The organism is Streptomyces sp. TRM68367, assembly GCF_014495685.1.
GTDB lineage: Bacteria > Actinomycetota > Actinomycetes > Streptomycetales > Streptomycetaceae > Streptomyces.
Genome location: NZ_JACTVI010000003.1, coordinates 173,015 through 268,921, shown reverse-complemented (window position 1 = coordinate 268,921; position 95,907 = coordinate 173,015). Strand labels below are relative to the sequence as shown.

The 95,907-nt window shown below is 70.8% G+C and carries 77 protein-coding genes and 11 pseudogenes (1 of these 88 running past the window's edge); 32 read left to right on the top strand and 56 right to left on the bottom strand.

Annotated elements, in window-relative coordinates:
* The first annotated feature begins 438 nt into the window (after positions 1 to 438).
* Positions 439 to 1,236, top strand: a complete 798-nt coding sequence (locus H8R17_RS04040; RefSeq protein WP_223124594.1) for a hypothetical protein — start codon at positions 439 to 441, stop codon at positions 1,234 to 1,236.
* A gap of 367 nt (positions 1,237 to 1,603) precedes the next feature.
* Here the strand turns inward: H8R17_RS04040 and H8R17_RS04035 are convergent, their stop codons facing one another.
* Positions 1,604 to 2,017: a MerR family transcriptional regulator gene (locus tag H8R17_RS04035; protein ID WP_187821715.1), complete on the bottom strand. Its 414-nt coding sequence runs from the start codon at positions 2,015 to 2,017 to the stop codon at positions 1,604 to 1,606.
* A gap of 409 nt (positions 2,018 to 2,426) precedes the next feature.
* On the opposite strand from H8R17_RS04035, the gene H8R17_RS04030 reads away from it, so the two are divergent.
* On the top strand, positions 2,427 to 3,947 hold the full coding sequence (locus H8R17_RS04030; RefSeq protein ID WP_187821714.1) for a SulP family inorganic anion transporter: 1,521 nt from the start codon (positions 2,427 to 2,429) through the stop codon (positions 3,945 to 3,947).
* Positions 3,948 to 4,083: 136 nt separating this feature from the next.
* Here H8R17_RS04030 and H8R17_RS04025 read toward each other — a convergent pair whose 3' ends face one another.
* From H8R17_RS04025 to H8R17_RS03995, 7 genes are all read right to left on the bottom strand, one after another.
* Entirely contained in the window at positions 4,084 to 4,818 is a 735-nt protein-coding gene (locus H8R17_RS04025) for a spermidine synthase (RefSeq protein ID WP_187821713.1), read from the bottom strand.
* Between the two features lie 162 nt (positions 4,819 to 4,980).
* A complete protein-coding gene (locus H8R17_RS04020) occupies positions 4,981 to 6,666 on the bottom strand; it encodes a ribonuclease J (RefSeq protein ID WP_187821712.1) in 1,686 nt (561 codons plus the stop codon).
* Positions 6,667 to 6,860: 194 nt separating this feature from the next.
* Positions 6,861 to 7,559 carry a haloacid dehalogenase type II gene (locus H8R17_RS04015; RefSeq protein WP_187821711.1) on the bottom strand — a complete coding sequence of 233 codons (699 nt, stop codon included), beginning with the start codon at positions 7,557 to 7,559 and terminating at the stop codon, positions 6,861 to 6,863.
* 121 nt (positions 7,560 to 7,680) lie between these two features.
* Positions 7,681 to 8,382 (bottom strand): Crp/Fnr family transcriptional regulator, encoded by a 702-nt coding sequence (locus tag H8R17_RS04010; protein ID WP_262504986.1) that lies wholly within the window; start codon positions 8,380 to 8,382, stop codon positions 7,681 to 7,683.
* Between the two features lie 176 nt (positions 8,383 to 8,558).
* Positions 8,559 to 9,047, bottom strand: coding sequence for a hypothetical protein (locus H8R17_RS04005; protein ID WP_187821709.1), 489 nt, complete (start codon positions 9,045 to 9,047; stop codon positions 8,559 to 8,561).
* Positions 9,048 to 9,361: 314 nt separating this feature from the next.
* A complete protein-coding gene (locus H8R17_RS04000; RefSeq protein WP_399476220.1) occupies positions 9,362 to 9,520 on the bottom strand; it encodes a hypothetical protein in 159 nt (52 codons plus the stop codon).
* On the bottom strand, positions 9,517 to 9,939 hold the full coding sequence (locus H8R17_RS03995; protein WP_187821708.1) for an arsenate reductase ArsC: 423 nt from the start codon (positions 9,937 to 9,939) through the stop codon (positions 9,517 to 9,519). Before H8R17_RS03995 ends, H8R17_RS04000 begins: the two co-directional genes overlap by 4 nt.
* 91 nt (positions 9,940 to 10,030) lie before the next feature.
* On the opposite strand from H8R17_RS03995, the gene H8R17_RS03990 reads away from it, so the two are divergent.
* The 3 genes and pseudogenes from H8R17_RS03990 to H8R17_RS46325 form a co-directional block, all read left to right on the top strand.
* A complete protein-coding gene (locus H8R17_RS03990; RefSeq protein ID WP_187821707.1) occupies positions 10,031 to 10,339 on the top strand; it encodes a helix-turn-helix transcriptional regulator in 309 nt (102 codons plus the stop codon).
* Entirely contained in the window at positions 10,336 to 11,445 is a 1,110-nt protein-coding gene (gene arsB, locus H8R17_RS03985) for an ACR3 family arsenite efflux transporter (protein WP_187821706.1), read from the top strand. Before H8R17_RS03990 ends, arsB begins: the two co-directional genes overlap by 4 nt.
* 31 nt (positions 11,446 to 11,476) lie before the next feature.
* Positions 11,477 to 11,918: pseudogene (locus H8R17_RS46325) on the top strand (NAD(P)-binding domain-containing protein); the annotation flags it as partial.
* A 463-nt stretch (positions 11,919 to 12,381) separates the two neighbouring features.
* Here H8R17_RS46325 and H8R17_RS03975 read toward each other — a convergent pair.
* The 7 genes and pseudogenes from H8R17_RS03975 to H8R17_RS03945 form a co-directional block, all read right to left on the bottom strand.
* Positions 12,382 to 13,065 carry an ANTAR domain-containing response regulator gene (locus H8R17_RS03975; RefSeq protein ID WP_187821705.1) on the bottom strand — a complete coding sequence of 228 codons (684 nt, stop codon included), beginning with the start codon at positions 13,063 to 13,065 and terminating at the stop codon, positions 12,382 to 12,384.
* 226 nt (positions 13,066 to 13,291) lie between these two features.
* Positions 13,292 to 13,387 (bottom strand): annotated as a pseudogene (locus H8R17_RS49070) (histidine kinase); the annotation flags it as partial.
* 225 nt (positions 13,388 to 13,612) lie between these two features.
* The gene (locus H8R17_RS03965) at positions 13,613 to 14,650 is read right to left on the bottom strand and encodes a rod shape-determining protein (protein ID WP_187821704.1); all 1,038 of its coding nucleotides are present in this window, start codon (positions 14,648 to 14,650) and stop codon (positions 13,613 to 13,615) included.
* Between the two features lie 151 nt (positions 14,651 to 14,801).
* Positions 14,802 to 15,191 carry a hypothetical protein gene (locus tag H8R17_RS03960; RefSeq protein ID WP_187821703.1) on the bottom strand — a complete coding sequence of 130 codons (390 nt, stop codon included), beginning with the start codon at positions 15,189 to 15,191 and terminating at the stop codon, positions 14,802 to 14,804.
* A gap of 349 nt (positions 15,192 to 15,540) precedes the next feature.
* Positions 15,541 to 15,981 (bottom strand): annotated as a pseudogene (locus tag H8R17_RS03955) (carboxyl transferase domain-containing protein); the annotation flags it as partial.
* A gap of 56 nt (positions 15,982 to 16,037) precedes the next feature.
* Positions 16,038 to 17,501, bottom strand: a complete 1,464-nt coding sequence (locus tag H8R17_RS03950; protein WP_187821702.1) for an acyl-CoA synthetase — start codon at positions 17,499 to 17,501, stop codon at positions 16,038 to 16,040.
* A gap of 65 nt (positions 17,502 to 17,566) precedes the next feature.
* Positions 17,567 to 18,416 (bottom strand): annotated as a pseudogene (locus tag H8R17_RS03945) (SLC13 family permease).
* A gap of 131 nt (positions 18,417 to 18,547) precedes the next feature.
* Between H8R17_RS03945 and H8R17_RS03940 the strand changes: the two are divergent.
* The 3 genes and pseudogenes from H8R17_RS03940 to H8R17_RS03930 all read left to right on the top strand — a co-directional run.
* Positions 18,548 to 18,859: pseudogene (locus H8R17_RS03940) on the top strand (FadR/GntR family transcriptional regulator); the annotation flags it as partial.
* Positions 18,860 to 19,085: 226 nt separating this feature from the next.
* On the top strand, positions 19,086 to 21,407 hold the full coding sequence (locus H8R17_RS03935) for a glycosyltransferase (protein WP_187821701.1): 2,322 nt from the start codon (positions 19,086 to 19,088) through the stop codon (positions 21,405 to 21,407).
* Positions 21,404 to 22,660, top strand: a complete 1,257-nt coding sequence (locus tag H8R17_RS03930) for an acyltransferase (protein WP_187821700.1) — start codon at positions 21,404 to 21,406, stop codon at positions 22,658 to 22,660. Before H8R17_RS03935 ends, H8R17_RS03930 begins: the two co-directional genes overlap by 4 nt.
* A 306-nt stretch (positions 22,661 to 22,966) precedes the next feature.
* Here the strand turns inward: H8R17_RS03930 and H8R17_RS03925 are convergent, their stop codons facing one another.
* The 11 genes and pseudogenes from H8R17_RS03925 to H8R17_RS03875 all read right to left on the bottom strand — a co-directional run bounded on the left by H8R17_RS03925 (position 22,967) and on the right by H8R17_RS03875 (position 36,512).
* A complete protein-coding gene (locus tag H8R17_RS03925; RefSeq protein WP_187821699.1) occupies positions 22,967 to 24,034 on the bottom strand; it encodes a MerR family transcriptional regulator in 1,068 nt (355 codons plus the stop codon).
* A 137-nt stretch (positions 24,035 to 24,171) separates the two neighbouring features.
* Positions 24,172 to 24,786 (bottom strand): hypothetical protein, encoded by a 615-nt coding sequence (locus H8R17_RS03920; RefSeq protein WP_187821698.1) that lies wholly within the window; start codon positions 24,784 to 24,786, stop codon positions 24,172 to 24,174.
* On the bottom strand, positions 24,749 to 25,570 hold the full coding sequence (locus H8R17_RS03915; RefSeq protein ID WP_187821697.1) for an FkbM family methyltransferase: 822 nt from the start codon (positions 25,568 to 25,570) through the stop codon (positions 24,749 to 24,751). Before H8R17_RS03915 ends, H8R17_RS03920 begins: the two co-directional genes overlap by 38 nt.
* On the bottom strand, positions 25,567 to 25,788 hold the full coding sequence (locus H8R17_RS03910) for a Trm112 family protein (protein ID WP_187821696.1): 222 nt from the start codon (positions 25,786 to 25,788) through the stop codon (positions 25,567 to 25,569). Before H8R17_RS03910 ends, H8R17_RS03915 begins: the two co-directional genes overlap by 4 nt.
* Positions 25,785 to 26,698, bottom strand: a pseudogene (locus H8R17_RS03905) (hypothetical protein). The gene H8R17_RS03910 and the pseudogene H8R17_RS03905 overlap by 4 nt, the downstream one beginning before the upstream one ends.
* A gap of 24 nt (positions 26,699 to 26,722) precedes the next feature.
* Positions 26,723 to 27,475: a bifunctional 2-polyprenyl-6-hydroxyphenol methylase/3-demethylubiquinol 3-O-methyltransferase UbiG gene (locus H8R17_RS03900; RefSeq protein ID WP_187821694.1), complete on the bottom strand. Its 753-nt coding sequence runs from the start codon at positions 27,473 to 27,475 to the stop codon at positions 26,723 to 26,725.
* On the bottom strand, positions 27,472 to 29,037 hold the full coding sequence (locus H8R17_RS03895; RefSeq protein ID WP_187821693.1) for a condensation protein: 1,566 nt from the start codon (positions 29,035 to 29,037) through the stop codon (positions 27,472 to 27,474). Before H8R17_RS03895 ends, H8R17_RS03900 begins: the two co-directional genes overlap by 4 nt.
* Before the next feature lie 86 nt (positions 29,038 to 29,123).
* Positions 29,124 to 33,260 (bottom strand): annotated as a pseudogene (locus H8R17_RS03890) (alpha-(1->3)-arabinofuranosyltransferase family protein); the annotation flags it as partial.
* On the bottom strand, positions 33,257 to 34,033 hold the full coding sequence (locus H8R17_RS03885; protein ID WP_316959303.1) for a class I SAM-dependent methyltransferase: 777 nt from the start codon (positions 34,031 to 34,033) through the stop codon (positions 33,257 to 33,259). The pseudogene H8R17_RS03890 and the gene H8R17_RS03885, both read right to left, overlap by 4 nt.
* Positions 34,034 to 34,113: 80 nt before the next feature.
* Positions 34,114 to 35,301, bottom strand: coding sequence for a glycosyltransferase family 4 protein (locus tag H8R17_RS03880; RefSeq protein ID WP_187821690.1), 1,188 nt, complete (start codon positions 35,299 to 35,301; stop codon positions 34,114 to 34,116).
* Positions 35,302 to 35,525: 224 nt separating this feature from the next.
* Positions 35,526 to 36,512, bottom strand: a complete 987-nt coding sequence (locus H8R17_RS03875; protein WP_187821689.1) for a DUF3068 domain-containing protein — start codon at positions 36,510 to 36,512, stop codon at positions 35,526 to 35,528.
* Positions 36,513 to 36,714: 202 nt separating this feature from the next.
* Between H8R17_RS03875 and H8R17_RS03870 the strand changes: the two genes are divergently transcribed.
* From H8R17_RS03870 to H8R17_RS03855, 4 genes are all read left to right on the top strand, one after another.
* Positions 36,715 to 36,867: a hypothetical protein gene (locus H8R17_RS03870; RefSeq protein ID WP_187821688.1), complete on the top strand. Its 153-nt coding sequence runs from the start codon at positions 36,715 to 36,717 to the stop codon at positions 36,865 to 36,867.
* A 42-nt stretch (positions 36,868 to 36,909) separates the two neighbouring features.
* Positions 36,910 to 38,169 (top strand): helix-turn-helix domain-containing protein, encoded by a 1,260-nt coding sequence (locus tag H8R17_RS03865; RefSeq protein WP_187821687.1) that lies wholly within the window; start codon positions 36,910 to 36,912, stop codon positions 38,167 to 38,169.
* Between the two features lie 287 nt (positions 38,170 to 38,456).
* Positions 38,457 to 39,230, top strand: a complete 774-nt coding sequence (locus H8R17_RS03860; protein WP_187821686.1) for an IclR family transcriptional regulator — start codon at positions 38,457 to 38,459, stop codon at positions 39,228 to 39,230.
* A 5-nt stretch (positions 39,231 to 39,235) separates the two neighbouring features.
* A complete protein-coding gene (locus H8R17_RS03855; protein WP_187821727.1) occupies positions 39,236 to 40,084 on the top strand; it encodes an SMP-30/gluconolactonase/LRE family protein in 849 nt (282 codons plus the stop codon).
* A 431-nt stretch (positions 40,085 to 40,515) separates the two neighbouring features.
* Here the strand turns inward: H8R17_RS03855 and H8R17_RS46310 are convergent.
* The 3 genes and pseudogenes from H8R17_RS46310 to H8R17_RS46305 all read right to left on the bottom strand — a co-directional run.
* A pseudogene (locus H8R17_RS46310) lies at positions 40,516 to 40,605 on the bottom strand (toxin); the annotation flags it as partial.
* Positions 40,606 to 40,630: 25 nt separating this feature from the next.
* Positions 40,631 to 40,972 (bottom strand): annotated as a pseudogene (locus tag H8R17_RS03850) (hypothetical protein); the annotation flags it as partial.
* Entirely contained in the window at positions 40,973 to 41,209 is a 237-nt protein-coding gene (locus tag H8R17_RS46305; RefSeq protein WP_262504985.1) for a hypothetical protein, read from the bottom strand. It lies immediately after the preceding pseudogene.
* A gap of 50 nt (positions 41,210 to 41,259) precedes the next feature.
* Here H8R17_RS46305 and H8R17_RS03845 point away from each other — a divergent pair, with 50 nt between their 5' ends.
* From H8R17_RS03845 to H8R17_RS03825, 5 genes are all read left to right on the top strand, one after another.
* Positions 41,260 to 42,618 (top strand): extracellular solute-binding protein, encoded by a 1,359-nt coding sequence (locus tag H8R17_RS03845; protein ID WP_187821685.1) that lies wholly within the window; start codon positions 41,260 to 41,262, stop codon positions 42,616 to 42,618.
* A complete protein-coding gene (locus H8R17_RS03840; protein ID WP_187821684.1) occupies positions 42,615 to 43,553 on the top strand; it encodes a carbohydrate ABC transporter permease in 939 nt (312 codons plus the stop codon). The genes H8R17_RS03845 and H8R17_RS03840 overlap by 4 nt, the downstream gene beginning before the upstream one ends.
* Positions 43,550 to 44,416 carry a carbohydrate ABC transporter permease gene (locus H8R17_RS03835; protein ID WP_187821683.1) on the top strand — a complete coding sequence of 289 codons (867 nt, stop codon included), beginning with the start codon at positions 43,550 to 43,552 and terminating at the stop codon, positions 44,414 to 44,416. Before H8R17_RS03840 ends, H8R17_RS03835 begins: the two co-directional genes overlap by 4 nt.
* A gap of 22 nt (positions 44,417 to 44,438) precedes the next feature.
* Positions 44,439 to 45,407 (top strand): arabinan endo-1,5-alpha-L-arabinosidase, encoded by a 969-nt coding sequence (locus H8R17_RS03830; RefSeq protein ID WP_187821682.1) that lies wholly within the window; start codon positions 44,439 to 44,441, stop codon positions 45,405 to 45,407.
* Between the two features lie 106 nt (positions 45,408 to 45,513).
* Positions 45,514 to 47,028, top strand: a complete 1,515-nt coding sequence (locus tag H8R17_RS03825; protein WP_187821681.1) for an alpha-N-arabinofuranosidase — start codon at positions 45,514 to 45,516, stop codon at positions 47,026 to 47,028.
* Between the two features lie 16 nt (positions 47,029 to 47,044).
* Here H8R17_RS03825 and H8R17_RS03820 read toward each other — a convergent pair whose 3' ends face one another.
* Both H8R17_RS03820 and H8R17_RS03815 read right to left on the bottom strand, forming a co-directional pair.
* Entirely contained in the window at positions 47,045 to 48,151 is a 1,107-nt protein-coding gene (locus tag H8R17_RS03820; RefSeq protein ID WP_316959300.1) for a hypothetical protein, read from the bottom strand.
* Between the two features lie 115 nt (positions 48,152 to 48,266).
* Complete coding sequence (locus H8R17_RS03815; RefSeq protein ID WP_187821680.1) at positions 48,267 to 51,227, bottom strand: beta-galactosidase; 2,961 nt, start codon at positions 51,225 to 51,227, stop codon at positions 48,267 to 48,269.
* A gap of 559 nt (positions 51,228 to 51,786) precedes the next feature.
* On the opposite strand from H8R17_RS03815, the gene H8R17_RS03810 reads away from it, so the two are divergent.
* The 3 genes from H8R17_RS03810 (at position 51,787) to H8R17_RS03800 (ending at position 55,061) form a co-directional block, all read left to right on the top strand.
* Positions 51,787 to 52,437, top strand: coding sequence for a DUF4360 domain-containing protein (locus H8R17_RS03810; RefSeq protein ID WP_187821679.1), 651 nt, complete (start codon positions 51,787 to 51,789; stop codon positions 52,435 to 52,437).
* Between the two features lie 219 nt (positions 52,438 to 52,656).
* The gene (locus H8R17_RS03805; RefSeq protein WP_316959299.1) at positions 52,657 to 53,643 is read left to right on the top strand and encodes an arabinan endo-1,5-alpha-L-arabinosidase; all 987 of its coding nucleotides are present in this window, start codon (positions 52,657 to 52,659) and stop codon (positions 53,641 to 53,643) included.
* Positions 53,625 to 55,061 (top strand): family 43 glycosylhydrolase, encoded by a 1,437-nt coding sequence (locus H8R17_RS03800; RefSeq protein WP_187821677.1) that lies wholly within the window; start codon positions 53,625 to 53,627, stop codon positions 55,059 to 55,061. Before H8R17_RS03805 ends, H8R17_RS03800 begins: the two co-directional genes overlap by 19 nt.
* Before the next feature lie 288 nt (positions 55,062 to 55,349).
* On the opposite strand, the gene H8R17_RS03795 is transcribed toward H8R17_RS03800, so the two are convergent.
* The 9 genes from H8R17_RS03795 to H8R17_RS03755 form a co-directional block, all read right to left on the bottom strand.
* Complete coding sequence (locus H8R17_RS03795) at positions 55,350 to 57,158, bottom strand: histidinol-phosphate transaminase (protein WP_187821676.1); 1,809 nt, start codon at positions 57,156 to 57,158, stop codon at positions 55,350 to 55,352.
* Positions 57,159 to 57,280: 122 nt separating this feature from the next.
* On the bottom strand, positions 57,281 to 58,429 hold the full coding sequence (locus H8R17_RS03790) for an aldose epimerase family protein (RefSeq protein ID WP_187821675.1): 1,149 nt from the start codon (positions 58,427 to 58,429) through the stop codon (positions 57,281 to 57,283).
* 53 nt (positions 58,430 to 58,482) lie between these two features.
* A complete protein-coding gene (gene mmsB / locus H8R17_RS03785) occupies positions 58,483 to 59,727 on the bottom strand; it encodes a multiple monosaccharide ABC transporter permease (protein ID WP_187821674.1) in 1,245 nt (414 codons plus the stop codon).
* The gene (mmsA, locus tag H8R17_RS03780; protein ID WP_187821673.1) at positions 59,724 to 61,274 is read right to left on the bottom strand and encodes a multiple monosaccharide ABC transporter ATP-binding protein; all 1,551 of its coding nucleotides are present in this window, start codon (positions 61,272 to 61,274) and stop codon (positions 59,724 to 59,726) included. The genes mmsB and mmsA overlap by 4 nt, the downstream gene beginning before the upstream one ends.
* A gap of 32 nt (positions 61,275 to 61,306) precedes the next feature.
* Positions 61,307 to 62,419 carry a multiple monosaccharide ABC transporter substrate-binding protein gene (chvE, locus tag H8R17_RS03775; RefSeq protein WP_187821672.1) on the bottom strand — a complete coding sequence of 371 codons (1,113 nt, stop codon included), beginning with the start codon at positions 62,417 to 62,419 and terminating at the stop codon, positions 61,307 to 61,309.
* A 152-nt stretch (positions 62,420 to 62,571) separates the two neighbouring features.
* Positions 62,572 to 63,540: a hypothetical protein gene (locus H8R17_RS03770; RefSeq protein WP_187821671.1), complete on the bottom strand. Its 969-nt coding sequence runs from the start codon at positions 63,538 to 63,540 to the stop codon at positions 62,572 to 62,574.
* Positions 63,541 to 63,653: 113 nt separating this feature from the next.
* Complete coding sequence (locus H8R17_RS03765) at positions 63,654 to 64,658, bottom strand: alcohol dehydrogenase catalytic domain-containing protein (protein ID WP_187821670.1); 1,005 nt, start codon at positions 64,656 to 64,658, stop codon at positions 63,654 to 63,656.
* 28 nt (positions 64,659 to 64,686) lie between these two features.
* Entirely contained in the window at positions 64,687 to 65,850 is a 1,164-nt protein-coding gene (locus H8R17_RS03760; RefSeq protein ID WP_187821669.1) for a mandelate racemase/muconate lactonizing enzyme family protein, read from the bottom strand.
* Between the two features lie 115 nt (positions 65,851 to 65,965).
* Positions 65,966 to 66,616 carry a hypothetical protein gene (locus H8R17_RS03755; RefSeq protein ID WP_187821729.1) on the bottom strand — a complete coding sequence of 217 codons (651 nt, stop codon included), beginning with the start codon at positions 66,614 to 66,616 and terminating at the stop codon, positions 65,966 to 65,968.
* 628 nt (positions 66,617 to 67,244) lie between these two features.
* On the opposite strand from H8R17_RS03755, the gene H8R17_RS03750 reads away from it, so the two are divergent.
* Positions 67,245 to 67,394 (top strand): hypothetical protein, encoded by a 150-nt coding sequence (locus tag H8R17_RS03750; protein ID WP_262504984.1) that lies wholly within the window; start codon positions 67,245 to 67,247, stop codon positions 67,392 to 67,394.
* A gap of 91 nt (positions 67,395 to 67,485) precedes the next feature.
* Here H8R17_RS03750 and H8R17_RS03745 read toward each other — a convergent pair whose 3' ends face one another.
* Positions 67,486 to 67,923, bottom strand: coding sequence for a MarR family winged helix-turn-helix transcriptional regulator (locus tag H8R17_RS03745; RefSeq protein ID WP_187821668.1), 438 nt, complete (start codon positions 67,921 to 67,923; stop codon positions 67,486 to 67,488).
* 88 nt (positions 67,924 to 68,011) lie between these two features.
* On the opposite strand from H8R17_RS03745, the gene H8R17_RS03740 reads away from it, so the two are divergent.
* Positions 68,012 to 69,010: an NADP-dependent oxidoreductase gene (locus H8R17_RS03740; RefSeq protein WP_187821667.1), complete on the top strand. Its 999-nt coding sequence runs from the start codon at positions 68,012 to 68,014 to the stop codon at positions 69,008 to 69,010.
* A 115-nt stretch (positions 69,011 to 69,125) separates the two neighbouring features.
* Here the strand turns inward: H8R17_RS03740 and H8R17_RS03735 are convergent, their stop codons facing one another.
* Positions 69,126 to 70,265 carry a serine hydrolase domain-containing protein gene (locus H8R17_RS03735; RefSeq protein ID WP_187821666.1) on the bottom strand — a complete coding sequence of 380 codons (1,140 nt, stop codon included), beginning with the start codon at positions 70,263 to 70,265 and terminating at the stop codon, positions 69,126 to 69,128.
* A gap of 309 nt (positions 70,266 to 70,574) precedes the next feature.
* Here H8R17_RS03735 and H8R17_RS03730 point away from each other — a divergent pair, with 309 nt between their 5' ends.
* Positions 70,575 to 71,396: an EI24 domain-containing protein gene (locus H8R17_RS03730; protein ID WP_187821665.1), complete on the top strand. Its 822-nt coding sequence runs from the start codon at positions 70,575 to 70,577 to the stop codon at positions 71,394 to 71,396.
* Here the strand turns inward: H8R17_RS03730 and H8R17_RS03725 are convergent.
* Positions 71,347 to 72,630 (bottom strand): pyroglutamyl peptidase, encoded by a 1,284-nt coding sequence (locus tag H8R17_RS03725; RefSeq protein ID WP_187821664.1) that lies wholly within the window; start codon positions 72,628 to 72,630, stop codon positions 71,347 to 71,349. The two genes, H8R17_RS03730 and H8R17_RS03725, sit on opposite strands and share 50 nt — an antisense overlap.
* Before the next feature lie 233 nt (positions 72,631 to 72,863).
* On the opposite strand from H8R17_RS03725, the gene H8R17_RS03720 reads away from it, so the two are divergent.
* On the top strand, positions 72,864 to 75,302 hold the full coding sequence (locus H8R17_RS03720) for a glycoside hydrolase family 3 protein (RefSeq protein ID WP_187821663.1): 2,439 nt from the start codon (positions 72,864 to 72,866) through the stop codon (positions 75,300 to 75,302).
* 23 nt (positions 75,303 to 75,325) lie between these two features.
* Here H8R17_RS03720 and H8R17_RS46290 read toward each other — a convergent pair.
* Positions 75,326 to 75,457 (bottom strand): annotated as a pseudogene (locus tag H8R17_RS46290) (galactose-1-epimerase); the annotation flags it as partial.
* Between the two features lie 13 nt (positions 75,458 to 75,470).
* Positions 75,471 to 76,361 carry an SGNH/GDSL hydrolase family protein gene (locus tag H8R17_RS03715; RefSeq protein WP_187821662.1) on the bottom strand — a complete coding sequence of 297 codons (891 nt, stop codon included), beginning with the start codon at positions 76,359 to 76,361 and terminating at the stop codon, positions 75,471 to 75,473.
* A gap of 258 nt (positions 76,362 to 76,619) precedes the next feature.
* Here H8R17_RS03715 and H8R17_RS03710 point away from each other — a divergent pair, with 258 nt between their 5' ends.
* Positions 76,620 to 77,114, top strand: coding sequence for a DUF3145 domain-containing protein (locus H8R17_RS03710; RefSeq protein WP_187821661.1), 495 nt, complete (start codon positions 76,620 to 76,622; stop codon positions 77,112 to 77,114).
* 201 nt (positions 77,115 to 77,315) lie between these two features.
* On the opposite strand, the gene fabF is transcribed toward H8R17_RS03710, so the two are convergent.
* From fabF to fasR, 5 genes are all read right to left on the bottom strand, one after another.
* Positions 77,316 to 78,581 carry a beta-ketoacyl-ACP synthase II gene (fabF, locus tag H8R17_RS03705; RefSeq protein ID WP_187821660.1) on the bottom strand — a complete coding sequence of 422 codons (1,266 nt, stop codon included), beginning with the start codon at positions 78,579 to 78,581 and terminating at the stop codon, positions 77,316 to 77,318.
* 149 nt (positions 78,582 to 78,730) lie between these two features.
* Positions 78,731 to 78,979, bottom strand: coding sequence for an acyl carrier protein (locus tag H8R17_RS03700; RefSeq protein ID WP_187821659.1), 249 nt, complete (start codon positions 78,977 to 78,979; stop codon positions 78,731 to 78,733).
* Between the two features lie 103 nt (positions 78,980 to 79,082).
* The gene (locus H8R17_RS03695; RefSeq protein WP_187821658.1) at positions 79,083 to 80,084 is read right to left on the bottom strand and encodes a ketoacyl-ACP synthase III; all 1,002 of its coding nucleotides are present in this window, start codon (positions 80,082 to 80,084) and stop codon (positions 79,083 to 79,085) included.
* 21 nt (positions 80,085 to 80,105) lie between these two features.
* Entirely contained in the window at positions 80,106 to 81,062 is a 957-nt protein-coding gene (locus H8R17_RS03690; RefSeq protein ID WP_187821657.1) for an ACP S-malonyltransferase, read from the bottom strand.
* 99 nt (positions 81,063 to 81,161) lie between these two features.
* Positions 81,162 to 82,367, bottom strand: coding sequence for a fatty acid biosynthesis transcriptional regulator FasR (fasR, locus tag H8R17_RS03685; RefSeq protein ID WP_187821656.1), 1,206 nt, complete (start codon positions 82,365 to 82,367; stop codon positions 81,162 to 81,164).
* A 258-nt stretch (positions 82,368 to 82,625) separates the two neighbouring features.
* On the opposite strand from fasR, the gene H8R17_RS03680 reads away from it, so the two are divergent.
* Positions 82,626 to 83,276, top strand: coding sequence for a pirin family protein (locus H8R17_RS03680; RefSeq protein ID WP_187821725.1), 651 nt, complete (start codon positions 82,626 to 82,628; stop codon positions 83,274 to 83,276).
* A 70-nt stretch (positions 83,277 to 83,346) separates the two neighbouring features.
* Here the strand turns inward: H8R17_RS03680 and H8R17_RS03675 are convergent, their stop codons facing one another.
* Both H8R17_RS03675 and H8R17_RS03670 read right to left on the bottom strand, forming a co-directional pair.
* Positions 83,347 to 84,168: a serine hydrolase gene (locus H8R17_RS03675; protein WP_187821655.1), complete on the bottom strand. Its 822-nt coding sequence runs from the start codon at positions 84,166 to 84,168 to the stop codon at positions 83,347 to 83,349.
* Between the two features lie 19 nt (positions 84,169 to 84,187).
* Complete coding sequence (locus H8R17_RS03670) at positions 84,188 to 84,658, bottom strand: GNAT family N-acetyltransferase (RefSeq protein WP_187821654.1); 471 nt, start codon at positions 84,656 to 84,658, stop codon at positions 84,188 to 84,190.
* Positions 84,659 to 84,756: 98 nt separating this feature from the next.
* Here H8R17_RS03670 and H8R17_RS03665 point away from each other — a divergent pair, with 98 nt between their 5' ends.
* Both H8R17_RS03665 and H8R17_RS03660 read left to right on the top strand, forming a co-directional pair.
* Entirely contained in the window at positions 84,757 to 85,221 is a 465-nt protein-coding gene (locus H8R17_RS03665; RefSeq protein WP_187821653.1) for a MerR family transcriptional regulator, read from the top strand.
* Positions 85,218 to 86,234 carry an aldo/keto reductase gene (locus H8R17_RS03660; protein ID WP_187821652.1) on the top strand — a complete coding sequence of 339 codons (1,017 nt, stop codon included), beginning with the start codon at positions 85,218 to 85,220 and terminating at the stop codon, positions 86,232 to 86,234. Before H8R17_RS03665 ends, H8R17_RS03660 begins: the two co-directional genes overlap by 4 nt.
* Before the next feature lie 313 nt (positions 86,235 to 86,547).
* Here H8R17_RS03660 and H8R17_RS03655 read toward each other — a convergent pair whose 3' ends face one another.
* The 3 genes from H8R17_RS03655 to H8R17_RS03645 form a co-directional block, all read right to left on the bottom strand.
* Positions 86,548 to 87,402 carry a DUF4429 domain-containing protein gene (locus H8R17_RS03655; RefSeq protein ID WP_187821651.1) on the bottom strand — a complete coding sequence of 285 codons (855 nt, stop codon included), beginning with the start codon at positions 87,400 to 87,402 and terminating at the stop codon, positions 86,548 to 86,550.
* A gap of 66 nt (positions 87,403 to 87,468) precedes the next feature.
* A complete protein-coding gene (locus H8R17_RS03650) occupies positions 87,469 to 88,686 on the bottom strand; it encodes an alpha/beta hydrolase (protein ID WP_187821650.1) in 1,218 nt (405 codons plus the stop codon).
* A 110-nt stretch (positions 88,687 to 88,796) separates the two neighbouring features.
* Positions 88,797 to 89,456: a TetR family transcriptional regulator gene (locus tag H8R17_RS03645; protein ID WP_187821649.1), complete on the bottom strand. Its 660-nt coding sequence runs from the start codon at positions 89,454 to 89,456 to the stop codon at positions 88,797 to 88,799.
* Between the two features lie 196 nt (positions 89,457 to 89,652).
* Between H8R17_RS03645 and H8R17_RS03640 the strand changes: the two genes are divergently transcribed.
* The 3 genes and pseudogenes from H8R17_RS03640 to H8R17_RS03630 form a co-directional block, all read left to right on the top strand.
* A complete protein-coding gene (locus tag H8R17_RS03640; protein ID WP_399476228.1) occupies positions 89,653 to 91,188 on the top strand; it encodes an MFS transporter in 1,536 nt (511 codons plus the stop codon).
* Positions 91,189 to 91,445: 257 nt separating this feature from the next.
* Positions 91,446 to 91,748, top strand: coding sequence for a small hydrophobic protein (locus tag H8R17_RS03635; RefSeq protein ID WP_187821647.1), 303 nt, complete (start codon positions 91,446 to 91,448; stop codon positions 91,746 to 91,748).
* Between the two features lie 391 nt (positions 91,749 to 92,139).
* A pseudogene (locus H8R17_RS03630) lies at positions 92,140 to 92,421 on the top strand (transposase domain-containing protein); the annotation flags it as partial.
* A gap of 79 nt (positions 92,422 to 92,500) precedes the next feature.
* Here the strand turns inward: H8R17_RS03630 and aceE are convergent.
* Entirely contained in the window at positions 92,501 to 95,245 is a 2,745-nt protein-coding gene (aceE, locus tag H8R17_RS03625; RefSeq protein WP_187821646.1) for a pyruvate dehydrogenase (acetyl-transferring), homodimeric type, read from the bottom strand.
* A 410-nt stretch (positions 95,246 to 95,655) separates the two neighbouring features.
* Between aceE and H8R17_RS03620 the strand changes: the two genes are divergently transcribed.
* Positions 95,656 to 95,907, top strand: partial view of a DUF3052 domain-containing protein gene (locus H8R17_RS03620; RefSeq protein ID WP_187821645.1) — the 5' portion only. It continues 186 nt past the right edge of the window; the window shows 252 of its 438 coding nt (coding positions 1–252); it begins with the start codon at positions 95,656 to 95,658; the stop codon falls past the right edge of the window.

The following is a 95,907-nucleotide window of genomic DNA, read 5'->3' as shown; positions in this document are numbered from 1 at the left end:
CCTCGCGATCCCGCGCAGTCAACCTGACCGGCCACTTCTTCTGCGAACCCATGACAACAGCCCTGTCTGGCAAAGGGGAAGGAATCTGTCAGACACCAACCTCCCAACCAGACACACCGTAATTAAGCAGCGACACACCACTAGTGCCCCGACAGGCAACGTTTGCCCGTCAAGGAGCGGCGTCCGGTGCGTGCTCTCGGCGTGCCGGCCGGAAGTCCTCGTACTGGATGCACTTGGGCTTTCGGCCGGTGCGGCGAGAGGGCGTGCCGGGCGTCGCGACGGGGCGAACGTTGCCTGCCGGGGCACTAGGTTCGCCCGATGCTGCACTACGCCGTCTGCGCACCCGTGGAGATCCGCACCCTTCCCTCACGTGAGAGTAGAATCTGGCGAGGCCGGCCGCCGTGGGGGCGGCCGTGAAGGAGACGGACGATGGCGGGCGTGAGGAGCTGTCCCTCGTGCGGTGAGAGCGAGGAACTGCGCGGAGAACCGGTCGACGGCGACATCAAGGTGACCTGCCTGGCATGCGACACGCAGTGGATGCGCGGCGGCCTGCGCTGTGCGCACTGCGGTGGCCAGGACATCGTGCACCGGCCGCAGGCCATGACACGCCACTCACGCGGCACTCAGCTGTCCATCATCGGCTGGCGCGAACTGCCGCTGTGCCGGACCTGCGACGCCGACGCGCTGGAGACCTCGATCTCCCAGAACATCCCCGTGCCCAGCGACTACGTCGCCGCCTGCCTCGGTGTCGCCCAGACCCCGGTGGCCCCCGCCGCGCCGCGCCATCAGGCGCCGCCGTCGGACACGTCCGTGCTCAAGCCCGCCCCACCGGCGGCGCCGAAGCCGGCCACCGCCGCGGCGCCGGCGCCCAGGGCCCGCCCCCAGCGGACCCGGCCGAAGGCGGCGCGGGCACCGTCCACGGCGCCCACCGTGCGGCAGGCGATCGCCGCCTTCATGGGCGAAGCCTCCGGCCAGGCCGATGCCACGGCGATGCTCCTGCTCGGCACCCACCTCGGCTCGCACAACCGGCTGAGCGTGCTGGAGGAAGAGGGCGTCGCCGAGCGGCTGGCCGACTGGTGCGACGGGTACTGGGGCGACAACAGCGACCGCGCACGGCGGGCCGTGGGCACCATCTGCCGGGCCGTGGACTTCTGGGGCGCCCGCGGCTGGCTCTCCTCCGACCCGGCCGCCCGCCTGCGCCCGGAGCCGCCCCACCGAGGGGGACCTGTCCAGTGATCCATCGGCGCCCGAACTCTAACCGGACGTAATAGTGGCGGGGCGGGGCCGGACGCAGTCGCCCCGAGGCGGCCTCGGCGACCAGATCCGGGTTGCTCCTGGTGGAGTTGAGGGTGCGCTCGTAGAACTCACACCACTGGTCCCGGTCGCCGACCCAGTAGTGCAGCTCGCGTAGTGCCACGGCAGGCAACGTTTGCCCGTCAAGGAGCGGCGTCCGGTTGCGGCGAGAGGGCGTGCCGGGCGTCGCGACGGGGCGAACGTTGCCTGCCGGGGCACTAGCTAGTTCGCCAACGGAGCGGTCGGCAGGCGGAGCGCGAGGTGGTGCAAGAGATGCCCGGAGCCCGTGCCCCACGATTTCCGGTGCGGTTCACGCGCCGGGGCGGACCCCCGGCGGCAAGCGGCGGCGCAGCGTGGCGGCGAAGTCCTCGGCCATCTCCAGACGGACCCGAAGGGTCTCGCAGCGGGCGTCGGCCACCATGCGGTAGGAGTCGAGCCGTTCGCGCAGCCGCTCCCGCTCCTCGCCCGCGGGCGGGTTGCCGGTGTCGGCGAGCCGGTCGGTGATCTCCAGCAGGTCGCGCATCTCCTCCAGCGAGAAGTCCAGCGGCTTCATGCGGCGGATCACCATCAGCCGCTCGACATCGGACTCCGTGTACAGCCGGAAGCCGCCCTTGCTGCGGGCCGAGGGAATGACGAGGCCGACTTCTTCGTAGTGACGGATGGTGCGCAGCGACAAACCGGTCCGCTCGGCCACCTCGCCGATCTGCATCTGCCGCTCACTCATCGCCGCGCCGTCTCCTTCGGATGTCCGCCGGTTTTCAAAACGTGAAGTGAACCAGTCTACGTGAGAACAATCACAGGATCTTGAGGCCTGTTTACCTGCGTTTCACAAGCCGCAAGTCCCACTCTGCCCTCACGTCAGGGTAGAGTCTCGGTGTGCTCGCCTCCGCCGTCCAGTACTCGGTAGCGGCGGCCTCGCCGTAGCGTCGGGCCCCGACCGGGCCCGTGGCGGCACCCGAAGACTTCCGGGCAATGATGCCCGACCGGCAACCGTCGGGTTGCCGCCCTGTCCGGCACGGCCCCCGCCGAGGCGGCCGGGCCGCCGGAGGGATTCCCCGCCTTCTGTGGAATCACGTACGACGCGCGTGGACGTCCAGCGGTCTGGACGTGTGCGCCCGAACAGAAACGGTTGCATGTCCTCACCGCTGTCCACAGCCCCCAAGCTGCGCGCCCGCTTTTCAAAGAACACAGTCAAGCCCGACTGGCTCGCCTCCCCGAAGGCGCTGCGCACCGAGGTCCTGGCCGGACTGGTCGTCGCCCTGGCCCTGATCCCCGAGGCCATCTCCTTCTCGATCATCGCCGGGGTCGACCCGGCGGTCGGCCTGTTCGCTTCCTTCACGATGGCGGTCGTCATCTCCGTCGTGGGCGGCCGCAAGGCGATGATCTCCGCTGCGACCGGCGCGATCGCGCTGGTCATCGCGCCGCTCAACCGGGAGCACGGGCTCGGCTACCTGATCGCGGCCGTCATCCTCGGCGGCGTCTTCCAGGTGGTCCTTGGCGCGCTCGGCGTGGCCAAGCTCATGCGGTTCATTCCGCGCTCGGTGATGGTCGGCTTCGTCAACGCCCTCGCCATTCTCATCTTCATGGCGCAGGTGCCCGAGTTGCACGACGTGCCCTGGCCGGTCTATCCGCTTGTCGTTGGCGGCCTGGCGCTGATGGTGTTCTTCCCGAAGGTCACCAGGGTGGTCCCGGCGCCCCTGGTCTCCATCATCGTGCTGACGGTGATCACGGTGGCGGCCGGGATCGCCGTCCCCGCCGTCGGTGACAAGGGCGGGCTGCCGTCCTCGCTCCCTGTCCCGGGTCTGCCCGACGTGCCCTTCACCCTGGACACGCTGACCACCATCGCCCCCTACGCGCTCGCCATGGCCCTGGTCGGCCTGATGGAGTCGCTGATGACGGCCAAGCTGGTCGACGACATCACCGACACCCACTCCAACAAGACCCGCGAGTCCATCGGGCAGGGCGTCGCCAACATCATCACCGGCTTCTTCGGCGGCATGGGCGGCTGCGCCATGATCGGCCAGACGATGATCAACGTGAAGGTGTCCGGGGCCCGCACCCGCCTGTCCACCTTCCTGGCGGGCTCGTTCCTGATGGTGCTGTGCATCGTCTTCGGCCCGGTCGTCTCCGACATCCCCATGGCCGCGCTCGTCGCCGTCATGATCATGGTGTCGGTGGCCACCTTCGACTGGCACTCCATCGCCCCGAAGACGCTCAGGCGGATGCCGCTGGGCGAGACCATGGTCATGGCCGTCACCGTCGCCTGCGTGGTCGCCACCCACAACCTCGCCATCGGCGTCGTCGTCGGCTCGATCACCGCGATGGTCATCTTCGCCAAGCGGGTCGCCCACCTCGCCCAGGTCTCCGGCGTCGTCGACCCCGACGGCAACCAGGTCGTCTACGCGGTCACCGGCGAGCTGTTCTTCGCCTCCTCCAACGACCTCGTCTACCAGTTCAACTACAAGGACGACCCGGAGGACGTCGTCATCGACCTGTCCGACGCCCATATCTGGGACGCCTCCTCGGTCGCCGCCCTGGACGCCATCGAGACCAAGTACGCCCAGCGCGGCAAGAAGGTCACCATCATCGGCCTGAACAAGCCCAGCGCGAACATGCACGAGCGCCTCGCCGGCCAGCTGACCGGCAGCCACTGACCGGACCGGCCGCCCTTTCCCGGCCACGGACGTGGCGGGGGAGGACGGCCTCTCCGCGGGCCGGGCCGGGGGACAGTGCCCTGACGCCCGGAGTCCGGTCTGCGTCGAGCAGCACGCCCGTACGGCGCTGGTGTTGTCACGAAACGTGCGTGGCCGCCCTCTTCCTCGCGACGTAGACGGTGTTGGCCGCTGTTCCTCCTTGCAGGGGGTTGTCGAATTCGACGACGTGCGCCTCTGGTTCCGCGAAGACCTGCGCGAGTACGGAGGTGAACTGATCGTCCGGTGGGTCGTTCGACCACAGGGCGAAGACACCATCGGGGTGGAGACGGTCAGCGAGGACACGCAGCCCCGCAGGCCGGTAGAGCGCCGCATGATGTGGATGGAGCACATGCTGTGGCGAGTGGTCGATGTCCAGCAGGATGGCGTGGAAGCGGCGGCCCGGCTCCTCGGGATCCAGACCGCGGGGGTCGCCGGCCATCCTGAAGAAGTCACCCTGCACCAGACGGCAGCGGGGGTCCGAGGACAAGCCCTCGCCCAGGGGCACCAGCCCTCGCTCATGCCACCCGATCACCTCGCCGAGCGCCTCGACCACGATCAGCGAACGGACGCGTACGTCGTCCAATGCCGCCTGAGCGGTGTACCCGAGGCCGAGCCCGCCCACGACCACGTCCAGCTCGCTCTGCGCCGACCGCGCCAGGCCCAGTCGCGCGAGCGCGATCTCGCCCGCTGTGAAGAGGCTGGACATGAGGAACTCGTCGCCGAGCTTGACCTCGTACACATCGTCACCCGATGACGGGTACCGGCGGCGCCGCAGGCTGATGTCTCCCAGAGGTGTCGGGCGCCAGTCGATTTCCTCGAAACGCAGGCTCACAGGATCCCCTTCGTCGCCGGCGTATCGATGCCGGCGAGTTGTGCGCGTCGGACGCAGGCGAGGTGGCCGAGCGGGTGGCTGCCCGGTTTCCCGGGCTCGCGCCCGGCTCCGGTCCGTCTCCCACGTCTCAGAGTTTCAGGCGTCTCAGGCGTCTCAGGCGTCTCAGGCGTCGATGATGACCGGGATGATGAGGGGTTTGCGGCGGTGGGTGCGGAACGCCCAGGAGGCCACGGCGCGGGCGATGAGCTGTTCGAGCTGGTGCGCGTCCCCGACGCCTTCCTCCGCCGCCTTGGCCAGCGTCTTCTCGATCACTGGGACGACCGGCTCGAAGGTGGTGTCGTCGTGGACGAAGCCGCGGGCCAGGAAGTCGGGGACCTCCGCCAGGGCGCCGGTGTCGGCGTCGACGATCGCGACCACCGTGACGACCCCTTCTTCCGCGAGGGTGCGGCGGTCCTTGAGGGAGGCTTCGGTGGCGCCGCCGACCGTCATGCCGTCGACGTACACGTTGCCCGCGGGCACCTTGCCGGTGATGGACGCCCGTCCGTCGACGAGGTCGACGACGACGCCGTCCTCGGCGATGACGACCCGCTCGGGGTCGACCCCGGTACGGATGGCCAGATCGGCGTTGGCCCGCAGGTGCTTGAACTCGCCGTGCACGGGCATGACGTTGCGGGGTCGGACGATGTTGTAGCAGTACACGAGCTCGCCTGCGCTTGCGTGCCCGGAGACGTGCACCTTGGCGTTGCCCTTGTGGACGACGTTCGCGCCCCACCGGGTCAGTCCGTTGATGACGCGGTAGATAGCGCTCTCGTTGCCCGGGATGAGGGAGCTGGCGAGCAGGACGGTGTCGCCCTTGCCGATGCGGATCATGTGGTCGCGGTTGGCCATCCGGGACAGCGCCGCCATCGGTTCGCCCTGGGAGCCGGTGCACACCAGAGTGATCTGGTGGTCGGGCCGCTTCTCCAGTTCCTTGGTGCTGACCACCAGTCCGGGGGGAACCTTCAGGTAGCCGAGATCGCGGGCGATGCCCATGTTGCGGACCATCGAGCGGCCCACGAAGGCGACCTTGCGGCCGTACTGGTGCGCGGCGTCCAGGACCTGCTGGATGCGGTGTACGTGGCTGGCGAAGCTGGAGACGATGACGCGCCGGGGCGCGGTGCGCATCACCTGCTCGATCGCGGGGTTCAGCTCGCGCTCGGAGGTGGTGAAGCCGGGAACCTCGGCGTTGGTGGAGTCGGTGAGGAACAGGTCCACGCCCTCCTCGCCGAGGCGGGCGAAGGCGCGCAGGTCGGTGATGCGGTCGTCCAGCGGGAACTGGTCCATCTTGAAGTCCCCGGTGTGCAGCACCATTCCGGCGCCGGTGCGGATGGCGACCGCGAGACCGTCCGGGATGGAGTGGTTGACCGCCACGAACTCACAGTCGAAGGGGCCGAAACCGCGCCGGTCGCCCTCACGCACGCGCACCGTGCGCGGCCGGATGCCGTGTTCCTTGAGCTTGGCCTCCAGGAACGCCAGTGTCAGCTTCGATCCGACGACGGGAATGTCACGCCGCTCGCGCAACAGATAGGGCACGCCGCCGATGTGGTCCTCGTGGCCGTGGGTCAGCACGATCGCCACGATGTCGTCGAGGCGGTCGCGGATCGAGGTGAAGTCCGGAAGGATCACATCCACCCCGGGCTGGTGCTCCTCCGGGAACAGCACGCCGCAGTCGACGATGAGCAGCTTGCCCGCGTGCTCGAAGACGGTCATGTTGCGGCCGATCTCACCCAGACCACCGAGGGCGACGACCCTCAGCCCTCCCTCGGGCAGAGGCGGAGCGGCTTTCAACTCTGGATGCGGATGACTCATACCTTGACGCTACCGGAGGCTCGCACGCGGTGATCCATTACGGCCCAGTGTTCTTCTCAATGATCCGGCGCTCGCTGCGATCGAGGCTGGGACGCGGCTCACACTACGACGAGCGGACAGCGAGCCCTGTGCTCCGGTCCGCGGTGCGGCGGTCGTACACGGACGATGCCGGATACCCCCTCGGGACTCGGGTGTCAGGTCTGGGCAGCGATCAGGACGTCGGCGAGCTCCCGCACGTCCTGCGCGGTGCAGGTCGGCTGGGACATGGCCTGTGGGTAGGCGCCCGTGCCGCGCCGCAGCCAGGCGCCGCCCAGCCCCGCGCGCAGCGCGCCATCGACATCCCAGGGGTGTACGGCGACCAGCAGCGCCTGCTCCGGACGTACCCCGACCTCCTTGACAGCGTACCGGTATGCGGCCGAGGCGGGCTTCCAGCACCGCGGACCGGTCACGTCCAGCAGCGCCTCGAAATCGTCCAGCAGGTCGGCCTTCGCGAGCAGCCGCTCGGTCAGCGCGGCGCTGCCGTTGGTCATCGTCACCAGCCGGAACCCGGCACTGCTCAACCGCCGTACGCCGTCCGGGACATCGGGGTGCACGTCGAGGTGGGCGAAGCCGTCCACGATGTGCCGGACCGCGGTTTCCACGTCGCCGCCCCACTCCTCCACGCCGGGCAGCAGGGCCCGCAGCCCGTCCGCGGCGACGGATGCGAAGTCCGCGTACGCCCCGGCGGCCGTCAGCGCGAACCCGTCCCGCAGCACCCCGGCGAACCACCTGGGCATGAGATCCCCCGGTGCGCCGACTTCCTCGAAGCGGGTCCGCAGCGGAGTGAGGTCACTGAGCGTCTCGTTCACGTCGAAGACCAGGACCCGCTGATCCGGGTGGCCGTTGTCGGACATGTCTTCCTCCCGCCGTACGTGGGCCGGCCGCCTCATGCGGTCGGCGTCCTACCAGCAGACAGGCAGGTACGTCATCCCGCGAGCGGGTGCGCTGCCGAGCCTGGACCCTGGGGTGGTGGCGTCAGCCGGTGTGGTCGGCTAGGCGGTCCGGGGCGAGGACGGTGATGCGGCCCCGGGCGAGGCGGATCAGGTTCTGGCCGGCGAAGTCCCGCAGCACCTTGGTGGTGGTCTCGCGGGAGGTGCCGGCGAGGGCGGCGATCTGCTGGTGGGTGAGCGCGATCTGCGGGCTGCGGGCCCCGAGGACGCGGGGCCGGGTCTCGGCGGCGAGGGTGAGCAGCGTGGTCGCGATGCGCTGGGGCACGGACTTGAACACACTGTCGGACAGGCGCTGTTCGAGGTCGGTCAGGCGGCGGCCGAGGATCTCGGTGATGCGTGCGGAGATCCGGGCGTCCGAGAGCAGGAAGCGGTGGACGTCGGTGCGGCTCATGACGCAGACGGTGACGTCGTCGAGGGCTTCGGCGAAGTTGTCGTACATGCGCTGCCCGAGCAGTACCATCTCGCCGAAGATGGTGCCGGGGCTGATGATCGCGCAGGTCAGGGCGCGGCCGTCGGCGGAGACCCGGAAGATGCGGATCCGGCCCCGTTTGAGGATGAACAGCACCTCGGAGGGCTGGGACGGCGAGTACAGCAGTTCGCCGGCGCTGTAGGTCTTCATGGGCGCGGCGGCGGCGATGGCGTCCATCTCCGCCGGGGTGAGGTCGCGGAAGATGTCGACCTCGGAGATGCACCAGGTCTTCTCGGCGTCGTCCCCTGCGTGGTTCATGTGGTGTGGTTCCTCGCGTCGTCCCGGTGCCCAGGGCGGGGGCGCGGCGCCCCACACCGGGGCGGCCAGCGCGCCCGCGCCGCTGGTCAGACAGTAGTCGTCCGGGGCACCGAGGAGAGGTTTGGCGCCCCGGAGTGGTGAGCCGGGACCAGGTGTGGACGGCTTTGGCGGCGGTGTCATGCCGTCGTCCGGTCATCGCTGCGCCCGCCTGCCAGTTGGGCGATGCAGAAGAAGGCGAGTCCGGCCAGGAGGCCGAAGACGAGGTGGCCGCCGAGGCTGGAGCTGGTGACGTCGTTCCATTCGAAGACCGGCATGCCCATGTTGGCCGGCATGATCCACAGGGCGCCGAGGAACCACCACAGCGCGCCGTAGGCCAGGCCGAGGACGATGGCCGGGGCGACGCGCTGCGCGAACTGCCCGAGCAGCACGCCGAATCCGGTGCCCGCGAAGAGGGCGATGGACAGGTGAAGCAGCCAGCCGACGACGGCGTTGGTGGAGCCGAGGAGCCCGGCGACCATGGTGATCATCGCGGTGTCCATGATCGGCCGGGACACCGACATCCAGATGCCGAACCCGATGCCGCCGACCAGTCCGGCGGCGGCGCCCCAGACGGCGTGGACCGGGATCGCGGCCGTCCTGGGGGAGAGGTGTGCCGTGGTGACCATGGTGATCATCCCATCCGGTGGGGTCGCTCTGCCCGCTTTCAGCACTGACGCTAGGTCGCGTGGTGCGGCAGGTATGTGAGCGCCCTTACCTACGCACCGGTAGCTCTGCTGCCGGTGGCCTCGGGTGTGCGTGCGGCGAGGAGCAGGGCGTAGCCGACCGGGCGTCGGAGATGCAGGCGATGCGGGGCCCGAGGCCGGTGAACTCGGGCGGGAGCCGGGCGGGGTCGACGGTGACGTCGGCGATGCCGAGCCGGCCGCCGGGCCGCAGGACGTGGGCGGAGGCGTGCTGCAGGGTGTCGTCGCGCTCCGCCCCCTCACCCGCCGTCGGCGGAGCCGGCAGCCGACTGCGAGCCGCCGGCGAAGACGGCGCCGCCGAAGACGAGCGGCTTGAGCTGGGCGCGGGAGGTGCAGAGGGCGGCGGTGTGTCCGGCGGGGCCGGAGCCGATGAGGTTGGCGTTGCGGATCTCACTCACGCGGTGGTCTCCGGCCTCTGTGGGGCGATCTCCTCGATCAGGCCCTCGACCATCGTCTTGATCTCGTCACGGATGGGGCGTACGGCATCGACGCCCTGCCCGGCCGGGTCGTCCAGCTGCCAGTCCAGGTACCGCTTGCCCGGGAAGACCGGGCAGGTGTCGCCGCAGCCCATGGTGATGCAGACGTCGGACTCCTTGACCGCGTCCACGGTCAGCATCTTCGGCACCTCGGCGGAGATGTCGATGCCGACCTCACGCATGGCCTCGACGGCGGCCGGGTTGACGTGCTCGCCCGGGTTGGAGCCGGCGGAACGGACCTCGACGCGGTCCCCGGCCAGGTGGGTCAGCCACGCCGCGGCCATCTGGGAACGGCCGGCGTTGTGGACACAGACGAAGAGCACGGAGGGCTTGTCGGGCATCAGAGGTCTCTCTTGTCTCACGACGGCATCAGGTGCGAATGACTTCAGCATCTGGTGGTGTCAGCCACCACTGATGTGAGAGTATCAGTCCATGATGACGTCAGTCGACACTGACCTGATCCGGGTGCTGGCCGACCCGCTCAGGCTCCAGATCGTGACCCTGCTGGCCAAAGAGACGCTGTGCACCACCCACCTGGTGGAGGAGACCGGCGCTCGGCAGACCAACCTCTCCAACCACCTGAGAGTGCTGCGCCAGGCCGGGGTCGTCGAGACGGAGCCGTGCGGCCGCTACACGTACTACAAGGTGCGCCCGGACGTCATCGCCCAGCTCGCCGGTCAGTTCGCCGACCTGGCCGAGTCCGCCCGGACCGCCGCCGACAACAAGAGGGCCTGCCCGTGACCCGCACCGAAGCATCCGCGACCGCCGAGGAGTCCTCGGTCGTCGCGAAGCTGTCGACGCTCGACCGTTTCCTCGCCGTCTGGATCCTTGCCGCCATGGCCGTCGGCCTCGGCCTCGGCAGGGTCGTCCCCGGCCTGAACGACGCCCTCGCGAAGGTCGAGACCGGCGGCATCTCCCTGCCGATCGCCGCCGGCCTGCTGATCATGATGTACCCGGTCCTGGCCAAGGTTCGCTACGACAAGCTCGACGCCGTCACCGGCGACAAGAGGCTGATGGTCTCGTCGCTGGTCATCAACTGGGTCTTGGGCCCGGCGGTGATGTTCGCGCTGGCGTGGATCTTCCTGCCGGACCTGCCCGAGTACCGCACCGGCCTGATCATCGTCGGCCTGGCCCGCTGTATCGCCATGGTCATCATCTGGAACGACCTCGCCTGCGGCGACCGCGAGGCCGCCGCCGTCCTGGTGGCGCTGAACTCGGTCTTCCAGGTCCTGGCCTTCGGCCTGCTCGGCTGGTTCTACCTCGACCTGCTGCCCGGCTGGCTGAACCTGGGCGACGGCGAGCACCTCGACATCTCCATGTGGAAGATCGCCCTGAACGTCGTCATCTTCCTCGGCATCCCGCTGCTGGCCGGGTTCCTCACCCGCCGCATCGGCGAGCAGAAACTCGGCAGGGAGAGGTACGAGTCCAACTTCCTTCCGAAGATCGGCCCTTGGGCGCTGTACGGCCTGCTCTTCACGATCGTCATCCTCTTCGCCCTGCAGGGGAAGACGATCACCTCCCAGCCGCTGGACGTGGCCCGCATCGCGCTGCCGCTGCTGGTCTACTTCGCGCTGATGTGGTTCGGCACCTTCGCCCTCGGCAAGGCGATCGGCCTCGCGTACGACCGCACCGCCACGCTCGCCTTCACTGCCGCCGGCAACAACTTCGAGCTGGCCATCGCGGTCGCCATCGCCACCTTCGGCGTCACCTCCGGCCAGGCCCTCTCCGGTGTGGTCGGCCCGCTCATCGAGGTCCCGGTGCTGGTCGCCCTCGTCTACGTCTCGCTCGCCTGGCGGCGGAAGTTCACCGCCGCCCAGCAGCTGACGGCAGCACCGCAGGAGAGCTGATGCACTGTATGGACCGCGACGGCATCGTGGCATGCTGCCCGCTGACGCCGAGCGCCATCCGGACCTCGTGAGTGCCCAGCGCACGCAGGTAATGGTCGTCGGTGGCGGCCAGGCAGGGCTACCACCTGCGCCGCCTCGGTGTGGACTTCGTCATCCTCGACGCACAGTCCACTCCGGGCGGCGCCTGGCAGCACGCCTGGGACTCCCTTGTTCTCCGGCCGCGTACTCGTCCCTGTCCGGGCGGATCTGCCGCCGCAGAACGGGCAGGTGTACCGGACGCGGCGGTCGTGGCACCTGGCGTGCCGGGGCGGTGATCAGCGCCACCGGCGCCTGGTGGCGGCCCTTCATCCCGGCCGTCCCCGGGCGGCCCTCAGCTCCACACCGTGGAGTACCGCAGCCCGCGGGACTTCACCGGTCGGCGCGTCATCGTGGTCGGCGGCGGCAACTCCGGCGCGCAGGTCGCCGCCGACCTTGGCGATCATCTGGTGCACCGGCTTCCGTCCGGCTGTGTCTCATCTGGCCCCGCTCCAACTGCGTGGCCGACGCGGCCACATCGGTGGAGGTCGGTCCCCACGGCTTGGCCCGGTGCGGCTTCGGCGGCCTGGGACTCCGGAACATTGACCCATCTTTCTGCCATGGGAATGCACCATGGCTTGGGTCGTTTCCGCTCCTACGGTCGAGGCATGTTGCGTCCTGAAGGCTGGACCGAGCCTGCGGGTGGAAGTCCCGCCCGGGTAGGCACCGGAGCGCCCGGTAGCAGGCCCCAGCTCGTCGGAGAGATCCGGCGGGCCGAGCGGGGTGTCAAGAGCTTCCCTCGGACGGGTCCTCGCTGGACGCGTCCGGCCCTTCCCCCGGACGGCACGGTCCGGGGGTAGGGGCAGACAGGTCGGCAGTTCCGCGTCCGTCCCGGCGGCGAGGCCAGTCCTGGCGGCCGCGTCAGTCCTGCCGACGGCGGAAGACGGCCGTGCGCAGAGCCGTGCGGACCTCGGCCGGTGGAGGCGGGCCGTCGGTCTCGGCGCTGGCGGTGACCGCCGCGGCGACCGTGCGCAGCTTGGTGTTGGAGAGCTGGGAAGTCTCCCGCAGGATGTGCCAGGCCTCCTCGGAGGTGCAGGCGTGGGTGGCCATCAGGATGCCGCGCGCCTGGTCGATCACCGGGCGGGAGGCGATCGCCTGGCGGAGCTGGTCGACCTCCTCCTTCAGGACGTGCAGCTTTTCCGCGCGTTCCAGGGCCACGGCGGAGGGAGCCGGCGGGTCGGGCTCCGGGCACTCGGCCGCCGAGCGTAGGGGATCGGTGGTGTCCAGGCCGGCGAGCTCCAGGATGCGGCGCGGCTGGCCGTTCCAGTTCGTGGCCGTGACCGGCATCGACCGCCGGTCACGGTATGCGCCGAGGACGTCCAGGAACTCCAGCGCAGCCGTGTCCATGAAGGTCACTCGGGCCATGTCCAGGTCGACCCGGCGCGTGCCGTCCGGCAGCTCGGCCAGGGCCTCGGCGAGGGTGTCCGCACAGCCGTGGACGAGTTCTCCCCGTGGGGTGAGCAGGGACCGGTGTGCGTCCGTGTGGCCCTCGATGACCAGGGTGTTGAGCATTTCTGCCAGAGGTGGTGCTGCCCGTGAGGTCATGTCACCGCCTTGTCCGTCCGTGTGTCCTTGCCTGTCCTTGTCGGTGCCGTGATCCCCGTCCCTCCCCATGCGCCTGCCCGTCACACTGGGGGCTACACACGTCGAGCCGATGCTCCCGGGGCCGGTTCCGGTTCACACCGGCGACTGCCACATCACCGTCGTACCGCCACGGCCGCCGCCACCGCAACCGCCGCCTGCGCCCCGTACCGCCGTCCCCGTCGGTCTCCCCGTCGTCGAACAGCCGCTGGACGACCAGGTCGTGCAGGTCGCGGGCGATGCGGTCGCGGTCCTCGGGCACCGCGAGACGCTCCTGGCGTTGCCGATCGCGATGCCGGCCCGGTTGGCGAGTACGCGCAGCAGACGCTCGTCCTCGGCGGTGAACGGGCGGCGGCGGCCGGCCGGACACGGCTCGCCGAACTCCTCGTCGCCCACGCGGATCGGCACGCGCAGGCCACCCGCTGACGGGGGCACGAGGCCCGGGGTACGGATCCTGGTGAGCCCGTCCTGACCGGGGGCGGCGGTGCCGGACACACGCGTGACGGGGCGCTCAGGTCGCCAGCGGATCCAGCACCATCGGCTCGATCTTGCCCTCCAGCATGTAGCCGAGTCCCTGCACGGCGCACACGCCGGGCTGTTCGGCGATGTGCACCGGCATACCGGTGGCCTGCCGCAGCATCTGGTCGAAGCCGGGCAGCAGCGCGCTGCCGCCGACCATCATGATCCCGCGGTCGGCGAGGTCGGCGACCAGGTCGGGCGGGCAGTCGCGGAGCACCTTGCCGATGCCGTCGAGGACGGCGGTGAGCGGCGTCTGGATGGCGTCCCGTACGGCGGCGGTGTCGACCCGCACCGAGCGGGCGAGGCCGGTGGCGACGTCCCGCCCGTGGATCTCCGTCGACGACGGCCCGTGCGGGGTGAGCCCGTTGCCGGACAGGGCGAGCTGCAACGGCCGTACGGACTGGCTGGGCAGCATCAGCTCGTGCTGGTGCCGCAGGTGCTGCACGATCGCGTGGTCCACGGCCTCCCCACCGACCGGAATGCGCTCGGCGGTGACGATGGAGCCCAGTGACAGCACGGCGACCTGGGTGGCCGCCGCCCCGCACACCAGGACCATGGTGGCTTCGGGCTGCTCCACGGGCAGTCCGCAGCCGACGGCGGCGGCGATGAGGGTGTCGACCAGTTCCACGCGCCGCGCGCCGAGGCCGACGAGGGTCTCGATGGCGGCGCGCTGGGCCAGCGGGTCGGCGTCGTGCGGGGTGCAGGCGGCGGCGCGCAGGAACGGCTTACGGCGCAGCGTGCGGCGGATCTTGTCGCCGAGCAGGTGCCGCAGCATGCGCTGGGCCATCTCGATGTCGACGACCGTGCCGCCGGAGACCGGCCGCACGACCCGGATGTAGTGCGGCGTACGGCCCGTCATCTTCTCCGCGAACTCGCCGACTGCGATCAGCGCGCCGGTGCGGGTGTTCACGGCGGCGGTGGAGGGCTGGTCGACGGCGAGCCCGGAGCCCTTCACATAGACGCGGGTACGGGCCGCGCCCAGGTCGACGGCGAAGTGGCAGCGGCGCAACTGCTCCAGACTGGCGGTCACGGCAGATCCTCCCGAGTGCGCGGACCGTGCGGGCCGCGCCGGGTGGCGGGCCTTATTGGCATCGTGCGCGGGGGCGGGGGCGGGCGCCTTTTGTGAGGGGCCGGGTGGGGTGCCGCTGAATGGGGGGATTTGTGTGCTGCGCGGGATGTGTTCACTCGTGTTCGACGGCGGAGAGGAGTGGGGCCAGGGACTCCACCGTCACCGCGCATCCCGTCGTCCGACGGAACATCGCCGCGTGCTGCGGGCTCCGGGCGTACCCGATGGCGGGCAGGCCGATGGCGCGGGCCGCGGTCAGCTCGGCGACGGAGGAGGCGATCAGCACGGCGTGCTCGGGAGGGGTAGTGGCCCGGTATTCGGCGAGCGTCCCCTCGTCGTAGCGCTTCGGGAAGCCGTAGGCGAGGAGCCGGCGCGGTGGGTCGCCGTACGCCTCGGACGGGGTCGCGAACTCGGCGGGCGCCCGCTCCACGCAGTGGTCCAGCTCCAGTACGACGATGTCGCCTGGGTCGGTCGCGCGGCCTGCCCAGCCGCCGTGCCGCACCACGCGGGCCGGAATCTCCGCACCACGCGGGCCGGAATCTCCGCCCCGCCCCCGGCGAAATCGGGCGCGAAGGTCACACCGACCGGATGCGTGTCACTGCGCGCCACCACATGGGCGCAGGTCAGCACATGGCGTGCGCTGACCAGGAACCCGGCCCCCAGCTCGTGGCCGCAGCTGATCCGGGCCTGCCAGGACGCGCTGCTCATGATTCCGGGGCGGTCGCCTCCGCGGTGAGCCGCACCCCGAACTCGACGAACACCATTGTGATGCACGAGGTTTGGTGATGTCCCAGGGTTCGTCCGGGCGAGTGCGGCGGGCCGCGGCCCGCAGATCCGCTCCGCCGGGCCGTCCGTCAGACAACGCCCCGTACGACCCCCAGCTCCACCAAGTCCTGGGGGCGCAGCCGCAGTTGGTCAGCCGTCACCCCCACCTCCTCCGGCGGGCGCTTGAGGATCGCCGCCGCCGGTTCGGGCGCGATGACGGAAAAGTAACTATCCGGTGTGGCCCAGGTGTTGCCGGGCGCGGCCAGTGCCAGCGCGCCGCCGGAGCCGCCCTCGCCGATGAGCAGCGTGGTGACCGGCGTGCGGGCGGCGGCCACGGCGGCGAACAGGTCCGCGATCGCGGCGCCCACGCCCTGCCGTTCCGCCTCCTCGTCGTTCGCCGCGCCGGGCGTGTCCACCAGCGTCAGCACCGGGATCCCGAGCCGGCCGGCGAGCCGGATCAGGCGGGCGGCGGTGCGGTAGCCGGCCGGACGGGTCGCCGTCCCGGTCTGCGCGGCGTACGCGACCCTGCGGCAGTTCGGTGAAGCCGTCGGTGACGAGGGCGAGGGTCTCGCGAGCCGACCGGCGGTCAGCCATGGGCCAGGGCCCGTTTCATGATCTTCCCCATCTCGTTGCGGGGCAGGGCGTCGAGGTGGTGGACGACGCGGGGCCGCTTGTGCGGGGCGAGGCGACGGGCGACGTGGCCTGCAAGGTCCTCCAGGCCGGGCGGGGCCTGCGGGTCCGCGGGGACGATCCATGCCACGATCCGCTCGCCCAGGTCGGCGTCCGGCTCCCCGGTGACGGCCGCCTCCCGCACCCCTGGGTGTTCGAGCAGCGCGTTCTCGATCTCCCCGGCCCCGATCTTGTAACCCCCGCTCTTGATCAGGTCGGTGGCCTTGCGGCCGACGATGCGGACGTAGCCGTCCGCGTCGCGCACCGCCATGTCGCCGGTGCGGAACCAGCCGTCCTCGGTGAACGCGGCGGCCGTGGCGTCGGGGCGGCCCAGGTACTCGGTGAACAGGTTCGGGCCGCGCACCTGGATCTCGCCCACGGTTTCCCCGTCGTACGACGTGACCTCCGACCCGTCCTCCTCCACCAGCCGCAGTTCCACGCCCGGCAGCGGAACGCCCACCGTCCCCGCCCGCGCCTCCCCGTCCGCGCGGACGCTGGTGTTCATCAGCGTCTCCGTCATGCCGTACCGCTCGACGACCCGGCGGCCGGTCGCGGCGGCGATCCGCTCGTGGTCGTGCACGGGCAGCGCGGCGGAGCCGGACACCAGCAGCCGGGCCCCGGCCAGCGCCTTGACCAGCTCCGGCTCGGCGGGCAGGGCTTCGGCGATGCGGTGGTACATCGTCGGTACGCCGAACAGCATCGTCGCGCCGGCGTTCAGTTCGCGGGCGACTGACTCCGTGGCGAAGCGGCCCAGGTGCCGTACGCAGCCGCCGCGCCGCAGCGGGCCCAGGGTGCCCAGGACGAGGCCGTGCACATGGAACAGCGGCAGCCCGTGCACGAGCACGTCGTCGCCGGTCCACTGCCAGGCCTCGGCGAGCGCGTCCAGGGTCGTGGCGAGCGCCCGGCGCGGGATGACGGCGCCCTTGGGCGGGCCGGTGGTGCCGGAGGTGTAGACGATCAGGGCCGGGTCCTCGTCGGTCGTACGGTCCTCGGGGACCGTGCCGGTGCCGTGCACATCGACCTCGACGCGCGCAAAGCCGCCCACGGGGGAGGGGAGTTCGAGGCCCGGTTCGGCCAGCAGCAGGTCGGGAGCGCTGTCGGCCAGGATGTGCCCCAGCTCCTTCTCGCCGGACTTCGGGTTCAGCGGTACGGCGGGCACCCCGGCCAGCAGCGCGGCCACCACGGCGACGGCGGTCTCCATCGTCGGGGTCGCCCATACGGCCACGCGGCGGGCGCCCGCGACACGGACCGCCAGCGCGCCCGCCGCGGCGCCGAGCTCCGGGTACGTCAGGGAGCGGTCGCCGAAGCGGAGGGCGGGCCGGTCGGCCGGGGTGCCGCGCTCGGCCGGGGTGCCGGTCAGGGCCGGGAAGAGAGGGGACACGCGTCGTAACTCCTTAGTTGTTGCTGACTGTCGTGGTTCGCAGAATCGGTCCAGGGGGCCGGGGCCTATCCCCAGCCGGGCACGACCAGCGCCAGCCACACCACCGCCGGTACGGCCGCCACCACGATTCCTCCGTACACCATCAGCTGCCGGAAGAAACGCTCCCGGTCCACGTCCGGCGCCGCCGCCAGGACCAGCGCGCCGTTCGTCGAGAACGGGCTGACGTCCACCACCGTCGCCGACACCGCGAGCGCCGCCACCATGCCCACCGCCCCGATCTCGCCCTGCGCGAGGAACGGCACCGCCAGCGGGATCAGCGCGCCCATGATCCCCACCGAGGAGGCGAACGCCGACACGATCGCGCCGATGTAGCACAGCAGCACGGCGGCCAGCAGCGGGACGCCGATGCCGCCGACGCCCTCACCGGCCCACTTGATCGTGCCCATCTCGTCCAGCACGCCGACTACAAGCCGCCGGCCTGGGCGCCGTGCACCACCAGCGCGCCCATCAGCAGCGGGCTGATGCCGTAGCGGGCGGCGAAGCTCAGGGCGATCGGCGCGACGATCGCCACCGCGGCCGGGCTGACCGCGCCGATGGCCGTGAGCGCGCCGGTGAGCGCGAACATCACCCACGGGATCAGCGCCACCCGCCCCCGCACGAGCCGGACGGCTGCGTGCACCAGCCGGTCGGTGGTGCCGTTGGCCCGCGCGATCGCGAACAGGTAGGTCACGCCGACCAGGACGACGAACAGGTCGCCGGGGAAGCCGGCGAAGATGCCGTCCGCGTCGAGACCGGCGACGAGGGTGCCGACCCCGAAGGCGGCGGCGAAGGCGAGCGCGCCCATGTTGACGGAACGGGTCGTGGCGATGACGAACACCACGGCGAGGACGAGATCGAGATGAGTTCGGGGGACATACGGGCTCCCGTCTTTGGGCCCCGGAGCGGTTGCGGGTGCGGTTGGGCGGGGCTTTCCGAGTGGCTGAGTGGCTGAGCCACTTGGGGTGCAGGCCAGCGTGGGCCCGCCCGCGCCCCCCGTCATGGACGACATGGCGGCGGAGGTCGAGCAGGGCGGTCACGGCGTCGAGGGCGACCGCCTGTTCCACGCTGCGGTCACGGCGGCCGCCCACAGCAGCCTCCTCGCGGAGTTCATGCGCTCCATCGCCCAGCAGATCGCCGAGAGCCGCACCGAGTCCCTCCGCCAGCCCGGCCGCCCCACCCGCTCCCTGGCCCAGCATCACGCCATCCTCGACGCCATCGCCGACCGGCAGCCCCGCCAGGCGGCCGCCGCCATGCGCCGGCACGTCCGTACGGTCGCCAAGGTCCGCCTGCTGGACTGGGATCCCGAGGAGGAGCGGTAGCGGAGATGTGGGAGATTCGCGCCCGCGTCCGCACGCGGTCTCTTTGAGGTGTACACGTAAGGGCAATGAGGGTGTTACACCGCTGAAGATGTGGTGTCACCGCAACATGTGAGGCTACTGTGCCCAACGCCCCGTACCTCCTGGGGTGTTGCACCAGAACGCACCACAATCACAACTGACAACCAGGTCCACCCCCCCACATCCGAACAGGATTGGACCCACATACATGACCACCGAACTGAGGCGCCCACCCGCGCCCCGGAACGCTCTGGCCTGCCCGGCGCCCACTACGGCGCAGAGTCACATCCTTGCGGTCGGTGCACCCGGGCCCCGGCGCGAACGGCTCACGCGCACGCTCGAATCCACCGGCTACGCGGTCACCCACGCCACGCCCGGCGAGGTGGGCCGCAGGGTCGAGCAGGCCCCGCCCGACGCGATCGTCGCCCTCGACGGCCGCGGCGTCGAGCAGGCCGTCGAGGTCGTACGGGAGATACGCACCGCACCCCAGGCACACGTGCTGCCGCTTGTCATGGTCACAGCGAACGGGGAATCCGCCGGAGTCGCCCGCCTGCTGAACAGCGGCGCCGACGACTGCCTGCCCGAGTCGTCGGACCCCGTCGAACTGTCCGCGCGGATCGCCGCCAAGCTGCACCGTGTCCCGGTCCCCGTCGACCGGCTGCCGCTCGACCCGCGCACCGGCCTGTACTCCGCTCCCCACTTCCGCGAGGAACTCGACCGCGAACTGCGCCGCCCCGGACGCCCCGACGGTGTGCTCGCGGTCGTCGCGGTGGCCGAGGCCGACGCGCTGGAGGAGCGGTTCGGGGCACGGGTGCGGCGTGAGGTCGCCGAGCGGCTCGCCGGGGTCGCGCAGCGGCTGGGCAGCGGCTGCGACCGGCTCGGCTGGGACGAGGAGGGACGGCTGCTGGTCCTCATGCCGGGCGTGGAGGAGGAGACCGCGCGCCGTGCGCTGAGCGCGTTCGCGGTCGCCGTGGCCGGCACCCGGTTCGTCGTCGCCGACGAGAACGTGCGGCTGACCCCGGCGGTGGGCTGGCTGCCGCTCGCGGAGGCCGACGGCCACGGCGTGGAGCGGGCGGCCGACGCCGTCGCCGAGGCGCTGTGCCACCGCGATCTGCGCCCCGTGAGATACGAGCCCTGGATGCGGGCGACCGCTCCGCGCCGCCACGCCCGGGCCGTCGTACGGCCGCTGCTGCTCGCCCTCAACCCGCTGCTCGCGCTGCTGGTCGGCGTGGGCGTGCCGTTCGCGCTGTACGAGCAGGCGTACGCGTCGCTCGGCTGGGACGTCGCCTCGGCCGTGTACTGGGTCGTGGTCGCCGGTCTCGTCGTGTCGGCCGCGCTGATCCTGCTCGAATGCCTCTTCTCGCTCGACGCACCCTCCCGGCCGAAGGCACCCGGGCAGCCGTATCCGCCGGCGAGCGCGGTCATCGCCGCGTACCTGCCGAACGAGGCGGCGACGATCGTCGAGACTGTCGAATCGTTTCTGCGCCTGGACTATCCGAACGACCTGGAGATCGTCCTCGCGTACAACACACCCCACTCGCTGCCCGTCGAGGACACCCTGCGCGAGATCGCGCGCCGCGACCGGCGGCTCGTGCTGCTCCCGGTGCCCGGCAGCACCTCCAAGGCGCAGAACATCAACGCCGCCGTCACCCGCGTGCGCGGCGAGTTCGTCGGCATCTTCGACGCCGACCACCACCCGGCGCCGGACGCCTTCCGGCACGCCTGGGACTGGCTGTCGGGCGGCTACGACGTCGTGCAGGGCCACTGCGTGATCCGCAACGGCGACAGCTCCTGGGTGGCGCGGCAGGTGGCCGCCGAGTTCGAGGCGATCTACGCGGTCAGCCACCCCGGCCGGACCCGGCTGTACGGCTTCGGCATCTTCGGCGGCTCCAACGGCTTCTGGCGCACGGATCTGCTGGCCCGCACCCGCATGCACGGTTCGATGCTGACGGAGGACATCGATTCGACGCTACGCGCGTTGGCGGAGGGCGCGCGCATCGCCACCGACCGGACGCTGATCTCCCGTGAACTGGCGCCGACCCGGCTCAAGCCGCTGTGGAACCAGCGTTCGCGCTGGGCGCAGGGCTGGCTGCAGGTGTCGCTGCGGCACATGGTCGCGGCCCTGCGCGCACCGCACTTCACACGCCGTCAGAAGGCCGGATTCCTGGTTCTGTTGGGCTGGCGCGAGGTGCAGCCCTGGCTGTCGCTCCAGATCCTGCCGATCCTGCTGCACTCGGCCATCCGCGCGGGCGGCGCCGACCGCATCGACTGGGCGACGCCGGCCTGCCTGCTCGCGTTCGCGTTCACGCTGTCGGCCGGCCTGGTGCAGACGGCGTTCGCGTGCCGACTGGCACTGCCCGAACTGCGGTGCAGGTGCGGCTGGTTCTGGTGGTACGCGCTGGTGTCCAGTGTCTTCTACAACCATTTCAAGAACTTCGTGGCCCGGCAGGCCCACCTCAAGGAGCTGCTGGGGGACCGCCGTTGGCGCGTGACGCCCCGGGCGGCGGCGAAGGTGGTGGCGCAGCGATGACGAGCACGTCCACGTCCGCGGCCACCCCGACGAGCACCAGGGCGAGCGCCCCCGCGGCCACCCCGAAGCCGACCCCCGCGGGCTCCCGCAACCCCGAACTCCAGGGCTTCCGGGGCCTGGCCGCCCTCTCCACGGTGGTCTTCCACGTCTGGCAGCAGTACCACGTGTACGACGCGCAGGGCGCCCACCCGCCGGTCGGCGACCCGCACCTGGCCGCGCTGATCTCCCTCGAGGTCATCGACCTCTTCTTCGTGATGTCGGCCTACCTGCTCACCCTCTCCTACGCCCGCGCCGCCATCGACGGCGACGACCGGACCCGGCCGGGCAGGGACTTCCTGTTCCGCCGGGCGACGCGGATCCTGCCCCTGTACTTCCTGGCGGTCCTGCTCGTCTGGTCGCTGCGCAACCCGGAACTCCCCGGTGACTGGCGCGACCTGGTGGGACACCTGACGTTCATGCACGTTTTCGACCAGAAGCGGATCTTCTACACCCTGGGCCCGAGCTGGTCGCTGTCGCTGGAGATCGCGTTCTACCTCACCCTGGTCGCTGTCGGCCCGCTCGCGATCCGCGCCTGCCGCCGGCTGCGCACCCGCCGCGCCCGCGTGGCACTGTGCGCGTCGGGCTGCGCTGCGCTCTACCTGGCACCGGTGGCCTGGATCGCCGTCGCCCACCACCACCTCGGCATCCCGCACACCGAGTGGCCCGTCTACTTCGGCCCGCAGGCCCGCTTCGGCGGCTTCGCGGCCGGCATGGGCCTCGCCGTGCTGCTGGTGGCCCTGGGCGACCGGGGCCGCATCGGCGCGCGCCGGGCGACGGCGGCGGCCCTGGCCGCGGCAGCGGGCCTCTACGCCCTGTCGTACTTCTCCGAAGCGGAAAACATCTGGCACACCTACTACCATCCCCTGGCCGCGCTCCTCTGGTTCGTCCTCCTGTACTGCACACTGCACATCCGCACGTCCGGCCGCCCACGCTGGCACGGCCTGCTCCGCGCCAACTGGCTCACCGGCGTCGGCCTGGTCAGCTACAGCCTCTACATCTGGCACGAGCCCCTGATGCTGGCCCTGTACGACTCCGGCGCCCTGCCCCACTCCCGGGCCGCCTTCCCGCTGGCGGCCCTGATCGTCCTCGCCGCCGCGACCCTGGTCGCGACGATCAGCTACTGGACGGTGGAGTACCCGGGCAGCCTCCTGGCCCGCCTGCGTGACAAGAAGGGGCGACCGCGCGAGTTCTATCCGGAGCCGGCGGCACGGTGACGACGGCCCCGGCGATCGGTGGTTTCGCCGGTCGCCGGGGCGCTTCGACTACCGGAGGGGACAGTTCAGTTACCGGCGCACTCCGGACGGCTGGCGGCTGGAGGTTCACCGAGCGTGTGTATGAAGTGAGGTACCACGACCAGACCCGCTGACCGGCTCCGCGCCGCCCCGCACGGCCGGGGAGACCCGCTGACCCGGGCAGGCTCAGCGGCGCCGGGTCCCCACCAGCGTGGCCAGGTCCCCGGCGAGCGGGATCTCGATCGTGCGCAGTGCGGGGGTGATCCTGCCCCCGGGGACCGGTGTCCGTCAGGCCGCCGATGGGAGGACGGCCGCGATCACGCAGCTGATGTTGTCCGGGCCGCCCGCCTCGTTGGCCGCGTCGATCAGGGTGCGGACCGCCTCCTCCGGGGCCGGGGAGGAGGTGAGGAGCTCGCGGATGCGGGGCTCGCGGAGGACGCCGGAGAGGCCGTCGGAGCACAGGAGGTAGCGGTCGCCGGGGTGGGGCTCGTGGAGGCGGAGGTCCGGGGGCGTGGACGTGTCGCCCGTGAGGGCCTTGAGGAGGAGGGCGCGTTGGGGGTGGGCCTCCGCCTCCTCCGGGGTCAGGCGGCCTTCGTCGATCATCGACTGGACCATGGTGTGGTCGTGCGTGATCCGGAACAGGGCGCCGTCGCGCAGGACATAGGCGCGGGAGTCCCCGATGTGGACCAGGGCGAGCTGAGAGCCCGTCCACAGCAGGGCCGTCAGGGTCGTGCCGGCCTCGCCCGTGCCGTCCGCCGCGTCCCGGACCGCATCCGTCGCGCCCTGGATCGCGTCCTCCAGGAGGTTCAGGACGTTGCCCGCGGGCAGCTCCTCGGTGTCCAGAAAGCGCAGCGCCTCCACCGCCGCGCTGCTCGCGGGCGCGCCCGCCGGTCCGAAGCCGTCGGCCACGGCGAACAGCCTGCGGCCCGCGTAGGCCGTGTCCTGGTTGGCGGGGCGCACACGGCCCTGGTCGGTGTGGGCGAAGTAGCGCAGCTCCAGCATGGCGGTGTCCTTCCTTGGGCCGGGCTCGGCCGACAGGTGATCGATGAGGAGCGCGGCGAGATCACGCCGTACGGCCGTCTCCGCCTCGGCCCGCGCCCAGTAGGCACGGATCTCGCGGGCGGCCCCCGCCGGGTCCAGGGTGCACACCGTGCGGATACCGGCCAGCGGCATGCCCAGGCGGCGCAGCCATGCCACCAGGCGGGCCTGCTCCAGCTGGGCGGGGGCGTAGTAGCGGTAGCCGGTGTCCGGGTCCACCCGGGCCGGGCGCAGCAGGTCCAGCTCGTCGTACAGCCGCAGCGCCTTCGGTGACAGGCGGCACGCCTTCGCGAAGGCGCCGATCGTCAGCATGTCCATGGGCTTGTCCTGCCTCCCGTTCGTTCCGCTCTCGATGCTGGGGCTTCACCAGAGGTGAAGGTCAATTCGGGTGCGGCGGTTGCCCGCGACGCCGTTGACCTGCCGGGCGTTCATCTTGAGCGTGGTGGACGGGATCCTCACGGCTGCTGCCCGGCGCTGACCGCCGTCCGCTGCAACAGTCCCCACGTGAACTCGGCGACGACCCGGTGGGGCACGCCCTGTGCGTCGGGGGCCGTGAATGTCAGGCCGAAGCGGGTCGGTGCCGTGCCCTCCGACGGACGTGCCGGGGCGAAGGCGCGGGCCGCTTCGTCGACCGTGCAGGACCAGGGGGTGAGGTCGTCGAGGGTGCGCAGGGGCGGGGGTTCGGTGCCGGGCGCGCGGACCAGCCACTCGTTCCAGACCTGGCCGTTCGGGGCGAGCAGGACCTCGAAGCGCAGGTCGGGCCAGAGGGGGAGGGGCCAGTAGCGGGCCTCGCAGTCCAGGTCGCCGATGCGGCGGGACCATACCGACTCGGGCTCGCCCAGGATCGAGCGGTACCGCGAGAGAGCCGAGCGGGATCGCGGGGAGCGGACCATCGCCTGCCAGCGCCTGTTGGCCTCGCGCATGTCCGCGATCGAGGCACCCAGGGTGTGCCGGGCCCGCTCCACCAGGTCCTGATTGTGGTCGGCCATGCGGCGCAGCAGCACCAGCTGGAAGTCGAGCGGGGTGAAGGGGTTAGCGGGGCGTTTCGCGGGGGACGGCATGGGTCCCATCGTCGCGCACCAGGCTCCGGCCCGGTCGGCGGCCGTCGGGCAGGAAGAGGACCGAGTTGATGTACCGGGGGCGGCGGCGCAGCGGCAGGACGCGGCGCAGCAGGCCCTGCGTGACGACGTGGGCGGCCTCGGCCTGGTGGTCGCTGAGCGGGAAGGAGGCCAGCGGCACCCAGGTGTCGCCGGGCAGCACCCAGCCGTCGTAGCCCAGCACCGCCAGATACGTCACCACCGGCGCGATCGGCTGGATGCGGGACTCCAGCTCGACGAACAGGGCCGGCCGGTCGCGGGCCAGCAGGACCGTCGCCCCGCGCAGCACCGCCGGCTCGTTGCCGTCCACGTCGATCTTGATGAAGCCGACGTCCTTCAGGCCCAGCTCGTCCAGCGTCACGCACGGCACGTCGAGTGCGCGGCCGTGGATGTCCCGGCGTACGAGGGACGACACGCCCCGCGCGCCGGTGTCGTCCGCGGGCAGCCACAGCCGGGCGGTGCCGGGCCGGTCCGACGCCGCTGCGCGGACTACCCGCACGTTCGGCGGAGCCGCGTCCGACAGCAGCCGCGCCAGATGCGGCACCGGCTCGACCGTCACCACCTCGCGGGCGCGCCCGGCCAGGCGGTGCGTCCAGGGGCCGTACCAGCCGCCGACGTCCACCGCCGTGCCGGAGCCGAACGGACACAGGTCGGCGAGCCGGGCCAGCTCGGGCTCGAAGCGCGGGTAGACCGCTCTGGCCGCGGCGGCCACCAGGCGGGCGGGCAGGAAGGGGGCCAGGCGGGCGGCCAGCGTCATGGGGTCAACCTCTTGAGCAGTTCCTCGTGTTCGGCGTCCGAGACCTGCTCCCCGGAGGACGGCAGCAGCTGGGGAATGCCGTCGACGATCGGGTAGCGGCGGTGCAGGCGCGGGTTGTAGAGGGCCACGTCCCGCTGCCCCTGAGGGGCGAGCAGGTGCAGCGGGCCCTTGTCGAGCGGGCACGCCAGGATCTTCAGCAGCGGGTCGTCGGGGTTCATGGTGGTGTCAACTCCTTGGCGCCGATGGAGGGTTGAGCGCGGTGTCGTGCTTCGGCATCGACAGCAGTACGGCGACCGCGAGCGCCGTGCCCGCCACGCGCAGCGCAAGCCGCAGCGGCTCCTCGGGCAGCGCCTCGCCGAACGACAGCGTGCCGAGCACCGCGGTGTACAGGCTGGTCACGGTCGTGCACACGGGCACGATCAGCGAGGCCCGGCAGCGTTGCAGCGCCGCCTGCGACATCACCAGGCCGAACGCGCCGGTGAAGAGCAGCAGATACGGGTACGGGGAGCGAAACAGGTCCAGCAGGGCGCCGCCGATCCCGCTGGTCGTCAGGTAGCTCGACACACCCTTGATGGCGAGGGAGCTGACGCCGTAGAGCAGGCCCACGGCCACGCCGTACTCGACTCCGGTCGTCGGCATCCGGTGCCTGCGGCGGGCGCGGTGCTCGGCGGAGTTGTACAGCCAGACCCCGGCCGCCAGCGAGGGCACGCACACCAGCAGGATCAGCGGGTACGGGGCCGCCTGGCTGACGGTCTCCCCGCCGTCAGGGCCTTCCCGCAGGGACAGCACGACCATCAGCAGCGCGGCGAGGATCGCGGCCAGCGCGTACCGCTCGCGGCCGGAGGTCTCCTCGCCCAGCAGCCGGCTCGACAGCAGCACCAGCAGTACCAGGCCGGAGACGAAGATGCCCTGTGCGGCGGCGATCGGCAGCGTGCGGTAGACGACGAGCTGGGCGGCGAAACCCGCGGCGAGCGCGAGCGAGCCCCCGATCCACAGGGGGCTGCCGAGCACCAGCCGCAGCAGCCGGGCGGGCCGGCGGATCGACACCTCGGGCAGGGAGGTGAGCGCCCGTTTCTCCAGGACGAAACCGAGGCTGTACAGGGTGTTCGCCAACAGGGCCGCGGCCACTCCCCACCACATGAGCGACGCCCCCTACGTCTTTCGTGCGTGCAGCAGCAGGATCGACGCGAGCGCCGGCCGGGCACAGGCCAGCCGGTCCAGCGGGCGCAGCGGGCGCGGTACGCCGTGGAAGGGGGCACCGGCGACGCGTACAACGTCGAAGCCGGACGCGGTGACGAACTCCCGCAGCGCGCGGGCGGTGTAGAGCCGCAGGTGACCGACGACCTCCGTGCCCGGACGGCCGTGGATCGCGCGCAGGCTCACCTCGGAGAACACGGGCTGTACTCCGGCCAGCAGGAGCGCCCGGTTGTACCAGGCGGCCAGGTTCGGGGTGGACAGCATCAGATGGCCCCCGGGGCGCAGGACCCGGCGGATCTCGTCGAGAGCGGAGTCCGGGTCGACGAGGTGCTCGACGACCTCACTGAACAGTACGGCGTCGGCGGAGCCGGCGCGGAAGGGGAGGCCGCCGCCGGTGAGTTCACCGCGGACCGCGTGGGGGACGTGGGCGCGGGCGCGTTTGAGGGCGTCCTGGGACCAGTCGACGCCGATGAGGCGGTGGCCGCGCAGGAGGGGGGCCGCGGTGGCTGCTGCGGTGCCGTCGCCGCACCCGATGTCGAGGATCGTGCGGGGGGTTCCGGCAGCTTGTCCTTCGCCTGCCGGTTCCAGGGCTTCGGCGAGCATACGGGCCTGGCGGAGGCTGCGGGGGGTGCCGGAGGCGACGGGGACGGAGGGGTTCTCGTAGAAGTCGCGGAGGTCCTTGGGGGGTGAGGGTGCGGTGGTCGTCATGGGTTCACCTCCGTCGGCTCTGTCCGTTGTGCCGGTTCGGTGGTCTGCGTCGTCTCCGTCGTGTGCAGGTAGTGCTCGAAGAGATCCCTGAGGTGGGCGCCGTCGCCGTGGCTGAGCAGGGCGCGGGACCAGCGCAGGGCCAGGTGGAGGCGGCCGGCGGTGGAGGCGGTGGTGACGGTGAGGCCGCGGGGCATGCGGGCGGGTGCGGAGAACCAGACCGCGTGGGCGCGGCCCGCGTCCTCGCCGAAGTCCAGCGGGTACGGGATGCGGCCGATGTTGCTGAGGAGTGTGGTGGAGGTCCAGGGGGCGGCCGCCCTGCGCAGGACGCGGGTGAGCGCGGCTCGGCAGCCGACCGGGGCCCAGGGGGCGGTGAGGAGGGCGGCGCCGTGGCCGAGTTGGGGGCGGGGGAGGGACTTCAGTGCGCGGGTGCGCTCCGCGGTGCGGCGAAGGAGGGAGGGCATGTGGGTGTTGGTCAACTCGTCCGGGGCGAAGGGGACTTCGACCAGTCGGGTGCCGTTGCCGATGGGCATGGTGGTGTCGCGGGGGCGGTCGTCCACGGGCATGGTTATGCGCAGGGGGCGGGGGTGGGCGCCGTGTTCTCTGTTCCAGTGGGCGATCGTCAGGGCGGTGGTGACCATGAGCTGGTCGTTGACCGTGTACGGGGAGCCCTTGGGGCGGTGGGGGAGGGGGAGCTCGGTGACGAGCATGCTGTTGCCGGGGGAGGGTTCGGGGGTGCCGGGGGCTACCCGCGCGGGGCGGGACCAGTTGGAGGGGACGTCCGCTGGCTCTTGCGGAGTTCGCGGAAAACGTACGGGGGGTGCTGCGGGGGAGTTGTCCCGGCCTCCGTACAGCTCTGCTGCTGTAGCGAGGACGCGGAGGCAGGCCGGGCCGTCCAGGGCGGTGTGGTTGATGGTGACGCAGAGGACGGTGCCTTTGCTGTGGGCGGGGTTGCCGTGGGCCGGGGGTGGGTGCGCTTGCCCGCGCTGGCAGGGTGCCTCCCCCACGCTCGAACGAGCTCGCGCGGGGGCACCCCCATCGCCCACCCGTGCCGCCCCAGCGGCACGACTGCCCGCAGCTATGTGTGCCCCAGCGGCGTGGCTGCTCGTAGCTGTGTCGGGTTCGGGCCCTGTTGCCTCTGCGGTCGCTTCGCCGACCGCATCCATTGCCTCGCTGCCCTCCGCCGGGCCCGCGTCCTCCACCACCTCCAGCCTGATCGGGGGTGACATGGACAGAGGGGGTGCCTTCGTCAGTGCGCGGGTGCGGGCGTCTTGCAGGGCGTGGGAGCCCGCCGGGAGGAAGGTCACCACCTCCACGTCCGGGGTCTCGGTCAGTTCCCACTCGTAGCGGCGGCGATACCACGGGCCCGCCGCCTCTCGCATCAGGATGCGGGGATGGCGTTGCAGGGCCTGTGTGAAGGCCTTGCGCAGCCGGGTCGGGTCGAGGCGGCCCGGCAGGTGGACCTCGATGTGGACCGTCTCCGGTTCCTCCTCCTGGAGGCAGTGCCGGGCCACCTCGTCCACGACCGGGAACGGCACGCGTTCGGGTGTGGTCGGCGCGGTCATACGGGTTCACCCCCCGTTCGGTTTCTCCTGGGCAGTTGCTGCGTCGGCGCCTCCGGGGCTGCGGCCGGCGGAACCCCCGGCTCCCGCCCCCTCGTCTCCCGCACGCTCACCAGCCCCGCGAACAGGCCGGTCAGCGCAAGGAGTTGGGCCGTCGGGCCGAACGCCCCCTGCTCCGCCCCGACCGGCTCGCCGGCCCCGATTGCGGCAGCGACCCCCGCTCCGGTCAGCGCCAGGAACGCGATCGGCACCAGCAGCGTGTGCCGCCGCCACGTCAGCAACGCCAGCGCCGGCACCAGCAGCGCGAACCAGCCCGCGATCACCGCGCCGACCAGCGTCAGCGCCACCGTCCCGAGCCAGAACCCGGGAGGCGACGGCACCGGCTGCGGCTCGTCGGGGTTGTCAGCGCGCCGCCGCCACAGCGCCAGGCCCAGCACCACGGCGATCCCCGCCCCGCTGCCGATCAGCGCACCGTCGTAGGTCGTCGCCGGTTCGTACGACAGCTTGACCGCGCCGCCCGCCCCTGCGGGGATCCGCCAGCCCTGCTGCCAGCCGTCCAGCCGTACCGGCGTGAGCTCGCGGCCGTTCAGCGTGGCCTTCCAGCCGTCGTTGAAGTTCTCGTACGTCGTCAGGTACGAGGCCGCGCCCGAGCCGACGCTCACCTCGCGGCGGTCGCCCAGCCAGTCCCGTATGCGCAGGTCGCGTCCTGCCGCGGGGGCCTCGGGGACCGTTCCGCGGGTCAGCGACACGTCGGTCAGCGCCAGCGGGCCGGCGTCCCCGGCCTCCAGGCGGTGCGTGCCCGAGGACAGCTCCACCTCGGCGTTGTCGCGGCCCTGTTGGCACAGCGTGACGTCGACCGCGCGGCGCTCGACCAGGTCCCGTACCGTCCCGCGCGCGCTCGTCCGGTACAGCTCGCCGTCCAGCGACACCACCGGCCCCTGCCCGCACGGCAGGGAGAAGGGCCGCGAGTCGCCGGGCTGCACGGTGCGGTAGTCGTCGCCGAGCGCCGGGATGTACGCCTCGGTCAGGCCGACCGGCAGGTTCAGGTCCTCGTCGGCGACCGGGTTGTGCAGGGTCATCGGGGCCGTCTTGGTGACGGTGATGTCCAGCCGGTCCGTGGTGATCGGCTCGAAGCGGGTCCAGCCGTTCTCGTCGACGGCGGTGATCGCCGCACCGCCCGGGGAGCTGATGTGCACCTCGGTGGCGCGGGTGGACAGGCCGCCCGCCGGGGCCAGCACCAGCTCGTCGATCTCCCGCGCGCCGTTCCAGCGCAGATGGACCGTCGGCCGGTCGCCCGCGATCCACGCCGTGGTCAGGTCACCGTCGGTGAGGTTGCGCGCCGACAGTCCCGCGCCGAGGGTCGCCGTGGAGTCGGCGGTGGCGGTGATCCGGTTCTGCTGCTCGGGGGCCACCTGGTACAGCAGCCGGTCGAGTTCCGCGCCGCCCACCGGCACCGCGCTCGCGCGCATGTCGTACGTCCCCGCCGTCGGCGTGCTGAACCGCCGGTGCAGGCCCGCCTCGGTGCCGGTCGAGGACAGCCCGGTCGGGTCGGGGGTGCGGTGCAGGGAGATCAGCGAGGCGGCGGCGTCCGAGTCGTCCGCGTCGGTGGGCAGCCGCAGCAGGCGGGTCACCTGGACGTTCGGCAGGCCGATCTCGGAGAAGCCCGCTCCGGCCAGGCCCGCGCGGCGGGACACCGAGTCGGTGATCGTCAGCCGCATCCAGGCCGTCGCGCCCTCCGGCGCCCGGATCGTCTGCGTCTGGCCGTTGGGCCGCAGGAAGCTCGTCACCGAGCCACGCTCCGTCTCCACCCGCACCCGCGTCGCCGCCGCCCGCACGCTCTCCTGCGGCAACGGCGTGACCTTGAAGGAGGACGGCATGTCGTAGGAACCGGTGAACCCGATCCGCAGCCACTGCCCGTCCGCCGAGCCCGGCACGCCCTCCGACCCCTCCGCCCATGCGGTGTCCGGGTTGCCGTCGAAGGCGTTGACCGGGTCGAACTGCGGGAGATGGAACAGCCAGTTGCCGTACGAGGAGGCCGTCACCGAGCGGGCGCCGCGCAGTTCGGAGACCGTCTGGTGGCTCAGGCCCTCGGTCGGCAGGATCTGGCGCGGCTTTTCGCCGGGATCCTGCTGGGAGTCCGGCGCGTTGCGCCCGTCGCGCGTGTACGTGTACGAAGTGTTGGCGTTGACCAGCCCGAACCGGGTGTCCGCCCGTCGCATGCCATCCCCGACCACCTGGAGCGGCGGTGAGCCGACGCCGGGGTGGTTGTCGCCGGTGAGGACCGTCGGCCGCCCGCGCAGCTCGGACGCCAGCGGCAGCAGCGCCTCGGGCCCGCCGGAGACCACGGCTGTGTCGGCGAGCGGGGCGAGCCCGGCCTGGCCCGGCCTCGGGATGTCGTCGCTCTGCGGCTTGTAGATCTCCACGGCCCGCTGCCGCGGATACAGGCCCTCGACCTGGAGCGGCGTGTCCGGCGCGATCCGCCCGCCGGTCAGCACCGGGCCGAGGCCCGTGACCCGCTCGTACCCGGACTGTTCCAGGGTCCGCTTGACGGTCGTGGTCGGCACCTGGCCGATCTGGTCGGGGTCGAGGTCGCCCCGGACCACGACGTAGTACAGGCCCGCCCGGCTCAAGTAGTCGGCCAGTCCCGGCACTTCGGCACCCGATGTCAGTGCCTGCTCCACGGCGTCCATGGCGCGCCGGTTGCCCGCGGTGCCGAACGGGACGTAGTCGCGCTGCGCCCAGCGGGACTCGGCGACCACGTCGAGGGGCTGGTCGATGGGCGAGCCCCAGGTGTAGATGCCGTGCGCGGTCGCCGGGACGACCAGGGCACGCGAGTCCGGCGAGTACTTCTCCAGCCAGTCGGCGGTGGCCGACCAGTACTTCGGGATCTGCTGGAACGAACCGGAGCTGAGGATCGAGCCGTTGAGGTACGGCCACAGCAGACCCGGCAGGATCAGGATCGCGGCGAACAGCGGGGCCAGGCTGCGGCCCCGCACCGCGCGGGCGCCGCGCGGCTCGGCGGCCACGCCCACCAGGTGGGCGATGCCCAACACGAGCGCCAGGGCCAGGCCCGTCTGGAACTTGTAGATGTTGCGGAACGGCGACAGCCAGCCGTCCAGCCAGCCCTGCACAGTCTCGTGGAAGGGCGCGCCGAACGCCCCGCCGTACCCGGCGAGCAGCACAAGCGCCGCCACCAGCAGCGTCAGCACCAGCCAGCGCCGCTCCGGCATGTCCCGCCGGGCCAGCCCCGCAAGACCGAGCCCCGCCGCGAGCGCCGAGCAGACGATGACGACCACGGACGAGGCCACGGTCCATCCGGCGGGCAGCCACGCCTGCCCGAAGTGCAGATAGCCCACCCAGTTCCCGGCACCGCGCAGCGCCTCCGTCGCCGACATGGTGTCCGTCGTCGTCCGCGCGGTCTCGATGTAGGGGAGGAAGTTCTCGCCGTGGATGCCGAGCAGCAGCAGCGGGATCCACCACCACGCCGTCACCACGATCACCGCCGGCGCCCACCAGGCGATCAGCTTGCGCTGCCGGGGACCGGGCGGCCGGGACAGCAGATACAGGCCCACCGGTAGCAGGGACGCCAGCGTCGAGGCCGCGTTGACACCGCCCATGAACGTCACGAGCAGCGCGGACCGCAACGCCGCGACCCGGGCGGCGTACCGCTCGTTCGTCAGCGGCAGCAGTACCCACGGCACAAAGGCACCCGGCAGCGCGGCCGCCGACGTCGACCCGACGACGGTCGTGAACACCGGCCACAGCGCATACGCCACCGCCGCGAGCAGCCGGGACCCGCTGCTGCCGATCCGCAGCCGCTCGGCCAGCCGCAGCGCCCCCCAGAACGCGACCGACACGACCAGCGACAGCCACAGCCGCTCCGTCAGCCACACCGGCAGCTGGACGAGGTCGCCCAGCCAGTAGAAAGGCAGCATCGGCCACAGGTAGCCGACGTACTGGTCCTGGATCCCGCCGAAGGACCCCCGGTCGTGCCACAGCTGCCCGAGATCCGCCAGGAACTGCCCCGGATCGACGGTGACGCCGAGCTTGGTGTCGAAGGTCTGCCGCCCCGGCTGCACCGCCAGGAACAGCACGAACGCCACGGCCCAGAACCCCAGCAGCCAGCGCAGCGACCGGGGGCCCTCCGCAGGGCCCGACGCGGGCGCGGGGCTGGGCACGGCTGCCGGGGGAGGAGCCTGGACCGATGCCGTGGGAGGGGCCGTCATCGTTGACACCGCCGGAGGACGAGGAGGAGGTTCCAGGTGGCGACCTCGCGGATCCCGGGCGCCTTGACGACGGTCTCCGCGAGGAACGGCCAGTAGCGGGAGCGCGCCGAGACGATCCGCACGTCGTCCCGGGCGCGCACCTGCCGCAGGGTGGGTCCGATGTGGTGCGCGAACAGGTTCTCGCCGAGGGCGTGCTTGGTGGGCCTGCCGGTACGGCGCCGATACCGGGCACGCGCCCGCTCGGCACCGAAGTAATGCCACGGGGCCCACTCGTGCCCGCCCCACGGCGACAGCCAGTTGGTGAACGACACGTAGATCAGCCCACCGGGCCGAGTCACCCGCGCCAGCTCACTGAGAAAGGTCTCCGGATCGGCCACATGCTCCAGCACGTTGGACGAGAAGGTGACGTCGGCAACCCCGTCGCCCAACGGCAACAGATACCCGTCGGCGATCACGGCCCCGTCGGGCGGCTTCTCACCCAACTCACCCACATCAGGCTCGAAGAGATAGGCATCGGCGCCCCGTCGACGAAACTCCTCGGTGAAGTACCCACTACCCCCACCGACGTCCACAACGGTCCGCCCCGCCACGGCCTCGCCGTAAGCCTCGACCTGATCGACAGCGTCACGGGCAAGAAGCGAATAGCAACTCTCAGGGTCGTCCTGCTCATGCAGAAAGGCACGGAAGAGAGCGAGGGACCGCCGCAGCGACGGATCTTTGGGGCGCCCGTGCACCGCAGCGCCCCAAAAGGGGCGCGGGGCTGTGTCTGATATGCGGCTACCGCCGCGTGGGCGCGACAAGCCACAACGAACCCGCAGCCGCGAGACGACCGAACCCACCCGGCGAGTAGGCGTCACGGCGCCCAGCCCCTCACCGCCTCAGAGGCCACCGCCCGGAACTGTCTCACCGTACGATCCCACCGAAACCCGGCAGCCCGATCCCGCGCAGCCTTACCCATCAGCTCCCGCCGATGCCCGGACAACGCGAGCGTGCACCAGGCGGCAGCAAACGACGACTCACCCCGCGCAAGAATCCCGGTCTCACCGTCGACCACGGAGTCACGAAGCCCCGGCACATCAAAGGCAACCGCCGGAGTCTCCCGCGCCGCAGCCTCCGTCACCACGAGCCCCCACCCCTCAACAGCCGAGGGATGCAGCAACAACCAGGCAGCGCACAGCAGACGATGCTTCTCCGCCTCCGGCACATGCCCCGTGAACTCCACGTCGGGACCGGCGAGTTGCTCCAGCCGTTCCCGCTCGGGCCCGTCACCGACGATCAGTAACCGCCCGCCGGTCACCGGCCGCACCCGCTCCCACAACCGCAGCAGCAGATCGATCCGCTTGTACTCCACGAGCCGGCCCACCGCGACGAACAACGGATCGGGAGACCGATCGGCCCGCGGCCCCGGCTCCTCCACCCCGTTGTGCACGACCCGAATGCGCTCCCGCTCGACACCGATCGCCCGCAGCGCATGCGCCGTCGACGGGGACACGGCAACCACCAGACTCCGCCGCTGCGCCCCGGTGAGCGCCCAGTGCTCGAGTCTTCGCCCCAGCCGCGCGGCCGGCGCCAACGGCCCGCCGAACCGCATCCGCCAAAGGTCGGTGTGCACATGGTTGACCAGACACAGCGTGGGCCCGTGATGCCACAGCGGCGCCAGGTACGGCATGCCGTTGCACACCTCGACCAGCAGATCGGTCTCACCGACCTGCCGGGCGAAGGCCGACCGGGCGCGCAGATAGTGGCCGTAGGCGCCGCCCGCCGACACGACCCGGTAGTCGCGGAAGGCCGCCGGTCCCCCGCACAGCAGGGTGACCTGGTGGCCGAGCCGGGTCAGCCCGTCGGCGAGCCGGTCGACCAGCAGCTCGGAACCGCCGGCCGAGGGGTTGCCGAGGTCCCGGTGGGCGAGGAAGACGATCCGGCGCGGCTGTGGGGGGAGCGCCGGGGGGTGCTGCGGCGCGCGGGGAGACGCGGCGCGGTGGAGGTCCCCCCGCTCGAGCGAAGCCGAGAGTGGGGGAGGGGACGGTACGTGCTGGGGCATGGGTGCTCCAACTCGTGTCAGGGTGCGGAACTCAGCGTGGGCAGGCAGGGGCACTGGGTGACGATTTGACCCGCGGTGCGGCTTTCTGTGGGGGGTCTGAGCTCTTCCTGGGAGGGGGGTGTGGACAGCTTGTGCTCGGGTGGGGTGGACAGTTTTCGCTTGGACGTTCGCCACGGCTACTCACCGGCGTGACAATTTCCGGCTTTGTTGGAGCTGATGTCGCATCACATCGTGAGCGCGGGCTCGGGCGTCTGAGACGGTTCCGGACCCATCCGGTCCTTCCGCCCGCGCGCCACCAGAACGCCACCCACCACCACGAGCACGAACCCCGCCACACCCGTACCGACCGGCAGGGTTGTGCTCACCATCCGCAGCAGCCCGCTGTCCTTCTTCGCCTGGTCCACCGCGAACTTCTGCGTCGCCGGGGTGAACGCCAGCTTCCGGCTGTCCAGCAGCACCGCCGCGTCCTCGTCGCCACCCGGCGCGCGCAGCGTCCGGCGCGGACCGGTCTGGGCGTACAGCACCCGGCCCGTGGCCTGGTCGACGACCAGTTCGACGCCGTGGTTGGCGTACCACTCCTCGGCCAGCACCTGCGGCCGGTCCGGCTCGTCGACCAGGGCGCCCGGGACCAGCCGCGTGCCGGTCTTCGTGGCCGGAACCTGCGCCACGAAGCGCATCCCCTCGTACCCGCGGATCTTCTCCCGGCCGTCGTAGCGCAGCACCACCGTGTCGCCGAGCGTGTTGTCCCACCAGCGGTACGACCGTTCCTGCACGTCGAACGGGAACTTCAGGTACGCCTCGCCCTCGATGTACGGCTCCTCGCCGCAGCAGTGCACCGGCCGGTTGGTCCTGCGGTCGCTCACCCAGCGGTGCGGGGTGAACTCCAGCGCGTCGTGCGGATCGGCCGCCGGCAGCGACTTGTTCGTGTCGACGGTGGTCGTCACGTCCCACACGGCGGCGCCGCTGCGTTCACTCTCGGCCACATTGGCGCGCACCCGCTGAGTGACGGTGATCTTCTGGTCCGGCACGGTCTCGACCTGTTCCACGTCGAAGACGCTGCCGGTGCCGGTGTATTCGGCGGTGGTGTCGATGTCGATCGGATTCACCGCGGCCCGCGGCGTGACGTACCACGCCAGCAGGGGCGCGAGCGCGAGCAGGAAGGTGCCGAGACCCAGCAGGATCAGGGAGAAAGGTGAGGCGGTCCGGCGCATCCGGGCACTCCAGGGGCTTGGGGCGGTTCGACGTACGGATGGTCGACGCCAGGAGGAAAGTGCGCGTGCGGTATGGGCCGGGAACCGTAGGCGGCTCTTGACGAGGTGTCAATGCTTGTCGACACTGACCCGCAGGCAGGGGTGGGACGCCCGGGTGGGGCCGACCTGCGGACAGGCTCAGGACAGAGAGGCTGACCCTGCGATGTCCAGACTGCTCGCCGCCGTGCTGACCGTCGCGGTCGCCGCCGCCCTCGCGGTGGGCGCCGCCCTCGGCATCGTCGCGGTGCTCGAAGCGACGCCCGACCAGCCGAACACACCCCTGATCACCTACGAGCGAGCCGGCCAGGGGAGTTGACCGGTGCGGAGCCGCACCGGCTGTAGCGCCCCGGAGGGGAAGTTGAAAAAGGCGCCGGCTGCCCGTACGACCGTCGCCGCGCGCTCGGCCTGGCAGGACGTCCCGCGCCTGAAGGTGCGCCGGTTCGCGGCGATCGCCATGGCCGAGGCGCCCGAACTGGCCGAGGAGATCCTGCGCGAGATCCGCCGCGAGTACCCGCACCTGCCCGTCGTCCTCGACGACTCCGGCGAGCCGATGGCCCTCGTCGGCATCCGTGGCGCCATCGAGGTCTTCGTGCAGCACCTGGAGAACTCCGACCACTCCGCGGGCCGCCCGACCGTGCCGCCCGGCGTGTTCCAGGAGTTCGGCCGCGGCGAGGGCCTGCACGGCCGCAGCCTGGACTCGCTCCAGGCGATCTACCGCATGGGCGTACGGCTGGCCTGGCGCCGCTTCGCCGAGATCGGCCAGCGCGTCGAGATCCCGCCGCCGGCGATGTACGAACTGGTCGACGCGGGCTACGAGTACCTGGACGGCCTCGTCGACCAGTCCGTGCGCGGCTACGCCGAGGCCGCGGCCCGGCAGGCCGGGGAGCGGCTGCGGCTCCAGCGCCGCCTGATGGAACTGCTCCTGGCCGAGCACCACCACGGCGAACCGGCCGAGGCGCTGACCGAGCGGGCCGCCCGGATCGGCTGGCACCTGCCCGAGAAGGTCGCGGTCGGCGTGCTGCTGCGCCCGGCGCGGGAAGCGGTGGCGCCGGCGGTCGGCCAGGGGGTCCTGCTCGACATGGAGTACGAGCAGCCCCGCATGGTCGTCCCCGATCCGGATGCGGCAGGCCGGCCGGAACTGCTGCACCGGGCGCTGACCGGCTGGTCCGGCGCGATCGGCCCCCCGGTCCCGCTGGCCGACGCGGCGAAGTCGCTGCGCTGGGCCGAGGCCGCCGTACGGCTCATGGAGCGCGGCCTGCTGGCCTCCGGCGAGGTCCTCCACTGCACCGAGCACACCGAAGCCCTCGTTCTCCTGGAACCGCAGGAACTGATCGACGACCTCGCCCTGCGCTGCCTGGCCCCCCTCGCCCACTGCGGGCCCACCCACGGCCGGCGCCTGGCGGAAACCCTCCTGGCCTGGCTGGAGACCCGCGGCGGCGCCCCCGAGGTGGCCGCGCGCCTCGGCGTCCACCCCCAGACGGTCCGTTACCGCCTGCGCCAGATCCGCGAACTGTGGGGCGACGAGATAGACGACCCGGACCGCCGGTTCGAACTGGAACTGGTCCTCAGGGCCCAGCGGCTGCGCGGGAAGCTGCGGGCGGGGCGGGAGCGGGGCTGAGCCGGCGCCCGGTCAAGTGGACCGCGCCTGGCCGCGGCCGACCAGCACCATGAACGCAGCGGCGGTCATCGCGACCGACGGCACGCCGCCCCCTCCCCCTGCTCACCCCCTTCCCCTGCCCGCCACATCCCCGCTGCGGGAGTCCGTACACGCCGTGTGATTCGAGGCCGGTGTGCGTCTGCCCATTGCCCGGGCAAACGGAGTATGACTAGCCTGTGTTCGTCATGCCGATCGCCTGTTGAAATTTCGAACGCAGGCGCCTGAAAGATATAGGGAGGGAGCCGGTCGTGGGACGCCTCGTACCAGCTGTGACCCGGGCTCTCGACATTCTGGAGCTCTTCCTCGACGGGGACGGCAAGCTCTCCGCCCCCGACATCGTGCGCAAGCTGCAACTGCCGCGCACCACCGTGCACGAACTGGTCACCACGCTCGCCGCCCGGAAGTACATCGTCCCGGTGCCCGGCCAGCCCGGACGGTACCGGCTCGGCGTACGGCCGTACCAGCTCGGGGCCCGCTACGCCGAGCAGCTCGACCTGGCCGCCGAGGGCCAGCAGGTCGCCCGCTCCGTCGCCGAGACCTGCGACGAGACCGTGCACGTGGCGATCCTGGAGGACACCGACGTCATCTACATCGCCAAGGTCGACTCCACGCACGCCGTGCGCATGGTGTCGGCGGCCGGACGCCGGCTGCCCGCGCACTGTACGTCGGTCGGCAAGATGCTGCTGGCCTCCCTTCCCGAGCAGGAGCTCGACGCGCGCCTTCCCGAGGACGCCGCACTGGTCGCGATGACTCCGAACAGCATCACCGACCCGGCCGCCCTGCGCGAGACCCTGGCCGAGATCCGGCAGCGGGGCCTCGCCGCGGAGAACCGCGAGTCGAACCCGGACGTGAGCTGTGTCGCGGCGCCGGTGCGTGACCGTACCGGGCAGGTGGTGGCCGCGCTGTCCATCTCCGTGCCCATGATCCGCTGGAGCGAGGACCGCCGCGCGGAGCTGGAGCAGCTGGCCGCGAAGGGCGCCGCCGAGCTGTCCGAGCGTCTCGGCCACCGGAGCGTGGGGTGACGACGATGACAACGCCGTACGACATCGCGGTCCGCGCGGAGGCGGAACTCGGCGAGGGCCCGACCTGGGACGCGGCGGCGGGCCGCCTGATCTGGATCGACATCCTCGGCTCCCGCATCCACACCTACGACCCGGCCACGGGCCGCCGGACGGTCCGTACGACGGAACAGCACGTGGGTGCCGTGAAGCCGCGCACGGGCGGCGGACTGGTCCTGAACCTGCGGGACGGCGTAGGCCTCCTGTCCCCCGACGACAGCTTCCGCTGGCTGCACCACGAGCCGGTCCCCGGCCGCCGCGCCAACGACGCCGCCGTCGCCGTGGACGGTGCGCTGTGGGCCGGCACCATGCGCTACGACGAGGCACCGGGCGGCGGCACGCTGTCGCGGATCACCGCCGCCGGCGCGGTGGAGGTCGTCCTCGACGACGTGGCGGTCAGCAACGGCACGGGCTGGAGCCCCGACGGCCGCCTGATGTACTACATCGACTCGCCGACCCGCCGCATCGACGTCTTCGACTACACGGACGGCCGGATCTCGAACCGCCGCCCCTTGGCCGAGATCGAGGACGGCGCCGGCTTCCCCGACGGCCTCACGGTCGACGCCGAGGGCTGCGTGTGGGTGGCCCTGTGGGAGGGCGGCGCGGTCCGCCGCTACACCCCCGCCGGCTCCCTGGACCGCGTGATCCCCCTCCCGGTCCCCCGCGTAACGGCCTGCACCTTCGGCGGCCCCGACCTCACGGAGCTCTACATCACCACGGCCCGCACAGGTCTCACTTCCCCACCTCCACTCTCCGGCTCCCTCTTCGTCGTACCGGGAGCGGGCAAGGGGCTGCCCCAGCCGGCGTTCGCAGGCTGACGCCGACATTTCTCATCCCAGCCGACGACGTGGGCGGTACGGGCCCGGCGGACGGCCGAGAACGCGGACGGGCGGGGCTCGACACTGCCACGCCAAGCCCAGGCCGCGGATGGACAGCCGTCGGCAGCGGCCGTCCAACCGCCGCCGCAAGCCGCGCTCGCGTGGTGCCGCACGCGGAGACGGCGGACAACCGCATGGCGGGCAACCGCTGCTCGCAAGCCGCGGGCATGCGGCCGCCTGGGGCGGCACGGGTGGGCGCGGGCGGCACCCCGTCAGCGCCGGGCTGCGCACCCCACCCCCGGCCAGCGCCCACGCCGGGCGCCTGGCAAGCCACCCCCGGCCAGCGCCCACGCCGGGCGCCTGGCAAGTGCGGTCCAGCCGACGCAGTCACCCCGCACCCCACCCCCGGCCAACCGGCAAACGCAACCCGGCACGACGACCTCGCGGCCCCGCCACGCGCTGACCGACGCGACGAGCGCCTCGAACAGGACCCCGGCGTCCGCCGGCACCGGAATCCGCATCGGCTCGATGAGGGCGTCGGCGAGGCGCCACGACCACGCCCGCGTAACCAAAGACCACCCGGCGCGTGGCGCGGCGGGTGGCGGCCGAGTCGGCCGAGTCGTCGTTCAGGCCGCCCCGCCAGACGATGATCAGCAGTAGGCACGAGGCGCAGAACGCGGTCAGCAGCGAGTACACCCACGGCGCCGCGATGTTCGGCACGCCGGTGATCCGGTTGACCCGGGCGATGGCCGAGGGCGCGACGAACACGAACACCGCGCAGGCGAGCACCAGCAGCCCGCCGACGGCGCGCAGCAGCGGGTCCGTCCAGAGCCGGATGATCGGGGGCAGCTTGATCGCCAGGGCGGCGGCCAGGACCACGGCCGGGATCTACCAGAAGGACGTGTAGAACTCGCCGAGGAACGCGGCGGTGTCCAGTGCCCGGTGCCCGACGGCCGCCGCGTGGGGGTGCATCACCGCGCGCTCCTCCTCCCCGGCACGGCCGTACAGCAGCCGTTCGAGACTACGCGTCCGGATGTGTCCGCCCCTGAGATTTTGTCCGAACCATTGACGTTGCAGCGCTGCAAACGTACGGTCCCGTTCGACCTTGCGAGCGATATCCGACATACCGAACGCGCTCGAAGGGAACCACCGAGCTTCGAACAGATGGGCAGGGCATGGGACGACCTGACCTGAATCGCAGGCAACTCCTGGCCGCGGCGGGCGGCCTCGCGGTCGCGGGCAGTTTCGGCTTCGCGGCCCTGGGCACGGGCGCCGACGCCCTGGCCTCCAGCGCGCGCACCCGGGTGCGGTACTGGAACCTCTTCAGCGGCGGCGACGGCTACAACATGATCGCGATGCTGAACGGCTTCCGTAAGGACCATCCGGACATCGCGGTGAAGGACTCCACCCTCCAGTGGGGCAGCCCCTTCTACACCAAGCTCGCGATGGCGGCCGCGGGCAACCGCGCACCCGACCTCGGCGTCATGCACATGGGCCGGGTCACCGGCTTCGCGCCCGGCCGCCTCCTGGACGCCTGGGACGTCGGCCTGCTCGCCAAGTACGGCGTACGGAAGCAGGACTTCAACCCCCAGCTGTGGAACCGCGGCGTCATCGACGGCAAGCTCTACGCCCTCCCGCTCGACATCCACGTCCAGCTCTGCTTCTACCGCAAGGACGTGCTGAAGAAGGCGGGGCTGCTCGGTGACGACGGCCGGATCGTGCCCGTCACGTCGACCGACGAGTGGTTCGACGTGCTCAAGGAGGCAAAGAAGGCCACCAAGAAGGGTCTGCAGACCATCGGGATATGGAACAGCGACCAGAACTTCCAGTGGTGGTTCTTCGTCGCCTTCTACACCCAGCTCGGCGGCACCTGGTTCAACGCCGCCCGCACCGAGGTCACCTTCGACACCGACAAGGCCACCCAGGTCCTTCAGTTCCTGCGTCGGCACATCACCGACGGGTACGCCAACCCGAGCTTCGGAGGCCCGGCGAGCGCCGAACAGTTCGTCAACGGCTCCCCCTTCGTCTGGGAGGGCGACTGGTCGGTGCCGGTCTACGACACGGCGAAGATCGACTACGGCGCGACCCCGCTGCCGCCCGTCTTCGGCAAGCCCGCCACCCACGCCGAGTCGCACGCCTTCGTCCTGCCGCACCAGTCCGACCGCGGCGGCCCCGCCAACGAGGGCGCCCACCAACTCGCCGCCTACGTGGTCAGGCACGCGCAGCAGTGGGCGCTCGGCGGCCACATCCCCGCCTACCGGCCGGTGCTGTCCACGGCCGCGTACAAGAAGATGAGCCCGCAGAACGAGTACGTGTCGGCCATGGACCACCAGGCCACCGAGCCGAAGGTGTGGTTCGCCGGATCCACCGGCATCCTCGCCCAGCGCATCGGCCCGATCGTCGTCTCCTCCACGATGGGCTCCGCCAAGCCGGAGACCGCCGCCCGCCGGATGAAGAGCGAGTTGACCAGGCTGCTCGCGACGAAGAACCCCATGGACGGCAAGACCGCCGCGCAGGGAGGTGCGGTCGCATGACCACCAGCGCTCAGACCGTCGTCGCACCGGCGCGCGCGAAGACCGCCGCCGACACCGCCACCGTCCGCCGCAAGCAGGGCTTCCAGCACGGCGGCTGGTTCGTCGCCCCGTTCCTCACCCTGTTCGCGCTCTTCGTGATCTGGCCGCTGCTGCGCGGCGTCTACCTCAGTTTCACCGACGCCAACATCTCCGGCGACACCGCGAACTTCGTCGGCCTCGACAACTACCGCGAGGCCCTGGGCGATCCCCTGATGTGGGACACGCTCGGCCACAGCGCGTACTTCACGCTCCTGGTCGTGCCCTGCATCACCGTCCTCGCCTTCTTCCTCGCGATGCTCGCCCACAACATCGAGCGCGGCAAATGGCTGTGGCGGCTGTGCTTCTTCGCCCCGTTCCTGCTGCCCTCCACCGTCGCGGCCAACCTGTGGCAGTGGCTGTTCAACCCCGGCACCGGAATGATCAACCACGTCTTCGGCCTCGACACGCCGTGGCTCGCCGACAAGTCCTACGCGATGCTCGCGGTGGTCATCTGCACGCTCTGGTGGACGGTCGGCTTCAGCTTCCTGCTCTATCTCGCCGCGCTCCAGGGCATCCCCGACCACCTCTACGAGGCCGCCAAGCTGGACGGCGCGAACCCCTGGCACCGCACGGTCCACATCACCCTGCCCATGCTGCGCAACATCACCGGGCTCGTCATCGCCCTGCAGATCCTCGCCTCGCTCCAGGTCTTCGACCAGGCCGTCGTGATGATGGACTTCACCCCCGGCCCCGAGGAATCGACCCGCACCATCGTCCAGTACACCCTCGAAGAGGGCTTCACCAGCTACCGCGTGGGCTACGCCTCCGCGATCTCCATCATCTTCTTCGTGATCATCGCGTCCGTCGCCGTCGCGCGGATGTGGCTGCTGCGTAAGCGTGAGGAGGGCGTGCGATGACCGCCACGCAGATCCGCGTCAGGGCCCCGAAGGCCCGGGGGCCCTGGACCACCGGCCAGATCGTCCTCACCCTGCTGGGCACCGCCGTCTCCGCGGTGTTCATGGCGCCGCTCGCCTGGGCCCTGTTCACCTCCCTCAAGTCCGAGACCGAGGCCGTCGCGGTGCCGACGCACTGGCTGCCCAAGGAGTGGACCGCCCAGGCCTGGACGGCGATCTTCGAGACCGGCAACATCACCAACTGGTTCGTGAACTCCGTCGTCGTCTCCGTCTGCGTCACTTCCGTCGTCCTGCTGGTCAGCGCGCTCGCCGGATACGGCTTCGCCCGCACCGAGTTCCGCGGCAAGAACGCCCTGCTGGGCCTGGTCATGGCCGGCCTCATGGTCTCGCCCGCCGTCCTCGGCGTCCCCCTGTTCACCACCGTCCAGCAGATGGGCATGGTCGACACCTACTGGGGCATGATCCTGCCCCAGTGCGCGCCCGCCGCGATGGTCTACATCCTCTACAAGTTCTTCCAGGGCGTCCCGCGCGAACTGGAGGAGGCCGCCTTCATCGACGGCGCGGGCCGCTGGCGGGTCTTCTTCACCATCGTCCTGCCCCTCTCCCGCCCCTCCCTCGCCGCGGTCGGCATCTTCACCTTCATCGCCTCGTGGAACAACTTCCTGTGGCCGTACATGGTGACCAACAACCCCGACCTGATGACCATGCCGAACGGCATCGCGACCGTCATGAACTCCTACGGCATCCAGTGGGCCCAGCTCATGGCCGGCGGCCTCATGGCGGGTCTGCCGCTGATCATCGTCTTCGTCTTCTTCCAGCGCCAGATCGTGGCAGGTGTCGCCCACACCGGCCTCGCGGGCCAGTAACTCCCGTAAAGGAGCTACGCACTTGAAACGCATCAGACTGGCGGCGATCCTCGCCGCCGCCGTCCTCGCCCTGCTCCCGACGTCGGCCACGGCGGACGCGACCTATCCCGACCCGCAGCCCATCACGGGCCAGCAGATCATCCACGACCCCACGGTCATGCACCTCAAGTCGGGCGGCTACGTCGCCTACTCCACCGGCGGCATCATCGGCGCCCGCCTCTCCAAGGACATGAAGCACTGGGACGACGCGGGCAACGCCTTCGCCGAGGCCCCGAGCTGGTGGTACGAGTACAACGACAAGGCCGACCCCTGGGCCCCCGACCTCTCCTACCGCGACGGCCGCTACTGGCTCTACTACGCCGTCTCCTCCTGGGGCACCAACCACTCCGCGATCGGCGTCGCCACCTCCCGCTCCGGCCTCCCCGGCACCTGGACCGACCACGGCAAGGTCTTCACCTCCGAGAAGACCGACACGTGGAACGCCATCGACCCGGCCATCGTCCGCGCCGACGGCAAACTGTGGATGGCGTTCGGCTCCTACTGGACCGGCATCCGCATGGTCCAACTGAACCCCGGGACCGGCAAGGCGATCGAGGACGCCAGAGTCCACCACCTGGCAACCCGCCCCGACGAGCCGTACGCGGTAGAGGGCCCGTACATCGCCAAACACGGCCGCTACTACTACCTCTTCGCCTCCTACGACACCTGTTGCCAGGGCGTGAACTCCACGTACAAGATCAAGGTCGGCCGATCGACCTCCGTGACCGGCCCGTACGTGGACAGCACCGGCAAGCCGATGCTGGAGGGAGGCGGCGACCTGCTCCTGGCAGGCCACGGCAAGTACATAGGCCCAGGCGGCCAGTCGATATTCCGCACCCAAGGCAGGGACTGGCTGGCGTACCACTACTACGACGCAGACGACGAAGGCACCCCCAAGCTGGGCTTGAACCAACTGCGCTGGACAAGAGACGGCTGGCCCAATGCCCTATAGGGGCGCGGGGCTGTATCGACATGCGGCTCCGCCGCGTGGGCGCGACCAGCCACAACGAACCCGCAGCCGCCAACGACCCCCAAACCACCCACCCCGAAAGGCGCACATGCCCACCGCCCGCTTCACCCTCGACCCCGCCTTCACAGTCGGCGAGGTCAACCCTCGCCTCTTCGGCTCCTTCGTAGAACACCTCGGCCGCTGCGTCTACACCGGCATCTTCGAACCCGACCACCCCACAGCGGACGCGTCCGGCATCCGCCAGGACGTCCTCGAACTCGTCCGCGAACTCGGCGTCACCGCCATCCGCTACCCCGGCGGCAACTTCGTCTCCGGCTACAAGTGGGAGGACTCGGTCGGCCCCGCAGAGGACCGACCCCGCCGCCTGGACCTCGCCTGGCACTCCACCGAAACCAACCGCTTCGGCCTCTCCGAGTACATCGACTTTCTCCGCAAGGTCGGCCCTCAGGCCGAACCCATGATTGCCGTCAACCTCGGCACACGCGGCGTGGCCGAGGCCCTCGAACTCCAGGAATACGCCAACCACCCCCACGGCACGGCCCTTTCCGAGCAGCGCGTCTCCCACGGCGACAAAGACCCCTTCGGCATCAAACTCTGGTGCCTGGGCAACGAGATGGACGGCCCCTGGCAGACCGGCCACAAGACGGCCGAGGAGTACGGCCGCATCGCCGCCGAAACGGCCCGCGCCATGCGCCAGGCGGACCCCTCCGTCGAACTGGTCGCCTGCGGCTCCTCCGGCCAGGGCATGCCCACCTTCGCGGAGTGGGAGGCAACCGTCCTCAGGGAGACGTACGACCTCGTCGACTACATCTCCCTGCACGCCTACTACGAACCCCACGACGGCGACCTCGACTCCTTCCTCGCCTCCGCCGTCGACATGGAGTCCTTCATCGAGAACGTCGTCGCCACCTGCGACCACGTGGGCGCCCGCCTGAAGTCCAAGAAGAAGATCAACCTCTCCTTCGACGAGTGGAACGTCTGGTACCTCTCCCGCTGGGAGGCGCACGCCAAGACCTTCGAGCAGGACGACTGGCCGGAGGCCCCGCGCCTGCTGGAGGACAACTACAGCGTCATGGACGCGGTCGTCTTCGGCTCGCTCCTCATCGCCCTGCTGCGGCACGCCGACCGCGTCACCGTCGCCTGCCTCGCCCAGCTCGTCAACGTGATCGCCCCGATCATGACCGAGCCGGGCGGCCCGGCGTGGCGGCAGACGACGTTCTTCCCGTTCGCGCAGGCCTCGAAGTACGGCCGCGGCCAGGTCCTGGACGTCCGCGTGGACTCGCCGACGTACGAGACGAAGAAGTACGGCGAGGCCGACCTGCTGCACGCCACCGCCGTACGCGCCGACGACGGCACGGTCACCGTCTTCGCCGTCAACCGCAGCCGTACGGATGCCCTGCCGCTGGAAGTCGCCCTCAACGGGTTGGAGCTGACGCGAGTCGTGGAGCACAGCACCCTCGCGGACGCCGACCCGGACGCCCGGAACACGGTCACCGAACCCGAGCGGGTCACCCCGCACGCGGTCCGGGGCACGGCCCTCCAGGACGGCACGCTGAACGCCGTCCTGGAGCCGCTGTCCTGGAACGTGATCCGACTGGCGTAGCCCGGGGCCGGACCGGTCAGCGTTCGATGCGCACCTGGGCGGGCGGATACGGCGACGAGGTCGTCATGCCGGCCGCCCAGTAGGCGCCCGGTGAACCCGGCACGCCCGCAAGGGAGTGGATCAGCACGGGGGTCTCGGCGGCCGGGCCGCGCTCGCTCACCCACGTCCCGTTCTCCCACCGGAGGTAGTGGGCTCGGTTCTGGTCCCAGAAGTCCCACCCGGAGATACGGTCGGGCTGCCCCTGCGCGTCGCCGACGATCCCCGTGAGCATGCCGACGCCGAACGGGCGGGTGGGTGCGCTCTCCCACGTGCTGCCGTCGCCGTGCAGCAGCAGGACGCCCGGGGGCTTGCCGGGTGGTCCGCCCACTCCGTAGTCGTAGCCGATGAGCCACAGGTCGTCGTCGGCAACCGGCAGCAGCCCGGTGACCGAGGCGCGGAGGCCCTGGTAGCCGGGCAGTTCGGTCCATGCGTCGCCGTTCCAGCGGGCGACGATGCCGACGCCGTAGACCCAGACGTCACCGCACGGCGTCCGCGTCACGCCCGAGGGTGTGGCGGTCGTACCGCTCGGGGGCCGGTCCACCCACGTCCAGCGGCCGCGGTGGCCGTGCAGCAGCACGCATCCGTCACTGTTGCGGCCGGACAGCCACACGTGGCCGCGGGGTCCGGTCGTGACCCCGGTGAGCGAGGTGCCGGACGCCCCGCGGCCGGGGAAGTCGGCCTCCTGCCAGGCCTGTCCGTCCCAGGAGAGCAGCCGGTTGCCGCCCACGGCCCACGCGGTGCCGTCCGGCGCGGCGGCGACGGAGTGGAGCGGCGCGCCGGAGCCGGCGCTCGTGCGCGTCCACGCCGTGCCGTCCCAGCGCAGGGCCACCGGTGTGCCCCTCGTGGCACCGTTGCGGCCCTCCTCGCCCACGGCCCAGGCCAGGCCGGGCCCGGCGGCGGCCACGTCCAGCAGAAGGGCGGCCGGGGTGCACTCGGGCGCCGGGACGGCCTGCCAGTCATGGGGGCCGGTTCGGGGCCGCCCGGCGGTGACCGGAACCGCTGCGGCCGGTCCGCCGCTCGTCGAGGCCAGCCCCAGTCCGGCCCCCGCCCCCGCTAATCCGCTGATGAAACGCCGTCTTCGCACGTCATTCCCCTCCCCGTTCGCCTGTTCGCCTGTTCGCCTGTTCGGCGGTCTGCGGAGGCACCACGGTGGAGCAGGACGCAGCAGAAGGCAATGGAGCGGGACGTTCTGGACGCGTCTAGTCGTCCACCGGCTCCACCGGCACCCCGCCCGCCGCCGCGCCCAGCAGCGTCAGCCGTACGTCCCGCGGACCCGACGGAGTGCTCCCGTCGGACAGGACGGCCAGGGCCAGGGTGTTGCGGCCACGGGTGCGGAGGATCCCGTTCGGCAGGACGAAGGTGTGCTGCGGGCCCACGTCGTTGATGTACTGGCCCATGTTCCAGCCGTTCAGGAAGATCTGGACGCGGTAGGCGCGGTCCGGGTCGTCGTCGAGGGTGAGCCCGACCGAGGCGTCGACGCCCGGATCGACGCCCAGCCGGAAGGCCGTCCGGTACCAGGCCACCCCCTGCCGCCGGCCGGCGCGCGGGAACTCCACGGCGTCCCAGCCGTCGTCGTCGTGGTCCGGCAGGTGCCAGCCCTCCCGCTCCCCGTACAGCCCGCCGTTGTTCAGCGGCCCGCGCACCGGGTCGGGCGCCCCGGCGCCCTGCAGCCGCCAACTCACCTTCGCAGACGCCCCCTTGAACGTGGCCTCCGTCAGCCCGCGCGCCGCCTTGTGCGTGTCGCGCGCGCCGCCGTCCTGGTCGTGCTGCATGCGCCGGACGAGCACGGACAGCACGTGCGTGTCCCGCTCGCGCAGCCTCTCCGGCACGGCGAAGGCGGCCGTGGCGGTCCACGTGCCCTGCCCCACCGAGTCCTTGTCCGGCACCGGCATCCGGTGTGTGCCCAGCGGGCGCCCGTCCAGCCAGGCCATCAACAGCCCCTGCGTGCCGGTGCTGTAGGCGAGGGACACCGACTCCATGTCCCGCGCGTCCGTGAGCCGACCCCGGTACCAGACGTCGCCGTAGTGGAAGCCGTAGTCGTCGGCGAACAGCACCGGCTGCCCGTCGGGCACGCGCGTGGTGCTGAACGAGGTGGTCCTGTCGGCGACCGTCCAGTCCGAGTCGTCGAAGTCCGGCGCCGACTCCGGGTTCTCGGTCCGCCGCCGCCAGCCGTCCAGCGCGGGCAGCGCCGGCCGCGGCACACCGGGCAGCACCCCCACGATCACCAGGCTGCCTGCGCGGGTGAGCCTCGTGCGCACCGGGCGCCCGTTCCAGGTGACGTGCGTGATGCCGCGCGGCGCCCACACCTCGAGGCCGGTCTCGCCGATCGTGTCCCCGGCCAGATGCACGGTGGCGCCGCTCAGCGTGGCCGAGCGCAGCAGCGCCGGGCCGTAGACGAGGAGCGGTCCGGACGGGGTCTCGTACGGCCACATCCGCAGCGCGCCCGCGTCGTCCGTGAACAGCAGCAGCATCGGCGTGTCGACGTCGGGGCTCTCCACCAGCACCCGGGACAGCCCGCCGGCGCCGAGCGGCGCGTTCACCCGCAGCAGCCCGTCCTCGTACACCCAGGCCGGCTCCGCGTCCAGGCGGGTGGCGTGCGGCTCGCCCGGACAGTCCAGCACGACCCGCGCCATCTCGCCGCGCCGCCCCGTGAACACGGCGATGTCCTGCCGGCCGACGGGCATCGACACCATGGGCTGCACGGTCGAGTACGCCAGCTTCCGGTGCCCCAGCTCCAGATCGGTGGTCATCAGTGTGGCGTCCCGCGGCGGCACGGTGACCGGCACGTCGATCCCGGTGCCCGGCAGCGTCGTGGTGACCTCCCCGTCGGAGTCGTTGCGCACGACGTACACATGCGAGCCGGTGTCGGGATTTGTCAGGTGATACACCTTCAGCCCCTCGTCCGACACCCGCACGCCCTTGGCCCGGTCCAGCTTGGCGAGGTCGGGCACGTACCGCAGCATCTGCCCGATCTGGTGCATCGGCGCCAGCTTGGGGGTGGCGTTGCGGGCCTCGTCGATGGCGGCGCCGTAGTCGTACGACGTGTAGACCGCCGGCGCCGGCAGCCAGCCCCACGACGTGCCGCCGAAGGTCATGTAGGTGTTGTGCAGCGTGATCCCGTTGGCGAGGTTGGTGAGGCAGAAACGCCGCTCGTACGCCGCGTCCCGGGTCCGCCGCGCCTGCGCGTAACCCTTGCCGTCGAACGTGGCCCCGCCCCACGCGTCGAACCAGCCACCGCCGAACTCCGGCATGAATCCCGGCGTCCGCGGACTGGCACTGGCCCCGCCCCTGGGGCCGCCGGGCCCGAAGTACCCCCAGTCCGGCGGCACCTCGTCGGGCGACGGATACCCGTCGAACCCGTACAGCCACCGCCCCTTCCCGCCGCCGGTGCTGAACGACCCCGGCACCCAGTACCCGTTCCTGCCCTTGTCGTTGTGGAACAGCGGTACGTCGATGCCGTCGGCGCGCACCTTGCCGTACAGGTGGGCCATGTACTCCCGTCCCGTCGGCTCGTCGACGTACGCGGCGTACTCGTTCTCGATCTGGTACAGCAGCACCGTGCCCGTGCCGCGCGTGAACTGATGCCGGACGGCGATCTCGTCGACGGCCGTCAGCCACTCGTCCACGTACCGCAGATACGTCGGGTCGGCGGTCCGCGCATGCCCCCGCGTGGCGGTCAGCCAGCCCGGGAAGCCGCCCCCGTCGACCTCGCCGTTGATGTACGGGCCGGGCCGCAGCACGACGTACAGGCCCGTCTCGGCGGCCGTCCGCAGGAACAGGTCCAGATCGCGGACGCCGGAGAAGTCGTACCGGCCGGGGGCGGGGGAGTGGTAGTTCCACGAGACGTGGACGCTGACCGCGTTGAAGCCGTGCGCCCGCATCTTCTGCAGCACGTCCCGCCACAGGGACGGGCTCGGCAGCCGGAACGGATGCATCTCGCCCGACCACAGTGCCAGGCGCCTGCCGTCGACCAGCAGTGAGTACCGGTCGAAGTCGACCACGTGCCGGGCCCCGTCCGCGCTCGGCGGGGCGGGCGGCGGGCCGGTCGGCGCGGTGCGCGCCCCGTGCGCGCGGGACGGCACTCCGCCGCTGCCGGTCAGCGCGAGACCGAGCGCCGCGGTGCCGGCGAGGGCGCTGAAGGTACGCCTGCTGAGCTCCAAGGGAGCGCCTCCTGTAGTGCCTGTTCTGTCCGTTCCACTGCACAACGAGGCCGATGTGCGTGACGTCAGCGATCGCGAGTGACGATCACGATCGCGCGTGACAAGAACCATCCTGCGGGACGACGGCGAGCGTCCGTGACAGCGGCGTCCGCCCGTGACCACGGAGATGGTGCTGGCCCATTGTCTACAGGCCGAACCCCACAATGGTCATATCGGCAGCCGCCGCCGCGGCGGGGCGGCGGTTACCGGCTGGCGCGCGAGGCCTCGCAGATCATGGCGGACGTCATCCGCGCGGTGGTCGGCCCGAACGTCTCCGTCCGCGGCGCCGGTCGTCGGGTGAACCGGTCGCTGTGTCGCCGTGTGAATTGGCCGAAGTTCGACCTGGCAGACGGGCGGGCGACTGCGTACGCTGCGACCGCTCCCGGCCTTCACAGCTCGTCCAAATGCCGTTCACAGGCTCGGGGGCGATGTGCACGCCTGCTATTGGCATGTGCATGACAAAACAGTCACTGCTCGACTCGACTCGATCACCACCCCCACAGAACCGGATGGGAGAACCATGGCCGGTGGCCTGTTCCTGAGCGGCGCGATCGCCGCGCTCCTCACCTCGGCACTGCCCGCACAACCCCCGTCCCCCGGGTTCGTCGACCCGCCCCCGGACAAGATCGTCATCAAGGTCGCCACGGTGAACGGCTCGGGCTGCCCGCTGGGCACCGCGGCCGTCGCCGTCTCCGAGGACAACACCGCCTTCACGGTGACCTACAGCGACTACCTCGCCCAGGCGGGCGGCGGCTCCGATCCCACGGCGTTCCGCAAGAACTGCCAGCTCAGCCTGATCGTCCACGTCCCCGGTGGCTTCACCTACGCCATCGCTGACGCCGACTACCGCGGCTTCGCCGCACTCCAGCCCGGTGCGACCGGCACGCAGCGGGCCTCGTACTACTTCCAGGGCTCGTCCCAGACGGCGTACAAGAGCCACCCCTTCGCCGGCCCCTACAACGACAACTGGCAGGCCACCGACAGCACCGAGTGGGCCCAACTGGTCTGGGCCCCCTGCGGAGTCCAGCGCAACTTCAACATCAACACCGAACTCCGCGTCAGCGCCGGCAACCAGGCGTCGGACAAGGTCAGCTTCATGACCATGGACTCGACGGACGGCGACATCAGCACGGTGTACCACCTGGCGTGGAAGGAGTGCCCGAAGACCTGACCGGACACGGCCGGGGCCGGCAAAAGCGCCGGCCCCGGCACCGGATCGGGAGATCGCCTTGATCCCCTGCCGGCCGGGTCGACATCGGCTGATCGGTGATTGGGGCTGCGCGGGCCATTGACGCGCAAGTAGTTCGATTCTACGTTCCGTTCGAACTTGCGTACGCCGTTCGGTATCTCGACCAACGGTATGTCATCCCCCACCGCAAGGAGGACCCGCGTGAGCCGCACCTCCCGCACGTTCCGCAAGCGCACCGCGTTGTTCGCCGTTCCCGCCGCCGCCCTGCTGGCCCTCGTTCCGTCGACGGCGTCGGCGTACCCCAGCCCCGGTCGCGTCACCGGGGACATCGTCACCCACGACCCGACGATGATGCGTACCTCGTCCGGGCAGTACCTGCTGTACGCGACCGGCGGCGGCATCTCCAACAAGACGTCCGGTGACCGCACCGCGTTCAGAAACGGCAGAGACGCCTTCTCCTCCCGGCCGAGCTGGTGGCGGAACTACTCCTCCGTGCCGGAGGCCTGGGCGCCGGACATCTCGTATCACGGCGGCAGGTACCTGATGTACTACTCCGTCTCCAAGTTCGGGACGAACACGTCCGCCATCGGGCTCGCCACCTCCAGCACCGGGCAGCCGGGGAGCTGGACCGATCAGGGGACCGTCTACACGTCCAGGTCGTCGAGTGACTACAACGCCATCGACCCGAATCTCTTCGTCGACGACGACGATAAGTGGTGGATGTCCTTCGGGAGTTGGTGGAGCGGGATCAAGATGATCCAGATCAATCCGTCCAACGGGAAGCAGCTCAGCTCCAACACCACCCGCTACTCGCTCGCCTCCCGGCCGACCGGCACCAAGGCCGTCGAGGCGCCCTTCATCGTGAAGCGCAACGGGTCCTACTACCTCTTCGCCTCGTACGACGTCTGCTGCGACGGGGTCAGGTCCACCTACAAGGTCAAGGTGGGGCGGGCCAGCAGCATCACCGGGCCGTACCGCGACAAGAACGGCGTCGATATGAGGAACAACGGTGGGACGCCCGTTCTCGAATCCCACGGGAACGTCATCGGGCCCGGCGGGCAGTCGATCATGAAGGACGTCGACGGGGACCTGATCGTCTACCACTACTACGACGGCAACGACAACGGCACCCCCAAGCTGGGCATCAACCTCCTGAACTGGAGCAGCGGATGGCCCGTCGCCTACTGACCCTGCTGGCCGCGCTGCTGCTCGCCCTGTCGATCGGGCAGCCGTCCGCGAGCGCGGCCTCGTTCGCGAATCCGGTGAAGGCAGTCAAGGGCGCCGACCCCTGGATCTCGTACCACGACGGCAACTACTACCTGGTGACGACGAGCTGGACCGACGTCATCACCATCCGCAAGTCGGCCACCCTCGCCGGGCTCTCCACCGCGCCCAGCGTGCAGGTGTGGAAGGGCGACGCCGCCTCCCGGTGCTGCAACATCTGGGCGCCCGAGCTTCACTTTCTGGGCGGCCGCTGGTACCTGTACTACGTCGCGGGGCAGAACGTCTCCGACTACAACCCGACGCAGCGCAGCCACGTGCTGGAGAGCGCCGGCTCCGATCCCATGGGGCCGTACACCTACAAGGGGCAGCTCAACAGCGCGTGGATGCTGGATCCGAGCGTGCTGAACGTGGGCGGCCGGCTGTACATGATGGGCAGCGCGGTCACCGAGGGGACGCAGAACCTCGTCATCGCGCCGATGTCCAACCCGTATACCGTCAGCGGCTCGTACTCGACGATCTCCCGGCCGACGCATGCCTGGGAGCGGCAGGGCGGCACCGTCAACGAGGGAGCGGAGGTACTGCAACGGGGCGGCCGGACGTTCGTCATCTACTCCGCCAGCGGCTGCTGGACCCCCGACTACAAGCTCGGCCAGCTGGAGCTCACCGGCTCCAACCCGCTGTCGGCGTCGTCCTGGACGAAGAAGTCCACGCCCGTCTTCCAGCGCAGTGACGGCAACGGGGTGTACGGGCCGGGGCACAACGGCTTCTTCACCTCGCCGGACGGGCGCGAGAGCTGGATCGTGTACCACGCCAACGACAGCGCGAGCGAGGGCTGCGACAACGGGCGGACGACACGGGCGCAGAAGTTCGGCTGGAACTCCGACGGCACGCCGGACTTCGGTACGCCCGTCCGGCTCGGGACGAGCATGCCCGGGCCCTCGGGAGAGCCGGCCAGCGCCTCCACCACCTACACCCTCAGCAACCGCAACAGCGGCAAGTGCCTTGAGGTGGCCGGTGGTTCGGGTTCCGACGGGGCCAATGTCCAGCAGTGGGCGTGCAACGGCGGCAGCAACCAGCGGTGGCGCCTCGAGGACCTGGGCGACGACACCCACCGGCTCGTCAACGTCGCCACCGGCAAGGTGCTCGACACCCAGGACTGCTCCAGCGCCGACGGGGCCGACCTGCGGCAGTGGTCGTGGCTGAACAACACCTGCCAGCGCTTCCGGTTCCTGGCCACCGACGGCGGCTACGTCAGGGTCGTCAACCAGGCCACCGGCAAGGTCGCCGACGTCGCGAACTGCGCCACCGGGGACGGGGCCGACGTACGGCAGTGGAGCTGGCTGAACAACGCCTGCCAGCAGTGGAGGCTGAGCCCCGCCTGACACTCCGGGCTGCCTGGCGATCCGGTGGCGGACCCGCCGGCGACGCTCCCTGCGGGGCCGGCGCCGGCGCGTCCGCCACCGGTGCGGGGTCGAGTGGGCCGATGTGGGCGCGGCCGGGAAGTCATGGACCCGGAAGGGGTTGCGGGGCGTGCGGGCGTCCGCCTCCGAGATCATCCGTTCCTGGAGCTCAGTCGCCCGCGCGCGGATTGAGGCGGATTGAGGACGGCTGCCGGTCCTCAGGAACGGGGGCAGCCGCCGGGTTCGGGGTGGAGCAGGCCCCGGGGCCGGTCAGGCCCCCGCCGCGTTGGGCCAGCTCTGCGTTCCCGGCCAGCCCGTCGCCGGGGCCGGGGAGAGGCCGTTGGTGCCCCTGACCTGGGCGGCCGTCAGGCCGCCACGGGCGGGGACGCCGGGCGGGGTGGGGCCGGTGGCCGCCGCGGCGGCCGGGGCCGGCACGGGCTGCGGTGCCGGGTAGGGCTGCGGTGCCGGTACCGGCTGGGGTGCGGGGCGTGGCTGCTGCACCGGTGACGGCATCGGCGCGGCGGGCGCGGGCATCGGTGCGGGTGCGGGTGCGGGTGCGGGCGCCGGCCTCGGAACCTGGGCCGCTGGGGACAGCGGCGGGGCCGCGGCCGGGGCCATTGGCTGCGGTGCCGGTTGGGGGGCCGGTTGCGGGGTCGGCTGAGGGGTTGGCTGTGGTGCCGGTTGCGGGGTCGGCTGAGGGGTCGGCTGTGGTGCCGGTTGGGGTGCCGCCGGCGCCGGCATCCCGCCGTACGCGGGCGCCGGGGAGGCGGACGCGGCGGCGGGGAGCGGCATGCCGGTGCCGGCGGCCGGGGCGGCGGCGAGCCCCGGGCCACCGGCACCGACGGCTTGAGCGGCAAGGCCGCGCATGCCGGACCCGTTGGTCTCGCTCACCAGGCGGTCCACCGCCGCCGTGCCCGAGCTGTAGCTGGTCCCGTTGCCCAGCTCGGGCACGGCGGCTCCCCTCCTGGACGTCCCGTACAGCACCTGTTCCAGGCCGGACACCAGGCGACGTACATCCACCTGGGGGCGCACCACGAGACGCAGGAAGCGGTTGGACGAACCGATCTTGTTGCCGCACTCGCGGACCAGGATCCGGTGCTCGGTGAGCATCCGGTCCCGGACCACGGTGCCTTCGGCGCCCACGGGGAGGCGCACGAAGAGGAAGTTGCCCTGCGAGGGATAGACTGTGAGGCCGGGCAGGGCGGAGAGCTGACTGGCCATGTCCAGGCGGTCCTTGCGCACCTGCGTCAGGCTCTGCCCGTACTCGGCGCCGTGCTCCTTGAGCATGAACACCACGTGTTCCGCGAAGGAGTTGACGTTCCACTTCGGGAGCATGGAGCGGACCCGGCCCGCGAGCGCCGGGTTGGCGACGAGGTAGCCGAAGCGTATGCCGTGCAGGCCGAAGTTCGTGCCGAGGCTGCGCAGCACGATGACGTTGGGGCGCAGCATCGCCTCCTGGACGACGCTGGGTTCGGCCTCGGCGTCCGCGAACTCCAGGAAGCTCTCGTCGATGACGACCAGGTCCAGGTCGGCCATCGCGTCCATGAACTGCACGATGGAGTGCTTGTGCAGGAAGCCGCCGTCGGGGTTGTTGGGGTTGCAGATCACCGCCACCCGCGTGCCCCTGGCCCGGATGAACTCGGCGTACTGCGCGAGGTCGAGGGCGAATCCGCTGGACTCCTGGAGCGGGAACATGTCGACCCGCTTGCCGGTCTCCATCGGCTGGTCGGTCCAGCGGCCGAAGGTGGGGACGGGGATGGCGAGGGACTCGCGGACGAGGAGGTGGTCGATCCAGGTGATCAACTCGGTCGACCCGTTGCCCATCGCCACGCACTGCGGCGGCAGTTGGAGCAGGCTGCACAGCTCGGACGTGATGGTGTCGGCGCTGCTCGGGTAGTGCGTGATGATGTCGCGCAGCCTGGCCGCCATGTCCTCGAACATGGCGGGGGTGGGGAAGTAAGGGTTGCAGGGGATGCAGAAGTCCACCGGGCCGGCCCCGTCGCTCTCCCGTGTCAGCGCCGCCATCGACGGGCTGTGCGCCGCAGTGCTGCGGAACAGCGAGGTGACGTTGTCAGCCAAGAGAACCTCCGTTTTGAAGCGGCCCGCGCGGGGGAGCGCGGGCCGCCCATACATACGGAGACCGGTGTGACGCCGTTCAAACCATGTGACGGATCGAGAACGTCAGCAGCCGAACCTGAACGTCAGCAGCCGAACGTGTGGATCGTCGTCGTCCGGTACGTCTCCCCTGGCCGCAGCACGGTCGACGGGAACGACGCGTGGTTCGGCGAGTCCGGGAAGTGCTGCGTCTCCAGGCACAGGGCGTCGCCCTGACGGTAGGTCCGGCCGGAGGTGCCGGGCAGGGTGCCGTCGAGGAAGTTGCCCGAGTAGAACTGCAGACCGGGCTCGTTCGTCGCGATCTTCAGGGTGCGGCCGGAGTCCCGGTCGCGCAGCGTCGCGATGTGCTCGGGACGGGACGTGATGCCCTTGTCCAGGACCCAGTTGTGGTCGTAGCCCTTGGCCATGACCTGCTGCGGGTGGCCGGCGCGGATGTCACGGCCGATGGCCTTGGCCCGGGTGAAGTCGAAGGGGGTGCCGGCGACCTTCGCGAGCTCGCCCGTGGGGATCAGCCCCGAGTCGGTGGGCGTGTAGCGGGAGGCGGCGATCTGGAGCTCGTGGTCCTCGATCGTGCCGTTGCCCTCGCCGGCGAGGTTCCAGTAGACGTGGCTGGTGAGGTTGACGACCGTGGCCTTGTCGGTGGTGGCCTCGTAGTCGATCCGCCAGTCGCCCCGCGCGGTGAGCGTGTACGTCACCTTCACCTTGAGCGTGCCCGGGTAGCCCATCTCCCCGTCGACGCTCGTGTAGTACAGATGCAGGCCGACGTCCGGGCCCTTGGTGAACGGCTCGACGTCCCACACCCGCTTGTCGAAGCCCTGGGCTCCGCCGTGCAGGCTGTTGTCGCCGTCGTTGACGGACAGCTGGTACGACTTGCCGTCCAGGGTGAACTTGCCCTTGGCGATGCGGTTGCCGTAACGGCCGATCAGGGCGCCGAAGTACGGGCTCTTGGCGACGTAGTCCTCGATGTTGTCGAAGCCCGCGGAGATGTTGGTGTAGCGGCCGCGGCGGTCGGGGGTCTCCAGGGACTGGACTATGCCGCCGTAGGTGAGCACCTTCATGCGCGTGCCGCCGTTCTCCAGCGACCAGCGGTAGACCTTCGTGCCGTCGGCCAGCTTGCCGAAGAGCTCCTTCACCGGCTTCCTGCCTCCCGTGGCGTGTGCCGTGCCGCCGAGTGTGGTGGCGGCGATGCCCGCCGCTGCGGCTCCCGCGATGACCGTGCGTCTGTTCAGATCCATGTGCGGCTCCACTTAAGGAAGGGGCCCCGCCTTCCGGCGGGGCCCAGACTGACTTACGAACCGACCTTGCGCTTGTTCCATACGTCGAATCCGACCGCCGCCAGGAGCACCAGCCCCTTGATGACCTGCTGCCAGTCGGTGCCGATGCCGACGAGGTTCATACCGTTGTTGAGCACGCCCAGGACCAGGCCGCCGATGATCGCGCCGAGTACGGTGCCGACGCCGCCGCTCATCGACGCGCCGCCGATGAACGAGGCCGCGATCGCCTCCAGCTCGAAGTTGAGGCCGGCCTTGGGGGAGGCCGCGTTGAAGCGGGCGGCGAAGACCAGACCGGCCAGCGCGGCGAGCATGCCCATGTTGAGGAAGACCAGGAAGGTGACCTTCTTGTCCTTCACACCCGACAGCTTGGCCGCGGGCAGGTTGCCGCCGATCGCGTAGATGTGGCGGCCGATGACCACATTGCGCATGACGTAGCCGAAGCCGACGAGCAGCACGCCGAGGATCAGCAGGACGATCGGGGCGCCCTTGTAGCTGGCCAGCAGCAGCGTGATGACGAGCACGGCGGCGGCGAGCGCGACCAGCTTCAGCAGGAACATCTTGAACGGCAGGACGTCCAGGGAAAACTCCTGCTGGCGACGGCGGTCGCGGACCTCCTGGAAGACCACGAACGCGATCAGCGCGAGGCCGAGCAACAGGGTGAGGTTGTGGTAGTTCGTGTTCGGGCCGACCTCGGGCATGAAGCCGTTGGCCATCTTCTGCAGGCCCTTCGGGAACGGGCCGAGGGTCTGTCCCTCCAGGAAGATCTCGGTGAGCCCGCGCCAGATCAGCATGCCTGCCAGGGTCACGATGAACGACGGTATGCCGCCGTACGCGATGAAGAACCCCTGGATCGCGCCCGCGATCGCGCCCACGACCAGGCACAGGATCACCGCGACCGGCCATGGCAGGTCGTTCTTGACCATGAACACGGCTGCCATCGATCCGATGAACGCCGTCAACGAGCCGACCGACAGGTCGATATGGCCCGCGATGATCACCAGCATCATGCCCATCGCGAGGATGAGGATGTAGCTGTTCTGCAGCACCAGGTTGGAGACGTTGCGCGGCAGCAGCAGGTCGCCGTCGGTCCACACCGCGAACAGCGCCACGATCAGGCCGAGCGCGAACAGCATGCCGTACTGCCGCATGTTGCGGCGCATACCGTCCAACAGCAGTTGCAGCAGACCGTCGCCCGCGCCCGCCCCTCCCTTGCCGGGCGGCGCGGGGGCCGGCGTCTTGGCGGTCAGATCCGTGCTCATCGGGTTACCTCTTTGTCCTTCGTCATCTGACGCATCAGCGATTCCTGTGAGGCCTCCGCTCGTGAGAACTCACCGGTCAGCCGCCCCGCGGCCATCGTGTAGATGCGGTCGCACATGCCGAGCAGCTCGGGCAGCTCGGAGGAGATGAAGACGACCGCCTTGCCCTGGGCGGCCAGCTGGTCGATGACCGTGTAGATCTCGTACTTGGCGCCGACGTCGATGCCGCGCGTCGGCTCGTCCAGGATCAGCACGTCCGGACCCGCGAAGATCCACTTGCTGAGGACGACCTTCTGCTGGTTGCCGCCGGACAGCTTGCCCACCGGCTCGAAGACGGTCGGCGCCTTGATGTTCATGGACTTGCGGAAGCCCTCGGCGACCTGCCGCTCCTCGTGCTCGTCGACCACCCCGCGCTTGGCGACCTTGCCCAGGGCGCTGAGCGAGATGTTCCGGCCGATGGTGTCGATCAGGTTGAGGCCGTAGTGCTTGCGGTCCTCGGTGACGTACGCGATCCCGTGCCTGACCGCCTCAGGGACGGACTTCGTACGGATCTCCTTGCCGTCCTTGAGGACCGTGCCGCCCGCGTACCGGCCGTACGTCCGTCCGAAGACACTCATCGCGAGTTCGGTGCGCCCGGCGCCCATGAGGCCCGCGATGCCGACGATCTCGCCGCGGCGCACCTGGAGCGAGACGTCGTCGACCACCTTGCGCTGCTGGTCGATCGGGTGGTGCACGGTCCAGCCCTGGATCTCCAGGGCGGGCGCGGTCCCCTCCTCCGGCTCGTGCGGGCTGCGCTCCGGGAAACGGTGCTCCAGGTCGCGGCCGACCATGCCGCTGATGATCCGGTCCTCGGTGGTCTCCGCGGCCTTCACGTTGAGCGTCTCGATGGTCTGCCCGTCGCGCAGGATGGTCACCGAGTCGGCGACCTTGCGGATCTCGTTGAGCTTGTGGGAGATGATGATCGAGGTGATGCCCTGCTTCTTCAACTCCAGGATCAGGTCGAGGAGTTTGCCGCTGTCCTCGTCGTTCAGGGCGGCGGTCGGCTCATCCAGGATGAGCAGCTTCACCTTCTTCGACAGCGCCTTCGCGATCTCCACGAGCTGCTGCTTGCCCACGCCGATGTCGGCGACGCGGGTGTCGGGGTGATCGCTGAGACCGACCCGCCGCAGCAGTTCGGTGGCGTGCTTGAGCGTCTCGGTCCAGCTGATGATCCCCCGGCTGGCGTGCTCGTTGCCGAGGAAGATGTTCTCCGCGATGGAGAGATACGGCACCAGCGCCAGCTCCTGGTGGATGATGACGATGCCGTGCTGCTCGCTCGCCCGGATGTCCTTGAACTCGCAGACCCCTCCCTCGAAGAGGATCTCGCCCTCGTAGGTCCCGTGCGGGTGGACGCCGGAGAGGACCTTCATCAGGGTCGACTTGCCGGCACCGTTCTCCCCGCAGATGGCGTGGACCTCGCCCTGCTGGACGGTCAGCGTGACGTCCGACAGCGCCTTGACGCCGGGAAAGGTCTTGACGATCGAGCGCATTTCCAGGACGGGTCCCGCCATGGTCGTGCCTTCCAATCCCTAGAGTGCGGCGGTTACTTGAGGTCGCTGGCCTTGTGGTAGCCCGAGTCGATGACGACCTTCTGGTAGTTGGACTTGTCCACGCTCACCGGCGTCAGCAGGTACGCGGGCACGACCTTCGCGCCGTTGTCGTAGGTCTTGGTGTCGTTGACTTCCGGCTTCTTGTCGTTCAGCACCGCGTCGACCATGTTCGAGGCCACCTTGGCCAGTTCGCGGGTGTCCTTGAACACGGTCTGCGTCTGCTGGCCCGACTCGATCGACTTCAGGGAGGCGACCTCGGCGTCCTGGCCGGTGACGATCGGCAGCGGCTTGCTCTTGGTCCCGTAGCCGTCCGACTTCAGCGAGGACAGGATGCCGATGGAGATGCCGTCGTAGGGGGAGAGGACCGCGTCGACCCGCTCGCTGCGGTAGGACCCGGTCAGGATGTCGTCCATGCGCTTCTGGGCCGTGCCGCCGTCCCAGCGCAGGGTGGTGACCTGGTTGAGGGAGGTCTGCTTCGAGCGGACGACGAGCTGCTTCTTGTCGATGTAGGGCTGCAGGACCTTCATCGCGCCCGAGAAGAAGTAGCGGGTGTTGTTGTCGTCGTTGGAGCCGGCGAACAGCTCGATGTTGAACGGCCCCTTCTTGCTGCCGTCCTTCAGGCCGAGCTTCTCGACGATGTAGCTGCCCTGGAGCTCGCCGACCCTCTCGTTGTCGAACGACGCGTAGTAGTCGACGTTCTCGGTGCCGAGGATCAGGCGGTCGTAGGAGATCACCGGGATGTTGGCGTCCTTGGCCTGCTGCAGCACGTTGTTCAGCGACTTGTTGTCGATGGCCGCGACGATCAGTGCCTTGACGCCCTGGGTGATCAGGTTCTCGATCTGCGAGACCTGCTGGTCCGGGTCGTCCTCGCCGTAGACCAGCGTGGTCTTGTAGCCCTTGGACTCCAGGTCCTTCTTCACATGGGCGCCGTCGAGGATCCAGCGCTCGGAGGACTTGGTCGGCATCGCGATGCCGATGGTGCCGCCCTTGGCGTCACCCGAGTTCTCCTCGCTGCCGCCCTCGCTGCTCTGGCCGCAGGCGGACAGGGTGAGGGCGAGGGAGGCGGCTCCGGCGATGGCGGCGAGAGCGGCTCTGCGGTTACGCATGGTCATCATCCTTGATGTGTGTGCAGGGCTCGGTCTGTGGTGCGAACTCGCTCCGATGGATCCTGCCGGGGAAGACCGAGAGGAGACCGAGAAGAGATGTGTGGGATTGTGCGCGGCTGTGTCTTCTTCTGTGAAGGTGAGTTTCCGGAACGTTATGACGAAATTTCGAACCGCTGCAGATCGCCCGGAAGTCGCGTGCCGAGCGGAGCCATGTCGCCGTCCGCGCCGTGGCGCGCCAGAAGATCCAGAGCGAGCCGTCCGCGCCGCACCCGTTCCTTGGCGGTGGCCAGGGTCAGCTCCCGCATGTGGTTGCCGTACGGGTAGATTCCGGGTGATTTCGAGAGGCCGAACTTCAGGTAGAGCGGTGCGCCGCGCCTGATGAGCTCGGCGACCTCGTACATCCGCACATAGCCGCCGAGGTCGTCGGGGGCCTCGATGTACATGTCCATGGGGGCGCCGGACGCCCGGCGGATCTCGGTGAGGTGATCCAGCGTCAGATCGCTGGGCACGTTGACGGAGTCGGCGCCGAGCCGCTCGTACACCGCGTACGAGGCCGGGTTGACGGGCCCGACGAGCGCCGAGACCTTCAGTGTGGTGTCGGCCGGGATGATGCCAGCCATGCGCGCCCGGTGCAGCGTCCACAGCACGCCCTCGTCGGCGACGAGCAGGCACTTGACGCCCAACTCCGTTGCCCTGACAGCGTCTTCGACGCACCCGGCGACCGCGTCGTGGCCGCGCACACGCAGCCCGGCGCCGCCCGAGTCGGTGCGGGTCGAGCCGCCGATGTCCCACGTGCCGCGCGGGCCGGTGAACAGGCACAGCTCGATGTCGCGCTCGCCGGTCGCCTCGACCATCTCGGTGATCTCGGTGTCGGTGAGCATCCACACGCCGCTGCCCTGGCTGATCCGGTGGATCGGCACGTCCAGCCGGGAGGCCTCCTTCAGGACCACCGCCAGCGCCTCGGGACCCTCGCACGAGGGGATCTCGGTGCGCCAGCGGCCGCCGCCGGGGAAGGAGTGCGGCGAGGCGTCGGCGGGGTCCAGGGCGGGCGCGCCCAGACCGAGGGCGGTGAGCGCCGGCTCACCGGGCCTGCGGGCTGCCGTGGCGGAATCGTCGGTCACAGGAAGTCCTTCTTGTTCGGTATTTCGGACGAGGTTCGCCGCTCAGGTCGCGGGAGGGCTTGGGAGTACGCCGGTGCGGAGGCCGTCAGGTTGCCCCCGTACCGGCGTACGTCTTAGGGGCGGAGCAGCACCTTGCCCACCTTCGGGTCGCCGGACCCGACCAGCTCGATGGCCTCGGGGAACTCGGCGAGCGGCAGCTCGTGCGTCACCAGCGGCAGCGGATCGAGGAGCCCTGCGGCGAACACCCGTACCGTGTGCGCCCAGGCATCCGGCGGCGCACCGAAGACGGTGTGCACCTCCAGCTGCCGTACGACGAGATCGGTGGGGTCGAGCCCGTCGGCGCCGGGCGCCGGGATGCCGGTCAGGACCAGCCGCCCGCCGCGCCTGAGCAGCGCGGCTGAGGTGCGCGCCGCGTCCGCGGACCCGGCCGTCTCGATCACGACGTCGAAGTCGTCGGGGAGCGCCTCGTCCTTGGTCCGGAAGTCGGTGGCGCCGTAACGCCGCGACAGCTCCTCCCGGTCCCGTCGGGTGCCCACCACCAGCAGCTCGGCCGGGGAGTTCGCCTTCAGGAACTGCACGGCGAACATGCCGAGCGTGCCGGTACCGACCACGGCCACCTTCTCGCCGGGCCGGGCGTTCGCCTTGAGCGCCGCGGCGGCGATGCAGGCGGCCGGCTCCAGCAGGGCGGCGGCGGTCAGGTCGCAGTCGTCCGGAAGCGTGTGCAGGAGGCGGGCCGGGAGGGTCAGCGTGGTCGCCATGGCGCCCGGCTGGGTGAACCCGGTCTCCTCGTACCCGGCCGTGCACAGGGTCGTGTCGCCCGCGTGGCAGCGGTCGCAGACCTGGCAGTTCCGGAAGCCCTCGCCGACCACCTTCCGGCCGACCAGGGACTCCGGGATGCCGGCGCCGACCTTCACGACCGTCCCGGACCACTCGTGGCCGGGCGTGAGCGGGTAGCGGACGTAGCCCTCGGGCCGGTTGCCCTGGTAGACCTCGCGGTCGCTGCCGCAGATGCCGGAGGCGTGGACGCGGACCAGCGCCTCGCCGGCGCCGGGATCGCGGGGCTCGTGCGGGACGAGACGGTGCTCGCCCGGGGCCTCGATGACGACTGCGGTGCTCACATGGCCTCCCGTGCCTGCCGCCCCGGACTCACTTCGAGCCCTTGGGCTTGCGCTGCTCCCAGCCTTCCGCCCACAGGTCGAAACGGGCCTGCTGCTGCGGGAACTCGGCCGCGGCGTCGACGTCCAGCTCGACGCCGAGGCCGGGGGCGTCGGACAGGTGGAAGCAGCCGTCCTCCGGGTTCACCTGCGGCGCGCCCTTGACCACCTTCTTGATCTCCGCGTCCGCGAAGTCATTGAAGTGCTCGAGGATCTTGAAGTTCGGGGAGGTGAAGCCGACCTGGAGGGAGGCGGCGGTCAGCACCGGGCCGCCGACGTTGTGCGGCGCCACCAGCATGTAGTGCGTCTCGGCGGTCGCGGCCAGCTTCCGGGTCTCCCAGATGCCGCCGATGTGGCCGACGTCCGGCTGGATGATGTCCACGGCCTGGTTCTCGAAGAGCTCGCGGAACTCGATGCGGTCGTGAATGCGCTCACCGGTGGCGACCGGCATGTCGACCTTGGCCGCAACCTTCTCGAGAGCCTTGAGGTTCTCCGGCGGCACCGGCTCCTCCAGCCAGGCCGGGTTGAACGGCGCCAGCTCCTTGGCCAGGCGGACCGCGGTAGCCGGGGAGAAGCGGCCGTGCATCTCCAGCATCAACTCGGCCTCGGGGCCGATGGCGTCGCGCACGGCCTCGATGAGGGAGACGGCGTACCGGCTCTGCGTGTGGTCCAGTTCGAAGTGGCCGGTGCCGAAGGGGTCGATCTTCAGTGCCCGGTAGCCGCGCTCCATGACCGTCCGGGCGGCCTTGTGGTACGCATCCGGCGTCCGCTCGGTCGTGTACCAGCCGTTGGCGTACGCCTTGACCTTGTCGGTGACCTTGCCGCCCAGCAGCTGCCAGACGGGCACGCCGAGCGCCTTGCCCTTGATGTCCCAGCAGGCCATCTCGACCACGGCGATACCGGACATGACGATCTCGCCGGCGCGGCCGTAGTCGCCGTACTTCATGCGCTTGACGAGGTCCTCGACAGCGAACGGGTCGGAGCCGAGAATGTGGTTGGCCTCGGCCTCCTTCAGGTAGCCGAGGAGGGCGTCGGTGTGGCCCAGCATCCGGGTCTCGCCGACTCCAGTGATCCCCTCGTCGGTGTGCACCTGGACGTACGTCAGGTTGCGCCACGGCGTCCCGACCACGTGTGTGCTGATTCCGGTGATGCGCACGGCAGTTGCCCCTTGCTGCTCGTCGTCGGCTCGGTTGCTTCTGTCTCGGTGTGTTCGATATTTCGGCACACGTTCGAAATGCTGGCGTGACAGTAAGGACGGGGTGGCGGGAGTGTCAATGGGTCGAACGAGTAACGGTTTCGACACTTTCGAAAGCCGGGGCCGGGGTAGGTGCTGGGGCGACGGGCGGGGTCAGGGGCGTTTCCCACACAATATTCACAGGTGGCTCTAGGAACGTTACCCGGCCGGAACTTAACCTTCCCGCGTCATGGACTACTGCCACCAGTGCCAACGGCACCTCAACGGCGCCCTGGCATGCCCTGGGTGCGGCACTCCGGCCGAACGGCTCCACGGGCTTTCCGCGCACGTGGGGGAGGGTGGCGTGCTTTCGCAAAGAGACGCGGGGGTGGTGGACGCCGGGCGGTACGACGGTGGTGAGGCTGCCGGGTACGGCCCGTACGACGGCGAGTACGGCGATGGCGGCGCCCGTGACGATGATGGCGCCCGCGACGGTGACGGCGTGCACGGCGGCAGCGGCACGCACGGCGACGAAGACGTCCACGGCGACGAAGCCGCATTCGGCGATGAGGGCGCATTCGGCGATGAGGGCGCCCATGGTGATGAAGGCGCCCACGGCGGTGACGGCGAAGGCCGGCCGGGCCGGGCTGCCCGGCGTCGGGGTGGCCGGGGGCGTGGGCGCGGTCGAGAGGCCGACGGTGCGGCGGGCGCGGGGGCGAGCCGTCGCGATCGCAAAGCGGCGGCGCATCGACGGCGCCGGCGGCGGACCCTGCTGATCGCCGCCGGTTTCGTACTGGCGGCCGGGGGGCTGAGCCTTGCCGAACTCGGCATGGACGCGCCGAGGTCGAAGGATTCCCCGGCGGCTCCCGGGGACGGTTCGGCGGACGGGGGCGCGTCGTCGGGGAACGGGCAGACGCCGCGACCGGTGGACGACGAGTCGGGCACCGGCGCGGGCGGCGCGGACCGGACCACCCCGTCGCCGGGCGCCTCCAGGCCGCCGTCGCCCTCGAAGTCCCCCGGCGACAATAACCGGCAGGACGAGCCCAGCCCGGGCGAGAAGACTCCGGCGCCCCCGCAGCGCACGTCCCCCGACCGCCCGGCCCCCCGCCCCACACCGCCGAACCGCGGCTCCACACAGCCCCCGGCGACCAACCCCCCGAAACCGGACCCGGTCCCGGAACCGGCGCCCTCGGAGACGTGCCAGCGTTTCCTGTGGTGGTGCGGGTGAAAGCCTCTCCCTGACGAACGGCCCGCCGCAGGACCGGCGGGCCGTCACCGTGCTGTCGCCCGTGTCAGGGCGCGATGTTCCACTGCTGGCAGGCGTTGTCGAGCTGGGCCCACAGGTCCAGTGAAGCGCCGGCGCTGTGCTGGGGGGCGTGGTCGGGATCCTGGTGATCGGCAGGATGAACGTGGCCGACCCCTCAGTCGGGCCGGGCTGGGAACAGGTGGTGCAGGGGGCGGTCCTCGGCCTTGCGATCCTGCTCGACCGGGTGCGGGCCCGCTACTTCGGCAAGACACGCGGCTGAGGCCTTGTCCTGGGCTGTCGGAGGGCGCGGCGCGGGCCGCTGTTCCTCCGGCAGCGCGCCGGAGAGTGCTGGAGACCGGCGGATCCGGGCGCTACGCGTTCAGCATCCGGTGCAGCAGATCCCGCAACGCCAGCTGCTCCTGCGCCGACAGCCCCGCGAGCGGCTCGCGGGCGAAGTGCAGCCCCTCGCGGAGGCTGCTCGCGACGCGGCGGCCCTCCGGGGTGGCGGCGGCCAGCTTCACCCGGCGGTCGGCGGGATCGGGCCGCCGCTCCACCAGGCCCCGGGACTCCAACCGGTCCACGATCCCCGTGACGTTGGACGGCTCGCACTTCAGCCGCTGCGCCAGTTTCCGCATGGGCAACGGCTCCAGCGACAGCAGACTCAGCAGCCGCGCCTGCGCCCCGGTCAGCGCGTGATCCGCGGCCGCCTCCTCGTAGTCCGCGTGGAAGCGGGCCACGACCTCGCCGAAGAGCTCCACGACCTCGAGGGTCAGGGCGTCGGGCCGCTGGGTTCTGTGTGGAGTGGCCATGGCCTCAGCCTACCCCGTTTACTTGACAACCTGAAATATTCAGGTGCACTGTTGTTTCAGGTACTGAAGTAAATGGAAGGGTCCTGTCATGATCAACCGCGAATGGCACCTGCTCAGCCGCCCGGTCGGCTGGCCGAAACCCGAGGACTTCGCCTTCATGGAGACGGAGGTACCGGCGCCGGGTGACGGGCAGGTCCTCGTCCGTAACAAGTACCTCTCCGTCGACCCGTACATGCGCGGCCGGATGAGCGACGCCAAGTCCTACGTCGCCCCCTTCGAACTGGGCAAGGTCATGCAGGGCGGCGCCGTCGGCGAGGTCGTCGCCTCCCACGCCGAGGGCATCGCCGTCGGCGACCACGTCCTGCACTTCCTCGGCTGGCGCGAGTACGCCGCGGTGGACGCGAAGAGCGCCGTCAAGGTGGACCCGGAGGCGGCGCCGCTGAGCGCGTACCTCGGGGTGCTCGGCATGACGGGCCTGACCGCGTACGCGGGCCTGCTGCGGGTCGGCGCCCTAAAGGAGGGCGACGCGGTCTTCGTCTCCGGCGCGGCCGGGGCGGTGGGCAGCCAGGTCGGCCAGATCGCCCGGCTGAAGGGCGCCTCGCGGGTCATCGGCTCCGCCGGCTCCGACGAGAAGGTCAAGACCCTCGTCGATGAGTACGGCTTCGATGCCGCCTTCAACTACAAGAAGGGCCCGGTCCACGAGCAACTCAGGGAAGCTGCGCCCGACGGCATCGACGTCTACTTCGACAACGTCGGCGGCGAGCACCTGGAGGCCGCGATCAGCGCGCTCAACCTGCGCGGCCGGGCCGTGATCTGCGGCATGATCTCGCAGTACAACGCGACCGAGCCGACCCCCGGCCCGCGGAACATGGTCAAGATCCTGCAGAACCGGCTCCGCGTCGAGGGGGTCCTCGTCGGCGACCACTACGACCTTCAGCCGCAGTTCGTCCAGGAGGTCGGCCCCTGGGTCGCCTCGGGTGAGCTCAAGTACCGGGAGACCGTCGTCGAGGGCATCGAGAACAACCTGGAGGCGTTCCTCGGCGTGCTGCGCGGCGACAACACCGGGAAGATGATCGTCAAGCTCTGATCGGCGGGATCCTCGTGGAGATCTCGGCCCGACATCACCGTGACGCTCGTCCGACCCGGCTCGTTGCGTACGAAGAAGGCCGCACCCTTGGACGTGGGGTGCGGCCTTTGCCGCCTCAGTTCGCCAGTGCCGCCCTGTGCACCGCCCGCACCAGCCCCGCGTTCTCCGCCGCCGCACCGTCCGGGAAGGACAGCCGGCGACGGGTGTAGCCGTACGCCAGTCCGCTGCGCGGGTCGGCGAAGGCCTGCGAACCGCCCGCGCTGCTGTGCCCGAAGGCCCCGGCGCCCAGGAACGGGTACCAGACGTCCGCGGTCGCCTGGAAACCCAGCGCGTACGACCGGTGGGCGCGCACCACCAGGTCGTAGCCACTGGCATGGATCTGGCCGACCTCTGCCACCGTGTCCGGCTTGAGCAGCGGCGGCCGGTCGCCGATCTCGCTGATCGCCGCCGCGTACATCCCGGCGAGCCCGCGCGCCGAGGCCACCCCGCCCGCCGACGCGGGGCCCTTGGCGCGCACGGTACGGGAGTTGGCGTGGTCGATCAGCTCGCCCGGGTCCGGCACGTGCATGTTGAACGCGATCGAGGCGACCGAGTGCGGGCCGGTCGGCGTGGCGTCCAGCACGGCCTGCTGCTTCGGCGTCGGCACCATCGACTGCACGGGACGGAAGCGGGGCTCCAGGGCCTCGGGCAGGCCCAGGTGGAAGTCCAGCCCGTACGGGCCGCGCACCCGGTCCTCGTACACCTCCTGGAGCGTCCGGCCCGTCGCGCGGCGCACCACCTCGCCGACGAGCGCGCCCAGCACCAGCGCGTGGTAGCCGAACGCCGTGCCCGGGCGCCAGAACGGCCGCTGGTCGGCGAGCCGTTCGGCGATCGCCCTGTCGTCGGCCAGCTCCTCGGCCGTGAACCCGGTGTCCGTGCCGATCAGCCCCGCCCGGTGCGTGACCAGCTCGCGCAGCGTCAGCGCGCCCTTTCCCTCGGCGCCGAACTCCGGCCAGTAGTACGTCACTTTGCGGTCCAGTTCGAGGGTGCCGTCCTGCACCAGCAGCGCCACCACCAGATGCGCCGCGCCCTTGGTGGACGAGTACACGCCGTACAGGGAGTCGGCGCCGGCCCACAGGTCGACCACCTTGCGGCCGTGCACGTAAGCGCACAGCTGTCCCTCGTAGTCGGGCCGTTCCCCGGCCACGAACGCGGCGAACTCCTTGCGGACCGCCTCGAAGCCGTCGGCGACGGTGCCGTGGATCTGCTGCGTCATCCGCTCTCCTCCCCTGACCGAACCGCCGTGGCGGGCGCCATGTGCGCGCGTACCTCCTGAAGGCTTCCTGAGATCGGTACGGCGGGACCTGCCCGTTCGACTCAACCGCACCTAAGGTGCCTTGCCGGCCCCGGGGTCGGACGGGCCACCCGAGCGGCACGGAGCGGGCATCCCGAGGGCGGACGCCGACGTGCCTGGGGGAGGAGAACGTCCCCGGAATCGCCGTCAGCACCCTCGGGCCTGGAGCTGTGACACCGGTGTGACCGCAGCGCCGTAAGGACGTCACCGGCGCCCCTATAGGGTTCCCCCATGCGCGATCTTGGCACGGGTTTCCGCTATCTCCTGAAGGGCCAGCGATGGGTGGCCCGGCACGGCAAGCAGTATGGCTTCGGGCTCGTCCCGGGCCTGATCACGCTCGTCATGTACGCGGTGGCGCTCGTCGCGCTCGCCCTGTGGGGCGCGGACGCCGTGACCTGGGCGACGCCGTTCGCCGACGCCTGGTCGAGCCCCTGGCCGGGCCTGTTCCGCGGCTTCCTCACCGCCGTCCTGTTCGCCCTCGGCCTCCTCCTCGCCGTCCTCACCTTCACCGCGGTCACGCTCCTGATCGGCCAGCCGTTCTACGAGAGCCTCTCCGAGACGGTCGACCGCGACGTCTCCCCGGACGGCACCGCCCCCGAGTCGAACCTGCTGCTCTGGCAGGAGTTGTGGATCTCGGGTCGCGACAGCCTCCGGATCGTCCTCCGCGCCGCTCTCTGGGGCGTGCTGCTGTTCGCGCTCGGGTTCATCCCGGTCGCCGGGCAGACCGTCGTCCCGGTGGTCGGCTTCTTCGTCACCGGCTTCTTCCTCACCGAGGAACTGACCGCCGTCGCCCTCCAGCGCCGCGGCGTCGACCTGCGCGACCGTCTCACCCTGCTGCGCGCCCGCAAGTCCCTGGTCTGGGGCTTCGGCACGCCACTGGGCCTGGCCTTCCTGGTGCCGTTCGTCGCGGTCTTCCTGATGCCGGGCGCGGTCGCGGGCGCCACGCTCCTCGCCCGCGAACTGGCCGGCGAGGAGACCCGCGACGAGGAGGGCGACGACGCGGCTACAACTGCTCCGCAGCCACCGTCAGGATCGCCCGCACCTGGGCGATGATGTCCAGCCGGTTCCGCACGAACTGGGGGTCGGTGATATCGCCGCTGTTCCCGGCGCCGAACTCCAGCACGGGCGTGTGCACATGCCCGCCCGGCAGCCGGTCGTGCAGCCCGAGCCGGTCCCGCAGCAGCGTCGCCCGGTAGGCGATCTCGTTGGACAGGTAGTCCCCGCCGCCCCCTTTGCGCGCCGTCGAGCCGGGCGTCGGCCCGTCCGGCCGTACGACGGGCTCCGTGCCGCCCGCCGGGATCTCGGTCACCTCGGTGTTGTCGTACACGGGGAAGCGCCCGGTCGACGCGGCGGTGATCGCCTTGTACGGCAGGGTGGTCGTCGTCCACTGCGGCTGCGAGGCCGGGTCGGTGACCGGGATGGTCTCCGTGCGGCCGATGTTGTCGTTGTCCGCGAAGCCGCCCCGCCAGGCCCCGTTGGTCCGTTCCACGTCGAACTGGCCGCGCCGCCCCTGGCTCACGGTAGTGAACAGGTCCACCTTCGGCAGATACGGCCGCAGCGTCCGCTCCACCGTCCCTCCCCCAGAGCTGAACGCCTGGGAGGTGTCCCCAGTGAAGTCCTGCCAGCGCACCGGGAACACGGCGGTCTCGATCCGTGCCGGACCCTCCGGCGTCTGGATCACCGTGCCGTCGAGGGCGAGCGCGGCGGCCCCCGACGGGTTGGAGATGCGGATGTCGCGGTCCAGGGTGAACGGGTCGAAGCCGGTGACCAGGATCCGCTTCAGCCCCTTGCCGGGCGGATGGCGCAGGGTGGTCTGCCCACGCGAGGTCCGCTCCAACTCGTCCAGCAGCCCGGCGCGTTGGACCTCGCCCAATCCGAAGTCCGGCTGCCAGGTGCGCACTTCCCGCGTCATCCCGAGCCGCGCCCAGTACAGCGGCCGGTCGTCGTCCCGGCTCATGTCCCCGCCCGCCGGCCCGCGCCCCTGCGCACGGTCGACGGCCCGCCGCCACAGCGCGGATCCCTCGCGTGCGACGACCCTCCGGGCCTCGGCGTAGTCGCCGGCCTCGCCCAGCGCGCGGGCGAACTCGGATGCCACGGCGTCGAATCCGGAACGGCGGAGGATCTCCTGGGGCACGGATCGGTCGAGGCGCTGCTCCTCGACGGTGGGGGAGGGGGCCGTCTGCTCGGCGGCGGTCGTGGTCGCCGGGGCGGACAGTCCGGTCATGCCGGTCATGCCGGTCAGCAGGGCCAGGCCCAGGATGCCGTACCGAAGTCGTCTGGAAGTCACGGGAGTTCTGGCCTTCCGTCGCAGTGGTGGTGCGTGCCGGCGGCAGTATCGCGTGGCGGAAGTGGTCTGTGCCATGGCGTGCCGCCGTCCCGGAACGCGCCCGGCATGTCCACCGACTTCGGGTCCAGGAGCCCGCGGTTGTTCCTCAATTGGAGGGTGCGGTCCCGAGTGGTTCGCAGGTGTCCGAGGCAGGATTGAGAAGGCCCTGGACTTAAACGAGGAGGCACCCTGCGATGGCGGCAAACCCGGAACATCAGGCCGACCAGGCCCGCGAGGCGGCCGTCGAGGCGGCGCTCGGCAAGCTCGATCTGGATGCCAAGGCCCGGCTGCTGTCCGGCCAGGACATGTGGACCCTGCCCGCCCTGCCGGAGATCGGCCTGCCGTCCCTCGTCATGTCCGACGGCCCGATCGGTGTGCGCGGGGTGCGCTGGACCGCCGAGGACCCGTCCGTCGCCCTGCCCTCGCCGACCGCGCTGGCCGCCACCTGGGACCCCGGCCTCGCCCGCAGGGCCGGCGTGCTCCTCGCCCAGGAGTCCCGCCGCAAAGGCGTCCACGTCCTGCTCGCCCCCACGGTCAACCTGCACCGCTCCCCGCTCGGCGGCCGCCACTTCGAGGCCTACAGCGAGGACCCGTACCTCACCGGCCGGATCGGCGCCGCCTATGTGACCGGCGTGCAGTCCGGCGGCGTCGGCACCACGGTCAAGCACTTCGTCGCCAACGACGCCGAGACCGACCGCTTCACCGTCAACAACGTCGTGAGCGAACGCGCCCTGCGCGAGCTGTACCTGGCGCCCTTCGAGATCATCGTCGAGAACGCCCACCCGTGGGGCATCATGACCGCCTACAATACGGTCAACGGCACGACGATGACCGAGCACCACTACCTCGTCAACGAAGTCCTGCGCGGCGAGTGGGGCTTCGACGGCTTCAACGTCTCCGACTGGATGGCCGCCCGCTCCACCACCGGCGCCCTCAGGGGCGGCCTGGACGTGGCGATGCCCGGCCCGCGCACCGTGTACGGCGAGCCCCTGGCGCAGGCCGTGCGGGACGGCGAGGCGGAGGAGGCCGAGATCGACACCGCCGTACGCAACGTGCTGCGGCTCGCCGCCCGCGTCGGCATCCTCCCAGGCGCCGAACTGGTCGTCACCGAACTCCCGGACCCCGTCGACGGAGCGGCCCTCGCCCGCGAGATCGCCCGCCGTTCCTTCGTCCTGGTCCGCAACAGCGGCGGCGCGCTGCCCCTGAAGCCCGGCCGGGTCGCCCTGACCGGCGCCGCCGCCCGCGACGCCCGGGTCCTCGGCGGCGGCTCCGCCGCCGTCTTCCCCCACCACGCCGTCCCCCCGCTGGACGGCCTCGCCGCAGCCCTCCCCGAGGGAACCCTCAGCTACGCCGTCGGCGCCGACCCGAACACCGAACTCGCCGCCGCCGACCGGGGCTTCGCGCTGCGCGCGGTCTGCCGTGACGCCGAGGGCACCGTCATCGGCACCCGCTCCGCGCCGAACGGCCACATCCAGTGGATGGGCTCGGACCTCCCCGACGGCGTCACCCACGACACCCTGCACACCGTCGAGCTGACCGGCACGTTCACCCCGCGCGAGAGCGGCACCCACACCTTCGGCATCAAGGGCCTGGGCGCCTTCACCCTCACCGTCGACGGCACCACGTACTACGACGACGTCCAGCGCCCCGCCAAGGACGACCCCTTCGCCTCCTTCTTCGGCGCCCCCGAACCCCGCGCCCGCGTCGACCTCACGGCCGGCGAACCGGTCGAGGTCTGCCTCACCCACGTCGTCGACGTGCCCGAGGACGCGGGCATCAGGGTCGTCGGCTTCACCCTCGCCCACCAGCAGCCGCAGCGCGACCCCGACGAGCTGATCGCCGAGGCCGCCGAGGCCGCGCGCAGCGCCGACACGGCCGTGGTCGTGGTCGCCACCACCGAGCGCGTCGAGTCCGAGGGCTTCGACCGCAAGGACCTCCGTCTCCCCGGCCGCCAGGACGACCTGGTCCGCGCCGTCGCCGCCGCCAACCCGAACACCGTGGTGGTCGTCAACTCCGGCTCACCGGTGGAACTGCCCTGGCGCGAGGAGGTCGCCGCCGTCCTGCTCAGCTGGTTCCCCGGCCAGGAGGGCGGCGCGGCCCTCGCCGACGTGCTGACCGGCGCGCAGGAACCGAGCGGCCGGCTGCCCACCACCTGGGGCACCCTGGACGACGCCCCGGTCACGCGCGTCGCCCCGGAATCCGGTGAACTCCCTTACGAGGAGGACGTGTTCATCGGCTACCGGGCCTGGGAGAAGGAGGGCAGGACGCCCGCGTACCCGTTCGGCCACGGCCTCGGCTACACCGACTGGACGTACGAGTCGGTCGACGCGGCGGGGACCACCGCGACGGTCCGCCTCCGTAACACCGGTGAGCGGCCCGGGCGCGAGGTCGTGCAGCTCTACCTGGCGCCGAGCGCGCCGGACCCCGGCCGTCCGGCGCGCTGGCTGGCCGGTTTCGCGGGCGTCGAGGCCGCACCCGGCGAGAGCGTCGAGGTCACGGTCGAACTCCCGCGCCGGGCTTTCGAGGTCTGGGACGAGATGACCAACTCATGGTCATTTGTGAAGGGTTCGTACGAAATCCAGGCCGGTCGCTCGATCGCGGACCGCAAGGTCACCGCGCCGATTAACGTCTGACCCGGGGCATCCCCCGACCAGCCCCGGTCCGGCACCTGACTCCGGACCGGGGCTTGGACGATCCCGCCGTACGACAGGACCCGCACACCCGCCCGCTGGAGCGTCCAGCGGTGGACCGGTGTGCTGTCGGAAAGTATTCCGAAAAGTTCGTTCATGTGCGGAACTGAGTCACGGCCTCTTTGCCGTGACCGTGCGGTAGGCGATCTCCGCCAGCCGCGCCTGACCGTCCTTGCTGGGGTGGAACAGGTCCCAGCGGCTCAGCTGCTCGGTGCCGAAGCGGTAGCCGTACACCGCCCCGCCGTCGTACCGGCACCGCTTGTCCTTGGCGCAGACCTCCTTGAGCACCGCGTTGTAGTCCTCCACACGCTCCTGCACCATGTCCCGGCGCAGCGTCGCCGCCGCGTCCAGCGCGTCCGCGTCGCCCAGCATCGACGGGCAGATACCGAGCTTCCACACCTGCCTGCCCATCGGGTGGGTGCGGCCCTGCGACCACAGCCGCTTCAGGTTCGGCACGCTCGCCACGTACACCTGTGTCTTAGGCAGGGCCTTGCGCAGCGTGCTCATCGCGTCCTGGAAGTCCGTGCGGAACTCGGCGACCGACGTCATCGCCGAGGTGGTGTCCCGGCAGGCGTCGTTCGCCCCGATCATCACCGTCACCAGCTCCGGTCTGCGCTGCGCCGCCCGCGTCATCTGGCCGGGCAGGTCCGCCATGCGCGCCCCGGAGACGGCGAGGTTCCAGCTCCGCCCGGCCGCCTTCGCCGCGCCCAGCAGCCGCACGGCCAGGCTGTCGATCTCGGGGCTGGTGCCGGTCGCCCAGGACACCTCCGGGCAGTCCGCCAGGACCGAGCACGCGTCGAAGCCGCGCGTGATGGAGTCGCCCACCGCCGCGATCGAGGCCGGCGTGGTGTCCCAGACCGGCGTGGGCTTCGGCGACGGCCGTCCCCCGGTGCCGGACGGGCCGGGGGAGTTGCCACCGACGGCGTCACAGCCGGTGACGCCCAGGACGGCCGCCGTCACCAGGGTGAGCACGGTCCGTAAACGGTGGCCAGGCTTCCGCATCGGCTGCTGTTCCCCTCGGTCGGAGTATGGTGACGCTCCCCTCCATAACAACGTGCGGGGGTTCCCGAGCCCTCTCCATGGAACGGCTCACACCCGTACAAGCGTCCTGCCGGGTGAATGGCGGGCGTTTCGCGGCAGCAGGACCGACGGTACGTCACACTCCTTGCGCCGCCGCACGGTAGCCTCGCCATCAACGTGACCGCCCGGTCACGGCCGCTCAGCCCGTTCCGAGATGTCCCGCTCTGCCCGGAGGTTCCGGTGACGACACGTGGAGTTCTGTACGTGCACTCCGCGCCGCGCGCGCTGTGCCCGCACGTCGAGTGGGCCGTCGCCGGGGTGCTCGGCACGCGCGTCAGCCTGGACTGGATCCGGCAGCCCGCCGCGCCGGGCACCTGGCGCTCGGAGTTCTCCTGGCAGGGCGAGGCCGGTACCGCCTCGAAGCTCGCCTCCGCGCTCCGGGGCTGGCACCTGCTGCGCTTCGAGGTCACCGCCGAGCCGTCCGCGGCCGCCGAGGGCGAACGCTACAGCTGCACTCCCGACCTGGGCATCTTCCACGCCGTCACCGGCATCCACGGCGACATCCTCATCCCCGAGGACCGGCTGCGCGCCGCCCTGGTGCGCTCCCAGAGCGGCGAGTCCGACCTGGAGGCCGAACTCGCCAAGCTCCTGGGCCAGCCCTGGGACGACGAACTGGAACCCTTCCGCTACGCCGGGGAGGGCGCGCCGGTGCGGTGGCTGCACCAGGTGGTGTGAGCGGGGGCGTAATCCAGGGGTTCGACCGCGGGGGCGGGGCCGGGAACGCGGCGGTACGAGGGCCACGTGCGCGAGGCTTCGCCGTGCGCCCAGCACAGGCAGCGGCCCGTCTCCCGACGCGGAAGTCGCCGGTAGACGGGCCGCCGAAGGCCTCGCCTGCGCATGGGAGTCGGCGAGCGGACTCGCCGACGCGACAGCGGGTCAGACCGTACGGAACGCCAGGACCACGTTGTGGCCGCCGAAGCCGAACGAGTCGTTCAGCGCGGCGACACGGCCGTCGACGGGCAGCTTGCGGGCCTCACCGCGCACGATGTCGGCGTTCACCTCGGGATCGAGGTTGTCGACGTTGATCGTCGGCGGGGCGAGCCGGTTGTGCAGCGCCAGGACCGTGGCGACCGTCTCGATGCCGCCGGCGCCACCGAGGAGGTGACCACTCATCGACTTGGTGCTGGAGATCGCGATGTGGTCGACATGGTCGCCGAACGCCTTGCGCAGCGCCTTGATCTCGCCGACGTCGCCCTGCGGGGTGGAGGTCGCGTGCGCGTTGACGTGCACGATCTCGGCCGCGTCCAGGCCGGTGTTGTCGATCAGGTTCTGCAGGGCCGCCGCGATCCCGGTGCCGGACGGCTCGGGCTGCGTGATGTGGTGCGCGTCGGCCGAGATGCCCTGGCCGACGGCCTCCGCGTAGACGCGGGCCCCGCGCGCCTTCGCGTGCTCCTCGGACTCCAGGACGATCACGCCCGCGCCCTCGCCGAGGACGAAGCCGTTGCGGTCCACGTCGAAGGGGCGGGAGGCGCCCTGCGGGTCGTCGTTGTTCTTCGACATCGCCATCATGTTGCCGAACGCGGCGATCGGCAGCGGGTGGATGGCGGCCTCGGTGCCGCCCGCCACGACGATGTCGGCCCGGCCGGTGCGGATCATCTCGATCGCGTAGCCGATGGCCTCGGCGCCGGAGGCGCAGGCGGAGACCGGGGTGTGCACACCGGCCTGCGCGCCCAGCTCGATCCCGACGTTGGCCGCCGGGGAGTTGGGCATCAGCATCGGCACGGTGTGCGGCGAGACGCGGCGGGCGCCCTTCTCGCGCAGGTTGTCGTACTGGTCGAGCAGGGTCGTCACGCCGCCGATGCCGGAGGCGATGACCGCGCCGAGCCGGTGCGGGTTCACCGTGGTGTCCTCACCGGCCCTTGCGGTGAAACCGGCGTCCTTCCAGGCCTCCTGAGCCGCGATCAGCGCGAACTGCGCCGAGCGGTCCAGCTTGCGGGCCTGCGGACGCGGCAGGACCTCGGTGGGCTCCACGGCGATCTGCGCCGCGATGCGGACGGGCAGCTCGGCCGCCCAGTCCTGCTCCAGAAGACGGACACCGGAACGTCCGGCGACCAGACCCTCCCAGGTAGAGGCTGCGTCGCCACCCAGCGGTGTGGTTGCGCCGATACCGGTGACGACCACGGTGCGATTGGTCGGGCTCACGGGAACTCTTTCTCCAACGGGATACGAGGATTCAGCGGCGCCACCGCCGGGTGGCGGGGCAGACGGCCCGGGGGACGGATCGCTCGAGAGCTCCGGGGGCCGGAGCGCTGTGGATCAGGCCGGGCCGCTCAGCCCAGTTGATCGGTCGATCAGGCCTGGTGCTTGAGGATGTAGTTGGTCGCGTCGCCGACGGTCTTGAGGTTCTTGACGTCCTCGTCCGGGATCTTGACGTCGAAGCGCTCCTCGGCGGCGACGACGACCTCGACCATGGACAGCGAGTCGACGTCCAGGTCGTCGGTGAAGGACTTGTCCAGCTGGACGTCCTCAACCGGGATCCCGGCGATCTCATTCACGATCTCGGCGAGACCGGCGACGATCTCTTCCTGAGTGGCGGCCATGTCAGGCGCTCCTTCGTAGATATCCAGAGGGTGTGGCGCCCGCCGCGTCAGCGGCAGGTGTCTGCTGCGCCCGTGCCGGACCGGGTGATCCGGCACGGAGTGCCTAGGGGAGGGTAACGACCGTCGCGGCGTACACGAGACCCGCCCCGAAGCCGATGACGAGGGCGGTGTCGCCGCTCTTCGCCTCGCCGGTCGCCAGGAGCCGCTCCATCGCGAGCGGGATCGAGGCGGCCGAGGTGTTGCCGGTGGTGCGGATGTCACGGGCGACCGTGACGTGCTCCGGCAGTTTCAGGGTCTTCACCATCGAGTCGATGATCCGCACGTTGGCCTGGTGCGGGATGAAGACGTCCAGGTCGTCCGGGGTGATTCCGGCCGCGTCCAGCGCCTGCTGGGCGACCTTCGCCATCTCGAACACGGCCCAGCGGAACACCGCCTGGCCCTCCTGCGTGATCGCAGGGAACTTCTCGACCGCGCCCGCGCGGTAGTCCGTCCACGGCACGGTCTGCATGATGGTGTCGGACTTGTCGCCCTCCGAGCCCCACACGGTGGGGCCGATCGCGGGCTCCGGGGAGGGGCCGACCACGACCGCGCCCGCGCCGTCGCCGAACAGGAAGGCGGTGGCCCGGTCCTCCAGGTCGGTCAGGTCGCTCAGCCGCTCCACGCCGATCACGAGTACGTGCTCGGCGGAACCTTCCACCACCATGCCCTTGGCGAGGGTCAGGCCGTAGCCGAAGCCCGCGCAGCCGGCGGAGATGTCGAAGGCGGCGGCCTTGTCCGTGCCCAGCTTGTCGGCGATCTCGGTGGCGACGGCCGGCGTCTGCTTGAAGTGCGAGACGGTCGACACGATCACACCGCCGATCCGCTCCGCGGTGATGCCCGCGTCCGCGATCGCCTTGCCGGCCGCCTCCAGCGACATCGCGGCGACGGTCTCCTCGTCGGAGGCCCAGTGCCGGGTCTCGATGCCGGAGCGGGAGCGGATCCACTCGTCCGACGAGTCGATCGTCTCCAGGATCACCTCGTTCGGCACGACCCGGGTCGGGCGGTAGCCGCCCACGCCGAGGACGCGCGCGTACGGGGCGCCCCTGCTGGGCTTGATCTTCGCCATGCGGTTGGCTCCTTAAGGGCGTCAGGCGCCCGCTGCGTCAGCAGCATCATCAGATGCAGCGGCGATGAGCTCGCGGGCCGCGTCGAGGTCGGCGGGTGTCTTCAGGGCCAGTGTCTTGACGCCAGGCAGGGCACGCTTGGCCAGACCGGTCAGGGTGCCGCCCGGGCACACCTCGATCAGCGCGGTGACGCCCAGCTCCTTGAAGGTCTCCATGCACAGGTCCCAGCGGACCGGGTTGGCGACCTGGCCGACCAGGCGGGAGAGGACCTCGGCGCCGGTGGCGACGGTCTGCCCGTCCTTGTTCGACACGTAGGTGATCCGCGGGTCGGCGGGCGTCACGTCCCCGGCGGCCTTGGCCAGCGTGTCGACCGCGGGCGCCATGTGGTGGGTGTGGAAGGCGCCGGCGACCTTCAGGGGCACGACCTTGCGCACGCCCTCGGGCTTGTCCTCGTTCAGCGCGGCCAGCTGCTCCAGCGTGCCGGCCGCCACGATCTGGCCCGCTCCGTTGATGTTCGCCGGCGTCAGGCCCAGCTTCTCCAGGTGCGCGACGCTCACCTCGGGGTCGCCACCGAGCAGCGCCGACATGCCGGTCCCGGTGACGGCGGCGGCCTCGGCCATGGCGAGCCCGCGGGTGCGCACCAGGCGGAGCGCCTCCTCGTGGGGGAGCACTCCGGCGAGCGAGGCCGCGGTGAACTCGCCGACACTGTGCCCGGCGACAGCACCGACCTTCCGCGGGAAATCGGCCGGGTCCTGGAACAGCATGGCCGCGGACGCCATACCGGCCGCGACCAGCAGCGGCTGCGCCACCGCGGTGTCGCGGATCTCCTCCGCGTCCGCCTCGGTGCCGTAACGGATCAGGTCGAGGCCCACGGCGTCGGACCACGCCTCGAGGGCGCCGCGGACACCGGGGAATTCGAGCCATGGAGTCAGGAAGCCGGGCGCCTGGGCGCCCTGGCCGGGAGCTACGAGTACGAGCACTCTCACACTCTCTCTTGTGGACGGCCGGAGCCGCCCGTGGGGACAGGGACGAAGAACACGAAGGGGTTTTGTGGGCCCCCGACAAAAGACGGCCCAAGCCTAAGGTTGCAGATCCCCGTCGGCCAGACGCCCCAGGATCAGCGCGATCCGCAGCGTGAACGCCGACCGTACGTCGGAGGGCGACCAGCCGGTGACGTCAGTCACACGTCGGAGCCGGTAGCGCACGGTGTTGGGATGGACGAACAGCATCCGGGCGGCGCCCTCCAGGCTGCTCGCCTGTTCCAAGTAGACGCTGAGGGTCTCCAGGAGCGCGGCCCCCGCATCCTCCAGCGGTCTGTAGATCTCCTCCACCAGCTGCTCACGGGCCGAGGGGTCACCGGCGATCGCGCGCTCCGGCAGCAGATCGTCCGCCAGCACCGGCCGCGGGGCGTCCTGCCAGGCAGAACACGCCTTGAGCCCGGCCGCGGCGGCCTGCGCGGAGCGGGTCGCGGCCTGCAGGTCCGGCACCACCGGGCCCGCCACGACCGGCCCCGTCGCGAACGGTCCGATCAGCGACTTGGCCACGGTCAGCGGGTTGTCGCTGCCGCCCGCGATGACCACGAGCCGGTCCCCGAGTACGCCGGTGAGCACCTGGAGCTTGGCGTGCCGCGCGGCGCGCCGGATGGCCTCGACGGTCAGCTCGCTGTCACCGTCGGGCGCGGTCCCGAGCACCACGCACACATGTTCCGGCGAGTTCCATCCGAGGGCGGCGGCCCGGGACACGGCCCCCTCGTCTGCCTCCCCGCTCAGCACGGCGTTCACGACCAGCGACTCCAGCCGCGCGTCCCAGGCGCCGCGTGCCTCGGCGGCCTGGGCGTACACCTGGGCGGTCGCGAAGGCGATCTCCCGCGCGTACACGAGCAGCGCCTCGCGCAGCACGCCCTCGTCGCCCGGGGCCGCGACCTCGTCGATCGCGCTCTCCATGACCTCGATGGTGGTGCGCACCATCTCGACGGTCTGCCGCAGCGTGATGGCCCGGGTCAGCTCGCGCGGCGCGGTGCCGAACACGTCCGTGGAGATGGCCTGCGGGGCGTCGGGGTGCCGGAACCACTCCGTGAACGCCGCGATACCGGCCTGTGCGACCAGCCCGATCCAGGATCGGTTCTCCGGCGGCATGGCCCGGTACCAGGGCAGCGTCTCGTCCATCCGCGCGATGGCCTGCGCGGCGAGGGATCCGGACGACTTCTCCAGCCGCTTCAGCGTCGCGGAGTGCGGATGGGCGGCGTGCGCTGCGGCTCGGCTCTTGCTGGTTTCGGGTTCAGGCACGGGGACAAGACTGCCTTATCGGGACGGGGGTGTGCGTCGCCGGGGCTGTGCTTGATGGCTCGGTCGCCTGCGAGGCGCCTCAGCCGGTGTCGAGAGGGCGATCGTGCTCGACCCTTCGGGCCTCCGCGCGTTCGCCCTCTCGACACCGGCGCGCCCCTTCGGCTCCCTCGCGGCCGGTGTCCTTGGGACAGTGGACCTTGGTGGGCCCGTGCCGTCCGCCGGGGCCGGCTGCCGGACAGGGCTACCGTGGTGCTCGTGATGGACGTACGGCGCGCGGACGAGCGCTACCAGGGCGGCGACCGGGCGGCCGGGATCGAGTCGTGGCACGCCTTCTCCTTCGGCCCCCACTACGACCCCGACAACCTCCGCTTCGGTGCGGTGATCGCCTGCAACGAGGAGCGGCTCGCTCCCGGCGCCGGCTTCGACGAACACCCGCACAGCCACACCGAGATCGTGACCTGGGTGGTCGAGGGCGAGCTGACCCACCGCGACTCCACCGGCCACGAGACCCGGGTACGCCCCGGCGACGTGCAGCGCCTGAGCTCCGCCTCCGGGGTCCGCCACGTCGAGCGCAACGACACCGGCGCGCCCCTGACCTTCGTGCAGATGTGGCTGGCCCCCCTGGACCCCGGCGGCACCCCGTCCTACGAGATCGTCCACGGCATCGCCGACTCCACGCCGTACGCGGTCCCCGAAGCGGGCGCGATGCTCCACGTACGCCGCCTGACCCCCGGCGAACGCACAGCGATCCCTGACGCTCCCCACGTCTACCTCCACGTCGTCCGCGGCGCCCTCCACCTGAACACCACCTCCCTCGGGCCCGGCGACGCGGCCCGCCTCACAGCCACGAAGGACCTGGAGGCGGTGGGGGTGACGGAGACGGAACTCCTGATGTGGGAGATGACCTAACGACACATCAGCCCGTCCGGCGCTTGAGGACGAGGCCGAAGGGCGACAGCGGGGGTCGGACCAGCCGACGTCAGCCCCGCAACTGGGCCAGCACCGCATCCGTCAGTACCGGCCACACCTCAACCGCCCAGGCCCCGAACGCCCGATCCGTCAGCGCCACACATGCCGCCCCCGCGTCAGGGTCGATCCACAAGAACGTACCGGACTGCCCGAAGTGGCCGAATGTCCGAGGTGACGACGAACTCCCCGTCCAGTGCGGCGACTTGGAGTCCCGGATCTCGAACCCGAGCCCCCAGTCGTTCGGATTCTGGTGCCCGTACCCCGGCAGCACCCCCTTCGTCCCGGGATACTGCACACTCGTCGCCTCGCCGACCGTACGCGGATCCAGCAACCGCGGCGCCTGAACCTCCGCCGCGAACCGCAGCAGATCCTCAACCGTCGACACCCCGTCCTTCGCCGCCGACCCCTCCAGCGACGTCGCCCCCATCCCCAACGGCTCCAGCACCGCCTGCCGCAGATACTCCCCGAACGGCATCTCCGCGGCCTTCGCCACATGGTCCGCCAACTGCTCGAACCCGGCGTTGGAGTACAGCCGCCGCTCCCCGGGCGCCGCCATCACCCGGTGCTCGTCGAACGCCAGCCCCGAGGTGTGCGCGAGCAGATGCCGTACCGTCGCCCCCTCCGGTCCGGCCGGCTCGTCGAGCTCGATCGCCCCCTCCTCGTACGCGACGAGCACCGCATACGCCGCGAGCGGCTTGGTGACCGACGCCAGCGCAAAGCGCTGCCCGATCGCCCCCTGCGTACCCGCAACGGTCCCGTCGGCCCGTACGACACCCGCCGCGGCAGCGGAAACCGGCCAGTTCTCGATCAACGCGAGGCTCTTCAAGGACATGCCGTCGAGCCTAAGCGGCTCACAGCACCAGCCGCATCGAGGGGTCCGGCTTGCGTACGAAGCCCAGCGACGCGTACAGCGGCTCCGCCGCGGCGGACGCGTGCAGGTCGATCTTGCCGGCGCCCCGGTCACGGAACCACCGGAGCAGCTCCTCCATGCACGCGCGCGCGTACCCGCGCCGCCGGACCTCCGGATCCGTCGCGACGCTGAACACGTACCCGTCCCGCCCCCGCGGATGGCCGGCCCGCCCGATCCGGTACTCCAGCGTCCCCGCCACCAGCGCTGCCAGCGCCCCCGGCCGTTCCGGATGGTCCACGACGAACGCCGCGAAGTCCCCGTCCGGATCCGCCAGCTCCGCCGTCAGCGTGGGCAGGGACTCCGCGTGCCAGTCGGCGGCGCCGGCGGCCCCCGCCATCGCATCGATCATCACCTGACGCAGACGCAGCACTTCCCCGGCGTCCTCGGGTACGGCACGACGTACGAGACTCATGCCCCCGTACGCTAGCCATCCGGATCACGCCGCGTCCCGCCAATTTCTTACCGCTTTCGTTTGCTTGGAGTGCACTCCAAGGTCCTAGCGTTGTGACCATGACGGTGACGGAGACAACGGCCACCAGGACAGACAGTTGTGCCGTACCGCTGCAGGGCGACCGGCGACCGGACGGCCAGGACAGCTACACGATCAGCGAGGTCGCCGCCCTCACCGGCCTGACGGCGCACACCCTGCGCTGGTACGAGCGCATCGGGCTGATGCCGCACATCGACCGGTCCCACACCGGCCAGCGCCGCTACAGCAACCGCGACCTCGACTGGCTCGCCCTCGTCGGCAAGCTCCGCCTGACCGGCATGCCGGTCGCGGACATGGTCCGGTACGCGGAACTCGTGCGCGAGGGCGACCACACCTACGGTGAGCGCTTCGAACTGCTGAAAGCGACCCGGGAGGACGTGCTGACGAGGATCGCCGAACTCCAGGACACGCTCGCCGTGCTCGACCGAAAGATCAGCTTCTACGCGGACGCCGGGCGCGCCCTGGCGTCGGAGAGGTCCCGATGACGAACGGCAGGATCACCACCGCACGACTGGGCGAGGCCGGCCCCGAGGTGGGCGTACAGGGCCTCGGCTGCATGGGCATGAGCTTCGCCTACGGCCCGGCGGATGAGAAGGAGTCGCGCGCCACCCTGGAGCGGGCACTGGAACTGGGCGTCACGCTGTACGACACGGCGGACGTCTACGGGTTCGGCGAGAACGAGAAGTTCCTGTCGCCGTTCCTCAGGGCGCATCGCGACGAGGTCCTCATCGCGACCAAGTTCGCCCTCTCCCTGGATCACGTCGACCCGACGAAGCGGACCATCTGCAACGACCCGCCGTACATACGCCAGGCCGTCGAGGCGAGCCTTCAGCGCCTGGACGTCGACGTGATCGACCTCTACTACATGCACCGGCGCGATGTGAACGTGCCGATCGAGGAGACCGTCGGCACCATGGCGGACCTGGTCCGCGAGGGCAAGGTCAAGCACCTCGGCCTGAGCGAGGTCACGGCCGACGAACTCCGGTCCGCGCACGCCGTGCACCCCATCGCCGCCGTGCAGTCGGAGTGGTCGCTGTTCAGCCGGGACATCGAGGCGAAGGTCGTACCGGCCGCACGCGAACTGGGCGTCGCCCTGGTGCCGTACTCCCCGCTCGGCCGCGGCTTCCTCACCGGCTCCTTCGTGAACGCCGACAAGGACCTGACCCCCGACGACTTCCGCCGCCAGCAGCCCCGCTTCACCGGCGACAACGCCACCGCGAACGCCGCGTTGCTGGAACCGATCAGGTCCGTCGCCGAGTCCCACGGCGCCTCTCTCGGCCAGGTAGCCCTGGCGTGGGTCCACCAGCGGGCAACCCTCCAGAACCTCCCGGTCATCCCGATCCCGGGCACGCGCAAGCCGACCCGTGTGGAGGAAAACGCAGCGGCGGCCCGGATCGTCCTGACGGACGAGGAACTGTCGTTGCTGGATCCCATAGCGACACAGGTCGCAGGAGACAGGTACGCAGACATGCGGTTCGCATCTGCGGGGCGGGAGTAGAAGCGCCCCGCAGGGGCGCGGGGCCGTATCGACATGCGGCTCCGCCGCGTGTGCGCGACCAGCCCACCACAACCCGCACCCGCCAACGGCGATAATCAGGCAGACGCAACCGCTAAGGGGTCCTTGCACTATGCCCGCCCGGGTCGCGCGGCCTGGCACCGCACCTCGCCGCGTTGCCGAAAAGCCCTAGTAGCTCCTCCCCCACTCTCGGCTCCGCTCGAGCGGGTGCACCCCCATCGAGGGCTCTCCGGCGCCTTGCGATGCACGGCACCAGACCACGCGACCTAATCGGGCGCTCATAGTGCAAGGACCCCTAAAGCTCTGCCAGCAACTCCGCCTTCTTCGCAGAGAACTCCTCATCGGTCACCAACCCGGCCCGATGCAACTCCCCAAGATGACGAATCCGCTCGGCAATGTCGGCGGGATCCTGCCGCACCCCCGCCGACACGGCCGCAGCCGGCGCAGCCGACCGCACGGCCTCCAACACCGCCGCAGCGAACGGCAGCGACTCGTGCACCGCCCCGTACCCCAGCCCGAACACCACCGACGCCGGATCATGGTCGGCCTGCGCTGCCTGTGCCACCGGCGTCGGCTCATCACGCTGTACCAGCCGCAGACACCCCTCGAACACGTCGGGGGACCGCCACTCCACCCCACTGAGGTCGGCGACCGCGAACGTCTGGTCGCCCGCCTTCCACTTCGTCGACGAGGCACCGGTCCAGAACCACCGGAACGCCACGGACGACCCGTCGAACGACGCCTTTCCGTCGTACGCCTTGAACGACAACGGTGCCTCCGGCGCCGCCACCAGAAACCGCTCCGCCGGCCCGGCCTCCGTCAGCCGCGCCCGCAACTCGTCGGCGTAATACTCAGCGAGAGTGTCCCGCTCGGCCGGCATCACCAGCCGGTACGGATCGCTGCTCTCCTTCAGTTGCCCGGCCGCCGCCTCCATCAGCGGATCCGCACCCGCCCGCGGCTCGACCCGCAGCACCACCGTGCCGCGTCGGCCGGGCGCCAGTGTCACCCCGGCGATCGCCTCCAGGGGGACACGGCGTTCCCCCAGCGCCTGGAACAGCTTAGGTGTTCGAATCCCCCGTTCGTAGCGGATGAGCACGGAGTCGGACCCGAACTCCCAGGCGGCATGAAATCCGGCCAGTACGTCACCCATGCGGCTCATCGTATGCGGCACGCGCTTCTTCGTCCCCTCCCCGCGCAAACCGCAGTTTCTCCGCTTCTACGCGCGTTCGGCCGCCGCCGCGCCGGACAAACCGGCGCGACAGGCGTCGTCTTCGCGTTCGCAGTGCACCGAGCGGTATGCGCCGACTCCGATTTCGGCGAAGTTCAGCAGACTCGCCGTACCTGGTTCGAAATATCCGGCGTGCCCCTTCGCGCCCGCGGCCGACAGCACCCGCGCCCCGAACCCGGAGGACACCGGGTCGGCGCCGTGGCCCAGCCCGCCGACCTCCAGGTACGGCACGTCCTGGATCCAGTCGTCGCGGTCCCGCATCGCCCACACCCGGGCGGAGGTGCGCAGCTGGGAGACCTTCTCCGCACGCATGCCGGGGCTGCCGGCCACCGCTATGTCGGTCACCCGGCCCGGCAGCGTGTGCGCGGCGATGCCGCACACCACCGAGCCGTAGCTGTGGCAGAACAGCGCGACCGGCGCGTCGCCGGGCAGCGCCCGCACCAGCGCGTTCAGCCGCACGGCACCGCTCTCGGCGCGCATCGCCGTGGCCGCGTCCATGCCCACCCCGCTGGGTGCCGTGTAGTCGGCCCAGGCGATCACGGCCGTACGCGTCGTGGGGCGCACGGTGCGCTCGGCCGCGTACAGGGCCTCGGCCATGCCGACCGGCGCCGTGTACTTGCGGTCGGTGCGCTGGAAGGTGAGCAGGTCGGTGTCGACGCCAGGGACGACGACGGACACGCGCTCGGCTGTGCGCAGGTTTCCGATCACCTCGGCGATCCGGCCCGCCCCCTCCGGGTTGAAGGCGAGGATGTGCCGGCCGGGGGCCATCAGCGCCTCGAGGCGGTGCATGCGGCGGCCCGCCTCGCGCTGTCCGTCGGGCGAGAGGCGGCTGTCGTGCATGCGTTTCAGCTCGATCTGGCGGGCCTGTTCGAGCGCGATGCGGTTGGCGCGGTAGCGCAGGCCGGCCGGGGCGCCGTTCATGTTGCCGACCGCGAGCGGATAGCTGCGGGCGAGATTCGCGCGCTGCCGCTCGGTGAGGGAGGCGAAGAACAGGGCCAGCCGCGAGGGGCCTACGGCGGGGTCCGGCAGCCGGTGCCCGTCGATCCGGCCGTGCTCCCAGGCGGAGAGCGAGGCCTGCAGCGGCGTCGGCCCCCGGTGGGTGCGCAGCGCGGTCCAGCCGGTGGTCGCCAGCATCACGAACACAACGGCCAGCGCGAGCAGTGCACGCCAGACGTTCAGTTGCGGGGAGGTGTCGAAGGAAGTCACTGGGAGGACACACTAGGAGAACGAGAGGGTCTCGCGTTAGCCAAGTGACTGGTATCACGTTTCGGTCTCGCTGCCGAGGAGATGGACTGTGGCGGGCGCGCCGGGGCGGGTCAGTCCGTGCGCCAGCCCCCGGCCAGTGCGGGGCCCACCTGGTCGAGGTACATGGTCATGAGGTCGCGCAGCGCCGTGAGGCTGTCGTCGTCCCCGGTGGACCACAGCCGCTCCGTGACCCGGACCACTCCGCCGAAGACGGCCACCAGGACCCGCGGCCGGGGATCGGCGTCCACATCGAGGCCCTCGCGGTCGGCGATGATCCGTGCCAGCTGCTCCTCCAGCTCCGCCGCGCGGCGCAGATGCGCGGCGAGCAGCGCGGGTGTCGACTCGATCACCCGGTACAGGCGCATGTGCAGATCGAGCGGCACGATCTGCTCGATGACCTCGTTGATGGTGTCCCAGCCCTCCAGGATCCCGCGGCGCAGCGCCTCCAGCGGGATCTCGCCGGGCGGGCGGGTCCGTACGGTCTCGACGAAGTGCGATTCGGCGAGCCGGGGCACGAAGAGCGCGGTCTCCTCCTTGCTCGCGAAGTAGCGGAAGAAGGTGCGCTGCGAGACGCCGACGGCCTCGGCGATGTCGTCCGCGGTCGTCTGCTCGTACCCGCGCGTGGTGAACAGTTCGAGCGCGGCGTGCAGCAGCGCGTCCCGGGTGGCCTGCTTCTTGCGTTCCCGCAGACCCGGCCGCGGGGCCGTGCCCACGGTCCCGACCATTTCCATGGACCCTCCTCCAACCGTTCTCCCAGTTCAGGCTATAGGGAAAGTGTTGTGTCAGTTACCGACTTGTGAATTGGTTTGTCAATTGTCAGCGACTGTCTTTAGTCTCGAACGCATGACTAGTCAGACCACCATCGACACGACGGGGGCGGGGGGCAAGGCGCCGGCAGCTCCGTCGGACGCGACGCCGGGCAAGGGGATGCGCGGGCACCCCTGGCTCACCCTGATAACCGTCGCAGTGGGGGTCATGATGGTGGCCCTCGACGGCACCATCGTGGCCATCGCCAATCCGGCCATCCAGAAGGACCTGGGCGCCACCTTCGCCGAGGTCCAGTGGATCACCAACGGATACTTCCTCGCCCTCGCGGTCTCCCTGATCACCGCGGGCAAGCTCGGTGACCGCTTCGGGCACCGGCAGACCTTCCTCATCGGCGTGGTCGGCTTCGCCGCCGCGTCGGGGGCGATCGGCCTGTCCAGCAGCATCGCGCTGGTCGTCACCTTCCGGGTGCTCCAGGGCCTGTTCGGCGCGCTGCTCATGCCGGCCGCGCTCGGCCTGCTGCGGGCCACCTTCCCGGCCGAGAAGCTGAACATGGCCATCGGCATCTGGGGCATGGTCATCGGTGCCTCCACCGCGGGCGGCCCGATCCTCGGCGGCGTCCTCGTCGAGCACGTCAACTGGCAGTCGGTGTTCTTCATCAACGTGCCGGTCGGCATCCTCGCCGTCGTCCTGGGCGTCATGATCCTGCTCGACCACCGCGCCGAGAACGCCCCGCGCTCCTTCGACCTCCTGGGTATCGCGCTGCTGTCCGCCGCGATGTTCTGCCTCCTCTGGGCGCTCATCAAGGCCCCTGAGTGGGGCTGGGGCGACGGCAAGACGTGGGCGTTCATCGTCGTCTCGGTCGCCGGCTTCGCGCTCTTCGCCCTCTGGGAGAAGAGGGTGAAGGAGCCGCTGATTCCGCTGGGCCTGTTCCGCTCGATCCCGCTCTCGGCGGGTGTCGTCCTGATGGTCCTGATGGCCATCGCCTTCATGGGCGGCCTGTTCTTCGTCACGTTCTACCTGCAGAACGTGCACGGCATGAGCCCGATCGACGCCGGTCTGCACCTGCTGCCGCTCACCGGCATGATGATCGTCGGCTCGCCGCTCGCGGGCGCGGTGATCACCAAGGTGGGTCCGCGGATTCCGCTGGCCGGGGGCATGGCGTGCACGGCGATCGCCATGTACGGCATGTCCACACTGGAGACGGACACCGGCAGTGGCGTCATGTCGCTGTGGTTCGCCCTGCTGGGCCTCGGCCTCGCGCCGGTCATGGTCGGCGCCACGGAGGTCATCGTCGGCAACGCGCCGATGGAGCTGTCGGGCGTCGCGGGCGGTCTCCAGCAGTCGGCGATGCAGATCGGCGGCAGCCTGGGTACGGCGGTGCTGGGTGCGGTGATGGCGTCCAAGGTCGACAGCGACCTGGCCGGCAACTGGGCGGACGCGGGGCTTCCGCCGCTGACGGCGGCGCAGGAGCATCAGGCGTCCGAGGCGGTGCAGGTGGGTGTCCCGCCGGTGGCGCCGGGGATGCCGGACGCGATCGCCGCGAAGGTCACGGACGTCGCGCACGACACGTTCATATCCGGCATGAGCATGGCGTCGCTGGTCGCGGCCGGGGTCGCCGTGGTGGCGGTGCTGGTCGCGTTCCTCACCAAGCGCGGCGCGAACGCCGAGGCGGGCGCGGGCGTCGGCCACATCTGACGGACTGTCAGCGGAGTTCGCTCATCAGGGTGACTCCGCTGACGTTCCCTCCCCTTCGGCGGGCGTCGCAGGTGTCAGTGGGTCATGTCTTCCGCAGGGCATGGAGGGCGACTGGGCTGTGGCGCGCTGCTGGAGGGGGCAGCGCGCAAGCAGCGCGTTCTTCTTCCGCGCGGGGATGATTGACCACTCGTACGGGGGTACTCGCCACGTGAACCCGGGACGAACCCGAACCGACCGAGGGGTTCAGGGAGTTGACGATGGCGGGCTTCGGACACGGAACGCGCAGGCACCCCCGCTCACGTGGCCGGACGTGGTCACGGACCGGGCCGGATCGCGCGACGCTCGGAGTCATCGGCGTCGTCTGTGCGGTCGCCGGCTTCTTCGTACTGGGCATCATCCTTGGCCCCGTCGCGATGATCTGCGGCTGGCTGGCCATGGGCCGCACCTGGTCGGCACGCCCCGTACCAGCGGTGATCGCCCTCACCCTGGGCGCCATCGACACCCTCGTCGCAGTCGTGTGGCTCTCCGGAGCCGCAACTCCCGGCAACGGCATGTTCTGACGGGAGACCAGTGAGGGACGGACCCCCGGAGGATGGACCGGGGGTCCGCCTGCGGTTTGTGTTGTATGCCTGCGGCGGCCTGTGCGGGTGGGGTGGGGGTGCGCGTAGCGCCTGCGGTGGGGTTGTGGGTCGGGGCCGCGCCGGGTGGTGTCCGTCCTCGGACCGGTGATGTGGTCGGCTACGGGGTTGCTGTTAGTTGACGCCTGCCGCTGCGGGCGGACACCCCCCGACACGTCCCCTTCCCGCTGTCGGCGACTGCGGGTGCGTGGGGGCACGCGCAGCCGCCGTAGCCGCCGGCACACGCAGCCGCCGTAGCCGCGGGCCGCCGCGCCGTCGTAGCCTGCGGGCATGCGTGCCTCCCCCAGTGCCTTAAGGGCAAGGCCGTGAAGTTATGGGCTGGGCCGGGGTGTCAATGTGGCTGCGATCTGCTGCTGACACAGGAAGCGGAGCCCCGGTAGAACTGGAACTGGCAGTCACGGTGACTGAAGGGGTGTTCGCTCCGGGGCACCTGGGTGAGTTGACCAGAATCGTTCCGTTCGAGTTGGTCGATGCCGTGCTTGCCGAGTGCTCAGCGGTTCAGCGGCGGCTGCGGAAGCTGCCCGCGCGGGTCGTGGTGTATCTCCTGCTGGCTGCCGCTTTGTTCGAGGACTGTGGCTACCTGGGGGTGTGGCGAAAGCTCACCGGTGAAGGGGTGGTGTGTTCGCGGGTACACCGTGAACACACCACCCCTGGGCCGCGCCGGGTGCGGTGCGCTACGCGTCGCCGCCCGCAGCCCCCGGATCGGCCGCCGAGGCGTCCAGCAACTGGTACCGGTCGATGGCCTGCTTCAGCACCGACCGGTCGACCTTCCCCTCCTTCGCCAACTCGGTCAGCACCGCCACCACGATCGACTGCGCGTCGATGTGGAAGAAGCGCCGGGCCGCACCACGGGTGTCGGCGAAGCCGAAACCGTCCGCGCCGAGGGACTGGTAGGTACCCGGAACCCACCGCGCGATCTGGTCCGGAACCGACCGCATCCAGTCGGAAACGGCCACGAACGGACCCTGCGCCCCGGACAGCTTCCGCGTCACCCACGGCACCCGCTGCTCCTCCTCGGGATGCAGCAGGTTGTGCTCCTCGCAGGCCACCGCCTCGCGCCGCAGCTCGTTCCAGGAGGTCGCCGACCACACGTCGGCCTTCACGTTCCACTCCTCGGCGAGGATCCGCTGCGCCTCGACCGCCCACGGCACCGCGACACCGGACGCCATGATCTGCGCCGGAATCGAGCCGGCCGAGCCCTCGCTGAGCCGGTACACGCCCTTGACGATGCCCTCGACGTCCACGCTCGTAGGCTCGGCCGGGTGCTGGATCGGCTCGTTGTAGACGGTGAGGTAGTAGAAGACGTCCTCGCCGTGCGGGTGCTCCTCGTCACCGCCGTACATCCGGCGCAGACCGTCCTCGACGATGTGCGCGATCTCGTACGCGTACGCCGGGTCGTAGGCCACACACGCCGGGTTCGTGGAGGCGAGCAGCTGCGAGTGGCCGTCCGCGTGCTGGAGGCCCTCACCGGTCAGCGTCGTACGGCCCGCGGTCGCACCCAGCACGAAACCGCGCGCCAGCTGGTCCGCCATCTGCCAGAACTGGTCGCCGGTGCGCTGGAAACCGAACATCGAGTAGAAGACGTACACCGGGATCAGCGGCTCGCCATGCGTCGCGTACGCCGAGCCCGCCGCGATCAGCGACGCCGTGCAGCCGGCCTCCGAGATGCCGTCGTGCAGCATCTGGCCGTTCGGCGACTCCTTGTAGGCGAGCAGCAGGTCGCGGTCCACCGCCTCGTACTGCTGGCCGAGCGGGTTGTAGATCTTCGCACTCGGGAAGAAGGAGTCCATGCCGAATGTGCGGTACTCGTCCGGCGCGATCAGTACGAAGCGGCGCCCGAGCTCCTTGTCCCGCATGAGGTCCTTGAGGAGTCGTACAAAGGCCATCGTCGTGGCGATGGACTGCTGGCCCGAGCCCTTCTTCACGGTCGCGTACGTCTTGTCGTCGGGCAGCGCCAGCGGCTTCGACCGTACGACGCGGGTCGGGACGTAACCGCCGAGCGACTTGCGGCGGTCGTGCATGTACTGGAGCTCCTCCGAGTCGCGGCCCGGGTGGTAGTACGGCGGCAGGCCGGACTCCAGGTCCTGGTCCGAGATCGGCAGGTGCAGACGGTCGCGGAAGCGCTTGAGGTCGTCGACCGTCAGCTTCTTCATCTGGTGCGTGGCGTTGCGGCCCTCGAAGTTCGGGCCGAGCGTCCAGCCCTTGATCGTCTTGGCCAGGATCACCGTCGGCTGGCCCTTGTGCGCGCGGGCCGCCGAGTACGCCGCGTAGATCTTCCGGTGGTCGTGACCGCCGCGGCCCAGGTGCAGGATCTGGTCGTCGGTCATGCCGTCGACCATCGCGCGCAGCCGGTGGTCGTCGCCGAAGAAGTGGTCGCGGATGTAGCCGCCGGTCTCCGTGGCGTACGTCTGGAACTGGCCGTCCGGCGTGGTGTTCATCCGGTTGACGAGCACGCCGTCGCGGTCCTGGGCGAGCAGCGGGTCCCAGGTGCGGTCCCACACCAGCTTGATGACGTTCCAGCCGGCGCCCCGGAAGACCGACTCCAGCTCCTGGATGATCTTGCCGTTGCCGCGCACCGGGCCGTCGAGGCGCTGCAGGTTGCAGTTGACGACGAAGGTCAGGTTGTCCAGGCCCTCGCGCGCGGCGAGTGTGAGCTGGCCCAGCGACTCCGGCTCGTCCATCTCGCCGTCGCCGAGGAACGCCCACACGTGCGACTTCGAGGTGTCCGCGATCCCGCGCGCGTGCATGTAGCGGTTCATCCGCGCCTGGTAGATCGCGCCGATCGGGCCGAGGCCCATCGACACCGTCGGGAACTCCCAGAAGCCCGGCATGGAGCGCGGGTGCGGGTACGACGACAGGCCGTGCGGCTTCGACTTCTCCTGCCGGAACCCGTCGAGGTGCTCCTCGCTGAGCCGGTCCAGCAGGTACGCGCGCGCGTAGATGCCCGGTGAGGCGTGTCCCTGGAAGAAGACCTGGTCGCCGCCGTCGCCCTCGTCCTTGCCGCGGAAGAAGTGGTTGAAGCCCACGTCGTAGAGGGAGGCGGAGGAGGCGAACGTGGCGATGTGGCCGCCGACGCCGATGCCCGGGCGCTGGGCCCTGGACACCATCACGGCGGCGTTCCAGCGGGTCGCGTTCAGGATCTTCCGCTCGATCTCCTCGTTGCCGGGGAAGAACGGCTCGTCCTTGGTGGCGATGGTGTTGACGTAGTCCGTGCTGCGCATCTCGGGCACGGCCACACGCTTCGCGCGGGCCCGCTCGATCAGCCGCAGCATCAGATAGCGCGCCCGCTCCCGGCCGCGCTCGTCCACAGCGGCGTCGAGCGAGTCGAGCCACTCCTGGGTCTCTTCGGGGTCGAAGTCAGGAACCTGACTCGGAAGGCCGCCAATGATGATCGGATTGCGATCGGATGCGGAAGCCACGCTGTTCCTTACCTGTCGTCAGGGCCATGGGAAGGCCGTTTTCGCTGGTTGCCGCTGCGCCTGCGCCGCTCCCCATCGTGTACCTCGGGGCGGCTCACGTCATCTCTACTGATGGGTAATCGTGACCCGCCGCAGCTCGATGGCGTGGCGGTCACCCCAGGAAGTCATGCGAGTCTCGTACCCGTAGACGGTTCCCAAACGCCCAAACGGGGCAGAAGGGTGTGGTGTACGTCACCTCGGGTCGGGATGGTGTGCCGGGAGTTGCGGTGACACCGCCAGGATCGTCACCGTTTCGGCGGTCTGAATCGCCGGGTACTTGCGCGATCCGCCCCGCCCGTGTGGACTACGGCCAATGCTTCGCGCACGCGCGTGGCTGAGATACTCATCAAGACATGATCAGGAGGCAACCCGTGAGCGCGACCGCGGACCACGCGGAGGAGCGGACGAACCCTGCCGCCAGGCTGGGGTTCCAGCCCGGGCAGGTGGTCCAGGAGATCGGCTACGACGACGACGTGGACCAGGAACTCCGCAAGGCCATCGAGAACGCCGTCGAGGGCGAGCTGATGGACGAGGAATACGACGACGTGGCCGACGCCGTTGTGCTGTGGTTCCGTGACGACGACGGCGACCTGACGGATGCGCTGGTGGATGCCACCACGTAC

What these genes read in the sequence shown, in the direction of transcription:
- H8R17_RS03800 (WP_187821677.1), top strand. Translation starts at nt 53,625, where the DNA reads ATGGCCCGTCGCCTACTGACCCTGCTGGCCGCGCTGCTGCTCGCCCTG.
- H8R17_RS03730 (WP_187821665.1), top strand. Translation starts at nt 70,575, where the DNA reads ATGCGCGATCTTGGCACGGGTTTCCGCTATCTCCTGAAGGGCCAGCGA.
- H8R17_RS03790 (WP_187821675.1), bottom strand. Translation starts at nt 58,429, where the DNA reads ATGGATCTGAACAGACGCACGGTCATCGCGGGAGCCGCAGCGGCGGGC.
- mmsB (WP_187821674.1), bottom strand. Translation starts at nt 59,727, where the DNA reads ATGAGCACGGATCTGACCGCCAAGACGCCGGCCCCCGCGCCGCCCGGC.
- H8R17_RS03670 (WP_187821654.1), bottom strand. Translation starts at nt 84,658, where the DNA reads ATGAGTCTCGTACGTCGTGCCGTACCCGAGGACGCCGGGGAAGTGCTG.
- H8R17_RS04035 (WP_187821715.1), bottom strand. Translation starts at nt 2,017, where the DNA reads ATGAGTGAGCGGCAGATGCAGATCGGCGAGGTGGCCGAGCGGACCGGT.
- H8R17_RS03835 (WP_187821683.1), top strand. Translation starts at nt 43,550, where the DNA reads ATGACCGCCACGCAGATCCGCGTCAGGGCCCCGAAGGCCCGGGGGCCC.
- H8R17_RS04030 (WP_187821714.1), top strand. Translation starts at nt 2,427, where the DNA reads ATGTCCTCACCGCTGTCCACAGCCCCCAAGCTGCGCGCCCGCTTTTCA.
- H8R17_RS04010 (WP_262504986.1), bottom strand. Translation starts at nt 8,382, where the DNA reads ATGAACCACGCAGGGGACGACGCCGAGAAGACCTGGTGCATCTCCGAG.
- H8R17_RS03695 (WP_187821658.1), bottom strand. Translation starts at nt 80,084, where the DNA reads ATGGCGAAGATCAAGCCCAGCAGGGGCGCCCCGTACGCGCGCGTCCTC.
- H8R17_RS03875 (WP_187821689.1), bottom strand. Translation starts at nt 36,512, where the DNA reads ATGCGCCGGACCGCCTCACCTTTCTCCCTGATCCTGCTGGGTCTCGGC.
- H8R17_RS03665 (WP_187821653.1), top strand. Translation starts at nt 84,757, where the DNA reads ATGACGGTGACGGAGACAACGGCCACCAGGACAGACAGTTGTGCCGTA.
- H8R17_RS03755 (WP_187821729.1), bottom strand. Translation starts at nt 66,616, where the DNA reads ATGCGCCGCCGCTTTGCGATCGCGACGGCTCGCCCCCGCGCCCGCCGC.
- H8R17_RS46305 (WP_262504985.1), bottom strand. Translation starts at nt 41,209, where the DNA reads ATGTCGGATATCGCTCGCAAGGTCGAACGGGACCGTACGTTTGCAGCG.
- H8R17_RS03920 (WP_187821698.1), bottom strand. Translation starts at nt 24,786, where the DNA reads ATGGGACCCATGCCGTCCCCCGCGAAACGCCCCGCTAACCCCTTCACC.
- H8R17_RS03645 (WP_187821649.1), bottom strand. Translation starts at nt 89,456, where the DNA reads ATGGAAATGGTCGGGACCGTGGGCACGGCCCCGCGGCCGGGTCTGCGG.
- H8R17_RS03935 (WP_187821701.1), top strand. Translation starts at nt 19,086, where the DNA reads ATGACCACCGAACTGAGGCGCCCACCCGCGCCCCGGAACGCTCTGGCC.
- H8R17_RS03745 (WP_187821668.1), bottom strand. Translation starts at nt 67,923, where the DNA reads ATGGCCACTCCACACAGAACCCAGCGGCCCGACGCCCTGACCCTCGAG.
- H8R17_RS03635 (WP_187821647.1), top strand. Translation starts at nt 91,446, where the DNA reads ATGGCGGGCTTCGGACACGGAACGCGCAGGCACCCCCGCTCACGTGGC.
- H8R17_RS03990 (WP_187821707.1), top strand. Translation starts at nt 10,031, where the DNA reads ATGATGACGTCAGTCGACACTGACCTGATCCGGGTGCTGGCCGACCCG.
- mmsA (WP_187821673.1), bottom strand. Translation starts at nt 61,274, where the DNA reads ATGGCGGGACCCGTCCTGGAAATGCGCTCGATCGTCAAGACCTTTCCC.
- H8R17_RS03740 (WP_187821667.1), top strand. Translation starts at nt 68,012, where the DNA reads ATGATCAACCGCGAATGGCACCTGCTCAGCCGCCCGGTCGGCTGGCCG.
- H8R17_RS03720 (WP_187821663.1), top strand. Translation starts at nt 72,864, where the DNA reads ATGGCGGCAAACCCGGAACATCAGGCCGACCAGGCCCGCGAGGCGGCC.
- H8R17_RS03840 (WP_187821684.1), top strand. Translation starts at nt 42,615, where the DNA reads ATGACCACCAGCGCTCAGACCGTCGTCGCACCGGCGCGCGCGAAGACC.
- H8R17_RS03825 (WP_187821681.1), top strand. Translation starts at nt 45,514, where the DNA reads ATGCCCACCGCCCGCTTCACCCTCGACCCCGCCTTCACAGTCGGCGAG.
- H8R17_RS03810 (WP_187821679.1), top strand. Translation starts at nt 51,787, where the DNA reads ATGGCCGGTGGCCTGTTCCTGAGCGGCGCGATCGCCGCGCTCCTCACC.
- H8R17_RS03700 (WP_187821659.1), bottom strand. Translation starts at nt 78,979, where the DNA reads ATGGCCGCCACTCAGGAAGAGATCGTCGCCGGTCTCGCCGAGATCGTG.
- H8R17_RS03910 (WP_187821696.1), bottom strand. Translation starts at nt 25,788, where the DNA reads ATGAACCCCGACGACCCGCTGCTGAAGATCCTGGCGTGCCCGCTCGAC.
- H8R17_RS03845 (WP_187821685.1), top strand. Translation starts at nt 41,260, where the DNA reads ATGGGACGACCTGACCTGAATCGCAGGCAACTCCTGGCCGCGGCGGGC.
- H8R17_RS03715 (WP_187821662.1), bottom strand. Translation starts at nt 76,361, where the DNA reads ATGCGGAAGCCTGGCCACCGTTTACGGACCGTGCTCACCCTGGTGACG.
- H8R17_RS03975 (WP_187821705.1), bottom strand. Translation starts at nt 13,065, where the DNA reads ATGACCTCACGGGCAGCACCACCTCTGGCAGAAATGCTCAACACCCTG.
- H8R17_RS03915 (WP_187821697.1), bottom strand. Translation starts at nt 25,570, where the DNA reads ATGACGCTGGCCGCCCGCCTGGCCCCCTTCCTGCCCGCCCGCCTGGTG.
- H8R17_RS03870 (WP_187821688.1), top strand. Translation starts at nt 36,715, where the DNA reads ATGTCCAGACTGCTCGCCGCCGTGCTGACCGTCGCGGTCGCCGCCGCC.
- H8R17_RS03895 (WP_187821693.1), bottom strand. Translation starts at nt 29,037, where the DNA reads ATGACCGCGCCGACCACACCCGAACGCGTGCCGTTCCCGGTCGTGGAC.
- H8R17_RS03680 (WP_187821725.1), top strand. Translation starts at nt 82,626, where the DNA reads ATGGACGTACGGCGCGCGGACGAGCGCTACCAGGGCGGCGACCGGGCG.
- H8R17_RS03930 (WP_187821700.1), top strand. Translation starts at nt 21,404, where the DNA reads ATGACGAGCACGTCCACGTCCGCGGCCACCCCGACGAGCACCAGGGCG.
- H8R17_RS03900 (WP_187821694.1), bottom strand. Translation starts at nt 27,475, where the DNA reads ATGACGACCACCGCACCCTCACCCCCCAAGGACCTCCGCGACTTCTAC.
- H8R17_RS03855 (WP_187821727.1), top strand. Translation starts at nt 39,236, where the DNA reads ATGACAACGCCGTACGACATCGCGGTCCGCGCGGAGGCGGAACTCGGC.
- H8R17_RS04015 (WP_187821711.1), bottom strand. Translation starts at nt 7,559, where the DNA reads ATGTCCGACAACGGCCACCCGGATCAGCGGGTCCTGGTCTTCGACGTG.
- H8R17_RS03675 (WP_187821655.1), bottom strand. Translation starts at nt 84,168, where the DNA reads ATGTCCTTGAAGAGCCTCGCGTTGATCGAGAACTGGCCGGTTTCCGCT.
- H8R17_RS03655 (WP_187821651.1), bottom strand. Translation starts at nt 87,402, where the DNA reads ATGGGTGACGTACTGGCCGGATTTCATGCCGCCTGGGAGTTCGGGTCC.
- H8R17_RS03925 (WP_187821699.1), bottom strand. Translation starts at nt 24,034, where the DNA reads ATGGACATGCTGACGATCGGCGCCTTCGCGAAGGCGTGCCGCCTGTCA.
- H8R17_RS03660 (WP_187821652.1), top strand. Translation starts at nt 85,218, where the DNA reads ATGACGAACGGCAGGATCACCACCGCACGACTGGGCGAGGCCGGCCCC.
- chvE (WP_187821672.1), bottom strand. Translation starts at nt 62,419, where the DNA reads ATGCGTAACCGCAGAGCCGCTCTCGCCGCCATCGCCGGAGCCGCCTCC.
- H8R17_RS04005 (WP_187821709.1), bottom strand. Translation starts at nt 9,047, where the DNA reads ATGGTCACCACGGCACACCTCTCCCCCAGGACGGCCGCGATCCCGGTC.
- H8R17_RS03880 (WP_187821690.1), bottom strand. Translation starts at nt 35,301, where the DNA reads ATGCCCCAGCACGTACCGTCCCCTCCCCCACTCTCGGCTTCGCTCGAG.
- H8R17_RS03735 (WP_187821666.1), bottom strand. Translation starts at nt 70,265, where the DNA reads ATGACGCAGCAGATCCACGGCACCGTCGCCGACGGCTTCGAGGCGGTC.
- H8R17_RS04020 (WP_187821712.1), bottom strand. Translation starts at nt 6,666, where the DNA reads ATGAGTCATCCGCATCCAGAGTTGAAAGCCGCTCCGCCTCTGCCCGAG.
- H8R17_RS03995 (WP_187821708.1), bottom strand. Translation starts at nt 9,939, where the DNA reads ATGCCCGACAAGCCCTCCGTGCTCTTCGTCTGTGTCCACAACGCCGGC.
- H8R17_RS03640 (WP_399476228.1), top strand. Translation starts at nt 89,653, where the DNA reads ATGCGCGGGCACCCCTGGCTCACCCTGATAACCGTCGCAGTGGGGGTC.